This window comes from Carbonatibacter coralli (assembly GCF_039592655.1).
GTDB classification, from domain to species: domain Bacteria; phylum Pseudomonadota; class Alphaproteobacteria; order Kiloniellales; family Kiloniellaceae; genus Carbonatibacter; species Carbonatibacter coralli.
Genome location: NZ_JBBUTJ010000001.1, coordinates 57672 through 171288 on the forward strand (window position 1 = coordinate 57672; position 113617 = coordinate 171288).

A 113617-nucleotide genomic window follows, 5' to 3' on the forward strand; every position below is an offset into this window, starting at 1 on the left:
GCTTGGTGCGGAAGTGCCAGATACGGTGACGGGCCAGCTCCGGCATGGCACCAGGACCCATGTGGTCTGTGCGACGCTCGTGTACCGTGATGTAGTTGTGATCGTAATAACCAAAGGCATTGGAGCGCTTCAGAAGGCGAACGTTGTCCATGCCTTCCAGCTCTGCAACAACCTCGGCAACCCACTCCTGGGCCGGACGACCATTGATAATGTCGCGTGTGTTGTTGAGAGAGCCACCGAATTCGGCCTGCTCGTCAACCAGAACAACACGACCACCCGCACGACCGGCTTCCAGAGCCGCAGTCAGACCGGCAGGACCGGAACCAACCACGAGAACCTCGCAGAACTCGTTCATGTGATCATAGGTGTCGGGATCCTTCTCGTGGGAGAGAACACCCAGACCGGCGATCCGGCGGATCAGCGGCTCATAAACAGTCATCCAGAAGGATTTCGGGCTCATGAAGGTTTTGTAGTAGAAACCGGCCACGAACAGACGGGATGCCAGGCTTGTTACGGACAGAATGTCAAAGTCGACAGACGGCCAGCAGTTGACAGACTTGGCTTCCAGGCCTTCATAAAGCTCGATCTGTGTCGCACGCAAGTTTGGCTCGCTGCGCGGACCGGTTTCCAGCTGTACGAGTGCAGACGGCTCGTCAGAACCACAGGACACGATACCGCGCGGGCGGTGTGTCTTGAAGCTGCGGCCGACCAGATGAATACCATTGGCCACCAGTGCAGAGGCCAGGGTATCACCCTCGACACCTGTCAGCTTGCGGCCGTTGAAGGTAAAGTTGATGACTTTGGAACGATCAACACGCGTTCCAGAAGTGCTACGGAACTGCTCTGCCATCACGCACCCTCTTTTTTGTCACAAGGTGGAACCTGACGTGGTTTGCGATCCTCTGGGATCTCGTAGGTTTCACCGGTTTTGTAAACAGCAATGATTTCGTTGGTTGCGGTATCGCGCACAACATTGAACCACTTGCGGCAGCCATCGGAGTGAACCCAGCGCTCCTTATGGGCACCCTTTACGTTGGTGCGCAGGAACACATATTCCGCCCACTCTTCGTCCGTCAGTGAATCAGGATCATGCGGGCGTGCGATGTGAGCTTCACCACCGTAGTGGAATTCTATTTCGTCACGCTCACCGCAGAAAGGACATTCAATTCTCAGCATTTTCCATCCCTCCTTAGTGCGCCACGCCAGCAGCACCGTGCTCGTCAATCAGAGCACCGGTGATGAAGCGGTCGATAGAGAACGGCGCATTGAGTTCATGCGGCTCGTCTTTCGCAATTGTGTGTGCGTAGACCCAGCCGGAACCCGGAGTGGCCTTGAAGCCACCTGTACCCCAACCTGCGTTGACGTAGAGGTTCTTGACAGGTGTCTTGCCCACAACCGGAGACGCATCAGGACAGGTGTCCACGATACCACCCCAGGAACGCATCAGACGTGCACGGCTGAACAGCGGGAAGAGTTCCATGGCAGAAGCCAGCTGGTCCTCGATAACGTGCAGGGAACCGCGCTGGCTGTAACCGACATAGGCATCAATACCCGCGCCCATCACCAGTTCGCCCTTGTCGGACTGTGACACGTAAACGTGTACAGCGTTCGACATGACCACGCAGTCGATAACCGGCTTGAGCGGCTCGGAAACCAGCGCCTGCAGCGGGTGGGATTCGATCGGAAGACGGATACCGGCCATATCGGCAACGACAGAGGTGTGACCGGCACAGGCCATCGCAACCTTTTTCGCCTTGATGTTGCCGCGCGTTGTGCGAACACCTGTGATCTGGCCGTTTTCAATATCGAGGCCCTGAACTTCACAGTTCTGGATGATATCAACACCCATTTCATCAGCACCGCGTGCATAACCCCAGGCAACCGCATCGTGACGGGCTGTACCACCGCGACGCTGCAGGGTTGCACCCAGCACCGGATAGCGGGAGTTCTTGGAGATATTGACGATCGGGCAGAATTCCTTGACCTCTTCGGCGTTGAGCCACTCGGCATCAATACCGTTCAGTTTGTTCGCGTTGACACGACGAACAGACTCACGGACATCACCGAGGTTGTGTGCAAGGTTCAAAACACCGCGCTGGGAGAACATCACGTTGTAGTTCAGATCCTGGGACATGGTTTCCCAGAGCTTCATCGCGTGTTCGTAGAAAAGACCAGCCTCGTCCCACAGATAGTTGGAACGGATAATGGTTGTGTTACGACCGGTGTTACCGCCACCGAGCCATCCTTTTTCGATGACTGCGACATTGGTAATGCCGTGGTTTTTAGCCAGATAGTAAGCTGTAGCCAGACCATGACCACCTGCACCAATAATCACGACGTCATATTCCGGCTTGGGATCCGGACTGCGCCATTGGCGGGGCCAGTTCTGATGCCAGCTCATGGCGTTGCGCGCCAGGCTGAAGATCGAATAACGGGACATTGCCGACATCACTCCAATAAATTTAATGGATATCTCTGTTCGGTATGCATCCTATGCCGAAAGGTCGCAGTCCACCATGAACAATACGGACAAGATACTTGCACAAATGCGACTCAACGCTAAACTGACTCCCCAAAAGCGACGATCTTTTGTCTTTTCAGCAGCATCACGTCGGAACGCCATCTGCCAGGAGAGACGCGGGCTTTGCCTTTCAGGGCCTTTTTCAAAGACTCCTGCACATCCGGAAAACAGAGAAAAAACAGACAGAAATGCAAGAAAAAGAAACCGAAAACGCCCCCGGATTGCATGTCGCATTTCTTCTGCTGCCTCAATTCACACTGACTCCCTTTTCAAGCATGATCGACATTTTGCGCCTCACGGCCGATGAGGGCGATCAAAGCCGCCCCATCCGTTGTCGATGGACTCTGATCGGTCTGACAGATGATCCTGTTACGTCCAGCTGCGGAGTAGAGATCAAGCCCTGGGCCGATTGTGATGATCTGGGGCAGTACGATTATCTTGTGGTTGTGGGGGGGCTGCTGAAAGGACAGCAGGCTCCGGGGCCGGTTCTCGATGTGATCCGGCGTGCAGCCCAGCAAAAGGTCAGGCTTGTCGGGCTCTGCACGGGCAGCTTTGCCCTCGTCCGTGCAGGCATCATGAAAGGCAGACGCTGCTGTGTTTCATGGTATCACCACAACGACCTGCTGGCGCTTTCAGACGAGGTTACGCCCGTTTCCAGTCAGATGTTCGTTGTTGACGGACACCGGATCACCTGCGCTGGTGGTACAGGGGCCATTGATCTTGCTGTCTGGATGGTGGAACAGCATCTGGGACGGGGCGTTGCACAGAAGGCCATGCGGATCATGCAGGTCGATCGTGTGCGGGGCGGAACAGCAGCACAGCCTCAACCCTCAACCTATCTGAACGCATCCAATGATCGCGTTCGCAAGGCCCTGATCATTATCGAGCAGAACCTCAGCACTCCGCTCAAGGTGCAGGAGATTGCAGAGCAGATCAATGTATCCAAGCGGCATCTGGAGCGTCTCTTCCTGACAGAACTTGGGCATTCTCCACAGACAATCAGCAGGGAAATCCGCCTGCATCACGGCCTGTGGCAATTGATGCACACCAACCGCTCCATCAGTGATATTGCCGCCGATTGCGGTTTTTCGGATGCTGCGCACTTCTCGAGACTCTTCAGCAAATCCTTTGGCGAGCCACCATCAACCCTGCGTGCCGCCCCTGAACGCGCAAACGATCTGCTCGCCCAGCGCCCCCTGCTTCAGCTCTAGCTCAACACCCGTTACTCGGCGGCTTCAGTAGAATCCTTGTCCCCGGCAACATCACTGAATTGCAGACGGGCCAGACGCGCATAGAGTCCATCCTGCTGCGTCAGCTCCGCATGGGTTCCGCTTTCAACAATGCGGCCTTCCTCGATGACAACAATCCTGTCGGCTTTCTGGACAGTGGCCAGACGGTGAGCAATCATCAGGGTTGTGCGGTTCTCCATCAGGCCATCAAGAGCCTGCTGAACCTTTTTCTCGCTCTCGGCATCAAGAGCCGACGTGGCCTCATCCAGCAACAGCACAGGCGGATTGCGCAAAATGGCACGCGCAATGGCAAGGCGCTGACGCTGCCCTCCGGACAGTCGCACACCCTTTTCACCCAGATAGCTGTGATAACCTTCTGGCAGGCGTTCGAGGAAATCGTGCGCCACAGCTGCTCTGGCTGCCTCAACCACTTCCTCATCTGTCGCATCCGGACGGCCATAGCGAATATTTTCCATGGCTGACGCCGAGAAAATCACCGGCTCCTGCGAAACCATCCCCATCGGACGGCGCAGTTCAACAGGGTCAAGATCCGTCAGATTCATCTCCTCCAGCAGGATTTGCCCCTCGCGCGGGTCATAGAAACGCTGCAACAGCTGGAAGACCGTTGTCTTGCCCGAACCGGACGGCCCAACCAGAGCCACCTTTTCACCCGGCTTGACCTCAAGGGAAAAATCACTGAGCGCCGATTGATCCGGACGCGCCGGATAGTTGAAGGAAACGGCATCAAATCTGATGGACCCATGAACCGTTTCCGGCATGGCTTCGGGATTTTCAGGTGCTTCAATGTCCGACGTTGTATGGAGCAGATCCATCAGGCGTTCTGTTGCACCTGCTGCTCTTTGCAAATCCCCGATCACCTCACTGATGGCCCCAAGCGACCCTGCGACCACGACAGCATAGAAAACAAAGGACGACAACTCGCCAGCCGAGATTCTGCCCGCCAGGACGTCATGCCCGCCGACCCAGAGAATAACGGAGATCGCTCCGAAGATCAGAATAATGACAATTGCAGTCAGCAAGGCGCGGGCACGGATGCGCTCAACAGCCGTTTTGAAGGCTCCCTCGACCTCGTTTCCAAAAAGCTTCCTGTCTTCCTGCTCGTGGGAGTAGGCCTGAACAGTCCGGATAGCCGAAATGGCTTCATCGGCGTAGACACCGACACCGGCGACACGGTCCTGGCTTTCACGACTGAGTTTTCTGACCATGCGGCCATAGAAGATGATCGGTATCAGAACAAAAGGCACAACCAGAACAACCAGCCCCGTCAGCTTCGGAGAGGTGTAGAGCAAGAGGGCAAAACCACCCGTAAACATCAGAATGTTGCGCAAGGCGATTGAAAAGGACGAACCCACAACCATCTGCAGCAACGTCGTATCCGTCGTCAGGCGGGAGAGAACCTCACCTGTCCGCGTCGTCTCGAAAAAAGCAGGCGAGAGTGAAATGATGTGATCAAAAACGGCACGGCGCACATCCGCAACAACCCGTTCACCAATCCAGGACACGAGAAAAAACCGGGCATAACTGGCAAGGGCCAGCAACACAATCACCCCGAACAGCACCCAGATCCCCTTGTCGAGGAGATCTGCATTCCCGTCTGAAAATCCTTCATCAACCAGCGCCTGCAGCCCCTGCCCCAGAGTCAGCACTGTCCCTGCGGCAACCACCAGAGCCAGCATGGCTCCCATGACCTGCATTTTGTAGGGCAGGACAAAACGCAGCAAGGAACGCAGATGTTTCAGATCCTTGTTCTTTGGTCTGTCCCGCGCATCCTGCTCCACCCTTTCGGCAGCAGATGTTTGCGCAGTTGCTGTTTTGTCATCCGAGGCTGAGGCCATTGTAACTCTCTTTAAAATAGCGTCCGGACCCTTCATTGAAGAAGGAAATCACACTCTCTTTGTCACTTTTTTACAAAAATGCAAAAAAGAATCTTGCACTCCCTGCTGAAAAACCACAAAAGACTGTCAGATTTCAATTGCACAGAATGCCGCGTGCAGCCTCTCCGGATTGTGACGGGTCCTTCCCCTTTTCTTTCCGGACGCATAATCTTTTTGCTTGATCCCAAGCGAAGGTTCGGCTAAGAAGCGGCAACTTCCCAAAGGGATCAGGTACTATGAAAAAAGACATTCACCCAGATTACCACACCATCAAGGTCGTTATGACTGACGGTAGCGAATTTGAAACACGCTCTACTTGGGGCAAGGAAGGCGATGTAATGCGCCTCGACATCGATCCCAAGTCCCACCCTGCGTGGACTGGTGAGCACCGTCTGGTCGACTCTGGTGGCCAGGTTGCAAAGTTCAACAAGCGTTTTGCTGCATTTGGCCTGAAATAAGCCAGCAGCCTGACGGCTTTTGCATGAAGAAACCCTCTGACAGATCAATGTTTGTCAGAGGGTTTTTTGCGTTGATCGCAAGCCCGCTCATTCACCGGATGATTTTCGCTCCATCCGGGCCAGGGTCTGGTCAAGGTTTGCATCCAGACGACGTATCCGCTGATAGAGTTGCAGGCTCTTGCTGTAGAGATTGACAATACCCGGGTCCGTTTTTTCAGGAAGTTCCATTTCCTTCATACAGATATCATCACAGGAAAGGCGCAAGGGCATAAACGGCTCGCCATCGCTGTGAGCCTCCCCCTGATGGACAGCCTTCTGGGCCATCAACCAGGACATAACCTCCAGCAAGCGCGTTGTCATACGCATAACCTCACAGGAAACTGTCAGACTTTCCTCACTGTCCAGTCCCTCGCTTCTGTTGACGGGCAGTGAACGGGAATAGGTCAGATAATCGCGTGTTTCTCTGGTCAAATCCAAAGCTTCGCGATAAATCGCCTCCAGTGGGCTTTTCAAACTATGGGGATGATGCTGATGCAGCTTTCCCTCCCACTCTTTAACAGGTCAACACACAAAAGATCCGTAATTTGATTAAACAGTCAAATGGGCAGAGACACAAGTCACTGTTCATTGACGTCTTCGTTAATCACCTCGGAGAGCACAAATAAAAAACCCCGCGATGAAATGTCGCGAGGCTTTTTGAATTTTATTCAGGCTATTGTTTTACCTGATATTTTTAGGCGTCAAGCCCTTATCACTTCCCTGTCAACTTGCCTTGACGGGTATTAAATTACGGTTAGATGACAAAAGCGTCAAGCCCTAAAAAATTATAGTTTAAAAAATAGCTAAAAAGCTCTTAAATGTTAACTTATTTCACAAAATACAGATTCCCTGTTCCAAAAAAAATGTCGCTGATAAATCAGCGACAAGTTAACAGGGAGGCGTACAAACAAAGTATTCATAAAAAACCAACAAGAACTATATCCTCTATATGGTTTTCATCTTAATATATTCAATCCTAAAAAATAGTTAACGCAGTTCTTTTCAAGAAAGAAAAAGCAGAAAGCATTGAAATGAAAACAATAAAAAACACCACTATTCAATAAACGACAAATTATCTCCAAAAGAGACAAACCTTTGGGGCGATTAAATTATTCACCACAACTTCGGAAAACCCTGTTCCTACCGGGCCGTCCAGCCTCCATCCATAACATAGGCCCCGCCTGTCATCAGATCTCCCCCTTCTGAACACAGGAATACGCAAAATTGGCCAAGCTGTTCAGGTGTTACAAACTGACAGGCCGGCATTTTTTCAGACAGAAGATCTTCAGCTTCCTGTTCAAAGGACCGTCCGCTCTTAACGGCTCTGGCTTCAATCTGGGCACGGACAAGATCCGTCAGGACCCATCCGGGACAAATCGCATTACAGGTCACGCCCTGCCCGGCCACCTCCAGAGCAGTGGTTTTGGTCAAACCCACCACACCGTGTTTTGCCGCAACATAGGCTGACTTGTTGACAGAAGCACGCAGACCATGCGCAGACGCAATATTGACAACTCGCCCCCACCCCCTGGACTTCATGGCAGGCAGGGCAGCAGCCGTCGCATGAAAGACAGCCGAAAGGTTGATTGCAATCACGGCATCCCATCGCTCGGGCGGAAAGTCTTCAATCGGCGCAACATGCTGAATCCCGGCATTGTTGACCAGAATGTCCAGTCCCCGGTCACTGTCGCGATCAGCCTTTGCCACCATCCCGCGCACCGCTTCGGCGTCCATCATGTTTGCCGGATCATAGGCGACCCTGACCCCGTGGGTCCGCTGCAAGGCCTCACATTGCTCCTCAATCACATCCGGTTCGCCCAGACCGTTCAGTATCAGATGACAACCCTCTGCGGCCAGCACCTCGGCAATTCCCAGACCGATGCCGCCCGTCGAACCCGTTACCAGTGCCGTCTTTCCCGACAGTTTTCCCGCTGAAGCCATCGCCTGTTTCTCCCTGTTTTTTCTTTTATCCCGCGACTGTAACAGCCTCAGGATTTAAAAAGCCCGTCCAGGCTTGCCTTGTGTTTTTCCTTGGAACGTACAACAGCCTCCACCTTTTCGGCCTGTTCCAAAAGCAACCTCCTGTAACCCTGAAGTTCCTCAACACCCATCTGCTCCAGCTGCTCCTGATCAAGCAGGCGAAGGTCCTTTTTGATCCGGATTTCCTCTTCATAATCCATGGAACTGCCCCTGTGAAAAACGATCCGATTTTATAAGAATGGCCCTTTTCTGACATAAAACAAGACCTTGCCAGCTGCTCTGCTGTATTATCCGGATCAGATACCAGCATTTTCCTGCAAAAGGACATCCGGCATGAGCCACTCCCTTCCCGCGACCATGCGTGCACAAACCATCGAGAACAAAACGCTCTCCCTCAAAGAAGTTGCCCTGCCCGAAATCGGCAAGGGGGAAGTGCTCATCAAAGTAGACTGTGCAGGCATCAACCGACCGGATATCCTGCAACGCCAGGGGCTCTATCCGGCCCCACAGGGGCACTCTCCCCTTCCGGGACTTGAAGTCTCCGGCACTGTCGTCAGGACGGCAGACGGCTCCATCTTCAAAACCGGCGACAGGGTCTGTGCCCTGACCAATGGCGGAGGTTACGCAGAGTATTGCGCAGTCCCCTCAACCCAGTGTCTTCCCATCCCATCGGGCTTTTCCCCTGAGCAGGCCGCAGCACTTCCCGAGACCTTCTTTACGGTCTGGACCAATCTCTTTGACCGCTGCCATTTAAAGGCCGGGGAACGCATCCTTGTGCACGGGGGAACGTCAGGCATCGGCACAACAGCCATTCAGCTCGCAAGTGCCTTTGGCGCCGAGGTGTTCACCACAGCCGGTTCAGAGGAAAAATGCCAGGCCTGCCTCAAACTTGGCGCCAAAGCTGCCATCAACTACAGGGAAGAGGACTTTGAACCGGCTTTCAAAACCCTGGAACAATTGAACGAACCCAAAGGTGATCGACTTCGTTTCAGGGGATTTGACATCATTCTGGATATGGTGGGTGGAGACTACATTCCCAAAAACCTCAGACTGCTGGCTGTTGAGGGCAGGCTCTGCATGATTGCTTTTCTCGGGGGGTCCACGGCAGAACTGGACCTGATGCACCTGATGCTCAAACGCCAGACAATCACAGGCTCAACCCTGCGCGCCCGTCCCGATCAGGAGAAGGCTGTCATCGCCCGCTCCCTTCATGAGAGGGTCTGGCCTTTGCTGGAACAGGGCAAGCTGGCCCCTGTTCTGAACAGAACCTTCCCGTTCGAACAGGCAAACGAGGCCCATGCCCTGATGGAAAGCTCCAGTCACATTGGAAAGATCGTGTTAAAAATCGGCGAACAGACGCCCCAAAAGACATAGAAACGCAACAAAAATTACAAAAAGTACAGATTTACCTCTTTGCCTTCCGGTGTATTCAGGGTAAACAGCCCTTTGAAGAATGATGTGTGCTGCACCCTTCTGTTCCTGTTATTCTGTCAGAGCAGCACCCCGAGGAGAATCAATGTCTCAACCATTAATGCCAAAAGCCACTGCAGTGTGGCTTGTAGAAAACACCGCGCTGACCTTTGATCAGATTGCCGAATTCTGCGGCCTCCACCCGCTGGAAGTTCAGGGCATTGCTGATGGCGAGGTTGCGACCGGTATTCGCGGAATGGACCCGGTTGCGAACTCCCAGCTGACACGCGAGGAAATTGAACGCTGTGAAGCTGACAGCAGCAAAGATCTGCAGCTGCTGCGCAAGGACAATCTGCCTGCGCCATCCAAGCGCACCAAGGGTCCCCGCTACACACCGATTGCCAAGCGCCAGGACAAGCCGGACGGAATCGCCTGGCTGGTTCGCCATCATCCGGAACTGTCAGACGCAGACATCACCAAGCTGATCGGCACAACCAAGAAAACCATTCAGGCAATCCGTGACCGTTCTCACTGGAACATTTCCAACATCACGCCACGCGATCCGGTTCTGCTGGGTCTTTGCCGTCAGAGTGATCTGAACAGTCTGGTTGAAAAGGCACGCGCTGCAGCGGAAGCTGCCGGCATCACCCTGCCCCAGCCAGAGCCCTTTGCAAGTGAAGAACAGTCTGCAGACACCAGCAGCGATACTGTGAGCAACGATCCTTTCGCTGCCTTCACAAGCGGCATTTCATTCGACGGGAATGACAACAAGAACTAGGCTTTTCCATAAAAGCCGGAAATCAAAAAGCGCTGTCCCGAAAGGGTTGCAGCGCTTTTTTGCTTTTCAGTTGCAAAAGATTCTCAAGCCATACGCTAAAGACATATCAGCAATACTTCATTAGCAAGGGCCATGGCCCCGCTCTTCCTCTAGAAGTTTAAACAAGTCTGTTTTGTGACATTTTTTCATGCCGCAGGATCAGGCGAATAACAAAGAGAAAACAACTGAATTATTGCTGGACTTAACAATGACAAGCAAACGCGAACATTGGGGTTCCAGACTGGGCTTTATTATGGCTGCGGCAGGCTCTGCCGTCGGTCTGGGCAACATCTGGAAATTCCCTTATGTCACCGGTGAAAACGGCGGTGCCGCTTTTATCATCCTTTACCTGGCACTGGTTTTCACAATCGGCATCTCTGTCCTCGGCGCCGAAATGGTTATCGGCCGCAAGAGTCAACATGATGCAGTGAGCTCTTTCAAGAAACTCGGCACACCCGGCTGGTCCGTCATTGGCTATATGGGCATCCTTGCAGCCTTTGTGATTCTGTCGTTCTATGCCGTGATCGCAGGCTGGACAATTGCCTACATCGTCAAGACTGTCAGCGGCAGCTTCAGCGGTCTGGACGGCGACGGCTTCACCAATGCCTTTGTCGGCTTTATTGCCGATCCGGTTCAACCCCTGATCTATGCTGCGATCTTTATGGCCCTGACAGCCGTGATCGTGATGGGTGGCATCAAGCAGGGTATTGAGCGCGCAGGCAAGATCCTGATGCCTCTGCTCTTCATCATCATGATTGCCCTGGTTGTCCGCTCCGTGACACTCCCGGGTGCAGAAGCAGGTATCTCCTTCTATCTGGAACCTGATTTCAGCAAGATCACCGGCTCAACAGTCATGGCCGCTCTGGGGCAGGCCTTTTTCTCCCTTTCCCTGGGTATGGGCGTCATGATCACCTATGGCTCCTATCTCTCCAAGGAAGAGAAACTGGGCAAGTCCTCCTTCTATGTGGGCTTCCTTGACACAGCCGTGGCCATTATCGCCGGTCTGGCCATTCTGCCTGCTGTTTTTGCAATGGGCATGGACCCCAGCGCCGGTCCTGCACTGACCTTCATCACCCTGCCTGCAGTCTTTGACTCCATGCCTGGTGGCGTGATCTTTGGTGGTCTGTTCTTCTTCCTGCTGACAATCGCCGCACTGACCTCTTCCATCTCCCTGATGGAACCGGTTGTCAGCTTTGCCGGTGAACGCGGCATCAGCCGTGGCAAAGCCGTTATCGGAACCGCGGTCATCGCCTTCATCCTCGGTGTTCCATCCTCCCTTTCTCAGGGCGTCATGAGCGATGTCACTTTCTTTGGCAAAGGCTTCCTGGATCTGATGGACTTCTTCACAGCCAACCTGCTGCTGCCACTGGGCGGTATGCTCGTGTCCCTTTACGTTGGCTGGGTCATGGGTGCAAAAGCCAAGGAAGAAATGGGCGGAGACAACCTGCTGATCAACATCTGGATCATCATTCTGCGCTTTGTTGCTCCGGCAGCCATTGCACTGATCCTGCTGAACGGCCTTGGTATCCTGTCTCTCTGAGACAGGGCCCAACCCTAAAAAAAACCCCGGCTGAAAATCAGCCGGGGTTTTTCTGTTTCATCTAGCCATCTATTTCCTAAAGCCGCTGTCAACCTTTGCCGAGCGTGCAGGCATGTGATCCTCGGGCCGGTAGAAAAGTCCCAGTTGAAGGCTTTCTGCAATCCGCCCGGCCTTTTCCTCAAAGGCCCCGGCCTGCCTGTCTTCAAACAGTGTCCGGGCTGTTTCACCAAAGATCAGAAGCCAGCGCGCAAAATGCTCCTGCCTGATAGAGGGAACCTCCATGTGCTTGCGCATGGGATTGCCCTTGTAACTGCCGGTTGCAAGCATCACCGAGGACCAGAAACTGACCATCGTTTCCAGATGGCTGTCCCACCGTCCCTGCACCACCTCTTCAAAGACAGGGCCAAGCACACCATCAGCGCGAATGCGCCCGTAAAAGCTGTGCACCAGAGTATGAATGGTTTCCGGGGAAATCCGGTCAAACTTTTCAGACATCACATCACTCCACAATCACTCCCGCGATCCTAAAGGGGAGCGGTGCTTCTGTCACTGCGTACAAGCGTCACCCCCATGAAAAAACCGCCGCAACTGACTTGCGGCGGTTTTGTCTGAAAAGCTGGTCTTAGTGATATGCCAGCCTTTTAAACCAGTTCCCTGATCGGGTCGTATGTCTTACGCATGCAAAGTTGCGATTTCATCCTTGATTTTCAGCTTTGCGCGTTTCATTTCCGATATGTAGTTGTCATTAGGATAAGGACGCTGCTTTTCCTTGTCGATTTCAGCTTCCAGATTGTGATGCTTGGCACGGAGGGCAATTACGCGATCTGTTGTCGCCATTCTTAAACTCCTTTTTCCTGTGTTGACCTTCTAAAGGTAATAGGAAAGACTGGCTTTGCCAAGAAGCGCGGCTGAAGAAAATTCCAAGCCACTGATTTATATTGAAAGAAAATTTCCATGAAAACCAAACGCATGATCGTCGGCATCTCGGGCGCAAGTGGCATTACCTATAGCATTACTCTTCTTAAGCAATTGAAAAAAATGGACATTGAAAGCCATTTGATCATGAGCAAATCCGCTGAAATCACGCTGGCCTACGAAAGCCGGATGAAGGTCCGCGACGTTCAGTCGCTCGCCGATGTCGTGCACAATCACACCGATATTGCCGCCTCGATTTCCAGCGGTTCCTACAAGACGATGGGGATGATTGTCGCCCCCTGTTCCATACGAACCATGTCAGAGATTGCGACCGGCGTCACATCCAGCCTGATGTCCCGGGCTGCCGATGTCGTCCTCAAGGAACAGCGCAAACTGGTTTTGATGGTCCGGGAGACCCCCCTGCACAGCGGACATCTGAGAACCATGCTCCAGCTGTCGGAAATGGGAGCCATCATTGCGCCCCCGGTTCCTGCGTTCTACGCCCAGCCGGAAAGCCTTGAAGACATTGTGAATCACTCCATCGGCAGAGTGCTGGATCTTTTCGATCTGGAAAGCAATATCAAACGCTGGGATCAGGACGGCAAGCAACGTCCACAGGACTGAACATCCAGCACAAAGCAAGCGAACAAAATCGTCGCAAGGGCTATTCAAAGAGCCAGACAGCTTCCAGAGGCGGCACTTCAGGAAAGCCACCGCGCAAGATTGCCGCCAGATCTGCTGCATCCGTGGTGTCCAGCCCGACAACACCTTCTGCCCTCAGATAATCCAGCATGTTTGCAGACGCGAAGGCCGCACTGGATTTCTTCGCCTCAAGGGTTTTGGGCCGCTCCCAGAGACGGGAAAAGAGATCACCCAGCGGCTGCAGGGGACTGGCCTTTATCGGCGTTGCAACTTCAACGCTCTCTTCACACTCCGGCTCCGGCGGCATCAGAGGCATCAGGGCGTGCAGGTAATGTTGCTGAAGGGCCTCGGCGTGCAGTTCCTGTAACTTGATGTCATCCCGCAGCGCCATGGCCCCCTTTGGCAGGGCTTCCGGGTCCTGCGCCTTGATCCAGCGCCGCACCGAGCGCAGGGGCTGGACCACAGCTTCCTTCCAGGCCTTTGCCTCCCTGCAAACCCGGACCAGTTCATCCTCGCTGAAGCGGTGCCCGCAGAAACCGGCCCAGCAGGCGAAGAGAAGCATATTGACGTCAAGACCATGCTTGTCCTGCAGGGCAAGGCAGGCAGGCGCCACCCCTTCGCTGCCATAGACAGAGAGGGAGAACTGCCAGAAGGGATTGTCAGATTGAGCCAGATTGTCCGGCAGGGCATCAATCATCGCCAAAACAGATTCCAATCCCTCGTGCTGCCTGCATTACAGATGAATCAGGGTCCACAGCGCGGTAACCTGCTATGGCATCAGCCAGGGGAATATCCACACACTTGCGACCCGTCCAGGCCACCATACGGTCAAATTCCCCCCTTGCAACCAGATCAACAGCATGAACACCAAAAATTGTTCCCATCAGACGATCTGTCGGGGACGGCACACCGCCGCGCAGCAAATGCCCCAGAACAGTCACACGGGTTTCCGCACCCGTTTCCTCGGCAATGCGACGCCCGATATAGTGCCCAACACCGCCATAGGTCTCGACACCCTGGCTCTGAAGTGCCGTCACCTTGTTGCCCTCTTCATCCTTGACGGCTTCGGCCACGACAACCAGTGCAAAGTTGCGGCCGCTGTCAAAGACGCGCTGGAGCTTGCTCTCAATGGATTTCAGACTATAGGACACTTCCGGGATCAGGATAACATCCGCCCCTCCGGCCACGCCGGCGTTCAGGGCAATATGCCCGGCATCACGCCCCATGACCTCCAGCACCATCACGCGTGAATGACTGGCAGCAGTCGGCTGCAACTGGTCCAGGGCCTGTGTGGCCACATCCACAGCCGTCGAATATCCGACAGCAACTTCTGTACAGCCCAGATCATTGTCGATGGTTTTGGGAATGCCGACAAAGGGAACACCCCCCTGACGGGTCAGGCGCCTGAGAATGTCCATGCTGCCATCACCACCGATACCGATCAGCGCCTCAAGCCCCAGGTCGTGACAGGCATCGACGATATCGCCGGAACGATCCCTGAAGCTTCCATCACCCGTGGGAAAATGAAAGGGATCCCCCTTGTTGTTTGTCCCGAGGATGGTTCCGCCCCTGCGCAGGATGTCCCCGTTAAAAAGATCTTCCGTCAGCGGCATGACATTGGGCACATCTTCCAGCAGTCCCGCCGAGCCGTTCCGAATGCCAAGCACCTCCATGCCATAGGTCAGCGTTGCCCTGTGAGTGACAGATCTCAAGATCGCATTGAGACCTGCGCAGTCTCCTCCGGATGTCAAAACGCCTATTTTTTTTACACCACTGGACGTGATGGCCGTCATATTCCAGTCCACTCCAAGGTTGAATTGCTGCCTGGCATGATTAAGTCTTGCATTCAAAAGATGAAAAAGCCTTAACGGCTTCTTATTGGGTATCAAACTCTCTCAAGAAGGAGTATAATGTTCGATGGTCAGGAACAAGTCCCCTGACATAAAAATTACCGTCCGGTGGAACAAATCGGAACAGGAAAAATAATTGGATTTTGTCTGGAAATGGATGCAGTGAACAGCAGCGAACTTCGTAATCAGCTAGAGACCCTGAAACAGGAACACCGCGATCTGGATGCTGCGATTGATCGCCTGCAACAGGACGTGCCTTTTGACAATCTCCAGGTTGTTCGCCTGAAAAAGAAAAAGCTCCTTCTCAAGGATCAGATTGCCCATCTGGAAAGCATGCTGCTGCCGGACATTATCGCCTGAGACAAAACGACAAGCCGACAGGAAAAAATTAATCCTGTTGCTTTAAATTCGAGTACAAAGAGCAATATGTAAAAGAACCGGCTGTTCCTCAGCGCTCCGCTTCAAAACGGCGAGAGTATCGCAACCAGATTGGCAGAATAAGACCATGACTGCACTGCCCCCTTACAATCCGCGCTCACGCTCGTTTTTTCGACGCTACCCGCTCTTCAGAATTCTGATCACGAACATCTGCATCGGTAGCATGGCCGCTGCATTTCTGGTCGCCATCCTTCTTTACACGGATACCCTTGGCCTGTGGACGCTCGTTTCAGGTGACAGCAATCCGGTTCTTCCGGTGCTGCTGCTCTTCTTCTCGATTGCCCTGACCTTTTCCAGCATTGCAATGGGGATCGCCATTATGACCATGCCATATGACGATGATGACGATGACCACAAGGACGGAACAAAGAGTCCGGTTTTCGGGCTCTCTTCGATGCGGCTGGCTCCAATCCCCGTTTCAACAGATCAGAGACGCTCCTGAGCGAAGGCCTTCATTTTAAGGACTGACAGCAAAGGCAGAGAAGCTATTCGGCAGTATCTCCGCCCTTGTCTCTGGCTTTTTCCATGTCTTCCCGAGTCGCCTTTTGAGCCTTTTTCTGCTGGTACATGGCCTGATCGGCCGCCCGCAGAGCAGCATCGGCATCAACGCCCGAGAAAATCTGAATTCCGATTGCCACATGAACCTGCAGCTCTGCCTCCTGATAGAGAAGCGGCGTCGTTTCAACAAGCTCTGTCAGTTCTGCCGCCTTTCTGGCTGCAACTTCCGAGTTGGCCTGCAACAGGATAATGCCAAATTCATCCCCGCCCAGTCGCCCGACATAGTCTGTGGAACGGATGTTGTTCATCAGAAGCTCCGCCACATGCTGGATCACAAGATCCCCCGCATCATGCCCGTAACTGTCATTGATGTACTTCATGCCGTTGACATCGATGAAGAGAATGGCGCCCGGCACATCATAGCGTTCACTGTAGGCCATTGCCTGTCCAAGCTCCCGGACGAAGGCCCGGCGGTTGAGCACAGGCGTCAGCACATCTGTGTCGGCAAGGTTTTCGAGATACTTGATCCGCTTTCTGGCAACCTGCAACTCTTCACGCATTTCTGCAACCTCTGCAAAAAGACGCTGCATGGCAGCCTGAACCTTCGGCGAGAGATCCGCAGGGCTCAGTCCCATGATCTCTGCGACATCAAGCGGACTGCCCACACCGGAAGAGGAGGCAACATTTCCCACCGCCCCGCTGGCTTGCGTGGCATCAACACCCCCAGCCTTGCGAGTTCCGCCAACGGGCTTCGCAGCACTGGTCGAAGGTGGCTTCGTGGGAATTCTCATAAAAAAACGTGCTCCAAACTCATCATGCCTTGCCGTTTATCGCTGGCCATTGCCATGAATTTAAACGGTTTTGGTTAAAGGTCTTATAACGCGCTCACCCGTTACATGCAGTATTTTTTGAAACCATCTGCAAGCAGAACAGCCCGGTTCTTCAAAAGCAAATAGATACTATTGCCTGAAATTACCTACATATATATGTTTCCAGAACTCATCTTCCATCACAAGGCCGTTAGAACAGGGCGCAAAGCAAATTCTGACAGAGGGTGATTTTAGCTGTTAAAACCCTCGCTTTTGCTTGCGAAACAGGACAAAAGAACCTAATAAAAGCGGACACAATCAAACAGTTTTCTCCGGCCGTCCGGAAACGAAACCTCGTCGGGATTATTCGCATGACAGACAATTCTGCTTCCTCTGCTCAACCACTTGTCGGCATCATCATGGGCAGCCAGTCCGACTGGCCAACCATGAAACACGCAGCAGAATCACTGGAGAAGCTGGGCGTGGCTTACGAAGCAAGGATTATTTCCGCGCACCGCACTCCGGATCGCATGGCAGAATACGCAAAGGCAGCACGGGGCCGTGGTCTCCAGGTGATCATCGCAGGTGCCGGTGGAGCCGCCCATCTGCCGGGCATGACCGCTTCCTACACGACACTTCCGGTCTTTGGCGTTCCGGTCGAAAGCCGCACGCTCAAGGGTGAGGATTCCCTGCTGTCCATCGTACAAATGCCGGGTGGCATTCCCGTTGGAACGCTGGCAATCGGCAAAGCCGGTGCCATCAATGCAGGCCTGCTTGCCGCCTCGGTTGTCGCCCTGCAGGACCCTGCTGTAGCAAAGGCTCTGGACGATTTCCGGGCAGCCCAGACAGCATCAATCGCCCTGGAACCCGTTGATCAAGAGAACCTCGGGTAAGCTTTTCCCGTATCACTCCAAGCCAGCCCTTTCCTTGAGGATTGCAAACAATGAGCAACTCGCGTCCGACCGTTTCCCTGACAGCTCCCCTGCCCCCCGGTTCCGTAATCGGCATGCTGGGTGGAGGGCAACTGGGGCGCATGGCTGCCCAGGCGGCGGCTGCCATGGGATATCACTGTCATGTTTTCTGCCCGGAACAGAACAGTCCGGCAGCAGAAGTGGCCCGGGACAACACAGTTGCAGCCTATGACGACTGGGATGCCCTGGCAGCCTTTGCCGGTGCTGTCGATGTTGTCACTTATGAATTCGAAAATGTTCCCTCAGAAACAGCGGCCTTTCTGCTGGAACGCAAGGCTGTTCATCCGGGGCCAAATGTCCTGCACATCTGTCAGAACCGCCTGCGCGAGAAAGACTTCTGCAACTCCATCGACATTCCCACAACCCGCTATGCGGAAGTGAACAGCTTTGAAAGTCTGGAACGCGTTGTGCGCGACATGGGCCGCCCCTGCGTTCTGAAAACAACAGAAATGGGCTATGACGGCAAGGGACAGAGCTTTATCCGTCAGGACAGCGACCTCACAGAGGTCTGGGAAAAGGTCACTGGCGGCAAGGAAGGCATCCAAACCATCGTTGAAGCCGTGGTGGATTTCCGCATGGAAATTTCCGTGATTGTTGCGCGCAGCCTCAACGGGGCCTGTCAGACCTATATTCCTGTCGAGAACCAGCACAAAAACCATATTCTGGATCGCACCATCGTGCCGGCACGCATCTCTGACAAGCTGCTGGAACGTGCAGAAGCCATTGCACGCCGGATGGCAGACAAGCTGGAACTGATGGGCATGCTGGCTATCGAGATGTTCGTGACAACAGACGATGAAATCCTCGTCAATGAAATGGCCCCGCGTCCGCACAACTCCGGTCACTGGACCATGGACGGCTGTGTCACATCACAGTTTGAACAGTTCATGCGCGCCGTTGCAGGCGTTCCCCTCGGCTCTGTCGAGCGCCACAGCGATGTCGTGATGACCAACCTGCTGGGACACGATGTCGACGACTGGCACGCCATTTTGTCCGATCCGAACAACAAGCTGCACCTCTACGGGAAAGCAGAAGCAAAACCCGGACGCAAAATGGGTCACGTCAACCGCATCATCCCGCGCGGAGAAGGCTGACACTCTCCCGAAGATCAATAAAAAGTTGGCAAAAAGGCCGGAGCTGATCCCTCCGGCCTTTTCGTTCGTCAGTCTTCAAGAAAGTTTCAGCGTCTGGGCATAACAAACTGGAAGGGAGAAAAGACTTTCAGGCCTTTCGAAAACTCGTTCAGGCATTTCACGCCCTTGCCCAAAGAGCCGCCAACCCTGAGAACGTTCGCAATCCTGCGATCAAGAAAGGCCCAGCTCTTTTCATATCCTTCGGAACCGTCTTCCAGCCAGTACAGCAGTGTCGAGCTGTAGACCCCGGCCAAAAGCATGCGCTTGCTGTAGAAATTGTAATCATTGGAGCGATCACCCGCCGCAACCCAGATACGGTCAAGCGTATCGTACAGCGTATGAAAGCCCTCTGTCACATTGCCCGGCAAGGCAAAGTAGGACAAGCCCTGTTTCAGCGCATCCCTGTGGGGTTCCATCACCATCAGACGCGTGCGAACCAGAGTGGCAATGCGCTCTCTGACCTTCATGTCTTCCAGCTCTTCAGCAGGACAGGCCGCCAGCATTTCATCATCAAAACGCTGATTGAGAACCCGGACGACATCCTGAATACCACGCGGGAACAGTGCCAGAACCTGCTGACGCGAAAGATCATTCTCTTCAGCGGCTTCAATCAGTGCCCGCTCGCTCCAGCCTTCGAAGGGAACAAGGGACAGGACTGAATCCAGAACAGCTTTCACCGTCTCATCCCGGGACATTTCTTCTGTTTCGCTCATCGTTTCAGCCTCCTGTGGAGTGTCTTACACGTTCTCTTGATAATACGCTATTTCCGAGGAAAAGATCAGTTTTTTCAAGTCTGTCATCCGTTCAGGGTAAAGGATACCGTCCAGATGATCATACTCGTGGAGGAAAACCCGGGCGTGGAAACCGGCAGCCTCGCGAACCAGTTCCTCTCCCTCGGCCGTTATACCCCGGTAGCGAATTCTCGCCGGACGCGGGACCTGCCCCATAAGCTCGGGGATCGACAGGCAGCCTTCCCACCCCTCTTCCAGATGACCATCCAGTATTTCAAACTCCGGATTGATCAGAACTGTCAGGGGAACGGCTGCTGTTGCAGGCAGGTCATCCTGATCATACCCCAGACGCTTTGCCTCCGCACCCGCGCGACGACCGGATACAAAGAACACCATAATACGGAGTCCTTCATGCACCTGTGGAGCCGCCAGCCCCGTTCCACCGGCATCCTCCATTGTTTCGATCATGTCCGCAATCAGACGCTGAACGGCAGGATCAGACGGATGAGAGACCCTCTGCGCTGTCTGATTGAGAACAGGATGCCCCATTCTGGCAATTTTCAGGATACTCATGATCTTGTCCTAGAAAGAGGAACCCGGCTGCTTGAGAAAGGCCTGCTCCTCATCCGTTGATGAACGCCCGAGCACAGCATTCCTGTGAGGGAAACGACCAAAGCGTTCAATGATAACCCTGTGCTGGACAGCATAGTCATAATAGCTCTCCTGAAACGCCCGCAAGGCTTCAAAAAGCTCCACAGACCTTTCCTGATCTGCCAGGCTTTCACTGTGTTCCAGGGGAATGTAGCAAAAGGCCAGCCTGTCGCCCTCAAACTCAGCATCGAACCCTTTTTCAAGCATATGATAACAGATCTTTCTGGCCTTCTCGTCAGAGGCAAAAGAGCGCGGAGATCCCCTGAAAATATTGCGAGGAACCTGATCCAGCAAAATGATCAGCGCCAGACAGCCATCAGGGCTTTCCATCCAGTGGTCAAGCGCGCCTGTGACAGCCTGTTCATGCCGTTCACCAAGGTTCGTGCGAACAGCCTCATCAAAGCTGTCACTTTTCATGAACCACTGTTCCGGCTTGTTCTGTTCAAACCAGAACTTCAAAACATCATGATATTCCGTGCTCATTCAACCCCCCCATTCCTGCCCTCCCTGTAAAGAAAACAGAGGTGCGGATTTCTGTCCACACCCCTGTTTTCTTTTCTTGGCAAAAAAGTATCGGCCTCAGTAAAAAGGCATCACCTTTAACCGTGCGCACCGATACAGTTTGAAATGCCGACCGTGATCCGGCGGCACAGTTCATACTGCTCCTCCAGAGGCGCAAAGATGCGTTCATGCTCAATCCGGTAATCCCGGTTGCTCTCATCGTGGTAATCGCTTGGCTCACCGTAGTCTCCCTGATCAAGCTGGACATCATCCAGGATCGGGAAGGTTGTGCGCAGCTCTTCGAGTGCCGCCGGAATTTCCAGCGCCAGAATATCCTTCACCACATCTTCCTTGGTAAAGTCGTTGTTCACGGCAAACTGCGGAATGCGCATGGAAGACAGGAACATCTGCTGCATCAGGCAAATACGGACAACGTGCAGAATCAGAAGGTTGATCCGGCGACGGGCATGGAACGGGAAGTGCGCCTCCTGACCATCGGCCTCCAGACCATCCAGAACCTGGTGCAGCCTGATTGCATCCTCACGGAAGATGCGCAGCATGCGCTTGATGCCTTCGTAGTTTTCCAGCTCTGCAACATGGGTCGACAGGCGCAGGAACTCATCACCACGCTCCGTTCCCTTTACGGCATAGGCCTTCATGAGCCAGTGACGCGGATCGAAAAGGGCAGCATAGGCATCCGGCGTGTTCAGGCTGCTAAAGCCCTTGGCAAAGGACACCATGTCCATCAGGCGACGGACGCGATCCGAAGAACGGTAAAGGGAGATAAAGCGATCCAGATCGCGTGATACAGCCGAACCAAAGCCGCTGGCCGTGTTCGCCATGTAACCAAGCTGCTGCAGGATGGCATTGTGCGGGATTGCGCGGATCTGTGACGGGTGAGCAACATCAACACCGTGCTGACGCTCATGCTGGCGCTTGCTCTTTCTGGAACCGGTTTGATAGAGCAGATTGGTTCCGAACGTGCTCAGAAGGGCAGCGTAATCGCGGTTTTCCATGGCATTTTCATGGAAGCCCTTGAGCGTCAGGAAGAAATCAAGCGAATAGCTGGTGTCCTCGTAAAAAGGATCATTCGGCTTTTCCTGCCTGCCATAGGCATAACACAGCAGACGGGTCACAGTTGTCAGCGCCATCTTCGGCGTCTGGAACATCAAATAGCCGTCACCGCCCTGGAAACTGATCTCGTGTTTCAGCGGAACAGACAGCTCTTCATAGTGGCTGCGCGCCTGCGGAGAGGAGAGATATTTCAGACGATCTTCCAGAGAGCGCGGGTGCGCTCCACGGCCCATGGACTCACCATGGGTGTCAAAGATCACCACCTCGACCCCTTCAAGTCCTTCATCATGAACCAGCTTGGCCAGCTTGATGTGCAGACGCTCAATCGCCAGAGAGGCCGCAACCTGCCCCAGATAACGCCCGGCATCAGAAAAACCGGTCTGGATACACAGGCGTCCGCGCTTTTGAACATAGGCACGATAATGCTCGTTCTTCAGCAGGTCCCCGATAATCCCTGCCCCGCGCTGCAAGGCCAGGCCTGTCTCGAAGAGCGGGGAAATATCCAGAAGATCCTCGATACCGAACAGTCTGGCGTAATAAAGCGCGCTCAGCAGCGTGAAGGGTGTTTCACACTCAGCGATAAGGAAGCGGATCGGCTGTGTTGAATCCACATACTTGATCATCTGCGCCAGCAACATGAACGTGCGCTTGGCAGAGGTGTTTTCAGCAGCGAGATCACCGAAATTGATCCGGACCGGCTTGACAGTGGAAAGCAGCTCGTTCAGGCGGGTGACGTTGGTCCGGCTGCGACCGGTATCATCCGGATCTCCTTCCATGCCGATCGTCTTGCGGATGGCATTGTGCAGCTGGGCCGCATTCAGCCTCATGTGCATGTGCGAGACAGCCAGACCGTAGTTGGCAATCTCTGCCTTGAAGACCAGAAGCTGACGCACCAGATCGTCTTTCCGGGCCAGAGCCACAGCGCGATCCAGTTGCTGGAGGATCTCCGAGGTGTCCACCAGTCGTTCGTTCTCGTCCTCGACGATCCGCCTGGAGGTTTCACGCAGTTCCTCGCTGCTCGAGCAGGCTCCTCCGAAACAGTCACATTCACGCTCGGCCACCCGCAGGGCCAGAACCAGACGGCTGCGCAAGAGGGCCAACAGGTCCTTGAGTTCCTGCTGATCGCCGGACAGGACGGACTGGAAACCTCCGACACGGTCAATGTAGGCCTTCAACTGGGCCACCTGGACTTTCAATCGTGTGTGAAGCGTGTTGGCCCAGGTGATATCCGTCCGGCCATCCAGATCGTATCCGACCCAGCTGGCAAGGGTCAGCAAACGCGGTGTCAACCGGGTCCACTGGTCAGGGTAGTGTTTTGCGGCCACTCCCAAAGCAACATCATAGACAACACGCAACGAATTCTGCAGGGAGACAAGGGCTTTCTGGGCCTGGGCATGTTCATCCAGCAAGGTGATGGAAGCATCCGGCTTGTGTTCACTTTCCAGAATGAAACGGGACAGTTCCTCGGCCTTCGCCTGTTCGAGAACCTCTCCGTCCAGTGTCTGGTTGGAAGCCAGCTGCGCCATGGCCTGATAAAGTTTTTCAGACAGCCCGAAAGTCGGGTGCGCAGTGACAACAATTCCCTGCGCCGCACGCTCCAGTTTTCTGGCAAAATCTTCAAAGGGGCGAACGGACTTTCCATCTTCCGCAACAGCGAAAGTTTCAAGCAGCTCTGTCAGGGCCTTGCGGTTGTCCGCTTCTTCACGCACCCCCAGATAGTTCATGGTGCGCTCGGCACGATCGGCAATGGCCTCGACGGAAACAACCTGAACCAGCTGCTCCAGAAGCTCCGCACTCAGATCGCCATCATGCAGGCGTTCGGAAATATCATGAGCCATTTCCATAACCGGGTTGGAAAGCGGACGTTCCTGCATGTTCTGGCGCAGATCAATCAGGCGCTCTGCCATTTCATCGCGCAACTCTCTGGCCCGGGCATATCTGTCACTTCCGACAAGTGTGCTGTTCAGAACCGGCAGGGCCCCCATTGTAGCCGGATTGGTTGCCGTCGCCATCCGGGTCGCGCTGGTGGTGTTTGCTTCTGTCGCTTTTTCAGTCTGCTTTTGAGCTTTCATGTCTTTTATATCTCCACCAGTTGCCATCTGCCTACTCCATCCTCAACTCGTCTCAAGTCCCTTTTGCGGGTCCTTCTACCCCTGAACAGGGCCCCTCTTCAACAGATCATCGACCGGACAGGAAACCCTGCTGGAATCCTCACACGCAAAGAAGAGAAATTATTTCCTGTACAGGACGGTGACAGACTACTGATTTTCGCGAAAAATAAAAGACCGGGAGCGACCAATCTTCGTCAAAAACATCAAGAAACCCCTGATGTCTGCACGGATTAACTCCCGGAAGGCAGCTTTTGATTATAAAAAATCAATAATGGTTAAAGATGATCCTTGCAAAATATGTCAAAAAAGCATTTAAAGGTGTGATTAGAAGTCTTTAGAGGCTTGCAAATCGTTAAGAACCGATTACTATAGAAAACATGATGGACACAAACGACGATCTGATTACGCTGGAACTCGCTGATCTGCTGCCTGATGAGGCAGGGGAAGTGGTTCTCTTTGCCAGCGATGATCCCGTTTCAATTCAGTCTGACAGTCCTGTTGTCAACAGCGGTGTTGTCGAGCATGACCATATCACCATGACAGGCGAGAATGTTTCCGGCCTGACCTTCAGCCACTTTGCAAACGGCATTACGGTCTATCACGACAGCAGTGACATCCAGATTGTTGCGCCGCTGGTTGCGGAAATGTAGACCAGCCGGACTGCTGACAATACCCACACAGGCCTGATCCTCCGGACAGGCCTTTTGTTTTGGAAGCAGAAAGAGGAAGAGCCGTTCAGGCAAAACCTCCCGGCTTTCCAGTAACAGCGCGCCTCCTAAAAAGGCATCAGGGGCGCAGCTTCACCGGCACTGTCCTCTCCGCCTGCAAAGCTTCTGACAAAGGCCATCAGCTTTTCATCGCTGTCTGCCCCGCCCATCAGGGACAGCCCCAGCGGGCACCCCTGAAAAGAGGCCAGAGGCATTGTCACCTGTGGCAAACCGGTCAGACCGGCAGGCGATGTCAGGGCAAGAAGGTCCATCCTGTATTGGGCGAGATCCTCTGCCTTCGCATTCATCATGGGGGCAATCCCCGGCGCTGACGGCAGGGCGAGCACAGCACCTCCCCCCAGTTTCAGGCGCAATCCCCGGGCGTAGTGCTCTCTTTTGGCCTGGGCCTCTTCCATCTGTGTTTGTGTCACAGAGCTTGCCCAGTCCAGACGCTGCTGGATGTCCTCGGCAATTTTCGGTTTTACACGGCTCATCCAGTCGCCATAGGCCTGCCAGATTTCATAGGCCTGGACAGTCCGGAAAAGATCAGCCCCTTCGGCCAGATCCTGTAACCCGTCAGCCAGTCTGACGCGAACGGCCCTGCCCAGTCGCTGCTCCAGACGTTCAAGATGCGGAGCAAAGGCCCGACGCACATTTTCATCAAGAAGTTCAAAGGCATCCTCGGCAACAAGGAGCTGTGATGGCGCAGCCTCAACCTGCTGACCGGCATCCAGACCGGACAGAACACGCCCAACCAGCTCCAGCATCCAGGCATCACGTGCAAACCATCCGACGGTGTCAAAGCTGCCTGCAAGCGGGAGTACACCTTCGCGGGAAATCCGGTCATGCGTTGTACGAATGCCGAACAGGCCACAATAGCTGCCCGGAACCCGGATTGACCCTCCGGTGTCAGATCCCAGTGCAAAATCAACAAGGCCGCCGGAAACGGCCGATGCAGAGCCACTGGAGGAACCGCCAGGGATACGGCCGGGCGCTTCGGGATTTGCAGGCGTGCCATAATGAAGGTTCTGCCCGTTCAGACTGTAGGCAAACTCGTCTGTTATCGTTTTTCCGACCACCATTGCACCTGCAGCCAGCAAATCGGCGACCACTCTCGCATGCTCTTTGGAAGGACGCCGCCGACTGGCCCAGTCCGGGTTTCCATATCCGGTCACATAGCCCTTGAGATCAAAGATGTCCTTGACGGCAAAGCCATAACCCCTGAGCGGCCCTTCTCCGGCACCTTCAAAGGTCATATTTCCATTCGGAACAAAAGCACCAAGACTGTCAAACATAAGGATCACCCGACGCGGTTCATAAACAAAAAGGCAAACAGTGATTTCTGTTTGCCTTAAAGCAGTTTTTTCATTTCAGGAAAAGGGGAACCGTAAACTGCCTTCTTTCAAATCTCCGGAGTTTCCTCATCCGGACCGGCGTTTTCGTCCTGTTGCGGTTTCTGATCGTGACGCTCAATCACAATATTCCCGTCATCGTCAAAACGGGGCAAACCATAACGCGGAAGAGACTCAATCAGATTTTCCAGGGATTTCTGAACATCACTCAGCCCCTCCTGCATCTTTCCGATCGCTTCCTCGGCATCCCTTTCAAACTCCTCGGCAGGAGAATCAGCCACAGCTTGCGACATTCCTGTCCCCAGCAAGGCAAGAGCAACCAACACAATACGGGAACCTCTCACGACACGTTTCATTATCCTGTCCTGTTCTTCCAGCGTCATATCACAAACAACTCTGTTACTGAACTGTAGCAAAAGCCTGACAAAATCAAGGTCTGTCACATATTATACCACAAAAAAGGGGGCCTGATCTGCTCAGTCCCCCTTCTGGAATATAGCACAGCACCAATACTCTTATGCTGCTTCTTCCTCATTGTTTGACTCTGATGTCTCGGGCTCGGGCTCGGCCGGCTCAGGCGCCTCACCCTTGGTCTTGGTGATGTACGCACGCGCACAGTGTTCTGCACAGTAGGGCTTGCCGTGAACAGCAGGAGCTTCACAGAAGTGGAAGTCAGGATCGCCGGGATCGCCAATCGGCCACAGACACTTCGGACCACGGCTCTTGCGCGGTGCAGCAGTCGCACCGCTGAAAAGACGGCGGTCAGCAGCTTCGATCGCTTCCTGATTTTCCTTCTTGCTGTCAGTCTTGCGTGCGGCATCGGAACGCCCTGCAGTAGCCGCAGCTTTTTTCTCGGCCACCGCAGATGTCTCGGCCTGAGACTTTGCAGCTATCGCAGCAGCCTTCAAAGCCGCAGCTTTTTTCTGCATCTCTGCTGTCTTGGCATCCACAGCAGCAGGGGCATCAGCTCTGGCAGGAGCTGTTTTCGCCTTGGAAGCCGCTGCCTTTTCTGCTGCCGGCTTTGCTTCAGCCTTTGGCGCAGATACAGTCTTTGGAGCCGCTTTTTTCTCTGCAGGCTTTTCAGACGCGGCTGTTGTGTCCTTGGTGGCCAAGGCCGCTGTATCCTCTGCAGCCTTTTTACGCTTGATCGGAGATGGGCGTGCGGAAAGCTTCATACGGTGCGCCTTACCGACCACAGCATTCTTGGAAACACCCAGTTCCTTGCCAATCTGGGATGCTGAATGCCCTTCAGCCCAAAGCTTCTTGAGAAGCTCGATGCGCTCTTCTGTCCAGTTCATCAAGTCTATCCGATTTCGAAACGTCTACTGTTGTTTTTATGGTCCACTTCCGTGGCGAATCGTCGGGGTAACATATAGAGGCTGATCACCGGAGTCGAGTCTCTGTGTAAAAAAAAATCGACTATCATTCAACCATCTGATTTTAAATGGTTTTTATAAAAGCTGACACACTTCAGGGAAAGTTTATTCCCGATAAAAAGCCTGCTTCATACAGCCCTATTCGGAAAGCTGTTCAGAAAGCTCTTTATCTTCAATAGTTTGATCGCTTTCAGGATCCTTGCGGAGCCTCAGGCTCTTTAAAAGCGCCTGACGGATAAGACCCGTCTCCTTTAGTCCCATGGCTTTCTGATATGTCCTGACAGCCTTTCTGGTGTTCTTCCCGGCCACTCCATCTGCCTCCCCGGAAAGATAGTTTGCCTGGATCAAAAGCTCCTGGGTCTCCCTGATCTGCTCCCGCGGCAGCTCGGCCGTCGCCAGATAGCGCGCCAGTCGCAGATGTTCGGCCTGCTCGGCCATATAGGCCGCCGTTTCCCCGGCATTGTCCTCTGCATCAATGTCTGCACCAGCAGCAATCAGACGCTTGACGATCCGTTCGGACCCCGAGAGAGCTGCAGCCATCAAAGGTGTCATTCCCAGAGGATCACGGTGATTGACCTCGGCTCCGGCCTCCACCAGCATCCCGACAGTTTTGGGCATCCCCAGCAAAGCAGCCAGTTGCAGGCCGGTCCAGCCATCCTGATCCAGCCGGTCGACAGGAAACTCGTCCTCCACCATTTTTCTGACGGCTTCAAATTCACCATTTTCAATGGCCTGGAACCAGCTTGCCAGAAGCTGTCCCTTCACCTCTTCCTCGCCGCCATTCCTTTCCGGGGTGGCAGGCTTCCAGTCAGAAACAAGTTTGCGGGCGAGCTTCAGCTCTGCCTCATCCAGTCCCTGCTCCAGTTCCTCAACCAGTGAAGAGGCATCATTCAAACCATCACGCTCAGCCAGAGTTGCATAAAGATAGGCAATAATCGCGTCTCTCGGCACACCGAGACCGTTCACATAAAGCTCTGCCAAAGCCAGCTGCGAAGGACCATGGCCCTGATCAGCAGAAACCAGCCAGAGACGAAAAGCGGCTTCATAGGCTTCCTCTTCAAAGGCCTTTTGCCCTTCTTCAAAGTTGTCTGCCCGTGCCGGCGCAAACAGCAGAGCCAGAGAGAGCGCGGCAACAAAAGCGACTGATCCGAAATTGAACAATGAACGATGCATGAAAAAGGTAACCGGAAATCTCTTTTCTGTTCATCCTGTCTGGATGAATTCAGACACTATGCTCTGGTCGTAAAGATATTATAAAGACACACAAAAATATCCACTCGCCTCACCCGACAACAAACGATAAAAAAAGGGCTTTTCAAGGCCGCCGTCACAAAGAACTCACAATGGGGTTTCGCTCTGCCTTGATCCTGCTTTTATCTCCTGTCATAGAAACACAAAAGCACATTCCTTTGGACAAAAAAATCATGCCACGCTTTCTGGCCCTGGCCTCCTTTCCTCTCATTGCTCTTGCGGTCCTGCTCACGGCCTACCTGACGACCGATCTCTTTGAAGGAACAGCGGAGCGAACCGGCGGAGCAGACCGGGAGGCTCTTTACAAATCCATTGCGGCCCTGGGGCGTCTCTCGGACCACAGCATCGAGCAGGTTCAAATCCTGTCTGCCTCCGAGCTGCACCTCATTCTCGAAGGCGACACAGACAGAACTGTCCTGGACAAGGCGCTTGAACAGCTCTGCCGGAAAATTCCGGCAACGCAGAGAGAAAGCGTTGTCATCTCCTTTGCAACCGGCAACAACCCTGTTGAACGCAGAAACTGCAATCTTGCAGGAAACGGGGACTGATGAAACAGTCCTGTCCTTCCCTTCTGAACAGTCCGATCGGCGTCTTTGATTCCGGGTCCGGAGGCCTGACCATTCTGGCCGGCCTGCAAAAGCATCTTCCGGGAGAAAGCTTTGTCTATCTGGGAGATCATGCCAATGCACCCTACGGCCCCAGAACAAACAGCGAAATCTACGCTCTGACCCAAAGGGCTGTGGAAAAACTTTTCAGCCAGGGATGCCGCCTTGTCATCCTGGCCTGCAATACAGCTGCAGCCATCGCTCTCAGAAAGCTGCAGCAGGACTGGCTGCCTGAGCACTATCCCGGACAGACCCATTCCATCCTCGGCATTCTCGTGCCAACCATCGAGGCTGTCACGGGACGCCCCTGGCTTGAAACCCCGGTTGTCACCGCCCGGGCTTCATCCGACAGAATTGGCCTCTTTGCAACAGAGGCAACCGTCCGCAGCCGCAGCTATGACACCGAAGTGGGCAAGCGTTCAGAAACAATCCGGCTCTACAGCCAAGCCTGTGCCGAACTGGTTCCTGCCATAGAACAAAGCCTCCGGGCAGACAGGATGGACCGGCTTATTCTCGGTTATGCCCGGGAATTGCTCGCGCAGGTTCCCCCGTCTTCAAACTCCAGACCTCTGGACAAGGTGTTGCTGGGCTGCACTCACTACCCTCTGGCTCTGGCTTCTTTCAAAAGAGCCTTTGAAGAACTCCTGCCCGAAGCGGACAGACCGGATTTTATCTGTCAGCCTTCTCTTTGCGCCCTTTCCCTGAAAAGCTACCTGGACAGACACGCTGCACGCCTGAACCACACAGCACCGAACGAAAGCCTGACAGGGCCCGTGACAACCCCCCTTTTGCTGACGTCCCTGGACAGTGCCATTGATCACAGTTCACTGGACAGCCTGGCTGAGCAAACCCTGGGGACATCCTGCTCTTTCAGGAGAGTCTGAGCAGAATAAGTGACACAAATTCAGCCATTTACTACATACCTCGCGCAAGAGGTTATAAAGTTTTTTTTCATAACTGCTGTGCCATAAACAGGGATCGCATCTTTCGAACCCATGAAGATCAGGGAGCAAATTCACCGGTTTTCAGCGCATCTGCGCCTCTTTTTTCTCACTGTGATCACAGAACGAACCATCTGAGATAACTGATATGTTACTTTGGTGTCAGAAAGGTCTGCACTAGATTTTGAGTGTGACCAAGGCAGCCTGTCTGCCAACGATGCGATTTTTTTAACATGCCACGATTCACTTTAAGCTACGGGAGAACTATCATGGCGAATAAAACTGTAACTACTCTGGGTGTTGCTGCTGCTCTGGCTGGTGCGATGACAATGGCTGCAACTTTCTCTGCACAGGCTGCTGGCAAGGAAAAATGCTGGGGCGTTGCCAAAGCAGGCCAAAACGACTGTGCAAACGCTGCAGGCACACACTCCTGTGCGGGTCAGTCCACAGTTGACTACCACGGTGGTGACTGGAAACTGGTTGATGCAGGCACCTGTGCCGAGCTCGGCGGTCAGCTGACATCCTTCGAAGGTGTAAACGCTGACGTTAAATCCTGATCCGGATTTAGGTTACCGTACCTCGCTGATCCCTTTTAACGGGGTACACACCCTATGAGATTGAAAGGAGAGAACCCGTGACAGAACAACGTTCAACCCCTGCGACACAGCTGCAGAATGGCCCGAACACTCTGTCAAAGACGGGTTCTCTCCCTTCGTCTGCCGCCTTTGATCACCGGATCATTCCCTCAAAGGCGGGGATTGGTCTGCGCAGCGAACACCTGATGGACTTTGTCAACGGGCGCCCCGAAACAGCCTGGCTGGAAGTCCACAGTGAAAACTATCTCGCCGAAGGAGGGCCCCGTCAGGACGCTCTGCTGAAAATTCGTGAGAACTATGCCATTTCCTGTCATGGCGTTGGCCTGTCTCTCGGGTCATACGAAGGACTGGACGAAGAACATCTGGCCCGCCTGAAGGCCCTTTATGCCAAAGTTGAACCGGGCCTCGTTTCCGACCACGTGTCCTGGTCTGTTACCTCCGGCACTTACCTCAACGACCTGCTGCCCCTTCCCTATACCGAGGAAGCTCTGGATGTAATCTGCAGAAATGTGGAGCACGCGCAGGAAAGTTTTGGCCGGCAAATTCTGATCGAAAACCCCTCCTCCTATGTCAGTTTCATTGAATCAACGATGCCTGAATGGGAGTTTATGAGTGAAATCGTCCGCCGGACCGGCTGCGGCCTGCTTCTGGACGTCAACAACATCCACGTCAGCGCGGAAAATCACGATTTCGATGCGGAGGCCTACCTCAAGGCCGTGCCATTGGACAAGGTTCAGGAAATTCATGTGGCCGGACATCTGGTCAAGGAGTTTGACGAGCGCACAATCCTGATTGATGACCATGGTTCCATGGTCAACGATGCAGTCTGGGCACTCTTTACAAAAACCCTCGATATGATCGGTGCTGTTCCAACCCTGGTTGAGTGGGACACCAACGTTCCTGCACTGGACGTCCTGCTGGGCGAAGCGGAAAAGGCCCAGTTGAGGCTGGACGCAGCAGCCGAGCGCCGAAGCGGAGCCGGTCATGCTGCGTGATCTCCAGAAAAACTTTGGTGACTTTGTTCTCGACCGCACAGGCAACGAGCTGGTGGCCGGGGAAATTCACCGGAACGGCATTGAACAAGGCGATCGTCTTGCGATCTATCGCAACAACACGCTCGGCTCCCTTGCCACAGCCATGCAGCACGCCTTTCCGGTCGTCTGCCGCCTGCTGGGAGAAAACTTCTTCAGACGCATGGCACGCGTCTTTGCCGGACAGTATCCCCCGCAGGCACCACAGCTTCTGGCCTATGGTGCCGACTTCATTCCTTTCCTGCAAAATTTCGACCCTGTCAAACCGCTGCCCTATCTGCCGGATGTTGCAAAGCTCGAATGGCTCATGAATGAAGCCTATTTCGCTGAAGATGCAGCGCCACTGGCACCGGAAACGCTTCAGGGCGTCCCGCCGGAAGCTTACGGACAGCTTCGTTTTACCGTTCATCCGGCCCTGCGCCTGATGAAAAGCAACTGGCCCGTTATGACAATCTGGGAGCTTCACCAGCAGGACACAGTGACAAAGGAAGACCTCAATGCCGTCAAGCTTCAGGGCAACGGGCAGTCTATCCTCGTACATCGTCCGTGGTTCCAGGTTGAACAGGCCACCATCCCGACCGGGCAACTCGCCTTGCTGGAGAGCTTTGCCAAAGGTCTGACTCTGGAAGAGGCCGCAGCAGCAGCCTTGCAGGAAGCGCCTGAAACAGATTTACAGGCCGCTCTTGCGGATTGCCTGCAGAAAGGCTGCTTCACCGCATTCCATTTACCGGAGGCCACGGCCTGAAAGCCCGGCCTCCCCCCCGCACGTTTTTACCGTGCAAACCAAAGGGTCCGGCAACGACCCAATGACAAACACATACCGGAACAACTCAAGAAACCGGACAAGGACTTAAGGATAAATCCATGACTGATACTGCAAATGCAACACTGGTCGATAAAATCAAGCCTGCTGCATGTGCAGCAACCAAAACTGCTGACACCGTATTGTTCCCTGCGATGCAGCTTCTTCTGCGCGTCTGGATGGCGAACATCTTTTTCAAGGCTGGTTTGACCAAGCTCAACGACTGGGAAAGCACACTCTTCCTGTTCGAGTATGAATATCAGGTTCCAATCCTGCCGGTTGAGCTGGCGGCTTTCGGGGCAACAGCTGTTGAACTAGTTGCTCCCGTTCTTCTCGTGCTCGGTCTCTTCACACGTCTGGCGGCCCTGCCAATGCTGGTGATGGCCTTTGTGATCCAGTTCACCCTGCCGGAAGCCTATCAGCACGATCAGCATTACTACTGGATGATCTTCCTCGGCCTGCTGATTGCCAAGGGCGCCGGAACCTTCTCTGCAGACCACTTCCTCGTGAAGAAATTCGGCGGTCACAACTGATCCCTTGCCTCAAAGAGCAAACGAAAAGGCCTCACCAATCCGGTGAGGCCTTTTTTGATGAACGCTTTAGAAGACGAAGAGGGAAAGCATCAGGGTAAACACCCAAAGCCCGGATACCAAAAGGACAATGGATTTCGCCAGCGTTGCCTTGTAGCCATGCCTGGAACGTTCCCCGACACAGAGCTTGTCGTATCGAACCGCTGCTCTCCAGGTGCCAACCAGCTGCCAGATCCAGAAGAGAAGGAAACCGGCAAAGACAAAAGCAAAAACTCCTAAACTTTCCATGTCCTCCAAAACCGACTGAAAAATCTTATCCAGAAGAAAGCCCAGAATTAAAAAATTGAACCAGAATGAACGCGCCAGGGAGTGCTCACCCCGCCAGTGTTTCAAAAGATACCCCATGGAAAATCCCCCAAACAACTCATCACTACAATCCATAGCCGGGAAAAGTGTTTGAGGGAACCTTTCCTGTCAGACCCCAGCGCCCTGTGGCAGCAATCAGGCTTTCAGCAGCGCTTTCAGATCGATTGAAAGATCGCTCACCATATCCTTTGAAGGCGATTTCCCGCTTTCAATCAGACGCTTGCCCACCATGTAGGCCCGCGCATCGTTCATGGCATCAACAGCAAGCAGACGATCGCCTTCGTAATACCAGACAGACTGGACAATATCGTCGCTCTTACGTACCACAACATTGTCGTAACCGGTATTCAGGCCAGCGATTTGAAGCTTCACCTCGTACTGGTCAGACCAGAACCACGGCTTGGCAACATAACTTTTGTCCTGTTCCATGATGTTGGCCGCCACAAGATTGCCGTGATCAATGGCATGACCAACGGATTCAAGACGAATCTGCCCGCGCTCGTGCGGGAAGGAGGCACAGTCCCCGATTGACCAGATGGATGGATCAGACGTCTGTCCCTTTTCATTGGTCCGGATACCGTTCTCGACAGACAGACCCGCCTGCTCGGCCAGCTCGGCGTTGGCCGTAACGCCAATCCCCAGAACAACAAAATCCGCGGCAAGCGTCTCGCCATTTGCCAGTGTTGCACCCGAGACAGTACCTTCACCCTCCAGGCGTTCCAGAGAGGTGCTTTCAAGGATGCGAACACCCCTTTCGCTGTGGAGCTTTCTGAAATAGTCGGATGTTTCCGGTGCCGCAACACGCTGCAGAATGCGTTCGGAGGCTTCAACCAGTGTCACCTCAAGACCAAGCTTGACGGCAACAGCAGCAACTTCCAGCCCGATGTAACCGCCACCGATCACCAGCAGCCGTTGCCCTTTACGAACATGGGGAGCCAGCCGGTCAATATCGGCGATGCTGCGAATGGTAAAACAGTTGCCCAGATCACCACCGGCTGCCGCAGGCAATCGGCGCGGTGTCGTTCCCGTTGCCAGAACAAGGTTCTCGTACTCCACAACATCCCCTCCGACCGTCAGGGACTTTGCGGCCGGATCAATTGCCTCGACACGCTGTCCCAGCTTCAGGGAAATGTTCTGGTCCTCATAGAAGGAGGATGGTCGGAGAAAGAGATCCTCCCGTCCCGTTTCATTGAGGAGATAGGCCTTGGACAAAGGCGGGCGCTGATAGGGAGGAAAGTCTTCTTCCCCGATCAGGGTGATCGGCTTTTCATAGCCAAGAGCCCTGAGTTTGGAGGAACAGGACAGGGCAGCCTGTCCTGCACCGACGATAACGGTTCCCTTGATGGTGTTGTCTCCCATTAGGCTTCCTTTTTTCTACACACACTCACGATCAGCGATTTCGAGTGTTCGATCCAGAATATCCAATCCGATCTTTAAGTCTTCAGCAGAAATATTCAAGGGAGGAGTTAAGCGAATCACATTGGAAAAGAAACTCAGATAAAGACCCTGCTCCATGGCAAAGGACATCATCTCCGCCATCGGCTTTGCTTCAGCGCCTTTCGCACCAAAAGGAACAAGCGGTTCGCGGGTCTCGCGATTTCTGACCAGTTCAATACCGTTGAAGAGGCCCAGACCGCGAATATCACCAATCGACGGATGCCTTTCGGCCAGCCTGTGCAGTTCCGATCGCATCTTTTCCCCCATGGCTGTGGCATGGGTCAGGGTATCCTCTTCCTGCATGGCGCGGATCGCTGCCACCCCTGACGCACAGGCCAGCGGATGCCCCGCATAGGTCAGACCACCCGGCAGGGGCGTGGTCTTCAGCCAGTCAGCAATATCCTTTGAAACAGACATCGTTCCCAGCGGCACATAGCCGGAATTGATCCCCTTGGCACCCGTCATGATATCCGGCTCGACACCCCAGTGATCAGTGGCAAACCACTTTCCGGTTCGCCCGTATCCGGCCATGACCTCATCAAGGATCAGGAGGATACCATGTCTCGAACAGACCTCCCGGATGGACTGCAGATAACCGTCCGGCGGGACAATAATCCCGTTGGTTCCGACGACGGTCTCAAGGATGACAGCCGCGACAGTGTTCGGGTTTTCGTACATCAGGAGTTCCTCAAGATGAGGCCCTCCCCGGCAAACCGGACAGTTCCCGACATCGGAATGCCCCATGGGGCAGCGATAGTGATAGGGGTCCAGCATGCGTACAATACCGGGCATATCCGCGCGGGTCAGGTGATGACGGGGATCACCGGTCAGGCTGAGTGTGCCACCTGTCGCGCCATGATAGCTGCGGTAGCGCGCAATGATCTTTGAACGGCCTGTGTAGTGTCGCGCCAGTCTGATGGCCGTCTCGTTTGCAGCCGAACCACCCGTTGTAAAGAATGTCGAGGTCAGGTTCTTCGGTGTGATCTCCAGCATGAGTGCGGCCAGTTCGGAGCGCACATCCGATCCCATCGCGGGGCCGATATAGCAAAGGCGATCGGCCTGTTTCTTGATCGCTTCAACAATCCCCGGATGCTGGTGCCCCAGATTGGCATTGACCAACTGGGACTGAAAATCCAGATAGCGCTTTCCGGTGCTGTCCCAGAACCAGCTTCCTTCGGCTCCTGTAATAACAGGAGGACGCCCGCCCTGTTTGGACCAGCTTTGAAGATAATGCTCACCGTGGATTTCCTGAACCCATTCCGGATCGTGTGTCGGATAGTCATTGCGAAAGGCGTTCATAACAGTACTCCTCTTCAGGAAAAGACAGCATCGGGCCGGCCCAGCAGATCCGGATCAGGAGAAATCCCCAGCCCCGGCCCCTCCGGCGGGCGAATACGCCCGCTTTGCCGGATCGGTCCGTCCGGCGCCAGTCTCGGCCCGACATAAAAACTCAGGTCGCAGGTGTTCATGATCCCGCGCTCCGGCGTTGCTGCAGCCAGATGCAAAAGGGCAGCGGTGGTAATATCGCTCCCCCAGGTGTCCTCGATACACATCTGTGTGCCCAGATCCAGACAGAGATCCCGCAGGCGACGCATCCGCGAAAGGCCGCCCATTTTCGAAAGCTTCAGGGCCGCCGCCTGCATGCATCCCCTGCGGTGCCCTTCCAGCATGGACAGGCTGTCCTGTGCAGACTCATCCAGCTTCATCGGCAGGCCTGTCGCACGGCGAACCTCGGCACATTCGTCAATGGTGCGACAGGGCTGTTCCAGCATGATATCCAGATGGGAAACTGCCCGTCCTGTCCTGATCGCGGTCAGGGCATCCGATCCGCAGTTCCAGTCACCATAGACAAGCGATCCCTGCCCGACAGCTTCCCGCACCCGGATCAGGCGTTCTGCGTCAGCCTGCCAGTCCCTGTCTGCTCCCAGCTTGACCTGAAATTGTCGCATGCCCTGATCATGGGCATCTCTTGCCATTCTCGCCATCTCGTCAGGAGCAACACAGGTGATGGAGTGATAAAGCGGCATGTCCTCAACCTGACGCCCCCCCAGCAAGGCATAAAGCGGCAGGCCTGCAGCCTTGCCCATCAGGTCCCACAGCGCCGTATCAATCATCGACTTGGCGTAAGAATGCCCCTGCAGATGATGATCCAGCCGTTCCATCAGGGCTTCCGGCCCAACAGGAGAAGCCCCCAGAATCAACGGGGCCATCTCCTGAACAGCGGGGATCACGCCGCCTGCATAGGCTGGCAGGTAATGGGGGATGGGGCAAACCTCGCCCCATCCGCAAAGACCTGTATCCGTCTCGAGTCTGACAACAGTTGAAACTGTTGTGTCACAGGTCTTGCCATCGGCCATATAATAGGTCTCGTGACTTGTAAGGGGCACAGACCAGAGATGAATGGATTTTATTTTCATTCGTAAACCTCCACCGGTTCTCCCAAAAGCTCCAGTTCAGGAGCAACTCCCAGACCGGCTGTCCGGACCGCCATGTCCTGTCAGGACAACCGCTTTCATCCATTCCGCGATCATGCAGCCCCGTCCATTCTCGGAAGCCTGTTTTCCGGATCATAGGCAGCCTGTCCCAGAATGCGGCCCGCTCTCGACTTCCCGGCAATCAGAACGGTGATCTCCTGACTGGCAACATTCGCTTCCGGCCTGATGTAGGCAAAGGCGAGGATCTTTCCGACGGAATGACCAAAGGCCACAGAAGCCGTGGTGCCAACAATCTCTCCGTTCACCAGGACCGGCTCGCCACCGTGTCCGTCCTCAATGCCATCCGGGTCAATTTCCAGATAGGCGCAAATCCAGGGCATTGTCCCGTTTTCAGCCTGATCGGCACTGAGCCTTGTTCTGTCAGAACCGAGATACTCCTTGTCCAGGGAGACAAACCGCATGACACCGGCTTCCGGCAAGGTCACCTCGTTCGTCAGCTCCCCCGCACCCGGAAAAGCCTTCTCCATCCGCATGGAATTCATGGCAAAGGAACCATAATCGACAATACCGTGTGGTTCCCCGGCCTTCCAGAGAGCCGAGTAGACATCCACGCAGGCCTCATCCGGCATGTGAAACTCCCACCCCAGCTCACCGGCATAGGACATGCGGAACGCCCAGACCCTGTGACCGGCCACCACAATTTCCTGCGCCGTCAGCCAGCGGAAACCGGCATTGGACAGATCGGCATCAGTACAGGCTGACAGCACCTCTCTTGAATTCGGACCATTCAGGCTGAGGGCAGACCACTGCTCTGACAAGGCCCTGATGGCCACATCCTCTGCCTTGCGGTTGAAATGGAGATGATCCAGCAGACGCTGCTCAAAAAAGGCTGCACAAACCAGATAGAAGCGATCAGCCGCCATGCGCACCAGCGTTGTTTCCAGCTCGATGCGTCCACGCCTGTTCAGCAGGTGCGTCAGGATAATCGAGCCATCCCTTTGCGGCATCCTGTTCGCCACCAGACGATCCAGCAGGGCATGGGCATCCGGGCCGGAAACCTCGACCTTGGTGAAAGCCGTCACATCCATGAGACCGACTGACTTGCGGACAGCGCGGACCTCCTCACCAACGACATCAAAGACCTCATTGCGCCTGAAGCTGTAGTGGTCGCGTTGCTCGACACCGTTTTTCGCAAACCAGCGCGGGCGTTCAAAACCATAGACCTCTTCGTAAACAGCTCCCTTCTCCTTCAGGATTTCATAAAGCGGTGACGGCTTGATCGGACGTCCTGCCAGACGATTGAAATGCGGAAAGGGAATTTCATGACGCAGACAGTAATCTTCATGCGCCTTGATTACCTGCCAGTCCTTGTTGGCATAGGCGCCAAAACGCCGCGGATCAAACTCACGCATGGAAATGTCGGCTGCACCATGCACCATCCATTTGGCCAGTTCACGGGTCAAGCCCGGCCCCCAACCAATCCCGATCTGGGTTCCGCAGCAGCACCAGTAGTTCCGCACACCCGGCGCCGGACCGATCATCGGGTTGCCATCCGGCGGGTGGGAAATCGCGCCGTGGACTTCACGGGTAATCCCCAGTTCCGCAAAGACAGGCATCCGCTCCATGGCATTTTCCAGCCACGGCATAATCCGGTCATAGTCCGCAGAGAAAAGCTCGTTTTCGGCTTCCCACGGGCAGTGATCCTCCCAGACAGAATTGGAGTTTTCCTTCTCGTAAATGCCGATCAGGCCCTTTTTCTGCTCCATCCGGATATAGCCGGACACCATCCTGTCATCGCGCACCACCGGCAGTTCAGTATCCAGTTCCATGAACTCGGGGACATTTTCCGTGACAAGATAGTGGTGGGTCATGCTGGTCATGGGCAGTTGCAGGCCGGACCACTCACCCATCTGGCGCGCATAGGTTCCTCCTGCATTGACAACATGCTCGCAGACAATGGTTCCCTGTTCCGTTTCAACAACCCATTCACCGTTTGCATTCTGTGTGATGTTGGTCACGCGGCACCGACGGAAAATCCGCACACCTTTCAAGCGTGCACCCCGCGCAAGCCCCATGGTGACATTTGACGGATCGACATGACCGTCATCAGGAGTATAGAGGGCTCCCAGGACACCCTCCAGATTATAGAAGGGATGTTTTTCAGCGATAAAGTCCGGCCCGACCAGCTCGATATTGAAGCCCAGCGAACGCCCGACAGACAGCGTGTGACGCAACCAGTCCATCTCGTCTTCGGTATAGGCCAGACGGAAAGAACCGCAACCATGCCAGGTGACGACCTGTTCGGTCTCTTCCTCAAGCATCCTTGAATAGAGCTCGATGTTGTAGTCCACCATCTTGCCCAGACCATAGGAACTGGTGGAGTGGGTGATCTGGCCCGCCGCATGCCATGTGGAGCCACTGGTCAGCTCGGCCTTTTCCAACAGGACAGTCTCCTCACCCCAGCCTTCATGAGCCAGATGGTAAGCCAGACCACATCCCATTACGCCGCCGCCAACGATCACAACCTTTGCACGGCTTGGAAACTCTCTCTCACTCATTGTCTTTTCCCTGAACGGTGTCACATTTTTATGGACAGACTAAGAGTATATTTGTACCGTCGTCAATCATGAATGACACAAATGTATCAGAATCCGTTTTAAGCCGCTTGTCCGAAGAATGGGATGCCCTCTCTCCGGAAGCGCAAAAAGCCGCCCGCTACGTTCTGGAAAACCCCCAGGACGTTGGCGTTTCAACAGTGCGTGAAATTGCAGAGGCCGCCAAAGTCAAACCCAACACCTTTGTCCGCATGGCACGGCAGGTGGGCTTTGAAGGCTATGACGATTTCCGCGAACCCTTCCGCGACGCCATACGCCGGGGCAACGCCTCCTTCCCCGACCGGGCCAGATGGCTTCAGGGTATCCGCAAGCAGGGAGCCATGGGTGACCTCTATGCCGATATGGTGTCCAACACCCTGCGCAATCTGGAGGAAACCTTTGCCGGGATTGACGAGCCACAGCTCAGGGCCGCAGCAGAAGCCATCTGGAATTCGCGGGATGTCTATACTCTCGGCGTTGGAGTAAACAGCGCAAACGCACAGAACTTCACCTATCTGGCGCGCACCGGCATGGTTCAGTTTCACACCATTCCCCGACCGGGCTCCGTTCCCATCGACGACATTGCCTGGGCCGACCGGCGCGACGTCCTGATTGCCATCACCTGCAAGCCCTATCGCACCGAAGTGGTGGAAGCTGTCAGGGTCGCCAGAGAACAGGGTATGACCGTTGTCGCCCTGTCAGACTCCCTGGCCTCTCCCATCGTCAGAATGGCCGACCACCCCTTTGTCGTTTCTGTCGACACACCACAGTTCTTCCCGTCATCCACGGCGGTTATTGCTGTGCTGGAAACCCTGCTTTCCTTTGTCATTGCCTCTGCAACAGATGAAATTGTCGAGCGGGTAGAAAAATTCCACAAACGCCGTTTTCAACACGGGATCTATCAGGAGGACAACACGTCATGACCACACCTCTGACCCGCAGTCTGGCTGCCCATTACTATACGGATCCGGCTGTTTTCGAGCAGGAACGAAACGGTTTGCTGTCAAGAACCTGGCAGTTTGCCGGACATGTTTCCCAGATTCCCAACATCGGGGACTACTTTGCCTTCGAGATCGCAGGTCAGAACCTCTTTTGCATCAGGGGGCGCGATCAGGTCATCCGCACCTTCTACAACGTCTGCCAGCACAGGGCCCACGAACTGGTGAATGGAAGCGGCAACAAGAAGGTCGTGGTTTGTCCGTACCATTCCTGGGCCTACGAACTGACCGGCCAGCTTCGCGCCGGGCCGAACCTGAAGAAGGTTCCCGGGTTCGACAAATCCGAAATTTGCCTGACAGAGGTCAGAACCGAGGATTTTCTCGGCTTTATCTTTGTCAATCTGGATGACAACACACCATCCATGGATGAATGGTTCCCCGGTGTGCGCGATGAAATCCGGGAATTTGTCCCTCATGTTACGGACCTCGCCCCCCTGGAATGGGTCGAGATACCGGAGCACTGCAACTGGAAGGTTTCAATCGAAAACTATTCGGAGTGTTATCACTGCCCGACAAACCATCCGACCTTTGCAACAGGTGTCATCAAACCCGAAACCTATGACATCCAGCCCGACGCAAACGGCGGTTACGTGCTGCGCCATGTAACAGAATGCCAAAGCCTTGAAAAAATGACCTACCCCATTGATCTGGAAAGCAATCCGCGCGCCGGGGACTATCAATCCTGGTTCCTGTGGCCGACCTTCTCCTTCCAGTGTTATCCGGGCAACATTCTCAACACCTATCACTGGCGTCCCCATTCCGTGGACAGCTGTACGGTCTGGCGAGGCTGGTACACCGAACAGGGTCATGAAAGCGACGTCATTCGCGACCTTGCCATCCAGGACAGACAAACAACCGTTGCAGAGGATATCACTCTTGTCGAAAGCGTTCACAGAGGCTTACAGTCAAAAGGCTACAAACCGGGCCCCCTCGTCCTCGATCCTGCCTGCGGTGTTCTGTCGGAACATTCCATCGCAAAGCTTCAGGAGTGGATGAAGGAAGGCGCGGAGCATTAACGGCTTCATCAGTTCAAAAAGAACACACCCGAAAAATCCCGCTCAAAGAGACGATCAAATGACAGAGACAAAACCCTACTGGCAAAACTATATTGACGGAGAATGGGTCGATGGCGGCTCTGGCCGCATCGACGTGATCAATCCCGGCACCGGCGAAAAACTGGCCGAGCAGGCCCTTGCAAATGCAGCGGATGTCGATCGTGCCGTCCAGGCTGCAAAACGCGTTCATCTGTCGGGTGAGCTTTCAGGTCTTCGCCCTGTCGAGCGGGGCAGAATGGTCCGTAAAATGGGCGAATACCTGCTGGAACACAGGGACGAGATCGCCCGCGTTCTGACCTTGGAACAGGGCAAGCCTCTCTGGGAAGCAGAGCTGGAAATCAGCGGTTGTGCGCGCTACATGGAATACTACGGCAACCAGGCTGAAACGGTTGAAGGGCGATCCATTCCACTGGGTGACAGCTACTTTGATTTCACCGTTCACGAGCCGCGCGGGGTTTCCGCCCAGATCATTCCGTGGAACTACCCCATGGAAATGACAGCCCGTTCCCTTTCAGCCGCACTGGCAACCGGCAATACCGTTGTGATCAAAACACCGGAAATGACTCCCCTGACCAATGCGTGGTACGCCCATGCCGCTGAAGCCGTCGGCCTGCCCAAAGGAGCAGTCAACATTCTCTGTGGTCTGGGCCATGAAGCCGGAGCAGCCCTCTCGGCCCATCCCGGTGTTGACCAGATTGTCTTTACAGGTTCCGTTCAAACAGGCATCGCCATTGCCTCCGCAGCAGCACAAAACGTTGTGCCCTGCATTCTGGAGCTGGGCGGAAAATCTGCTGCCATCGTTCATGAAGACGCCGATCTGGATGCCTTTGAGCGCGATGTTCGCTGGGGAATTTACTTCAACGCCGGACAGGTTTGCTCTGCCATGTCCCGTGTGATTGCCCACGAGTCCATCCACGATGAACTGCTTGAACGCATCAGCGGCATTGCAAGATCACTCTCTGTCGGGCCGGGCATCGAACGCACAGAGTTTGGTGCCAACATGGGCGCAATGGTCAGTGAAGGCCAGCGGGACCGTGCGGAAGGAATGGTCCAGCAGGCTCTTTCCGAAGGTGCAAACCTCGTAGCCGGCGGGCGCAAGCTCAATCTCCCCGGAGCCTTTCTCGAGCCGACAGTTCTCGGCAATGTAACACCGGACATGACCATTGCCCGCGAAGAGGTCTTTGGCCCTGTTCTGTCAGTCCTGAAATTCCGCAGTGACGAGGAAGCCATCGCGATTTCGAACGGCACTCCCTTTGGTCTGGTCGGCGGCATTTTCACAAGAGACCTGCAGCGCGCAACGCAGGCGGCTCAGCGTATTCGCGCAGGGCAGATCTATGTCAACGAATGGTATGCCGGTGGCGTCGAAACACCTTTCGGTGGTTATGGACAGTCAGGCTATGGCCGGGAAAAGGGCCGCGAGGCACTCTGGAACTACGTTCAAACCAAGAATATCGCCATCAAGCTGGGATAATCAGCAGAACCATCAACAGGGAGAAAACTCATGGACAAGGACCTCTTTGAAAAGGGTCTCGAACAGCGCAAGGCCACTCTGGGCGCCGAATACGTCGAGAAGAATCTGGCCGCAGCAGACGACTTCACTCGTCCCTTCCAGGAAGCCATGACAGCGTGGTGCTGGGGTTTTGGCTGGGGAGATGACACCATTGATCCCAAAACGCGCTCTATGATGAACCTCTCCATGATCGGGGCACTCGGCAAAATGCACGAGTGGGAGATCCACTGCCGCGGCGCTCTGAACAACGGTGTTACCAAAGACGAAATCCAGGCCATTATTCATGTTATCGGCATCTATTGTGGCGTTCCCCAGTCACTGGAGTGTTTCCGCGTGGCCCGAAAGGTTCTCGAGGAAAGAGACCTTCTCTAGGATTTGACATCGCACCATGCAAAAAGGCTCCCCGTCCGAAGACCGGGAGCCTTTTTCATCCCCTGGAGGGGACAGCAATCAGGACAGGATTATCCCTGGACCGGTGCCTGGGTTGAATCAAAGTCAGGAACAGCCTTGTTCGGGGAATCTACCGCTTCCAGTGACTTCCAGTTGTGCTCGGCCTTGTCGATATTGCCCGGGATATCGCTCTCCCAGAAACCGACAACGTTCGGTGTGATGTTCAGATAGAGAGTGCCGTCAACAATGCGCCACAGAAGCGGGTTCGCAGGCACCTTGCCGTTCAGGGATGCGCCATAGGCACAGTGACCGTCATAAGCCGGAACGTATTGGGCCGGGTTTGCCTTGAACCTCTTCAGGTTTTCCTCGGAAGCAAAAGCCCAGTTCGCACCGTTGTATTCTGCAACATACTTGAAGCTGCCGCGCTCTGGCGCAGGCTGCGGAGACCCGACAGGAGCCTGTTTGTCTTCAAGGTCAAAGTAGGACACAACATCATAGCCGCTTACAGCAAAGCCGGTATTGTCGATGTATTGCTCACCAGCAAACGCAAAGCCGGAAGACAGAAGGCCGAAGCCCAGAACAGAAGCAAAAGCGAGTTTACGCATTTGAAATCTCCAAGGTCACAGTTTTAATCGCTAAAGAAATCCCACCCGCAAAACGGGCGTTCACAAGAACCTGAAATCAATATAGGTCCGACTTCCGGGGAAAACTTATAAAAAACTCCTCACGTTTTTGTGTGCCTTCTGTTGGCATGCTGTCATTGGTCCAAATGCTTTTTTGACGATATAAGAAGTTGTCCTGAAATGGCCCCTTTCAGGTTTTAAAACGGACATTCCTTCGACGGATCACGATTTATGACCAGCCTTTCTGCCTTGCCGGCCCCCATCAGCAGCAGACGAAAAAAACGGACCCCCCCGACGGCTGCCTTCAGCGGCCTCACAACCCGTTTTTGGATCAGCCTGCTTTTTCTTCTGTCCCTGCCTTTGCAGGCAGCACAGGCGCAATCCCGAACCGGGGAAAGCTGCGGCGAAACCGAACCCTGCATGGTCTCAAACGGCTTCTACAACATCACCCTGCCGGAAAACCACACCCCGGCCAGTGAAGAGCCCGTTGCCGCCATCATGTTCTTTCATGGCTGGCAGGGGCAGTCCTCTGCCGTGATGCGCAACAAAAGTCTTGTTCGTCTGGCCCGGCGTCTGGGTGTCGCCCTGATCGCCCCCAATGGCGAGGGCAAGACCTGGTCCTATCCGGGTTCTCCCAGACAGCACAGAAACGAGTTCGACTTTATTCGTGCCGTGCGCGAAGACGCGATTGAGCGCTTCAACATTGCACCCGACAGAATCATGGCCACCGGCTTTTCCATGGGCGGGTCCATGGTCTGGAATCTTGCCTGTTTCAGCGGCGAAGACTTTGCCGGATTTGCCCCTGTGGCCGGCGCATTCTGGGAACCGCTCCCCGAGCGATGTCCCTCTCCGGTCCCCAACATGGTTCATGTTCACGGCACCAGTGATACTGTTGTCCCCATCGCCGGACGCCCGATTGGACTGCAATGGAAACAGGGCGACATGTGGGAAAGCCTTGCTGTCTGGCAAAAACAGGGGCAGTTTGAAGCCAGCGATGAAAATCTGGCCGAGGACGGAAGACTGACCTGCCAGATCTGGACGGACAGGGCTCCGAGCGACCTCTTCGAAGTTTGCCTCCATTCCGGCGGACACTCCATTCGCACGGAATGGGTTGAACGGGCCTGGCAAAAACTGTCAGAAGCAAAGGGTTGGCACTAGCCGGTGCCTTACAGAAAAGGAACAGCGACACACCAATGACCAGGGAATTCACCAACGGTCCTTTGACAGGACTGCGTGTTCTTGACCTCTCACGCATTCTGGCCGGACCAACCTGCACACAACTTCTCGGCGACATGGGCGCGGACATCATCAAGATCGAGCGTCCGGTCCAGGGCGATGATACACGGGGCTGGGGTCCTCCCTTTGTTCAGGACAGGGAAGGCAGGGACACCCGCGAAAGCGCCTACTATCTCTCGGCCAATCGCAACAAGTCCTCCCTTGCGCTGGATATCACCTCGACAGAAGGACAGGGCATCGTTCGCGAACTGGCAGAAAAGTGCGACATTCTGGTTGAAAACTTCAAGGTTGGCGGCCTTGCGAAATACGGGCTGGATTACGACACACTCAAAACCGTCAATCCATCACTGATTTACTGCTCGATCACCGGTTTCGGGCAAACAGGTCCCTACGCCGATCAGGCCGGTTACGATTTCCTGATTCAGGGAATGGGCGGGATCATGAGCATAACCGGAGAACCTGCAGAACGGGGCGGCGCTCCGACCAAGGTTGGCGTTGGCATTGCCGATGTCATGTGCGGCATGTACGCCTCCAGCGCCATTCTGGCCGCGCTTCATGCGCGCCAGCACACAGGCCGGGGACAACACATTGATATCGCCCTGCTCGACAGTCAGATTGCATGGCTGGTCAACCAGGGTGTCGCCCACCTCGTTTCCGAACAGACACCGCAACCGCTCGGGAACGGCCATCCAACCATTGTCCCCTACGAGACCTTCCCTGCCAGCGACCAGCATTTCATTCTGGCTGTGGGCAATGACAATCAGTTCCGCAAGTTCTGCTCCCTTGCCGGATGCGAGGAACTGGCTGACAATCCGGACTATGCCACCAATGCCAACCGTGTCCGCAATCGCGACGCCCTCGTTCCACTGGTTGCTGAAGTCACCGGGACCAGAACGGCACAGGAATGGATTGATCTCCTGTCTGCCAATGCCGTTCCCTGTGGTCCTGTCAATGATATTGCCCAGGTCTTTGCCGATCCGAACACAACAGAGCGCGGCATGAAAATCACCCTGGCCCATGCAGCCTCTGCACAGGGCAGCGTGGATCTGATAGGAAACCCCATCAACTACAGCGACACCGCTGTCACCTACAGAAAAGCTCCTCCCGAGCTGGGGGAACACAGTGCAGAAGTGCTTCGCACTGTTCTGAACAAAAGCGACGATGAAATTGCCGAACTGGCAGAAAAAGGGACGATTGGTTTACATCATGACTGAGAAACGCGGTGCAGACATTATTGCCGAAAAGCTGGTTGAAGCCGGCGCCACACATGCCTTTGGCATGCCGGGCGGCGAAGTTCTCGGACTTCTGGACGGCTTTTTGCAGAACGGCATTGACTTCAAGCTGACACGCCACGAGAACGCAGCAGGCTTCATGGCTGAAGGACACTGGCATGCCACCGGCAGGCTCCCCGTGCTGGTTGCCACCATTGGCCCGGGTGCTGCCAACGCCATCAATGTCGTGGCCAACGCCATGCAGGATCGCGTGCCCATGATCTTCTTTACCGGCTGTGTTGATGAAATCGAGGAACACAGCTACACCCACCAGGTTTTTGATCACCGTGCCCTGCTTGCCCCGATTGTCAAAGGCAGCTTCCGCGTCGCCAAAGGCGCTGTGGGGCGGATCATGGACAAGGCCATCCGTCTTGCACTGGACGGGCAGCCCGGACCGGTTCACATCGATCTGCCCATTTCCGTTTCGGAAAAAACCTCCCCCGAAGCATACTGGCCCCTTCAGCCCATGATTGCGCCTGTGACTCCTGCGACGGGACCGGCCCTGCAATCGGCACGCGAGGCTCTCCTGAAGGCAAAGCACCCGCTGGCTGTTGCCGGTGTCGATGCCGTCAACGAAGGCGCAGGTCAGGAGATCACGGACTTCTGCACCCGCTTCAACATCCCCCTTGTAACCTCCTACAAAGGCAAGGGACTTCTGGATGAAAGCCACCCGCTGGCTCTGGGCGGCGCCGGGCTTTCCCCGAAGGCTGACAAGCACCTCATGCCCCTGATTGCAGAGGCGGACTGCCTTGTGCTGCTGGGGTATGATCCCATTGAAATGCGGACCGGATGGCGCGATCCCTGGGCGCAGGATGTTCCTGTTATCGACATCACACCGGCAGCCCGCTATCACACCATGCACTATGCCAGCCACACCCTGCTCGGCACGGTCCGGGACACCCTTCCCCTTTTGACAGAAGGCCTGGAACCCGGGAAGGAACGCTGGAACAGCAATCGTCCTGCCGAGGTTCGTTCTGCCCTGAAGGAAGCCTTTTCTGTTTCCAAAGACAGCTCCGCCTTTGGACCGGAACAGGTTTTTGACACGCTGCACAAATGCCTGCCGGAAAACACCATCGTCACAGCGGACAGCGGGGCGCACCGCATTCTGGTCAGCCAGATGTGGGAAAGCACCAGTCCGCGCAGCTTCCTGCAATCCTCGGCCCTGTGCACGATGAGCTGTGCCGTGCCCCTTGCCTCCGGCTACAAAATGGCACTGGAGGAAACGGGTCGGGATGTTCCTGTTCTGGCCTTCGTCGGAGATGCCGGGCTGGAAATGGGACTGGGAGAACTGGCGACACTGCGGGAATACAAACTGCCTGTTGTTGTCTGCGTTCTCGTTGACGAGAGCCTCGCCCTGATCGAGCTGAAACAGCGCAACTCAAACCGCCAGAACAGCGGCGTTGATTTTACAGGCAGCAACTTCCCGGCCATTGCCGAAGCCCTGGGCGGTCACGGTGTCTGGATTGATGACGAGGAAACCCTCAAGGCAGAAGCCGATGCAGCTCTGAAACGCGACTGTTTCACCCTGCTGGCCTGCCGCATTGGTCGCAAGGCTTACGACGGAAAGTTTTAGGGTTTTCAACATCCTAACAGAAAAGGCCGCATCATTCCATTGGACTGCGGCCTTTTTCTAGGCCTGCAGCAGGCCTCTTTTCAGGCGATCTCCGGTCACACTGCCCAGAAAACCGAAAAGCAGCCATCCCCAGCCGTGCAAACTGCCAGAGACAAGCCCGCCCAGATAAGCGCCAATGTTACAGCCATAAGCCAGACGTGCGCCATAGCCCATCAGCAAACCGCCCAGTACGGCTGTCAGGATCTCGCGCGGTGCAATTCTCAGCGTCGGGGCAAACTTCCCTGCAAGGGAAGCCGCAAAGAGAGCTCCTGCCATGATCCCGAAATTCATCACAGAGGTCGAATGTGTAAAAAGCGAGTTTTCCAGCGCGCCCCTTTGCCCTTTCCAGTAGGCCCAGTTCTGAACCTCGACACCAAGACCCGCGGCGATCTTGGCACCCCACAGGGCAAAGCCCGATGTAATGCCCCACGGCCGGGACAAAATCAGCAGGGTTGCAAGACTGACAACAGCCAGTGCGACAACACCCCAGCTCTTCGGCCACGGCCCCCGGACAAGCGTTGGCGTCGTGCTGTCCTGTTCCAGCACCCCATGCCTTCTTTTTTCCCACCAGCGGGAAAAGAGGAAAACACCGCCCAGCAAGGCAAGCAGGATGCCATAGGCACCAACTGCACCGAATTCCCGAACCAGCGAGACAGCAGGCAGACGGGGCCAGTTCCCCCAGATTTCGGAATGAGCTGTGGCCAGCAGTGATCCCGCGACAAAGAAAACCAGCGTGATCATCATACGCACCGAACCTCCGCCAGCTGTAAAGAGTGTCCCGGAAGCGCATCCCCCGCCGAACTGCATTCCGATGCCAAAGACAAAGGCTCCAAGGGCCGCAGCCACTCCGAAGGGAAACACAAAACCGCCAGCCTTCACCCCCCAAAGCCCGTCCGGGCTGATCAGGGGATAGGACACAAGCGCAACAAGAAGGATCAAAAGGATCTGCCAGCGCAGCCCCGCCCCCCTTGCCTCACTGTGGAATCGACGCCACGCAGAAGTAAAACCAAAGGATGCGTGATAGAGAGAGAATCCTGCAAACAAACCCACAGCGGTTGCTGCAAGCAGTCGGTCATTCCCTTTGTCCCAAACTTGCCACAACAACAAAAAAGTGATCAGAAAAGCCAGTATCAGGCCGTTTTTGTGAACATGCCGCCCCTTCGGACCGTCTGATGTCTGCAAAGCAGGAATTGACATGTCTTTTCCCTAAAATTATTTGAAAAAAGCTTCATGATCTTTCGTAAGAGTTGTGCTAGAGCACGCTAACACCATGATTCAGGTCAAGAGTTTGTCATATTCCCGTATGAGAATGTCTGAAAAGTCTCTCAAATGATCGTGAACATACGTGATGCGACACTGACAGGGATGTCAGATAGATAGTTTAATCGGACGGGTTGGAAAAAACATCGGATTTTTGCTGCCTTCCTGCGAATGCGACAGCGAAAAAACGAAAAGCGATAGGAATTCCAGAAATGGGTATGATGACAGCCAACGGTTATGAAGTTTCCCTGAAAAATGGTCAGACGTGTGCAAGCTGGGACGCAATGATCAAAGCCTTTCTGGCTCATTCAAGTGAAACACCGGTTCATCTGGGGGCTGTCCTGGAAGCAGAGCCCGAATTCGGAATGGGGCACGCCGTCAAGGGTCTGATGTGTCTGATGCTGGGGCGCAAGGAACTGATTGAAACAGCCCGTGACTGCGCAGGGAAAGCCCATCTCGCCCGTGAAGCCGGCGACATGAATGCAACAGAAGCACTCTATCTTTCGGCTCTTGATGTCTGGCTCGCAGGAAAGCCGTCTGTCGCCATCGAGGAAATCGAAAAGGTTCTGCGCAAACACCCCTATGATGCCCTCGCAGCAAAGATCAGCCACGGTATCCGCTTCATGCTGGGTGACAACCACGGCATGCGCAGCTCCATTGAAGCCATTATCTCTGCCTATAGCGAAGATCATCCCTACGCCGGTTACATCTCCGGCTGCTATTCCTTCGCGCTGGAGGAAACCGGCGACTATGCCCGGGCCGAGCGCTTCGGTCACAAGGGCGTCGAAATGGCCCCGGACGACGCCTGGGGCCTTCACTCTGTCGCGCACGTCTACGACATGACAGGACGCGCTGACACAGGTGTCCAGTGGCTTGGCAATCGTGCGTCATCCTGGGAACACTGCAACAACTTCGGCTATCACGTCTGGTGGCACCTTGCCCTGTTCCACCTTGATCGCGGCAAATACGACACTGTTCTGGACCTCTATGACCGCAAGGTACGTCTGGACCATACCGACGATTACCGCGACATCTCCAATGGAGCATCCATGCTCATGCGCCTCGAGCTTGAAGGCGTTGATGTCGGCAACCGCTGGGAAGAGCTGGCGAACCTGTCCGAAGGCCGGACAGATGACAACTGCGTGGTTTTCGCAGACCTCCACTACATGCTGTCCCTGCTTGGCGGGGATCGTGACGAAGCCGCCCGCCGCCTGATCAGCCAGATGGAACAGCAGGCTGCAAACTTGAACGGTGATATGGACTACATTGCCAAAGCTCCCGGTCTGGCTGCCGCACAGGGGCTGATGGCTTTCTCGGAAGGCAACCACAGCCTCGCTTTCAAACAGCTTGCCTCTGCACGCAACCTGATGCAAACAGTGGGCGGAAGCCATGCGCAGCGCGATGTCTTTGAACGTGTTACAATTGAAGCGGGTATCCGCGCCGGCGCTCTCCACGAAGTTGGGGAGATACTGACAGACCGCACAAAACTGCGCGGGGCCGAAGACAGCTACGCCCGCAAACGCACAGCATTTGTCCGTGAATTGTCACAACAAAATCTGATGGCCGGCGAGTAAAAGGCTTTTGAACCTCCAAAACCTCTAAAAGGTTCAAAAACAATACTTTAAAAAGCGACGACTTAAAAAAATGACTGGTTCCCAAACAACATCGGCACCTGCTGCACAGTCCGCAGCAGGACGACGCCCCAGAGACCCCCGACTGGATATCTTCCGCGGGCTGTCGATGTTCATCATCTTTATCGCCCACCTGCCAGGAAACAGCTGGACGCTCTGGATCCCTGCCCGCTTCGGTTTCTCCGATGCGACAGAAACCTTTGTGTTCTGTTCGGGCATGGCTTCCAGCTTTGCCTTTGCCTCTGTTTTCAAAAATCATGGCTGGTGGATGGGAACCGCCCGCATTTCACATCGCGTCTGGCAGGTTTACTGGGCCCAGATTGCAGTCTTCCTCGTCATTGCGGGGGGACTGGCCTTTTTGAATCTCCATACGGACGGGACATTCGATTACGTCAAGCAACTGAACCTGCATCATTTCTTCAATGATCCCATGCCGCAGCTGGTCGGCCTTTTCACCCTGACCTATGTGCCAAATCTCTTTGATATCCTCCCGATGTACATTGTGATTCTGGCCCTGATCCCGGCTGTGATGTTCTTTGCACGCATTCACCTGCTCGCTGTGCTGGCCTTTGTTGTCGGGCTGTGGCTTCTTGCACAGTACCGTCTGGTTGAATTCCCCGCGGAACCCTGGTCTGACCGGATCTGGTATTTCAATCCGCTGGGCTGGCAGCTTGTGTTCTTTACCGGCTTTGCCTTCGGACTGGGCTGGCTGAAGGTTCCTGCCCTGGACAAGCGCCTTGTCTGGCTTTGTGCAGCAATTGTTGTTGCCATCATTCCTCTCGACTTCCATCTCTTCCACAAGGCCTTCCCTGAAATCAAGGCCTTCTGGCAGAGCGAACTGGTCCCGGTCTGGATCAACAAGACCCACTTTGGCCTGTTCCGTTTTATACACTTCCTGGCAACAGCCTACCTCGCCTGGGCAGCCTTCGAGGTTTACGGGCACCGCCTGATGCAGGGCAGAACAGGACAGTTCTTCAACATTATTCGCAAGGTCGGACAGCAATCCCTTGCCGTCTTCCTGATGGGGCTGGTCGCATCTTGGTTCCTGGGTCTTGCGCTCAAGGAAATGGGACGTACCGGCCTGAACACAGCCCTGTTCAACCTGCTTGGCTTCGCAATTCTGATCGCAACGGCCTACATTGTGTCCTGGTTCAAGGGACAGCCCTGGCGCAAGAAACCCGAACCCCGGGTTTCCGAAGACAGGACACAGACAGAAACATCCCCGTCTGCACTTCCTGCCGCCAAGCACATGAGAGATGCCTGAGCACCATGACCATTGATCGTCGCACCTTCATGACCCTTATGGGATTGTCGTCCCTGGCCCCTTCTCTGGTTGGACAGGCCATGGCTTCAGACCAGCCTCCCGCAACCGGTGACGCTTCTGTAAAGCTGGGAACAGCCGAGAGCTTCTCCCTGGAGGGACTGATTGAAAAGGCGCGTCTGCTCTCTCAGCAGCCCTACAGTCCTCCTCAGAAGGTTCCAGAGGAATGGGGGCAGCTGTCCTATGACGAGTACAAGGGCATCCTCTCCCGGCACGACACAGCCCTGTGGCACGAGGAAGATAGTGAATATCAGGTTCAGTTCTTTGCACCGGGGTTCCTCTACAAGGAAACGATCAATCTGAACATTGTCGAAGGTGACGAGGCCCGCAGGGTGCTGTTCAACAGGAACATGTTCACCTACGCAGACAACGTGCCGGATCTGCCGTTTGACGAAACAATCGGCCTGTCCGGTTTCCGCCTGCACACCTATATCAACGAACCGCACTACGCAGCCGAGTTTGTCGTGTTCCAGGGGGCCAGCTATTTCCGCGGTCTGGGGCGCAATCACTGGTACGGCAATTCCGCACGCGGGCTTGCCATTGACACCGGTGAACCCTGGGGCGAGGAATTCCCGGACTTTACAGATTTCTGGCTGGAAAAGCCTGCTCCCGATGCGCAGTCCATCCGTGTTCATGCCCTGATGAATTCAAAGCGGATCACCGGATGCTACAGCTTCGACATCACACCGGATGACAGCACAAAGATGAAAATCTCCTGTCACCTCTTCCCCCGCGCAGAACTGCGCCACGTCGGCATTGCCCCGCTGACGAGCATGTTCCTCTTTGACGAGACAGACCACCTGCGCTTTGACGATTTCCGTCCGACAGAACACGACAGTGACGGCCTGATGATCCTGAACGGCAACGGCGAGTATCTCTGGCGCCAGCTCGCAAATCCCGTCCACCTGCAGATCAGTGCCTTCCGGGATGAAAACCCCAGGGGATTCGGCCTGATGCAGCGTTCGCGGGACTTCAGGGACTTTCAGGATCTGGACTTCCGTTATGAATCCCGCCCATCGCTTTGGGTGACACCCAAAGGTGAGTGGGGCAAGGGTGCTGTCACACTTGTCGAAATTCCGAGTATCGATTCCACCAATGACAACATTGCCGCCTACTGGCGACCGGATGAACCCCTGATGCCAGGTGAACAGTACTCCCTCGCCTATGATCTCGACTGGTGCTGGGAAGCTCCGATCAAGCATCCCTTGTCTAAAGTCGAAGGCACCATTATAAGCAAGCACCGTCAGGGTGGCCGGATGGTCATGGTTGACTTTGCCGCACACGAGGGACTTCCGGACGATCTGGACGAAATCACCCTGGACAACCGTTCCACACCGGCCGGCAAGATCAAGTCATGGAGCCTGCGTAAAAACTGGCACACAGGCGGCATTCGTCTCACGTTCCACTTTGATCCCCAGACAGATCGCTGGTCTGACCTGCGCGCACAGCTGCGCCACAGGGAAACCGGCAAACCTCTCAGCGAAGTATGGCTTTATCGATGGACAGTCTGAACACGCAAAACGAAAACAGCTTTGCTCGTGAAGTTCCTGTAACTGCCGATGCAGAAACAGGAAAGCTGTTGCGTCTGCCCCAAAGGCCTTCGGACTGGATGCCCGAAGCTGCGCCTCTGGCAATGGAACCACAGTGCCTGAAAAACGGTTTCGTTGATCCTGAAGGCCCCGGTGTTATCCGGCAAAAGCGGATCCTGTCGCTGCGATTTTTCTGCATCAGCCTTCTGGCCGCAATCGTCTGCTGGTTCTCCCTGACAATCCATGACGTGCTTGCCCCGCAGGGTTTTGCCGGTCTGGAGATCATGATGATGATCTTCTTTGTGTTCAGCATTGTCGGACTGGGGATCGGCTTTGTGAACGCCTTGCTTGGCTTTGGCATGGCATCCTATCAGGGCCTCATTGGCCTTTTCAGACGGGAACAGGCCAGAACCGAAAAACAGTCCGATGACCTGAACGTCGCCATTTTACTGCCGCTCTATCACGAAGCGCCGGAGATGGTCTTTGGCAATGCCGTTGCCATGATAAACTCCCTGACAGCCGCTGACAGTCGCCATCGCTACAGCCTGTTTTTCCTGTCCGACACACGCGACGAGCAGGATGTCAGACAGGAAAAGAAAGCCTTTCTGTGGGCCCGCCAGCAGGTCGCAGCCACAGCGCGGCTGTTCTATCGCCACAGGGAGAACAACACAGGCCGCAAGGCAGGCAACCTGAAGGACTGGATCACCCGCTGGGGCGCAAACTATGATGCAATGCTGGTGCTGGACGCCGACAGTCTGCTGACCCGTCAGACCATTTTGAACCTGACGGATGAACTGGCTTCCGACCCGGCTCTCGGACTGGTGCAATCTGTTCCGCGCATCGTTCGCTCAAAAGCCATTTTCCCGCGCCTCCAGCAGTTCGCAACAGCACTCTACGGTCCCCTGCTGGCCAAGGGCTTCAGTGCCTGGGCCGGACGGGAAAGCAACTACTGGGGCCACAACGCAATTATGCGCACAGCCGTCTTTGCCCGCTGTGCAGACCTTCCCCACCGCGAAGGCAAATCGGTCCTCAACGGTGCCATTCTCAGCCATGATTTTGTCGAGGCCGCCCTTCTTTCACGCGCAGGATGGTCCGTCAAGCTGCTTGCGGGAGAGACCGGTTCCTATGAGGAAAGCCCTCCGAGCTTTATTGACTATCTGGTTCGCGACCGCCGCTGGTGTCAGGGCAACCTGCAGCATCTGGGACTGATCTTCGGCGCAGGCCTGCGTTCGGCAAACCGTTTCCACATGCTGCACGGCGCCATGTCCTACATTGCATCCTTCTTCTGGCTGGGCTTCCTGCTCGCCGGTGCTCTGGTTGCGCTTTATGCCGGATCAGCCCCTGTTGACTATTTCCCGGAACCCTACAGCTTTATGCCACGCTGGCCCGTGATGGACAGTGCCATGGCGCAGGAACTGCTTGTCATGACACTTGCCCTGCTCTTTGCGCCAAAGCTTCTGGGTGTCACCCATGCCATTCTCACAGATCCCCTGATGCGTCAGTGGGGCGGATGGCATCGTTTCCTGCCCTCCCTGACAGGCGAACTGCTTCTTTCTGCCCTGATGGCGCCAAGCATGATGATCCAGCATGTTCTGATCATTGTCCGCATTCTGATGGGCCGCGATGCAGGCTGGGCACCTCAACAGCGTGAAGGAAGCCAGACAGCCTTTGCCACAGTGCTGCGTTTCCATGCTGTTGAAACAGTTCTCGGTCTGATCATGATTGCCGGTATCGTTACAGGCATCCTGACACCCCAGCTTGTTCTGATCGCAGCCTGTATGATCATTGCCGCGCCTCTGTCATGGCTGACGCAAAAAGCCCTTCCACAACGTAGTCTCTTTGCCACACCGGAAGATATGAAGGAGCCGGAGGTCCTGCGCGCTGCAAGGGATCACAGCCTGTCACTTCAGCAATACATGAAGCAGGCTTCCTGACAGTTCACAAATCAAAGCCGGAGTGAATCACCCCGCCGGACTCGGATGCGACTCGGATGCACGCTGCAAGGCTAATCAACCCACGAAACGGTCCAGCAGATGGATGTAGGATCCCATCACGGTTCCCGACTGGCAGCCCACCTGCCCAAGATCGGTTCCAGCGGCATCCTGCACGGAGAAAAGCGGCCGGGTCCTTTCGTCGAATTCGTCACCGACAACAGTCGAGTAATGAAATTCATGGGCTCTGTAGGATGAGCCTGCAGACCCCAGAACAGAATCCGCCAGACACTCGACCTGTCGATAGCCCAGCGCCCGCTTTCTGACGGCAAAGGATGTCTTGACGGGCAGAAGGCCTGCCATGGCGTGGGCCTGCCCGTGTTTGTCAATCAGGCGCTTGCCCAGTGTCATATAGCCACCGCACTCGCCATAGATATTGGCTCCGCGTCCGGCGGCCTGTCTCAGTCCCTCCATAAAGAGGGAACTGGATGCCAGCTTGCCTGCGTAAAGCTCGGGATAACCACCCGGCAGATAGATCCCGTCACTGTTTCCCGCCGGTGCTTCGTCCTTGAGCGGAGAGAAAAAGGACAGCTCACACCCTTGCGCCTTCCAGCTTTCCAGCACGGCCGGATAGGCAAAGGCGTAGGCCACATCCCTGGCAATCGCGATACGTTGCCCGAGCGCAGGCAGAAGAAACGGTTGTTCCTGTGTCACGGGGGCAGGATTTGCAAGTTGACCGTCCTGAGCAAGGCGGGCCAGGGCGTCACAGTCAACTTCCCGGCTGATCTGGTCCGCAGCGCGATCCAGAAAGGCTTCGATCTCCGGATGTTCCGCAGCCTGCACGAGTCCGAGATGACGCTCCGGCAGGGCGACATCCTCCTTGCGACTGACGTGCCCCAAAATCGGAATGTTCAGGCCTTCGCAGGCCTCTTCAAGCAAGCGGGCATGTCGCGGGGAGCCAACCCTGTTGAAGATCACACCCGAGACCCGGACATCCCTGTGAAAGGTTGCAAAGCCATGAACCAGCGCCGCTGCCGATGCCGACATTCCCATCACATCAACGACCAGAACAACAGGCCAGCCTGTCAGCTTTGCCAGCGAAGCCGTTGAACCGGCACCTCCCGGGCCTCCGTCAAAGAGCCCCATGACACCTTCAGCCAGAATCCAGTCGGCCCCGTCCTGCTCCGGAGTCCCCAGAAGGGCACATTCGGCAACGGAACGAAGCGTCTCGGCGCGCATGGCCCATGAATCCATCGAATAACAGGGCCGCCCGCTGGCTGTGGAATGAAAGGCAGGATCAATGTAATCCGGCCCAGTCTTGACCGGCGCAACCTTCATGCCCTGATTGCGAAAATGGCGATGCAGCGCCAGGGTCAGGGTCGTCTTGCCGCTACCGGATGACGGAGCCGCGATGATCAGTCCGCGCAAGGAGTTGTCCACCATGCTCTTCTCCGCCGTTCACTCTGTTCAGGCTGACTCTGCGTGAGGATAATCCCTGTTCAGGGGATCGGAAACGAGAACACGTCCCTCCTGCAGAGCGCCCAGCCAGTCCAGCCCGGCTCTCATGCGGACCACATCGCCAATCACGACAAGCGACGGTGGCTGAATGCCCTTTTCAACAACATCACGGGCACAGGTTCCCAGCGTTGTTTCATAGACCTTCTGCTCCGTCGTACTGGCAGAGGTCACAATACCGACAGGCTCATCCGGAGAACGACCGTATTCCATCAGCAGGGTTGCAATGTTGTCGATATACTTGATGGCCATGTAGAGAACGATCACAGGCGATCCGGTTGCAATCCCCTTCCAGTCGAGGTTTTCCGGCACACGGCCGGAGGCTGAATGCCCGGTGACAAAGGTCACTGCAGAATTGCACTCCCGGTGCGTGACCGGAATACCGGCATAGGCCAGTCCCCCGATTCCACTGGAAATGCCCGGGACAATCCGGAAGGGGACCTTGTGCTCGACCAGCGTCAGCGCTTCCTCTCCACCACGCCCGAAGACGAAGGGATCACCTCCCTTCAGACGCAGAACCCGCTTGCCCTGTCTGGCCAGTTGAACAAGACGCATGGAAATATCCGCCTGCTTTGGCGATGGCTTGCCGCCGCGCTTGCCGGCAAATTCCAGCTCGGCACCGGTACGGGCCATTTTGAGGATATCCTCGGAAACCAGAGCGTCATAAACGATGACGTCGGCAGAACGCAGAGCATGCAATCCGTAAAGTGTCAGAAGACCGGCATCACCGGGGCCACCCCCGACAAGCCAGACCCAGCCTTCCTGAAACTCGGGAAAATCAAGCGGTAAATCCAGGCTCTGCTTTTCCATCTGCAATACAATCCTTCTCGTATGACTTTTCTTGGGATATGAAAGTCTGTAGAGGGTTAAACACTTGTGACACGCTTTAACAGGACAAGCCGCAATGGTCCAGAGGCCAGATGATCATAGCACAAATGAAGCTGCAGCTGATCAGGAACACAACCAGCTCCGGCGGGGCTGGACAACAGGCTCCTGCGCAACTGCCGCGTCACGTGCAGCCTTTGAAGCCCTGCTGACAGGTCATTTCCCTGATCCCGTCACCATCACACTCCCCAATCAAAGCAGGGTTGCCTTTGCGCTCTGTACAGAAGAACTCCTTCCGAAAGCGCACAGGGCCGAGGCCTCTGTGATCAAGGACGCCGGTGATGATCCGGATGTCACGCATCTGGCTAAAATCTGCGCCTCTGTCACCTTTGGCTTGTCAGGAAGCGGCATTCGTTTTGTTGCTGGCGAAGGGGTCGGCACCGTGACCAAACCCGGACTGCCCATTCCCCCCGGAGAACCTGCTGTCAATCCTGTCCCGCGGCAGATGATTCAAAATAACGTGAAAGAAGTCCTGCAAACCCTTCAGGATGAAAATCATCCGGCCCTCGACAAGCTCACCTTTGACGCTGAAGGCAACCCCGACATTGAAGTAACCCTCTCCATTCCCGGCGGAGAGGAACTGGCACAGAAAACCTGGAACCCGCGGCTGGGTATTCTCGGCGGCCTTTCCATTCTGGGAACAACCGGTGTGGTGATCCCTTTCAGCTGTTCCAGCTGGATTCACTCCATCCACCGCGGAATTGACGTCGCCCTTGCAAACAACCGCCCTCATGTTGCCGGCTGTACGGGCCATGCTTCCGAAAAAGCGGTCCAGAAATTCTACGGACTTGAAGACAGCGACATGCTGGATATGGGGGATTTCGCAGGGGGTATGCTGAAGTATCTGCGGCGGCACCCCGTTCCCCGTCTGACGATTGGAGGAGGCTTCGGGAAACTGACCAAGCTCGCCATGGGGCATATGGATCTCCACTCCAGCAGATCCCAGGTTGATATGGGCTGGCTTGTGGATCGCGTTGTCGAACTGCTGGACGAGAACCCGGAACTTGAAGCTCCGGATGATCTGCCTGCCCGGATTCAAAACGCCAACACAGCCAATCAGGTGCTCGGTCTTTGTGAGGCTCTGCACATCCCCCTTGGGGAGAGGGTCGCAACCCTGGCACGGGATCAGGCTCTGGCTGTTCTCAACCGGGACGATGAAAAGGCCGACAGAAGCAGACAGCCCGAAACAACAGTCGATGTCATTCTGATAACACGCGCTGGCGAAATCGTTGCCCGCAGTCCCGAGGCCTCAGGATCAAAACAGAAATGACCCCCTCTCCCCGCACCATCCTCATCCTTGGCGGCACGCCGGAGGCCTATGCCCTGGCGCAGAGGCTCGTCCTGGAACAAAGAGACCAGAAACGCATTATCACCTCCCGTGCAGGCGTCACCAGAGCCAGAAGTACAATCGCAGGTGAAGAGCGGCTCGGAGGCTTTGGCGGGCTTGAAGGCTTCAGGAACTATCTGCTCCGTGAAAAGATCGACTTTGTTGTGGATGGCACCCACCCCTTTGCAGAGCGTATGACAGAAACGGCCTTTTCCGTTTGCCGGGACCTGGGCATCGGTCACTGTCTCCTGCAACGTCCGGAATGGGAGGCAACAGAAGACGACAACTGGATATCCTGCAAACACCTTCAGGACGCCGCACAAAAGCTCGCAGCGCTTGAGCAGCCCCAGACTGTTCTTCTCACCACCGGTCAAAAGGAGCTGCCGCTCTTCTGCCAGAACCCGAAGCACTCCGTTCTTGCCAGAATGATTGAAGCCCCGGACTTTTCAGAAGAGTCAAAACCCGGAAATCTCAGTGTCCTTCTCAGCCGCGGCCCCTTTGACGAGCACAGTGAACTCTCCCTGCTTCAATCCGCAGGGATCACCCTTATTGTCACGAAGAATGCCGGGGGAGAGGGCACAACCGGGAAACTGAAGGCCGCCCGGACGCTCGGCCTTCCCGTCCTCATGATTGACCGCCCTGCCCTGCCGCCTGCTTCAAGGGTTTTCCGGACCGCTGAATCAGTTGAAATCGGGTGATGCCTTCGCCTCGGCCAGCAACCAGTCCCGAAGTTTGGAGACCTTCTCCGAACTGGAATTGCGGGTTTCGATATAATAGATGTGCGGCGCTTCAATCGACACCTCAAGCACCTGGACGAGTGCCCCGGTCTTTCTCAGCTGACGGGTCAGTTTTTCCCATCCCAGGATAAAGCCAATGTCATCCTGCGCTGCATGAAGGGCCACGATGTAATTGTCGACAAAGGTGCCTCGCCTGTAGCTCCCCTGATACCCCAGACGTTCGGCCCATTCCTGCCAGCTTGTCCAGTTCAGCAGGTTGTCGTTCAAGTGGATCAGCGGAACATTTTCAAAGTCTTCCAGATTGCGAACACTGTACTTCTCTGCAACCGCAGGACTGGCAAGGGCAATGATCCTGTCCCCGAAGAGCGGAAAACAGTTCTGGGAGTTCGCAGGCATCTCCCCGTAGTTGATGAGCAGATCAACACCGTCCGAGGCCTCGACCTTGTCCATCACGTGCTGGGTGACCTGAATGTCGGGATGGTCCTTCCAGAAACGCGCCAGACGGGAAGTGAGCCAGAGAGAGGACACCGCCGAGGTTGCCTGAATCACAACCGGAGCATCATGGGCCGCACGTTTCAGGCGCTGCACACCATCAGCCATCTCCTCGAAGCCTCTTTGCAGGGAAACAAAAAGCAGGGCACCGGCCTCTGTCAGAACGACACCCCGCTGTTTTCTGTGAAAAAGCAGCTGCCCCAGTTCGGCTTCCAGCGCCTTGACCTGATGACTGACAGCCGCCGGCGTCACATTCAGTTCTCGGGACGCTTCCTTGAAGGAAACATGCCGCGCAGCAGCCTCGAAACTGGCCAGGGCACTGAGAGGGGGTAAATCGTAGGGACGCTTTGCCATAGTGTATCTTTCCCGCAAAATGGGGATAATGTTTTTATCGTTATGATCACACCCCATATCAGATTAGAAAAACTAAACAATGGTGAATTTAATCACCGTTGTATACATATAAAATACCAGACATCACTGTCTTATCAAGACAGGAGACATGCTGAAATGACTCAATCCCCTCTTTCCATGCTGGATGATAGCCTGAGAGCGACACGCCAGAACTTTGATTCCATCCCCGTGATCGATATTGCCCCTCTGATTGACGGATCAGACCCGGACAAGGTTGCCGGAGAGATCAACTGGGCCCTGACCAATGTTGGTTTCATGTACGTCAAAAATCACGGCACACCGGATGCCGTGGTGCAAAATACCTTTGCCGAAGCACGCGCCTTCTTTGATCTTCCGCTTGAGGAAAAGATGGACCTGCACATCAGCAAATCCGGCACAGCCCTGCGCGGTTATATCGAAATGTTCGGAGAAAACACCGATCCGGCCAAGACAAAGGATTTCAAGGAATGCTTTGATATTGGTCCGGAGACAGCAGATTCCGTGACACCCTTTTTCGGTCCGAATCTCTGGCCGGAAAGCCGTCCGCAGTTCCGCGAGGCTGTCTATGGCTATCACGAGGCCATGAAGGTTCTCTCGAAAATCCTGCTCCAGGGTATCGCCAGAAGTCTCGACCTTGCGCCGGATTTCTTCGAGAGCAGGATGAAAAACCCGATTTCCATCCAGCGTCTGCTGCACTATCCGCCCCAGACCGGGAAGATCGACGAGAGTGTGATGGGGATCGGCGCGCACACGGATTACGGCAATCTCACCATCCTTGCACAGGATGACGTTGGTGGCCTGCAGGTGATGAACCGCGAAGGCCAGTGGGTCGAAGGTCCGCCGGTTCCCGGCACCTTTGTCATCAACATCGGCGACCTAGTCCAGCGCCTGACCAATGACCGGTACCTCGCGAACCTGCACCGTGTGGTCAACACCTCCGGACGCGAACGCTATTCCATCCCGTTCTTCATCGATGCCGATTTCGATGCAGAGTTCGGACCTCTTGCGCAGTGTGTGACCCCGGAGCGCCCTGCACAGTACGAGACCGTCACCTGCGGGCAGCACAAGTTCGGACGCTTCAGGGCAAGCTACGCCCACCTGAAAGACGCGTCCTGACTTTCAGAACAGCGCTTTCGGCCAGCAGGCACAAAAAAGGGCAGCGCACAGCTGCCCTTTTCCCTGTTTGGAACCGGCAGATCAGCCCCTGCCCCGATATCCCTAATCCGCAGTCCAGCCTCCATCGACCAGCAGGGATGTGCCCGTGATCATCGCAGAGGCATCGGACGCCAGAAAGAGAACTGGCCCCATCAGGTCCTCGATCTCGGCAACACGCCCCAGCTTGATCTTGCTCTCAATCCACCTGATCTTGTCCGGATCATCAAAGGTCGGCTTCGTCAAAGGAGTTCGGACAAAGGTCGGGCAAACTGTGTTGACGCGAATCCCCTTCTGGCCCAGTTCGATGGCCATGGCTTTGGAAAAGCCCTCCACACCGGATTTCGACGCGCAATAAACAGCGCGTTCCATTCCGCCAACATGCGCCATCTGGGAAGAGATATTGACAATGCTTCCCCTTCTGCCTGCGTCTATCATCCCCTGCGCTACAGCCTGCGTGAGGAAATAGGCCCCGCGCAGGTTCAGGTCCATCACAGCATCATAGTCAGCCGTTTCGGTCTCGACGGCCAGACTGTGCCTTGCCGTACCCGCGCTGTTGACCAGAATGTCAAAGGGACCAAGCTCCCTGACCTGCTGCGCTGTTCTTTCCTGATCTGCGACGTCCAGAACCACACCTTCCGCTTTCCAGCCCTGCTCTCTGAGCAGGTCAACTGTCTGCATGACCTGCGCTTCCCGGCGGGCTGCAACCCGGACTTCAGCGCCTGCTTCTGCAAGCGCAACCGAGCATCCCAGCCCAATGCCGGACGTGCCACCCGCAACGAGTGCCTTGCGACCATCCAGACGGAAAGACGGAGTTCTGGGCAAGGTCATGAGTTCGATCCCTTCAGCTTGATATAAAAAGAAAAAAGCCGGATCAGGCTATCTGATCCGGCTCCTGCCATCAAAGCTTTAATCAACACCGCCCGGTTTAATCAGTGCCACCCGGGGTGTTGGCTTCGCGCTCCACTTCCTGTGCTTTTTTCTTGTCCTTTCCAAGACGAAGAACATGCACAAAATCGGGATCGTAGAGCTTGCTGTCTGTAAAGTCACTGTGTTCGGCCAGAACATGCCCCACCAGGATCAGAGCCGTCCGCGTGATCTTGGCTTCTCGCACCTTTTCGCGAATGTTCTTCAGCGTACCACGGATAATCATCTGGTCCGGCCAGGTCACCCGGTAGGCCACAACGACAGGACAATCCTCTCCGTAGAAAGGTGTCAGTGTTTCCTCAATGTGCTTGAGGTTGCGAACAGAAAGGTGAATGGCCAGCGTGGCACCGGAGGAACCCAGTGTTTTGAGATCTTCATTGTTCGGCATGGCTGAAGACTTCATGGAGGTCCGCGTCAGAATAATGGTCTGACTGATATCCGGCAGGGTCAGTTCCTTCTGGATTTCGGCAGACGCCGCTGCATAGGCGGACACGCCCGGAACAACCTCGTAGTCGATGCCTTCCTCATCCAGCCGGCGCATCTGCTCGGCAATGGAACCATAGAGACAGGGATCTCCTGAATGAACGCGTGCAATGTCCTGCCCCTTTTTGTGGGCCTCGACCATATCGGCAACAATCTCGTCCAGGTTCATCGGTGCTGTGTCCTTGATCAGCGCACCTTCCGGCGCAAAATCAATGACACCCTGGGGGACCAGCGACCCGGCGTAAAGACACACGGGGCAACGCTCGATAATATCGCGCCCGCGAACAGTAATCAGATCAGCTGCTCCCGGACCTGCGCCAATGAAATAAACGGTCATGACTGGCCTCCTGCAACCTTGTCGGCATCCATATCAGCGTAAAGATGCGCCTTTTTCTCGTAGCCTCGTGGCGTGTAAACCCAGCAGCTGCCGTCGGATTTGGCAACGCGCCGTGATGTCGAGGAGCCAACCAGAACAACTGTCAGCATATCAACCATTTCGGACTTCAGTTCATCCAGACGCACCACAGTCATGGTTTCACCCTCACGTCCGAGATTGCGCCCCAGCATGACAGGTGTATCACCCGGACGATGCTGCAGAAGAATCTCAACGGCTTTGGTCAGCTGCTCTGTCCGGCGACGGGACACCGGATTGTAGAAGGCAACGACAAAATCACCCTGTGCAGCAGCGTTCAGGCGCTTTTCAATGGCTTCCCACGGTGTCAGGAGATCGGACAGGGAAATGGTACAGAAATCATGCCCCAGTGGCGCACCAATCCGGGCCGAAGCGCCCTGAAGGGCGGAGATGCCCGGCACGACCTGAATATCAACACGGTTCCAGTCGGGACGATTGCCACGGTCCAGCAGTTCGAAGGTCAGAGCTGCCATCGCATAGATCCCCGGATCACCGGAACAGACCAGTGCAACGGACCGTCCTTCTGCGGCCAGGTTCAGGGCAATGCGCACACGCATTTCCTCTTCGCCCAGCTCGTAGCCGTGACGCTCCTTGCCTTCCCCGATCGGTCCCAGCAGGTCCAGATAAAGGTGGTATCCAACCAGATCGGTCACGCCGCGGACCAGCTGATCCACTTCAGGCGCACGCCAGGACTTGTCACCCGGACCGAGGCCGACCACGACCAGACGCCCCCGTGCAACACCGACAGAATTGCCGTCCAGAGACTCTGCACGACGGGCGACGGCACAGGTGGCCTTGGCATTCTTGTGCTTTTCAACAATCAGCTCACAGTCCGGGCCACCGGCAGCGAGCGCTGCTCCTTCGGAAACACCGGGACAGCCAACCTCTGCCATCACGACATCGGACGGGTTTTTGAGGCGCGGGCCCTGTTCAGCCAGTTCTCCGGCAGTGTAGAAACGCGCCGGAACATCAAGCGTTCGGGCCAGAGCCTGCACCGCCGTCTCGTCGGATTTCAGGTCAATGGAATAGACGCCGGCCAGCGACTTCGGAGACAGACTGTTTGCCGCAAGCGTTTCCAGAACCAGGCTCTCCAGCACCTCTGCCGGAGCATTGCGCTCACACCCGACGCCCAGTGTCAGCGTTGCCGGATGCAGAACCAGTTCTTTCTCAGAGCCTTCGCGAGGTGCCTCAGTCACCGTCAGGGTAAGGGCGCCATCTGCAGCCAGTGGCAGGTCTGACTGGCTGACCCAGTCCGCCTGCCCGTCCAGCCTGATGGATGCGCCGGCGAGAACCTCGGCCATGAAAGCCTTGTAATGCTGCGGATTACCAAGCTTCCAGCCCGCAGGCGGCTCGTCGAGAGCCACTCCGTAGCGCGTATCTGATGCCGTTGTGATCGCAGCAACGCTGTCCAGCAATGCCGCCAGTTCACGCGCCAGTTCGTTTGCACCGTGATGTCCACCCAGCAACGGCACAACAGCAGAGCCATCCTCTGCCATCACCAGCACAGGTGGTTCATCCATCTTGTCAGCCAGCAGAGGGGCAACAGCGCGTGTCATCACTCCGGCCGCACAGAGGCCCACAATGGCCTCTCCGGCCTGAAAGAGATCACGGATATGCTCGACAGCATGATCAAAGAGGAGATCAGCAGCCTCTTCTGCAACACGTCCGCGGCGACCGTGAATGATCCCCCGCCCCAGTTTTTCCTTCAGGGAACGGGCCTGGGCAGCCCCCAATTCGGTCAGGGCAACGAAAACAGGCGTTACCAGTTGTTTCGCAGTCATATTTGTATCAGCCTTTCGCTGCATCCAGCGACCAGGCGTCGCCGCGTTTGTGAACCAGAATCATGGAAAAATAGGGTGCCGCGCCTTCGTCGACCTCCGAAAGAGGGAGAATACGCTGGTTGTCCATCGTGGCCCGCTCGATATAGCGCGAGCACTCCATCAGCCCCATCTCGGAAAGGACGGAGCGGATTTTGCCAAAATGGCGACCAACCTTGATAATGACAGCCGCCTCGGCAGAGGACAGGCGCGCCCTCATCGTTTCCTCCCCGACCGGGCCGGGGATGACAGTCAGCACATCATTGCGCGCAGCCAGTGGCGCTCCGGTGATCGCAGCCGATGCCATTATGGAAGAGACCCCCGGCACAACTTCAACGTCGAAATCACCCTGCATGCGCCCGTAGAGATACATGAAGGACCCGTAGAAAAAGGGGTCCCCTTCACAGAGGACAACAACTGTTTTGCCTTCCCTCAGCTTTTCAGCCAGCTCTTCGGCAGCCGTGTCATAGACATCCTGTGCCGGGAAGCGTGCTGTCACCATGGGAATGACAATCGGATACTCTTCCAGAGGACCGTTCGGCCCCTTGTCCGGAATGTGTTCAGCCACGATGGCACGCGCCAGACTGGGACCATTGTCAGGCTGCGGATAAGCCAGCACATCCGCCGAGCGGATCAGGCGAAGCGTTTTGAGGGTGACCAGTTCCGGATCTCCCGGACCAATCCCGACACCGAAAAGTTTGCCACGTCCCTTTTGCAGGTCCCGGGCAACACTGTCTGATTTTGTCATCTTTTTTTATTCACCACATACTGTGTGACAGGCATCGCGGGACGCCAGCCATAAAAGGGACCAACCGGGGAAGCCTGATTGACCGCAATCCTGTTCAGTTCACCACCGTAGGTCTTGTGCCATTCCATGACTTTCGCCTCGCCTTCCAGCGTTACAGCGTTTGCCACAAGGCGACCTCCCGGCTTCAAAAGTTCCCAGCAGCGTTCGACAAGACCGTCTGCAGTCGCGCCACCACCGATGAAGATTGCATCGGGGCTGGCAATCTTTTCCAGCGCGGTCAATTCATCCAGAACGGACGGGAGAGAACCTTTGACGATCTGCAAATCCGGGGTCCCCAAACGGATCGCATTCTCGCCTATCATGGCCAGACGACTGTCTTCCCGTTCAACAGCGACAGCCTTTGTTCTGGGGGCTGCACGCATCCACTCAATTGCAATGGAACCACTGCCTGCACCCAGATCCCACAGGAGCTGTCCCGGCATGGGCTGCAGCATGGCCAGCGTCGCGGCCCGAACGATCCGCTTGGTCATTTTACCGTCGTGAACAAAGGCATCATCCGGCAATCCCGGAGCCAGTGAGAAGCTCAGCGCATCCTCATCTGCAACACAGCCAACAGCGATGGCGTTGAAGGAAGCACCTGGCTCATGTGGCCAGTCTTCTGCCGTTCCGTCCAGACGCCTTTCATCATCACCACCCATGTGCTCGAACACGGTCATCCGGCTTTGCCCAAAGCCGCGTGCCCTGAGGATTTCTGCAACAGCAGCAGGACTTTTCTCGTCAGCAGACAGCAAAAGCAGTCTCGCCCCGTCCACCAGCTTCTGGTGCAACTGTTCAACGGCCCGCCCGTGAATGGTCAGCAGCTCGCATTCCATCAGCGGCCAGCACAACCGCGCCGCCATCAGGGAAAAAGCCGACTGTCCGGGAACCAGCAGGATTTCCTCTGCCGGGACACGACGCGACAGGCTGGCTCCGACCCCGAAACACATGGGGTCTCCGGTTGCCAGTACACAAACACTCGCAAACCGGTCCTTCAGGGACTCGACACGATCCAGCATGGCGCCAAAAGGGCTCTCCCAGACAATCCGTTCCTGATCCACAGGGGCGAACCCTGCCTGCTCCGGACTTTCATCCAGTATCCGGAAATGGCGCTCCCCGGCGACCAGCACATCAGCACTGCTGACAAGCGTACGGGCTGCATCACTCAAGCCAGACCAGCCGTCCTCTCCAAAACCGACAATTCTGAGCCATTGTCCGGAAGTCTGCTGATCTGTCATGTCACAATCCAATCGTCGTTACTGGTTGTTTTTGGCCAGAGCGTTGAGGGCAGCCGCTGCAATGGCACTGCCGCCACGGCGACCACGCAGGGTCATGTAGGGAATCCCGAAATGCGCTGCTTCAATCAGGGCTTCCTTTGACTCTGCAGCTCCGACAAAGCCGACCGGGAAACCAAGAATTGCAGCAGGTTTCGGTGCCCCCTCATGCAGGATTTCGAGCAGACGGAACAGGGCTGTTGGCGCATTGCCAATCACAACGACAGCACCTTCCAGATCCGGCTTCCAGAGTTCGACAGCCGCAGCAGAACGCGTGTTGCCGATTTCCTTTGCAATCGCATAGGTCCGCTCATCCGTCAGGGGACAGAGAACAGTGTTATCCGCAGGCAGGCGGCTTGCAATGATACCGTCACCGGCCATACGGCAATCCACGATAACGGGCGCACCATCGACCAGCGCAGCCCGCCCCTTTCTGACAATGTCATCGCTCCAGCCCAGATCTTCAGCGACCTTTGGCTCTCCGCAGGCATGGACGATGCGCACAGCCAGATCGGTAACATCCTCCGGCATCCCCGCAAGCGCAGGGGTCTCTGCCCGGATCTGGCGAAAGGATTCATCATAGATGGCCTGAGGCTCACGAATGTAATCGTACTGCAAGGACTGTTGCCTTTCATGATCATCAAAGAGGCCCGAACAAGCTGTTCGAGCCTCAGCATTCAATAAACTAGCCATGCCACAGAAAAGCAGCCATGGGAAGATTGCAAAGACCGGAGTCTGTCAGACACTCGGCGTTCAATCCTTCAGTGCAACCGGCCCCTGCAGATGATCCGCATGGGCACAGGGTGGTGATGGTGGTCATCAAGCCCCTGAACATGACTGGCCTCTGCGTTCATCACGGTTGCCATGACCACAGACCATCACATCCACTTCTGCCATGGGCTCATCTCTTTGAATATGAGTATATCAGAACGGCTCTTGTGACCCTGAAAGCGGTCATAGCAGCACCGGACCACAGTGACCACAGAAAAAACGTCTGTTTGCGCCTTCAACGCGAAGCCTCCTGTTCTCAAGGCAAACCGGGGGCTTTCCTTCTCCAAACCAGAGCTTGACGACTGTTACGGCAGCGTCCATCTTCCCGATCATGCTGATATCCGATCTTTTTTTCACAACACCATCTCTGGTTCTGCTCACTGTCCTGCTGGCTCTGGCCCTGGATGCCCTGCTGGGTGATCCCGACTGGCTTTACAGACATATCCCCCACCCGGTTGTTCTGATCGGCAATCTCATTTCCCTGGGGGAAAAGCGCCTGAACAGTGAAAACGCGGGACGCTTGACCCGGATCGTCCTCGGTGGCCTGTGGAGTCTCCTTGTGATCGCCCTGGCAGCCGGGATCGGATACGGCCTGACAGCCGTGCTTCATCTGGCATCCGGAGAAGCGCAATGGCTCGCGCTGATACCGGAAGCCCTTATTGCGTCTTCCCTGCTGGCCTATCGCGGCCTTGGCAAGGCTGTTCTCTTTGTTGCAACGGAGCTTGGCAAGGGACTGCCAGAGGGACGGATTGCCATCAGCCATCTGGTGGGCCGGGATCCGGAAAGCCTTGATGAGGCCGGCGTTTCACGTGCCGCCATTGAAAGCATGGCCGAAAACTATTCCGATGGTGTTGTCGCCCCCCTTTTCTGGTTTGTCCTTCTCGGTCTCCCCGGCCTTTGTGCCTACAAGGCCATCAATACCCTCGACTCCATGATCGGACATCGCAACGATCGCTACGAAGCCTTCGGCAAGGTCGCCGCACGGATTGACGATCTGGCCAACCTTGTACCGGCCCGCATTGCCGGTCTCTTTTATGTTCTGGGTGCCCTGCTGGTCCCTTCTGCCTCTGCAGGCAAGGCTCTGGGAACCATGCTGCGGGATGCCGGCAAACACAGATCACCGAATGCCGGATGGCAGGAAGCCGCCGTTGCCGGAGCACTTGATTTTGCTCTGGCCGGTCCGCGCAAATACCCCGGCTATACGGTCGACGATCCCTACATGGGCAACGGCACACCGCTCCTGAATGCCAGAGACATCAAAAGAGCTCTCCAGCTTTATCTCGGAGCAGGGTTCTGGATGAGTTTCACCCTTCTCAGCCTCTGGGCGTCACTCTGAGACCTCCTTCTTACAAGACCTGAGGGACAAGGTGCCGAAGCAGGGCTATCAGCCCCATTCCTGTCAGCATGACCAGAGCCAGATTCTGCACGCGCGTCGCAAACAGCGCGATCAGAAGGGATGCAAGCCATACCGTTCGGTCCCCCTGCGAAATCAAAAGGGCAAGCAGGGAGACAATCAGACATCCGGGCAAGGCCCCCATGACTCTGGCCCAGTAGCCGCTTTGCGGGATCGCTGCGCCCAGCGCATAACCGGCATAGCGGATGGCAAAGGTCGAAAGGGCCAGCCCCAGAACAAGAAACCCGATTTCAGACATGGCAACCAGCCACGGCAGCACCGGCGACGCCTCCTGCCATCAGGGTCCATGAGGACTCCAGTCCCAGCCACTGCAGGCCCATCACCACTGCGACAGAAACCATCCATGGCCTCAGGCTCACAGCACGGCCCTTCCAGAAGGTTCGCAGAAGAGCAATAAAAACAGCCGTAAAGGCAAAATCCAGCCCCCAGGCCATCGGGTCAGCAATGAAGCTGGAAAAGGAGTTTCCTGCCATTGTCGAGGCCAGCCAGCACAGCATAAGATTGCAACCGCCCCCGACCAGATACCAGTAACCGACAGCCTGTCCCTGGTTCTTTCTGGACAGCATCAGCGCCCAGCTTTCATCCCCGGTCATATGCACACCCAGCGCAATCTGCCAGAAGGGACGCCCTCCCAGTTCAGAGCACAGGGAAGCTGTCAGCAGAAGAAACCTCAGATTGAGGACAGAACCCGCCACAATCCCGGACAGCACGGCCCCGTCTGTGACAAGCCGTTCGACAGCAACAATCTGGGACGCGCCTGCAAAAACAAACGCGCCCATCATGCCGGTTTGCAACAGGGTCATGTCAGCCTGAACGGTCAGGACTCCAAAGGCAAAGCCATAAACCAGCACTCCCAGACCGAGCGGCCAAATCTCGATCAATCCCGCCTGAAACTCCCGAAACGGCATTCTCTTTCCCGGAACGTCACTCATGGTTTCTTCCGTTTTTCCTTCTGTAAAGAACGACTGTTTTCTATAATGAACACATGACAGACAATCTGTCAAAACGAACATTCGTTTTTTATAAAGAACAAATCTTGGAAACCATGACACCAAACGAGACCATCGCACGCAATCTGGGCGCGGAACGCAGCAAGGCCGGATTGTCCCTTTCCCAACTGGCTCACAACGCAGGAATAGCAAAATCAACCCTGTCCCAACTGGAATCAGGAAACGGCAACCCGAGTATCGAAACACTCTGGGCGCTCGCCAATGCCCTGGACATTCCGGTCAGCAGACTGTTTGAGCAGCCTGCCCGGCAAACCAGACTGGTCCGCGCCGGAGAAGCCCGGGCCATCTATTCCGGCGACACCCGGATGATGGCTGCGCTTCTGGCCTCAAGCCCTCCCGCCGGACGTTGGGACCTCTATATCCAGACCATGCAAAAGAATGCTGTACTTCGCTCCGATCCTCATCAGACAGGAACTGTGGAACACCTGCTGGTCCAGAAAGGAAGGCTGAAAGCCGGTCCGCAAAGCGGACAGGTCGAACTGGAGGCAGGCGACTATTACAGTTTCCCTGCCGATCAGCCCCACAGCTATGAGGCCCTGGAGGAGGAAACTGTGGTCATCACGATCATGGAAAGCCGGTAGAGCAAGAAACGGAGTTTGCATCAAAACCCCTTGCACCATGCTGTCCCTGTTACCAACAAACTTCAGGGGCACATGATGCAAATCCGTTTTACAGCACTCCCGACACATGACGTTCTCAAGGTCCAGCAGGGCGGAAGCGACGCCTACGGACAACAGCCCGATCGCTTCACCTCGAACGGGAACGGAGTTCCCTGCCGCCACTGTATGAAGATGGTGGCAGAAGGCGAGGACTATCTCGCCCTGGCCTGGCGCCCTTTCACGCAACTGCAGCCCTATGCCGAAACAGGACCGATCTTTCTGCATGCAGAAAGCTGTGAACGCGCTGCAGAGACAGAACTATTACCGGAGATTATAGACAGTCCGAATTATATTCTCCGGGGTTATAGTGCTGATGAGCGGATCATTTACGGCACCGGAAAAGTCACTCCCAGGGAAGAGATTCACGACTACGCCCGAGAACTCTTCAGCAACGATGCTGTCGCCTTTATCCATATCCGTTCCGCCAGCAACAACTGCTTCCACTGCCGGATCGATCGCGCCTGAGACATTGCCCTCGCAGGTTCTTCCCCATATCTTCCGCAGGAGACACGAAAAAGGCCGCCACCCGAAGAGTGACGGCCTTTTTCATTCCTGACTGGAGGAGAACCCGTGTTTCCCGGGTTCAGTTTCCGAGATCCAGTACCGATGTGATCGTCCTAGTGGACGTCAGCCCAAGCCTTGCGCTTCGCAGCGTACATGATCAGCGTGAAGAAGATCAGGAAGATCATCACGAACACACCTGTACCCTTGCGGTCTTCAAGCTTCGGCTCAGCCGTCCACATCAGGAAGTTGGACACATCACCAGCCATTTGCTCGACAGTCGCAGGTGTACCATCAGCATACTCGACAGCATCGTCAAACAGCGGGTTGGCCATGGCAATCACGTGACCCGGGAAGTACTTGTTGTAGTTCCCCTGCCCCACGTCGAAACCGCTTGGAGCTTCCTCGTAACCAACCAGAAGGGCCTTGATGTAGTTCGGGCCACCAACACGCGCTTTCGCCATCAGGGAAAGATCAGGTGGAGCCTTGCCGCCGTTTGACGCAGCCGCTTCTTTCGCATTGGAGAAAGGAGCCGGGAAAGCGTCTGATGGCAGACCGGCACGGTCAAACATCTCGCCATCATCATTCGGGCCGTCCTGAACGGTGTAATCAACAGCAATCGCCTTGATTTCATCTTCGGAAAAACCCAGATCCGCGAGGTTGCGGAAGCTGATGTAATCCAGCGAGTGACAGGATGCACAGACACCCTGATAAACCTGGAAACCACGCTGCAGGGAGGCTTTGTCATAAGAGCCGAAAACGCCCTCGAAGCTCCATTCGTAGCTTGGCAGTTCGATTGCACTGCCTGCGGCAGTCGCAGTCTGCGGAGCGGCAAAAGAGAGAGCCGCCGCAAAAAGACCAGCAATTACTTTCTTCATTCTGCTTTCTCCATTGCCTGTGCAGGTTGACCTGCATTGCCACCACCCATCACAGCTTCACTGATCGAAGCCGGAAGCGGCTTTGTCTTCTCGATCCTGGGCAGGATGAATGGCAGAAGAATCAGGAAGTGGAAGAAGTAGTACGCTGTCGCAATCTGGGACATTGTCACATAAGGCTCTTCCGCCGGTTGGCCACCAAGCCAGCCGAGGAAAATGCCATTGATGGCGAAAATCCAGAAGAAGAAGCGATAGAGCGGACGGTAGTTCGCAGAACGCACCTTTGAACGATCCAGCCATGGCAGCACGAAGAGAATGGCAATCGCACCAAACATCGCAATCACGCCACCCAGCTTGTCAGGGATCGCACGCAGGATCGCATAGAATGGCAGGAAGTACCATTCCGGAACGATGTGCGCCGGTGTGGAAAGCGGATCAGCCGGGATGTAGTTGTCAGGGTGGCCCATGTAGTTCGGCGCCCAGAACAGGAACACGGCAAAGGCCATGAAGAACACACCCAGACCGAAGGCATCCTTCAGTGTGTAGTACGGGTGGAACGGAATGCTGTCCTGTGGCCCTTTCATGTCGATACCAACCGGGTTGTTGGAACCGAAACGGTGCAGGGCGACGATGTGGAGAACAACCACCGCAGCAATGATGAACGGCAGCAGATAGTGCAGCGCAAAGAAGCGGTTCAGTGTCGGATTGTCAACAGAGAAACCACCCCAGAGCCAGGTCACAATCGGCTCGCCGACAATCGGCAGGGCAGAGAACAGGTTGGTGATCACAGTCGCACCCCAGAAGGACATCTGGCCCCAGGGCAGAACGTAGCCCATGAAGGCCGTTGCCATCATCAGCAGGAAGATCAGGACACCCAGCTGCCACAGCAGTTCGCGAGGCTCCTTGTAGGAACCGTAATACAGGCCGCGCAGCATGTGGATGTAAACCACAATAAAGAAGAAGGAGGCCATGTTCATGTGGACGTAACGGATCAGCCAGCCGGAGTTCACATCACGCATGATACGCTCGACAGAAGAAAAGGCGTAATCCACGTGCGGAGTGTACTGCATGGCCAGCAGGATACCGGTAACGATCATGGTTACCAGTGCAACACCCGCCAGAGAACCAAAGTTCCAGAAATAGTTCAGGTTCTTTGGCGTCGGGTATTCATTCATTTCATGGTTCAGAAATGTGAAGATCGGCAGACGGTGATCAATCCAGGCTGCAACCGGGTTTTTCGGCTTAAATGTGCTCATGTCTCTCTCCGTTTATCCAATCTTGACATTGGTGTCGTTGAGGAACTCGTACTCGGGCACAAGCAGGTTCAGTGGCGCAGGACCTTTACGGATACGTCCGGAAGTATCGTAGTGAGAGCCGTGGCATGGACAGAACCATCCGCCGTAATCCCCGCGGGATTCTCCGGTCTTCTGCCCCAGCGGAACACAGCCGAGGTGCGTACAGACACCAACTACGACAAGCCACTCGGGCTTGATCACACGGCTTTCATCCGATTGAGGGTCAACCAGACCGGCGCCATCGTCGCCTTCAGCCTGCTTGATTTCGTCTTCTGTACGGTGACGGATAAAGACCGGTTTACCCCGCCATGTCACTGTCACACTCTGTCCCACCTCGATCTGGCTCAAATCGACTTCGGTCGAAGCCAGCGCCAGGACATCAGCAGAAGGATTCAGCGAGTTGATGAAAGGCCAGGCTACGCCTGCGGCCCCAACTGCAGTAATCGCTCCAGCGGCAAGATAGAGGAACTCACGCCGATTTTCTCCATCAGCAGAATTCACAGGTGTCGCGCCATCTGCCATTCTTCGTATTCCCTATGTTCATCTCTCAACGATATTCTTTAAGTTCTGCGAAAAAACCACAGCAGAGCCGAAACTTCCACACAGCACTTCGAGCACACTGCTTACAACAATTTTTGCTCGTATTGTAGTCCTCCCAATCTGCCAAACTGTCGCAGTCCGGAAGGAAAACGATTCATTAATCCAGCAAGGCTATAGTGGATTTGTAAATGAAAGGCAAAGATTTATGCCGAAAATCTTTTTATTTCCCCTCCTGTCCCTTGAAATACAAATGTCAGTACACTAACAGACTTTTGGAACCCTGTAAAAAAACCTTGTTACTCCCGCAAAAGGCTCGTTTTCATGCGTCTGGCCCTCTATCAACCCGACATTCCCCAGAACACCGGAACACTCCTGCGCCTGAGTGCCTGTATGGGAATTGGTCTGGATATTATAGAGCCATGCGGCTTCATTCTGGATGATCGCAGACTGAAACGCGCGGGCATGGACTACATTGATCTGGCTGCCATGAAACGCCACAGCTCCTGGCAAAGTTTCGAGCAGCAACGCAAAGCGCTCTCCCTGACACCCCGCCTTGTCCTTCTGACCACAAAGGCAACGACAGCCTACAGCGACTTTACCTTTCAGCCGGATGACATTCTGCTGCTCGGGCAGGAATCGTGCGGTGCCCCCCGGGAAGTTCACGACGCTGCCGATGCGCGCATCATCGTCCCGATGGCCGGGGGTGTCCGTTCGCTGAACATTGCAATTTCAGCCGCCATGGTACTCGGAGAAGCCTTGCGACAAACCTCATCCTTCCCAAAGCCGGACTCTTCCCTTAAACCTTGAAGCCTCGGTTCAGGACTCTATTGCATCAGGATTCACTTTCATGAGCTCTTCTCAAAAAGGCAGCAGCTACGAACGCCAGGCCCCCAACAGGGACTTCCCGGAACACAACGCTCCGGAGAATGCCAGGGAACGGGCAACAGGATGGTTCAGGGATCTGCGAAACCAGATCTGTGCGGCCTTTGAAACGCTGGAAGACGAGCTGTCCGGGGAGCTGCTTGAAAGTCTTGGCACCCCGGAAGCCGGACGTTTTGAACGCAGGAAATGGGATCGCGAACCACAGGCGGACGGAAGCTCCGGAGGCGGCGGAGAAATGTCCATCATGCGCGGGCGTGTCTTTGAAAAGGTCGGCGTGAACATCTCGACAGTTATGGGTACCTTCCCGGAAGACTTTGCCAAGCGCATTCCCGGTGCAGAGGAAGATCCCCGTTTCTGGGCCAGCGGTATTTCGCTTGTAGCCCATATGCGCTCGCCCCTGGTTCCGGCGGTGCATATGAACACCCGCCACATCATCACAACACGCAGCTGGTTCGGCGGAGGGGGCGATCTCAACCCCATGTTCCCGGTCGAGGAAGACACACAGCAGTTTCATGCAGCCTTCAAAAAAGCCTGTGATGCACACAATCCCGACTATTATCCGACCTTCAGGGACTGGTGTGACGAATACTTTTTCATCCCCCACCGCGGTGAGGCCAGAGGCGTTGGCGGCATTTTCTATGACTACCTCAACACGGGGAACTGGGAATCAGATTTCGCCTTCACACAGGATGTCGGCAAGGCCTTTCTGGAGGTTTACCCGCAGCTCGTTCGCAAGAGCATGCAGAAAAGTTGGACCGACGAGGAACGCAAACACCAGCTTTTCCGGCGTGGACGCTATGCCGAGTTCAATCTTCTGTATGATCGCGGCACCATGTTTGGCCTGAAAACAGGCGGAAACGTCGAGGCCATCCTGATGTCCATGCCGCCGGAAGCCGCCTGGCCATAGCACGCATCAGCTTCGCAAGCCCATCCTGCTGCCGCCCCGAAAAAAACACCAGACAAAAAATGAGGCAAAAACCCTGACAGTTTTTGCCTCAAGGAATCCCCTTTAGTTGGGGGGGAACCTAATTAAGATCTGACCACCTGCAAGCAAAAGACTCTTGCAGATTGAAATTGGCGAGGCCCTGAAGGCCCTTCCACGTAAAAATCTACAGCAAAACACCATAGAATTCAAATTGAGACCATAAAAATCCAGAAAACGACACAAACAGGGATTTAAAAAAAGCTTGAACTTTTCCCCATTTCGTCCCATCATCCTGTTTAGAAAGATTCTAAAAAGGCATTCATGTGCAGACTACGGCATTTAAAATTTACTTTTTGATGCCACTGAGACACAATCTCAGACTGCAACATGAAGAAAACGTCACCTTAATTAGCCAGGGCTGACTACAGCAAACAGTGGTCAGTCATTACGTCAGGAGAAATGATCATGAAGGGCGACAAGAAGGTTATCGAGTTTCTGAACAAGGGTCTGACGCATGAACTGACTGCGATCAACCAGTACTTCCTGCATGCGAAGCTCCTGAAGGACTGGGGTGTGGAAGCGCTCGGCAAGCACGAGTACAAGGAATCCATCGAAGAGATGGAGCACGCCGAAAAGTTCATCGATCGCATTCTTCTGCTTGAAGGTCTGCCAAATCTGCAGGATCTGAACAAACTGAAAATCGGTGAAGATGTTCAGGAAATCCTCGAGTGTGATCTCGCAGCCGAAATCGAGGCCTGTGAGCTTTATCGCGAAGCTGCGGAATACTGTAACTCCGTGAAAGACTTTGTCAGCCGCGATCTCTTTGTCGAAATTCTGGCTGGTGAAGAAGAACACGTCGATTACATCGAAACCCAGCTCGGCCTGATCAAGCAAATCGGCATCCAGAACTACGTTCAGTCTGTTTCCGGACTGCCACACGAAGAAGGCTGACACGCTCTGTCACCCAACCAAAAGAAAGCGCGGATTTTACGATCCGCGCTTTCTTTTTGGGCTCTGTTTCTGCTGCAGCCCCGCCTGAACAGCCGCATTCAGCTCTGCAAAGCGCGCCAGGAAGGCCTCCCCGGCCTTTTGAGGAGGCAAGGCCTCCAGTTCCTCGAAAATCATGCCACGGGGTGGAGCGCCCAGTATCTTTCGCGCTTCGGCTTCAGAAAAACCCGCAAGCTGGGTTGCCTCCAGAAAGGCAGCCATTCTGTCCGCACGCTTGGTATCCGCTTTCAGGCTTTTGCTGATCGTTGCAGGCAAACCAAAACGCAGATGCACCGCCTGGATCAGGCGCTCTTCGAGAGACTTGTAATCCCCGCCCACAGCGGACTTGAACGGCGTGATCAGATCGCCGACAACATACTCCGGTGCATCATGAAGAAGCACAATCAGGCAGTCCTGCGCAGAAGCGCCGGGCCGAAAGCCCCTGAAAAGACGCTCCACCAGCAGGGAGTGATCGGCAACGGTGTAGCCCCAGGCTCCGGTGGTCTGACCATTCCATCGCGCAACCCGTGAAAGTCCGAGGGCAATGTCCTCGATCTCGATATCAACAGGGGAAGGATCAAGCAGATCAAGACGCCGACCGGACAACATGCGTTGCCAGGCGCGGGCAGGAGCTTTGTTTTTCAGGGAAGCAGGCTTTTGGGTCATGCTTTCTTTTACGGAGCATCCCGATCCTTGCCAAGAGTGAACTTGGCAAAAAAGGGAGAGCTGTCAACAGCATCTCCCTTCCGGACAGCCCGTCAAATCAGGCTGCAATTGTATCTTTCAAACGTTCCCGGGCCTTCTGAACCCCGGCCTCGCCAAGAGCAACGCCCTCCGCTGTCACAAACTCCACGGACTGCACGCCCATAAACCCGAAGACCGTTTTGAGATAGGGATCAGCAAAGTTCAGCGGCGTCATCGCATCCGAGGAATAATCGCTGCCGTGCGCTCCCAGAATGTAAACCTTCTTGTCCTTGTCCAGCAGACCGACAGGACCGTTGTCCGTGTAGCGAAATGTTTCACCGGCAAAGGCCACACGATCAATCCAGGCCTTCAGCGTTGTCGGAACAGAGAAATTGTACATGGGAGCCGCCACAACGACGACATCTGCGGTCTTCAGCTCCGCAATCAGCTCGAAAGTCAGGGCAAGAGAGGCTTTCTGCTCTTCGGAACGCTCCTCTTCCGCAGCGAAGCGCGCGCCGATTTCCACGGCATCCAGATGCGGGACCGGATTGCGCGCCAGATCACGCTGGACGATCACGTCAGCAGGATTGTGCGCCTGCCAGGTCTCGACAAAGTTCCGGGTCAGCTTCCGTGTCGTGGAATTGTCTCCCAGAACAGAGGAATCAAGAATGAGAATATTGCGACTCATGGTCTGTCTCCATAGAAAGTCAAAAGGTTGCAAATGACGCGGCCGGATGATGATCAGGCTCTTTGCACATTCCCGAGTGCCCGCGTTCCCTTTTAACTTAATTTGGAAACGATCAGGGGTTTAGACCTCTATTTTCGATTAGACTGTTTCCAAAAAGAAAACAAAATTCAGCATTTCAAAGAAAAGACCTCGACGGGTTCAACAACCCCTCTGACCTCCTGCACCCCTTCGCTTTCAAAGCTTTCCCGGTTGTTCTGTGCAATGGGCAGGGTCGCAAGAACCGGCTTCCCGATCGTTTTGGTCAGATCCTGAAGGCGGCTGGCCAGATTAACCGCAGGCCCGATCACAGTGAAATCCAGCCTGTCCGGGCTGCCGATATTGCCAAAGGTGACCTTGCCGGCATTCATGCCGATCCCCAGGGCCAGTTCCTCCCTGCCTGCGGCCAGCCTTTTGCTGTTGACCTCTTCAAGCCCCCTGAGGATCGCGTGCGCGGAACGGACAGCAGCGCTGCAGGCATAGCTCTGCTCTCCGGCAGGAAAGATGGTCAGAATTCCATCCCCCATGAACTTCAGCACATCGCCCCCTTCCTCCTGGACAGCATGGACAACCAGTTCGAAGTAGTCATCCAGTGCATCCAGCAGATCCTCCTCCGCCCAGCTGGCCGACTTGAAGGTGAAGCCGCGCAGATCACTGAAGAGAACCACGGCATCGATTTCCGTGTGTTCCCCACGCTGAATGGTTCCATTGGCAACAGCCTCGGCAGGACCATGACCAAGATAGGTCTGCAACAGGCTGTCTGTCGTCAGACGCATGGCAATCGGTTCAAGGGCAGCAGCCAGAACCGGCCCCGCTGCCTCGATAAAACGGACATGCTCCTCTGAAAATCCTTCCGGACTTCTGGTCACAAAGCTCGACGACTGAACCTCTCCGTTTCCATAGGGCAAGGGTATCGCCAGAAAGTCCGTGTAGCCCTGCTCGTGAAGTTCCGCATAGATGGAATGTTCCGGGGCCGTCTGCGCATTCAGTGGCTTGCGAAGCGGCCTGTTGTTCTCGACGACGTACTGAAAGGGGCTCCCGATCCAGGCGGAGGTCGCCATGGTGGTGCGGGGTATGGTGTAGAACTCGGTATGATCCTTTGTCCAGATCACTCCGCAGGCCATCAGGATCGGATTGGCAAACCGCTGTGGCACCCGCAAACGGTCAAGCGGGATACCAGCCTCCAGAAGTTTCTTCCCGAAAGCTTCCGTAATGGCAACAGCATCGCCGAGCAGACGCCCTTCCCGCAGCATCCAGTTGATCAGGTCGTTTACATTCTGCATTGCATACCCCTTCGTGTCTGTTCGATATATCTGGGTATCTTCCGCTCCGGAGCAAGAGCCTGTAGACTGGACTGGAAAAAAGAAACCTTCAACGCTATAGAGTGATTTCACCGCTCCCCTTCTCACAGAAAGCACCGTTAAAGCCGTGTCCTTTGCTCCCCACCGTTTCTCTGTTGCCCCTATGCTCGACTGGACGGATCGTCACGACCGGGCTTTCCTGCGCATGATTTCAGCACGCGCCCTGCTCTATACGGAAATGGTAACGACCGGAGCCCTGATTCACGGCAAGGATCCGGAGCGCTTCCTGCGTTATGACGACAGCGAGCATCCCCTTGCACTGCAGCTTGGCGGCTCCGATCCGGCCGATCTGGCGAAATGCGCCCGAATGGCTGCGGACTTTGGCTATGACGAGGTCAATCTCAATTGCGGCTGCCCCAGTGATCGCGTCCAGAAAGGGCGTTTCGGGGCCTGCCTGATGGCAGAACCCGATCTGGTTGCGGAATGTCTGGCTGCCATGGCTGAAAGCGGCTTGCCCGCCACCCTTAAAACCAGAATCGGGATTGATCAGCAGGACAGCTATGAATTCCTGTGCACCCTGGTGGAAAAGGCAAAGGCCGCAGGCACTGAAACGGTTATTATCCACGCACGCAAGGCCTGGCTGGAGGGTCTCAGCCCGAAACAGAACCGGGAAGTCCCTCCACTGCGCTACGAGGTCGCCCGGCAGATCAAAAGGGATTATCCGGAACTCACAGTGGTTCTGAACGGCGGCTTGACCACACTGGAAAGCTGCAAAGAGCAGCTCGAGATTATGGACGGCGTCATGATGGGACGCGAGGCCTATCAGAACCCCTACATTCTCGCAGAAGTCGACCAGCGCATTTTTGGCGAGCAAACGCCCCTGCCTGACCGTGCAGAGATTGTTGAAAGGCTGCATGCCTATGCTTCCCGGCAGGTTGCCGGGGGCGTTCCCGTCAAATCCATCACCCGCCACGTTCTCGGCCTGTTCAACGGCTTGCCCGGTGCGCGCGCCTGGCGTCGCCATCTGAGCGAGAATGCCTTCAAGCCCGGTGCGGGAGCCGAGGTCATCCCCGAAGCCTACAAGGCCTTCCTTCTGGCTGGCGGCAACAGACAGGATGCAGCCTGAGGCACACGTATGGAAAATGGCTCCTCCTCCCCTCACCGCGCCAGCCTGACAGTTCCGGATGGAAATCCCGGACGCATTCTGCTCTATCATTCCACCTTTGAAGAGGCCCCCGCCTGTCTGGGCACAAAACTGCACAATGTGCGACCCGAACAGGTCCTCCGGCAAGCGGACTGGCTGCAACAGAACCATGACCTGATCAGCGCCGAGGAAATGGCCGGTCTGGAGGATGTGAGAGGCAAGGCTGCCATCACCTTTGACGATGCCTATCTCTGCATCTTTCACGAAACCATTCCCGAACTGCTGAAACGCGGCATCCCGGTCACGGTCTTTGTCAATTCTGCACATCTGTCCGGACAGCCGTTCTGGAGAGACCTTGTCCGCATTCTCATCACCAACCGGCTCGAAGCGGAATTTCTGGCAAGCCCACAGGCTGAATCCTTCAGAAAACAGGTTCGGGCAGAACGCCTTTACAGGGACAGCAAGAAACCTGCGGTGAACTCCGGAACATTCCAGAAGGCGCTGCTCTCTTTTCTGGAAGACAGGAAACTCCAGCAGGATGGTGAGCGTTTTCTCGCCCTGTGGGACGAGCTTCCAACTCATCCCCTCCTGCGCTACGGCAACCACAGCCATTCGCACCCTGTTCTCTCCTCCCTCACCCGGGACGAGCAGGAACAGGAGATCACCACCTGCCGGGATCGTCTGACACAAAGACTGGATACATCCTCTATCAGCCCTCTTTTTGCAGTTCCCTTTGGTGGCAGCCATGACGTGAACCGTGACAGCCTTCACACGCTGCAACGCTCGGGCTGTTCAACACTTCTGATGTCCCGCATGGCATACAACGAGCAACCCTGCCGACAAGAAGGTGTTCGCATTCTTGAACGGGAAATGGCACCGGAACACTCCTGACTGTCTTTTCATGACAGCTATAGAAAAGCCCGTATACTCCCTATTCATAAAGGCAATTGGACCTGCCGGAGAAAGGCTGACACCCTAGGACAAAGGCACGCTTTTCCGGGAGGTCCTCACTATGTCCGGCATCACTCACCAGATTCCCCAGGGCGCCGAGGGGGATATCAACAGCTCGCCCAATCGCGCAATCTGGCAGGACAGGCATATTGATCCCGAAGCCCGGAAGCTGCTGAAACGGGACGAAAGGGTTTTCCTTCATCAGTCGGTGTCCACCCCCTGTCTTTCGGTTATCAAAAAGGCAGAGGGCCTCTATATCGAGGATGCCGGTGGCAAGTGCTACATGGATTTTCACGGCAACAACGTCCATCACATTGGCTACGGTCACCCCCGCCTGAAAGCAGCAATCACACAGCAGATGGAAACACTCCCCTTTGCGCCAAGACGTTTTACCTGCGATCCGGCTGTTGAACTGGCCGAAAAGCTGATCGAAATCGCCCCGAAGGGACACACAGGGACAGAGCTTGGAAAACTGCTTTTTACAACAGGCGGTTCCGATGCCGTTGAGGTCGCTCTGGCCTATGCCCGCGCAGCAACCGGACGCTTTAAAACCGTTTCCTTCTGGGATGCCTATCATGGATCAGGGTTTGGCGCGCGTTCTGTTGGCGGAGAGGAAATGTTCAGATCCGGCCCCATTGGCCCCCTTCTTCCCGGAACAGAACATGTTCCCCCTTTCGGAGACTACCGCAACGCCTGGGGCGTCCGGGAAGGGTCCGCGCAGCTTTGCGCCAACACAATCCGCTATGTTCTTGAAAAGGAAGGCGACGTCGCAGCCGTGATTGCCGAACCCACCCGCGCGGTCCCCTATGTCGCTCCGCCCGGTTTCTGGCAGGAGGTCCGACAGGCCTGTGATGATCACGGCACCCTGCTGATTTTTGATGAAATCCCCACAGGCCTGGGCAAGACGGGCAGGATGTTTTCCTGCGAACACGATCACGTTGTCCCGGATATGCTTGTGATCGGAAAGGCCCTGGGGGGCGGGATCCTTCCGATCGCGGCCACGCTTGTACGCGAGGACCTGGATGTCGCCGGAGACTATGCCTACGGACACTACACACACGAAAAGAACCCGGTGACGACCAGAGCAGCCCTGACAACCCTGCAAATCATTGAGGACGAAGGACTTGCAGAAAATGCTGCCAGACAGGGACAGCGGGCTTTGAAGCGCCTGCATGACATGATGGACCGTCACCCCCTTGTCGGGGATGTCAGAGGGCGAGGCTGCCTGTTCGGAGCAGAGCTTGTTCTGGACAGGGACAGCCGGGAGCCCGCAAGGGAAGCCGCCGACCGTGTTCTCTATGAGGCCCTTGAGCAGGGCTTGAGCTTCAAGACCACTATGGGCAATGTCCTGACCTTTACGCCCCCCCTGATCGTTTCCACTGAAGAAATGGACAGAGCCATGGATATTGTCGAACACTCCCTTGAAAGGGTTGAGCGGCAAATGGGACTGATCTGAGTTCCGCCCGGAGGAATTAACGGATTTTAAAAGCCTGGGAGCTACCATGAAACAGACAAGAATGTTCGGGTAGTGCGCTATGAATGATCCAATCCTCTACAAACTCTTCCTCTACTGGAAGAGCAAAAGGGATGAAAACGGCTTTGCGTCCAAGGCCAGCATTGATCCTGTCGAAATACCGGATCTGCTGCCCTATCTGACCATTATTGAAAGTTACGACAATCACGAGCGCTTTCGCTACAGGCTGGTCGGAACCGTTGTTGCGCAAGGCATTGATCCAACAGGGCAGTTTCTCGATGAAGCCCTGCCTGACACGCCCTATCGCAGACACAAACAGAGTCTGCTCAAGGAAGCCATCGGACGTGCAGAAGGCCTCCTAACCGAATATCGCTATTCAAACGGGCCCTCTTCCATCAGACGGTTGCTTCTGCCCCTGATGGGACGCAACAGGAATGTCCGATATCTCATCACAGGACAGATCAGTCAGAACAACAGCGATGAGTCCCTGTCGGCCTGGCAGGCCAATCCCGCCGGAATAGAAAAGGTTATGCACGGCGATCCGGCAGAACTTTTCCGGCAATAGGCGATCCGCAGATCACAAATCAATCGACGAACAGCCTCTTTCCCAATAATAATGGGACGAGACAGATTTCAGAGATGCGTGTGATGAAAAAAGCGGAACTTGCAGAGCTTTACCGATACTGGGAAAGCCTGCGTGAGGAAAACGGCACTGTTCCCAAGAAGAAGCTTGATCCGGCAAAACTCCCCAAAATCCTTCTTCCCAATATGGCTGTTCTGGAAAAACCTGCCGGTGAGGACCGCTTCAGATACAGGCTGGCCGGTACAGCCCTTTCCGAGGGCATTGATCCTTCCGGTCAGTATCTGGATGATGTTCTCGCAAACATTCCCGCCTATGCCGATCATCTGAACATCCTTTTCAACGAGGCCCTGCACAGCAGAACCGGCCTCTATTCGGAGCACGAATACGAAGTCGGACCACCCTTTATCAGGCGTCTGATCCTGCCCATGACCTGTCATGCAGGTCTTCCCTCCTTCCTGATCAAGTGTACGCTTTTCAAACGTTCAAGCAGCGCCGTTCCCATGCCATGGCAATCCAGACCGCAACAGATCAGGGAACTTGTCAGAACCACGCCAGGACAGGCTCTGCGATAAAGCAGAAAAAGGCCGCTGTCATTGAAACAGCGGCCTTTTCAAAATCCCATACCGGAAAACAGTCAGGGCTTGAGAGCCTCGGTGATGTCCTCTTTCAGATCCTCGATATCTTCGAGTCCAACGGAAATGCGGAGTGTACCCGGCATGATGTTCACTTCCGCACGTTCTTCATCATTCAAACGCTGGTGCGTCGTGGAAGCCGGGTGTGTTGCCAGTGTCTTGGCATCCCCCAGATTGTTGGAAATATCGATCACCTGCAGCCTGTTCAGCAGCCTGAAGGCACCTTCCTTGCCGCCCTCGACCTCAAGAGCCACCATGGTACCGAAACCAAGCATCTGTTTTTTCGCCAGTTCATGCTGCGGGTGACTTTCCAGACCGGGATAGATCACACGCTTCAGACCGGCCATGCCATCAAGATGCCTTGCAAGTTCCATGGCGTTCTGTCCCATGCGCTGTACGCGCAGATCAAGGGTTTCCATTCCCTTCAGGGCTGTCCATGCATTGAAAGGACTCAGCGAAGGCCCGGTGTGACGCAGGAAATCCCGCAAGTGGTTGTCGTCAAATTCCTGGGAGCAGAGCACAGCCCCGCCCAGACAACGCCCCTGGCCGTCAATGTGCTTGGTTGTGGAATAGACAACGATATCCGCACCAAACTCCATCGGCTTCTGGAAAATCGGTGTTGCGAAGATGTTGTCCACAATCACAAGCGCACCGGCAGCATGGGCCATGTCACTCACAGTCTTCAGATCAACCAGTTCGAGACCCGGATTGGACGGTGTTTCCAGAAAGACTGCATTGGCCGGCTTTGACAGGGCCTCTTCCCAGGCCTCCAGGTCGGTGCCATCAAGCAGGATGGTTTCAACACCCCAGCGCGGCAGCAGTTCCTTCAGGATATAGGAGCAGGACCCGAACAGGGCGCGGGATGCAACAACGCGATCACCGGAACGCAGAAAACAGGCCATCGCAGCATAGACAGCGGCCATACCACTGGCTGTTCCGCGACAGACTTCAGCCCCTTCAAGCATTCGCAGGCGCTCTTCGAACATGCTCAGGGTCGGATTGGCATAACGGGAATAGACGTAACGCGGTTTCTCGCCATTGAAAGCCTGCTCAGCAGCCTCGGCACTGTCGTAGACATAGCCCGAGTTCAAAAACAGGGCTTCGCTGGTTTCCTGAAACTGGCTACGCATCAGCCCGCCACGCACCAGTGAGGTCTGTGGACGAATTGCGCGCTTAATCTTGCTTTCAGGGCTATTGCTCATTTCTGCCTCTGTCAAAAACCATACGAATTATCGAAGAAGGTGCGACTCATTGGTCAGCAAGGCTTTTGCTTAGCCTTACTCTCCCGGCGAATCAAGCAAAGATATGTCTTGGGACAATCACCAAAACGTCAGGAAAGAGCGTTTCAGCCCTGTTGCCACGGCAAACCTGCCGCTTTCCAGCCCGCCTTGCGGCCACGATGCCCCTGCTCGTCATGATTGCCTTCAAAACCATCCAGGACGTTGAAGGCCTGAAAGCCCTCCGCACAAAGTGCAACAGAAGAGGCAATGGAGCGGACACCCGAGCGGCAGATCATGAAAATCCTGTTGTCCACCTTCAACCCCTGGGCCCGGATCACATCGACAAAATTGCTGTTCACGTCCATTGCCGGATAAACCTGCCAGGACACGGTCAGAACCTTTTTGCCCAGAGAAGACAAATCGGGCACACCGACAAACTGCCACTCCGGCAGGGTCCGAACATCAACAAGGACAGCCATCTCGTCATTTTGCAGGGCTTCCCAAGCCTCCTGAACAGTAATGTCTCCCGAATAAGAACCTGATGGGGTCTGAACTGTCATTCTCTTTTCCCGGCATCCTGCATTGAAACTGTCATTGGGGTCACCTTCAGGCTCTTCAGGAACCAGGCTCACCAGATCAGCTTTGTTTTTTGCACCAGAATTAGGAAATTCAAAACCTTTTTTACCGATAATCAGGGATATTGTGATCACAATCGCTTGGGTTTGTGGCTTTCCAGCGTTATCCTTGTGAAAGTGATCTGCCATAATTGGGGAATATTCCATGTCTGATCTCGATCTTCTTCGCCAGAGAGTCGAAGCCGCTGAAGAAAAGCTTGGCCTGATTGCCGATAAATCCGTGCACTACAGCAAGCGGCTTGTGGACTTGATGGACGCAACAGAAGCCAGAGCACGGGAAGCTGAAGAGAAAGACAGACGCATCGGCGAGCTTGAAGGTCTGCTTGAGAGCATCACAAACGAGATGTCCACCAGCAAGGACGAGAATGAAGAGCTGCGCAAGATGCTGCTCAATCTCCTCCAGGCGATCGAAAGCGGAAATCTTGCAGACACTCTGGTTGCCATGGATGCACGCATCTCCAGCATGACTTCGGAGCCGTCACCCGCCGAAACTGCAAGCAGCGAAGATCAGACAGCTGCTCCGGTACCGGACGACGAGATTCCCCCGGAAGAAGCCGGGATGCCTGTCGATGATTCAGCCCTTGTCCTGGAAGACACAACAGTTGAAGAGGCAAGCCCGCTGACAGAGGACATGGAAGCGGAAACAGATCCGGCAGAGGATCTGTCCGGGTTCGAAATGGCGGAAGAGGCAACTCCTGACGCAAGCGCATCAGAAGAAAGCGATCCTTCCGGGGAAACAGCTGACGAAATGCCGGCAGATGAAATTCTCTCCGATCTTTCTCCTGAAGAGACTGCAGCCTTCGAGGTCGAAGAAACTGACGTCACTGAAGAGGCAGTCTCACTCGAAACAGCAGAGATGTCAGACATCGATGCAGAAAGCCTGGAAGACACTCAGTCTGCAGAAGAACCAGCTGTTGAGGAAATGGCTGCTGAGGAAACAGCGGCAGAAGGCGAAATGTCAGAGCTTGCCGAAGATGACATCACTGCGGATTTCACCGCTGACATGAGCGAAGGTTCTGAACTGCCAGAACACAGTGCGCCGGACGCCATCGCTGCAGAAACCGAAACGACACAAGAGGAAGCAGAGACACCCCGGGACGCTGCCGGAGACGACACGGAAACCCGGGAACTGATTGCAGAAATTCGCGGTGTTCTGGAACTCGACGAGGATGTTTCCCCTGAAGATTCCGAAGACGCGGTGATGGAAGCCGAAGCAGACTCTGCAGAATCAGAAGAATTCGACCTCTCCTCCCTTGACGAGGCTCCGGCTGAGGAAACAGCTGTGGCTGCAGATGAAAACGAGGAAGTCGGCAGCAGCGAAATCGAGAGCATCATGCAGCGCATCAGCAAACAGGCCATGGCCCAGGATGACGATACAGAAGCTGATGATGCCTTTCCATCCCAGGCCGGAAACGCCTGATCGGGACGCCTTGCGGGGCAATGGCTCGAGCCTTTGACACAACGCCTTTCAATCTGTGACATTTTTCTGTTATGATTCAGCAGGATATCTTGCCGTAACACTTCAGCTCACGCCTTTGGGCCCCGCCATCAGGATTCGCAGTTACCTTGCTCTTACCTCCTCTCAGACAGTTTATGCTGGTTCTGCTGCTGTTGCTTCCTGCGACCTGGGCGGCCCTGAATGCCAGTACACTTCCCAAAACTGTGCTGGAGATCGTTGCCTGGGCGCCCGTTGCCCTTGCCCTGACAGGCGCTGCCGTTTGCCTGTGGTTTCACAGAGCGAACCCCGTTTTTGCGCTGGCTCTCGTTCCTGTCTTCCATGAGTTTCTCCCTACAGCCACAGCGGATCAGAAAGCAGCAACACTGTTTATCCTGCCCATCCTGTGGCTTTACTTTGCCCTGTCCGAGGAAAGGGGACTGCTGACACGCTGGGGAGCCATGAAGGCAGGAGCCATTGTCCTCGGCCTGATTCTGCTGACCCTCATGAACAGCGGTTTTTATCCCTCCCTTTTCGGTACAGAGAACTGGGATGCCCTGCTGGAGAGCCTGCGCAGTCCTCCCACCTGGACCTATTCCATACATTTGCCCGCTCTGGCGGTCTTCGTCTTTGTGCTGGGAATGATTGCCCTGACCGTGAGGCTTATGAAACGCGGACGCCCCATGGATGCGGGCTATCTGGGAGGCTTTCTGGCCCTGGCCGGAGCCGCCATACAGCGGCCTCCCTCTTCCGGAGCTGACATCTTCACAGCCCTTGCTGCCATCATTCTGATCTTTGCCCTGCTCCAGGAATCCTATCGCATGGCCTTTCTGGACGAACTGACAGAGCTGCCGGGACGCCGGGCCCTGTTCGGGGATACCAAGAAGCTGGGCAAACGCTATTGTGTCGGCATGGTTGATGTTGATCACTTCAAGTCCTTCAACGACACCTGGGGACACGACATCGGCGATCAGGTTCTCAGAATGGTTGCCGGTCGCCTCCAGCAGGTTACAGGCGGCGGCAAGGCTTACAGGTATGGTGGCGAAGAATTCACGGTGCTCTTTCCATCCCAGGACATTGAAACCGCTTTCAAACATCTGGACCAGCTCCGCCAGTCCATTGCCGACAGGCCCTTTGTGATTCGCAGCCCCGACAGGCCGACAGAGCTTGCCGGCAGAAAAACCCAGAAGCAGGTCCGGGGACAAAGCACCGGAAACACCCAGAAAACCGCGATCACTGTTTCCATCGGAGTCGCTGCAAGGCGCTACAAACACGAAGAATTCGATGATGTCATGAAGCGTTCCGACAAGGCGCTTTACAAAGCCAAAAAGGCAGGACGCAACAGGGTTGCCCGGGGATAGCACTCTTGCAGAAGCATCAAGCCCGGCCACAGCAAGACAAGCGGACAGCAAAACTGTTGCATTTAAGCAACACAACAGGGAGCAGACGAGAAAACCCCATTGTTTTGCTGGCAACGGCCAAGTCTCTGTGATAGTTAGGTCAAATGTGTGGAGTGTGTCCATCTTGTGGTTCACAGGATCACTGCCACCAAAAAGGTACTGTGTGTTGTAAATGCGTTACAATTGAACCTGCATGGCATAAACCACGTCTTAACCAGGACAGGGATATGATCTGTGCTCGTCAGGGGGATGGAATGGCAGTGACGCTGCTCCATTTCGAGTTGATTTAGACAATAACCAATGGGCTTCCACACCACTTCGCAGGTGGAAGAAATATTCGGGGTACGACTGTTGTTCAAGGTTGCCAACATTCTTCGCAAAGACACTTTCATCGCTCTCTTTGCTGTCGCCTTTCTGTCTGGTTGCGCAAGCCAGCAGGCTGATCTTCAAACTTCAGAGCCTGAAGACGATCTTTTTGCATCAACCGAGGATGCTGCCACAACAGAGGAAGCAAATGATCCTCTGGAAACCTTCAACCGTTTTGTCTTCGCTTTCAACGAAGCTGCAGACACCCTGATCATTCGCCCTGCTGCTGAAGGTTATCGCTTCATTGTTCCGGAGCCGATCCAGAACAACATCCGGAACTTCATCCGCAACACACAAAGCCCTGTCATTCTGGCAAACAATCTGCTCCAGGGTGATCTGGAAGCGGCCGAGAACACCTTTACCCGCTTCTTCCTGAACACCATTGTCGGTCTTGGCGGCATCATTGATATCGCCGGCGAGCACACAGGCCATGAATACCGCGACGAGGACTTCGGCCAGACACTGGCAACATGGGGTGTTGGTGAAGGCCCCTATCTGGTCCTTCCGATCCTCGGTCCGTCCAATGCCCGTGACGGTGTTGGCCTGATTGCCGACATTCTGATTGACCCGCTGACCTACACAGTGAACGACGATGTTCTTCTTGGCCGTGCGATTGTCGATGGTCTCGACACACGCGCACGCAACATCGAATCCCTCGATGCCCTGAAAGAGGACTCTCTGGACTATTACGCCCGCATTCGCTCCGTTTACGGTCAGCTTCGTGAGAACCAGATCAGAAACGTCGACAGCGCGACAGAGAAAGACACTCCCGATCTGGGCAACATCTTCCCTGAAGATGACGACCAGCTGTCCTATCTGGAAGAGTGATACGGTACGCTAGATGCTCAAAACCATCGCTTCGGATTTCCTGATGAAAAAATTCATGATTACTGTGGTTGCCCTGCTCACGCTGGGCGCCACAACTGTTTTTGCCAGCGACAAGGCCGATCAGGCCGGTGCATTTCTTCAGAACCTTCGTGATGAAGCTGTTGAGAAAGTCAAAGATGATTCTCTCAGCCCGGACGAAAGAAGTGAGGAATTCAAGGCGCTGATCGCCAGAAACTTTGACATTGAAGACACAGCCCGCTTCGTCGTGGGCCGCTTCTGGCGCAAGGCGGACAAGCAGGAACGCTCTGATTTTACAGAACTGTTCCAGAACATTCTTGTTCAGCGCTTCCTTCCTGTTTTTGAAGAGTATGCCGAAGCAGAGTTCAAGGTCGTCGAAAGCAAGAAGCGCAAGGACTACTTTATCGTTACAACGACAATCCTGACCCCCAACGGTGAACCAGCCAATCTGTTCTGGCGTGTTGACCCCAAGGGAGAAGACAGCTTCCGGATCAAGGATGTTGCCCCTGAAGGCATTTCCATGCGCTCAACCTATCGCGAGGACTACACCTCGGCTCTCAAGAGCCTGAAAGGCGATATGACAGAGTTCAACGCAAAGCTCCGGGAGAAGCTCAACAAGAGCTGATCCCCTTTGCGATCACCCTTTTCAAAACAGGCCATTCACAGCACGAATGGCCTGTTTTTTTGTAAGCATGGCTCATAGCATGAAACCACCCCATGATGCTGCGATAGAAAACCTTGAACTGCTGGAAACCCTCCGGGACTTCTCACCTGTCGTTATCGGAACGCCTCCACTGGGAATAGCCATCGACAACAGCGATATCGACATTGCCTGTTCGGAAAAGGTCACCGGGCGTTTCTCCGCCTTTGCCAGACAGGCCTTTCACGGCTTCGAAAGCCTTTCAATCCGGAGCATGATCTGCCAGAACAGCCCCAGCACCCTTGTTTCCTTTCAGGCCTGTGGCTGGGATTTCGAACTGTTCTGTCAAACCGGAAACACGGAAAGGCAATGGGGTGTCCGCCACTTCAGGATCGAACAGCGCCTCCTCGCGCTCAGGCCGGATCTGCGCTCCTCTGTTGTCACGCTGAAAGAACAGGGTCTCAAAACCGAACCGGCCTTTGCAACATTGCTGAGGCTTTCTGGCGACCCTTACGAAGCCTTGCTGGCGCTTGAGAAAGAAACGGACCAGGCCCTGGAAACATTGCTGTCAGAACGCCTCCCCGAACAGAGATGATTAAGGCAGACAAAGAAAAAGGGCGCCCGATCGCAACCGGACGCCCTTTTTGTGAAGAACCCGCCTTTATCGTGTCAGCGGCTTGTACTTGATCCGGTGAGGCTGATCGGCTTCAGAGCCCAGACGGCGCTTGCGATCCGCTTCGTAGTCTTCGTAGTTTCCTTCAAACCAGACAACCTGGCTATCGCCCTCAAAGGCGATGATGTGGGTTGCAATACGGTCGAGGAACCAGCGATCGTGCGATGTCACCAGAACACAGCCGGAATAGTCCAGGATCGCCTCTTCAAGCGAACGCAGTGTATCCACATCAAGATCGTTGGTCGGCTCATCGAGCAGAATCACGTTGGCGTTTTCCTTCAGCATCTTGGCCAGGTGCACACGGTTGCGTTCACCACCGGACAGTTGCCCGACCTTCTTCTGCTGGTCTCCACCCTTGAAGTTGAAGTTACCGACATAGGAGCGGGACTGGATGGTGTGCTTGCCAATCTCGATAATGTCGTGACCACCGGAGATTTCTTCCCAGACTGTCTTTTCCGGAGAGAGTTCATCACGGCTCTGGTCAACATAGCCGACCTGCACAGTATCACCGACAGTCAGTTCGCCACCGTCGGGCTGCTCCTGCCCTGTGATCATGCGGAACAGGGTTGTCTTACCCGCACCGTTCGGACCGATGATACCAACAATCGCACCCTTGGGAATCTTGAAGCTCAGGTCTTCGACCAGCATACGGTCGCCAAAGCCCTTGCTCATGCCGTTGGCTTCAATCACCAGATCGCCCAGACGTGGCGCAGGCGGAATGACAATGCGGCCCGGCTCCGGAGCGCGATCCACTTCCTGCGACACCAGCTGGTCGTAAGCCTGCAAACGTGCCTTGGATTTGCTCTGACGCGCCTTGGCGCCCTGGCGGACCCACTGAAGCTCGTCGCGCAGGAAGCGCTGGCGTGCAGACTCTTCCTTTTCTTCCTGTGCCAGACGCTTCTGCTTTTGCTCCAGCCAGCTTGAGTAGTTGCCCTCGTAGGGAAGGCCCTGACCGCGATCGAGCTCCAGAATCCAGCCGGCAACGTTGTCGAGGAAGTAACGATCGTGCGTCACGCAGACAACGGTGCTCTTGTACTCTTCAAGATAGCGTTCCAGCCAGGCTACAGATTCAGCATCAAGGTGGTTGGTCGGCTCGTCAAGCAGCAGCATGTCAGGGGCAGACAACAGCAGACGGCAGAGAGCCACACGGCGGCGTTCACCACCGGACAGCTTCGTCACATCGGCATCACCGGGCGGACAACGCAGCGCATCCATTGCGATCTCGACAGTCCGGTCAATATCCCACGCATTTGCCGCATCAATCTTTTCCTGCAGCTCGCCCTGCTCCTGGATCAGAGCATCCATCTCATCCGGATCAACCTCGGCAAACCTTGCAGAGATTTCCTCGAACTTCACCAGAAGATCCTTGATCTCCTGAACACCTTCCATCACGTTACCCAGAACGTCCTTTTCGGCATTCAGCTCCGGCTCCTGTGGAAGGTAACCCACCTTCACACCATCAGCAGCCCAGGCCTCGCCATTAAACTCCTGATCAATGCCAGCCATGATCCGCATCAGGGAGGATTTACCGGAACCGTTCAGACCGAGAACACCGATCTTGGCGCCCGGAAGGAAGTTCAAACGAATATCTTTCAGAACTGTTTTGCCACCGGGATAGGTCTTGGAGACACGATCCATATGGTAAATGTACTGATAGGAAGCCATTGATTGCTCCAATTTGTTGGAAAAGGGACTCTTGCCCGATGAAGGCAAATATGTTGGCCAGATATTTAAACCATCAAATGGCAGCTGTCCACGAAAGCCGAGCAGGAAAGGGAAAGAAAGCCGCCCTCCTTTGATCTTCCCGCCACATTACATGAATGTGATTTGAAAGAATGCCCGGAACAGGACACTTAAATCACAGACAAGAACAACCAGATTCTCCAATCAGAACAACAAGGCCCATCATGCAAAAAGCCAATTCATTGCTTACGGGAACACTGCTGGCTGCGAGCCTTCTGGCAGGTTCCGCTCTCTCTTTTTCCACCGCAGCTCATGCAGAAGACGAACGGATCAAGGAAAACTTCAAACTCACCCACGCTTCCGTTTACGGAGAGTGGGAAATTTTCTGCGGCAACTTTGGCTCTGCTGCCACGGAAAGCTGCAACCTCCGCTTTACCACAATCTACAATCCGCGCCCGGACCTGAGAGCCTCCATCTGGTTTTTACAACCTGATCCTGAAAACACCAGTTCCTCGGCCCCGCTTGTTCTCGACATGGGCTTCGAGGCCGTCAGTCTCCATCTCGGGGGTGGTATTGAAGGCTCGGGAGGGTATGAACACTCCCTTGCGCGTTGCGTCTACGGGAGCTGCAGACTGGAAGGGCAGGATCTCCGGGACTGGCTGGATGCCCTGCTCGCCGGTCAGGATCTCACGGTCCGTTTCAGCGACTACGGATACCAAAGCAAGACTTTCATCGCACCTTCCGAAGGTTTTGCAGAGGCCTGGGAACAGTTCCGGACGCAACTCGAAACCAGAGACCTGCTGCCTGACAATCTTTAAAAAAAGGCTCTCCTTTCCGGAGAGCCTTTCTGATCCCTCTGACGACCCCTTTCCCCTCTCAGAATTCAACCTGCACCTCGTCCATCACAGCCCCGTATCCTCCGGCCATCAGTCCCGTGATGTGATCATCCTCAAGTTCCAGATCGACAGTGATCACACTCGGGGAAGCCGGTTCCATGAAATGCCCCTGTTCGATCACCATTCTGCTCTTGCGGATTTTCAACTGGTCAAAAAGCACACAGGCCAGAGGTCCCGCTGCCATTCCCGTTGCAGATTCCTCGTCAATGGCATAGCGGGGTGCAAACATACGCGTTGTCGCATCCGCTTCTGTCTTGTCCGTGGTAAAAAGATAATATCCGATCAGGTCCAGCTTCTCGCTGATATCGGCAATCAGGGAGTGATCGGGAGAAATTCTCCGCAGTGTTTCCGCATCGCGGATCGCGACAACCATAAAGCTGTTTCCCGTGTTCACAAGAACAGGAGACAGACGGCGATCCAGCTCATCCTCCTTCAGCCCGAGTGAAGCCAGGATATCCTGCCCGCTCACAGAGCGATCCGGCCATTGTTCGGAATGCTCATAGCGCGGAGCCAGTTGCTCCATAAAGGCTGCGCCCTCTTTCATAATGATCCGTCTTGGCCCGTCCACAGTTTCCTTTGATGTCACCCCCTCCCCGACACGCCCTGCCGCGGCCAGATAGCTGAAGGTTGCAATCGTGGCATGCCCGCAGTGGGCAATTCTGCGATTGGGCGTGAAAAAGTCCAGCCTGAACCCCTCTGTTCCGGAGCTGGAAACAAAGGCCGTTTCGGAAAGCCCCACTCTGCCTGCGATTTTCAGCATATCATCTTCAGTCAGCCCGTCGGCTTCCAGAACAACTCCTGCCGGGTTCCCCCCAAAGACAGTTCCATCATCCCTGCGTGTGACAAAACCGTTTACAATCCGCGCTACAATCTGTCTGTGTCCAGTCATATCTGCCTCCTTGACAACATGAAATAAAAACAAGAATTATTCGTGAAGCAGAAAGACTCAATGCATTAACAAATGAATCAAATTCATGAAAAACACACCTGAGCTTCGAAACAGACTGCTGCAGAACGCCTCCTTGCTGCATGCAATACTCCAGGAAGGCAGTTTTTCCGGTGCAGGATTGCTGAACGGTCTGGAACAGTCAGCTGTCAGCCATCGTATCAAATCTCTTGAAAAAGCCCTGGGCGTGCGCCTGTTTGAAAGGACAACCCGCAGGATTGTGCCCACTGAAGCCGGAAGAATTGTCTGTGAGGCTGCCGGAAAGTGCAGCGAAATCTGCTCTGATACCCTGATCAGGATAGGAGAGACCCGGACATCCGGAACGATCCGGCTCTCGGTTTCCTCCTCCCTTGCCATGAAGTGGGTTCTCCCGGCACTGCCACGTATCCAGCAAAGCGGTCTGGATCTGGTTGTCGACACAAACGAGAAGCTCTCCGATCTCCATAACGGAGAAGCACAGGTTGCCCTGCGCTATGGTCCCGGCCCCTATCCCGGCCTGCATGCCGAGGCGCTCCTTCAGGCCCGGCTTGTTCCTGTGGCCCGCCCCGGGCTTTTGCCATCCGGTGCTCTGTCGCCCGAACAGCCCGGCAAGGATATCCGGCTGCTCAGCGACAGGCATGGAGAAAGTGATACAACCGGGTTCAGCTGGTCCGAATATTTTGAAAAACGGGGATGGCAGAAAGCCCAGAAAACCGCTCTGCTTCCCTTTGAAAGAACGGACCTTTCCCTGCAGGCTGCCATAAGCGGCCTGGGCGTGGCACTTGGCAGAACGCTTCTTGTTGAAAACGATCTGGAAGCCGGATTTCTGGTGGCTGTCGGCGAACCTGTCCTCTCACCGGCCAAATACTGGCTGGTCACCACCCCTGCCTATGCCGGAACAGAGGGTTACAAACGTCTCGGCAACTGGATCAGGGATGAAATCAAGCAGGTCAGGGAACAGCACAAAAGGCTGTTCCCCAAATGAAAAAGCCCTCCTGAACAGAGGGCTTTTTGCGGAGGCCATTGCGGTTACAGATAATCTGCAATCCGGTCTTTCAGGGAAAGACGCTGTTTTTTGACTTCATTGATATGCTCATCGGAAAGCACTTCGATCTCGACTTCGTGCCGGTGAACCTGACGGTTCACTTCGTGATACTCGTCCGCAAGCTTTGCAAAATGAGCATCCGACTGTTTCAGCTCATGGATTCTGGATACCTGATCCGGAAATTCCTGATCCAGTTCATGAGGAGTATGCTGTGACATCTCTGCGCCTTTCAATGATCCTGTTTGTCCATCGTGGATAGGATTCATTGTGCACCACAGGCCTCAAAACGCATTGATGCAGATCAGAAGCTAGCGCCCCACAAGATCAATACAGCCTGCCAGACAGGTCACGGGGCCTCCCGGCTCCTGCGTCATGGGACAGACAATGCATTTTACGCCGTAGACTCCGACCACCTCGCCGACATAATCCAGTTCTGTAAAGCTCGGTTCTCCGGACAGCACAGCTTTCTGATAGAGGGAAAACATCGTGCTGGGCTCCTTCTGTGAAGGAATTTCAGAGACCTTCAAACCACCATAGGATTGTCTGGAAATCTCGTCGATCGCCGTTCCGAGCAATCTGTAATGAAAATCCAGCGGGTCATAGAGGACATCAATCAACTCTGTGTAAGGAAGAAGTCTGGGAATATCCAGCGGATCAAAATCAGCTTTCAGCGGCAGCGCCTGTCCCTTTCTCAGGGAATTCCAGTAGTTCAGGAAATCTCCGAGTCTGCCAGAACCGGGACCTCGCAAATCAGACACAAAAGACACCATTCAAATTGCTCCAGCCCAAAGGCCCAAAAGCGGGTACCGCTCACCCCAACAAATTTGATCAGCCTGATTTTGCATTCATTTTAACATAAACAAGACGTAATTATCATACAATACTATATTGCTATATTCTTTAAGGTGTAAACAGCTTCCCTCTCCCGGACAAGACATTCCCGCGCTTCCGGCAAAGAGCGTCCCGCCCCACGGGAACACAGGACCAAACCGGCCCGGTTCAGAAAACAAGGGCTGTCTCTAGTCCCGGTTGACATGCGGCGGGTCCAGCATGTCCTCGAAAAACCATGCCGTAAGCTCATTGCGGCCACAGACACCTGCTTTCCTGTAGACACTGGACGCCTGCTGACGCACCGTCTTTTCCCTTGTCTCACGCAAACCGGCAATCTCCCGAAAGGACAATCCTTTCAGGATACCAATCACAATATCCTGTTCGCTGGCAGTCAGCCCCCAGGCATCAAACTGCTTTTGCATGACCCTGCGATACTGATTTGCAATTTCCTTCGTATCAGCATCCAGATCAGCCAGCTGGCCACGGGCCTTGCTGATTTGAAGCCGCAGCATCTCAATCGATTTTCGCTGCTCATACTGCTCATAGACAAAAACAGCCAGAACCAATGCGCTGATAGCAAATCTTGCCAGATCATCTGCCATTGCCGCGACGGTCTCCCCGGCAGAGAACTCGATAACGATTTCAACAGCGCTCATCCCGAAAACAAAGACAACAAAAACAGTAAAAATCATTTGGCGATAGGGAATTTTCCCATTTTCATCAAGCATACCAGTGTTTCCGGTTCCAGTGTGTTCCATCAGCACAACATCCTGTCAGGGCGTTGAAAATGACCTTATGTCCTACGCCTCACAGCCCCAATCCGGCGTTTGCCCGATAGACCCGAAGACCACGCCGCATAAATTGAAAAGAGCATTCAAGTTTCATTCTGCGGCTCTGCCGGCAGACAAGACCCGGTGAGGAGAACCATCATGCCTGTAACACTTTCCAGACGCCAGTTTCTTGGCACAGCAGCACTCTTTTTGGGTACGAGCTGCCTGAAACAGGCCTGGTCCGCCTCCTCTCATCCTCCACTGCCGATCCCTCCCCTGGCTGATGGCCGTGACGGCAGCCTGCTTGATCTGCAGATACAAAGCGGAGAATGGTCCTTCATGCCGGGCGTCAGAACACCGACACTTGGCATCAACCAGAGTTACCTCGGACCAACACTGCGCACACGTCAGCACAGCACACTGAACCTGAATTATCACAACAGGCTCGACGAAGGCGTTGCGATACATGGCCATGGCCTGCATGTTCCCGGTTCACTTGACGGAGGACCACAGCTGGAAATGGCTCCGGACGCACAATGGCAACCTGCCCTGCCCATCGTCCAGCCGGCGGCAACCTGCTGGTATCACTCCCACACGCATGGAAGAACCGGATACCAGACCTATCACGGGCTGGCCGGCATGATCATCATTGACGACGCGCTTTCCGACTCACTGGAACTCCCCGATCAGTACGGCATTGATGACCTTCCGGTCATCATTCAGGATCGCACCTTTGATGCCCGGGGCCGACTGGTCTACTCCCTTGAGGATGCGGGTGAAGATGGCTGGCTGGGCGAGACTGTGGTTATCAACGGGGCCATTTCCCCCCTTGCACGGGTGCCTGCAGGCAAGATCAGGCTCCGGCTCCTGAACGGTTCCAATGCACGTTTCTACATTGTCACTTTCGCCGACAACCGTACCTTTCACAAAATTGCCAGTGACGGCGGCCTGCTGACAGCGCCTGTTCCCCTGACATCCATGGAAATGTCACCAGGTGAGCGCTGCGAGATTGTCGTTGATTTGTCCGATGGGCAGACGGCCCGGCTTCTGACACTGTTCGAGGACCTCCTCGATGCCGAAGGGGAAGGCATCATTGATGATATTCTCTCAGTCATGGGCCAGTCCGAGTTCAGCCAGCAAGAGGCAGCACTCACCCTTGAGGTTGACCAGAGCCTGCGAGCAAACAGGGCACCGCTCCCGGAAAAGATGGCGACAATTGTGCGACCGGAAGAAAGCGAAATCAAACGCACACGCAGCTTTGTCCTGACCATGGATCATGCTGACAGCCACGCAGGCCACAAGGGACATGCCGCAATGGACATGGGCATCAACGGGCAGGCCATGGACATGAACGTGATCAACGAGCGTGTAAAACGCGGCGAATGGGAGCGCTGGCGCATTCGCGCAGATCAGGGGGCCCATCCCTTCCATATCCACGGCTGCTCCTTCCTGATTGAACAGATGGAGGGTGAAACTGTTCCTCTCTCACAAAGCGGCTGGAAAGATACGGTTGTTCTGGACGACGACGACTGGTCTTCTGTTCTGGTTCGTTTTGACCATCGCGCAACTGCAGAATTTCCCTACATGTACCACTGCCACATTCTCGAACACGAAGATCGCGGCATGATGGGTCAGTTTACAGTGACCTGAACAGCTCTCGCACGGCACTCCATCACAGGCTTTGCCAGCAAGGCTTTCCTGCTGTGGTTTCAGGCGCCTGCAAAATGCGACGATTGCCCACCCGGAAAGGATCCACAGGCAGACACTCAAGGCAGGCTGTTTTCAACAGAAAATCCCCGGGAGCAAGCTGCTCAACCGGGGACTTTGCAATGGTGGCGGATCAGGGACTTGAACCCCGGACACATGGATTATGATTCCACTGCTCTAACCAACTGAGCTAATCCGCCGCAAAGGCCTTGTTTCCAAGACGTGACAGGCTTTTAGGAGAAGTTTCGGGTTGTGTCAAGTTCCGAAAAAATGAACGGAACAGGGAACATTCGTCCCACGGCAAAGATGCCCCGTCTGCTCCAGCGCAAGACAGTTCCCGACAGAAATACCCCCAAATCCGGAGAGATGCAGAGCGTTCTCAGGCACAAAGCTCTCAGGCCGCAACTGTTTCCTGCTCAGAGGAAACAATCCAGCCGCCACCCAGAACCCGGTTTCCATCATAGAAGACAGCGGCCTGCCCCGGAGAAACACCGAACTGGGGATCGTGAAGCACAATGCGCGCACCACCCATTCCAAGCCCCTGTCCTTCCGGATAAAGCGTTGCAGCAACAGGTTTTTGCGAAGAGCGTAACTTCACAAGCACATCCTTGCCGTTGTCACTGATTTCCTCGCCAAGCCAGTTCAGCTCGTTGATCAGAACCACAGTCCGGGCCAGAGCTTCTTTCGGACCGACAATGACCTGCTTGGCCTCTGCATCCAGACGGATCACATAAAGAGGCTCGGCCGTTCCACCGACACCAATACCGCGACGCTGCCCGATCGTGTAGTTGATGATTCCATTGTGCTGTCCCAGGACACGCCCGTCGAGATGAACGATATCCCCTTCATCCAGAGCACCGGGACGCAAACGCTCGACAACACGTGCATAGGACCCATCGGGAACAAAACAGATGTCCTGGCTGTCCGGCTTGTCCGAAACATGAAGCCCCATGCGCTCGGCCATCTTACGGGTTTCGCTCTTCGGCAGACCACCCAGCGGGAAGCGCAGGTAATCCAGCTGCTCGTTTGTTGTGGTAAAGAGGAAGTAGCTCTGATCCTTTGTATCATCAAAGGCACGGTGCAGTTCGGGGCCGTTCTCGCCGTCAATGCGCTGAATATAATGGCCGGTCGCCATACAGTCAGCTCCAAGATCCCGGGCCATGGCCAGCATGTCCTTGAACTTGACCTTCTGGTTACAGCGCACACAGGGGATCGGCGTTTCACCCCGCAGATAACTGTCAGCGAAATCCTCCATCACGCTTTGCTGAAACCGGTTCTCGTAATCAAGGACATAGTGCGGAAAGCCGTAGCGATCAGCAACGGTACGGGCATCATAGATGTCCTGACCCGCACAGCAGGCTCCGGATTTTTCCAAAGCAATACCATGATCATAAAGCTGAAGTGTGACACCGATCACGTCATAGCCCTCTTCCTTCAGCAGACAGGCCACAACAGAACTGTCAACGCCACCGGACATGGCGACAACAACACGTGTGTCTTTCGGGTCTTTGTCAAAGCCGAGGGAATTCACCATCGCTACGTGATCCTGAACAAGAGGTTTTCAGACTAAACAAAAATCAGCCGGGAGGACTTTTGCCCCTCCATCGGCATGGCTTGCGCGGGACCATAACAAAAGCTGTCAGGACTGTGAACGGCCTTTGCTGCATAGCCGCCCTGCTCGCGCTGTTAGCTGCATATAAAGGAAACCCGAGTTCCCTTGTCAAGCTTTAGCGCGTTTTGGGGCTGTTCCATCAGGCCCGGTCAAGGCAGTGAAGGAAACGGTCAATCGGTTCCGGATGCCGCAGGAGCTGGAACACAGCGGTCAAATGCCCCCGGCGCGGTGCAAAGAAACGATTTTCCCCAGGAATGCGCCAGTCCTCGGCAAATTCCAGCCCTCCATCAAAGGAAGTCAGGCGATCTTCCTGCCCCAGGAGGAACACCATCTGATCGGAGGAGAGATGCAAATCTCCGTAATTTCTCTTTCCAACTCCCTGTAAAACCGCGCAGGGATCCAGGCAGGGAGACAGGGTCTGGCACGTTTCAGAGGTCCAGCCCACTCTTTCCATCTCTGTAAAGACCCCGAGTTCCCGGGCGAGGGAACCGCGGGTTGCCGCCTCGACCACACGCCCCGTTGTCGTCATCAGAAGCAGGGCATCGGGACTCAGGCTGCGCGGCCACTGCGACGCCATGGCCACATAGAGCTGAGCGGCCATGGCTCCAAGCGAAATCCCGGCAAAACCAATCTGGCTGACACCGTGATGACGCAACCACAGGAACAGATCGGACAGCTCCTCGACCCAGCGCCAGAGCGAAAGCGCAAAACCCATCGGTCCGCGCTCGACCACCTGTTGACCTGCAAAGTGGGTCAGAGGTTTTCTGAAACCGTGACCGGGTTGCTGAACCCGGAGAATACGATAGCCCTGCCCGGACAGCTCGACAAAGGGGTCGCGCCTGTCCTCCCCCTGATCCTGTTCCACGCAGAGGCCCTGCAGATAAAGAATTGTCGGCAGGGGAATATTTCCCTGCCCTTCGGGTTCAAAGATGCGGATCCACTGGGTTCCTCCCCGTCTGGACGGCATCTGCATCCAGCGTTCCTGCCCGATGGTATTCAGAACCGGCGCTGAAAGCTTCGCATCCGGAAGCGCTGCCTGGCCTTCCCCCCCGAAACAGCCGGTCGAAGACACCACAGGATTTTCCGTCAGGAACCGGAGTGTCTCTTCCGGTGTCGGAATGTCCCAGTCCATCAGCGGCACACCGCGCGAAAGCCTGAAGCCGTTGCGAATGATAAAGGCCACATGATCCCGGGAACTTTTCTGTCGTCTGAGTTCAGCCTGAAGACGCTCTTCATACCCCTGTGAAAGAGATCCTGCGTCGTAAAGCGTGCTGTGGGTCAGCTGGCTGTCTTCCGGAAAGAACACCGTCTCCCAGTCCATAAGGGCCCTTTCCTGCTCCCTGTAAAGCTCAAGGAGCCTGTCCCATTGCCCCTCCCTGCCGGGATTTTCCCTCTCGACGATACGGCCGGCTTCCCGCATTGCCGGAAAGGCAACAGAAACACCCAGCCGCAAGGCCAGGGCATCCATCCACGGGCGAAGAAAGAGTTTTCTGAAAGGCCCGTCAAAAAGCGGATAAAGCTTTGGGGCAGGCAGGCGGGGATGCAGGGAATCAAGGGCCAAGAGGATCTTCCATCACAGTTTGCCCCTTCTTTCTATAACAGTTTCGCTACAGGAAAATGTCAGTCCCGACAGCAAACACTGCCGGGACTTTCGCGATCAGGCACCGGAAATGCGCTGCACGCAGTCATTCAGTTCCCCGATATTGTCGTGGATCATTCTGATATTATTGGTCAAATCACTGACAACTGTTTTCTGTTCATCCAGTGCACCGGCCACCGAGGAGACATAGCTGTCAATATTGTTTGAGGAATCGGAAATTTCGGAACTGCTGGAAGAAACCTTGTTGGCCATGTCGCGCATCGCCTCGATGGTTTTCGAAATTTCGTCCGTCGCCTGGGAAACCTGACCGGCCAGATTCTTGACCTCGGTTGCGACAACGGCAAACCCCTTGCCAGCCTCTCCGGCACGCGCGGCCTCAATGGTTGCATTCAAAGCCAGCAGATTGACCTGCTTTGCAATGTCACGAATGATGGTCACAATCCCGGACATGGAATCCGTTGTGCTGTCCAGTTCGCCAGCCAGCGTTGTCGCATGACCGGACTGGCCGACAATGCTGCCCACAGTCTGTTGCGAGCGGTTCATGGTGGCACTGATTTCCTGAATGGACGCCAGAAGTTCCTCTGCAGCGCCACTGACAGCCTGTACAAGGCCCGAGGCAGAGTTTGTCATCTCCCCGGCCTGAACACGCGCCCTCATCTGTGCCGTGATATCCGTTGCATACTTCACGACCTTGAAGAGCTTGCCGTTCATGTCGTAAATCGGGTTATAGGTCGCCTGAATCCAGACTTCCTCACCGCCTCTGGCAAAGCGCTTGAACTCATCGGCACTGTACTGTCCCTTGCGGAGATTTTCCCAGAAGAGCCGGTAGTCGGCAGAACCGGCATAGGCCGGATCAACAAAGATGCTGTGATGCTTTCCGACAATTTCATCCAGCCGGTAGTTCATTGCCCCGAGGAAGGCTTCATTCGCATGGATGATCGTTCCGTCCAGTTCAAACTCGATAACAGCCTGCGATCTGTTCAGGGCTTCAAGCTGCCCCTGAAGGTCGGCATTTTTCAGTTTTTCATCCGTGATATCGCTTGCCAGCTTGACGACCTTGTAAACAGCTCCTGTCTCGTCAAAGACCGGGCTGTAACTGGCCCGCAGCCAGATTTCACGACCGCCCTTGGCAAAACGCTGGAACTCCTGCACAGCGGACTGCCCCTTGCGCAGCTTCTCCCAGAAATCCTGATACTCCTGACTGGCTGCATAGGCCGGATCAACAAAAAGGGAATGGTGCTTGCCCGTGATCTCGTCCAGCCGGTATCCCACGGTTTCAAGAAACGCCTGGTTCGCCTGTATGATTGTTCCTTCGGGTGAGAATTCAATAACAGCGTATGACTTCTCGATAGTGCTCAGAATGTTCGTAACATCAGTCTCGTCAAAAAACATGATATGCCTGTACTCTCTTATTTAACTCACTGCAAAATAAACACAATTGCGCTGTGTTTATCCTGCTCTTCTTGTGATTTTTTGTTCGGTGAGACTAGAAGCCGAAAGTCTTAAGATTCGATTTAAAAAGCACGGGTCATCCGGGAAAACATGAAAAAAAGTTTCTGGAAAAACTGTTCCGGAAACAAAAAACACAGCCCGTCAGACAGGCTGTGTTTTCATGAGAAACGATCCGGGGAAATGCCCTACATTTCATCCGTCACGCGGACTTTCAGGCCATCCAGTTCTTCTGTCATGATCAGCTGACAGCCAAGACGGGATGTGTCTTCGACACCATATGCCAGATCCAGCATGTCTTCCTCATCCTCGGAAATGACACCGGTTTTCTCGTACCACGCCGGATCGACGATGACATGACAGGTCGCACAGGCCAGCGAACCTTCGCAGGCACCTTCCAGATCAACACTGTTGCGATGCGCAATTTCCAGAATGGACATCCCGACAGGAGCGTCCACCTGCTTTTCCGTACCATCAGCTTCGACAAAGGTCATAGTAGCCATGCCTTATCTCTCCTCACAAAGGCTGTATTTTTTATTTCCTTCTATATAGGAAGGCTTTTTCCGGTTTGTGAAGAGGCTTTTTGTCCGAAAAATTCTTCAGGCTGCCTTTGCCCGCAGGGAACGGATCGCAGCGATCATCACATCTGCTGTTCTTTCGACCTCTTCCCTGGTTGTAAAGCGCCCCATTCCCAGACGAAATGACTCCAGCGCCGCTTCCTCGTCCAGCCCCATGGCCCGCAAAACATAGGAGGGTTCCAGCTCTGCAGAAGAACAGGCTGAGCCCATGGACAGAGCCAGTTCGGGCATGGCTCTCAACAGCTCCGGCGCAGACACGCCGCTGATGCGCAGGTTCACACCGTTTTCCACAGCCTGTTTCCGGCTGCCGTTTACCAGCACTCCCGGAACAGCATCCTGCAGCCTGCTCAAAAGAAGCTGCTTGAATTCACGGAACATGTCCTGCTCCTGTTCCTGCTCGACCAGCGCCAGAGCGGCCGCAACACCAAATCCGGCGACAAGCGGAACCGGAAGCGTTCCCGATCGCAGACCGCGTTCCTGCCCGCCGCCATCCAGCAACGGCAGGAGGCGCACACGCGGACGCCTGCGCACATAAAGCGCCCCGACACCCTTGGGGCCATAGGCCTTGTGACCGGAGAGGCTCATCAGATCAATCTGCATGGCCTCGACATCCAGTTCAATCTTCCCGGCTGCCTGTGCTGCATCCGTGTGGAAATATGCACCTGCATCCCTGCAAAGCCTTCCGATAGCCGCAAGATCCTGCACAACAGCCGTTTCGTTGTTCACAGCCATGACCGAAACAAGGGCGACATCACCGCCAGCAAGCGCAGAGCGGAGCCTTTCCATGTCCAGCAAACCATCACCATCGACGGGCAGGATCTCCATGTCCCAGCCCTGACGGGCCAGGGTTCTGGCGGCTTCCAGAACGCACTTGTGCTCAACAGCAGAAACCAGAACCCGCCTTTTTTCCTGTCCGCGCACCGGGTGCTCCGCCAAAAAGGCCATCACACCTTTCAGCGCCAGGTTGTTGGCTTCTGTCGCACCGGACGTGAAAATGATTTCCCGGGGATCGGCTGCAATCAGGTCCGCAACCTGCTTTCTGGCCTTTTCGACCAGCTCCGCAGCTTTTTGGCCATAGCTGTGATCGACAGAATGCGCGTTGCCAAACTCTTCGGTAAAAAGCGGCAACATCACATCGACAACACGGGGATCCGTTGGCGTCGTCGCCTGATAATCAAGATAAACTGGCGTATCACTCATCAAAGACACTTACCCTAAAGACCGATGACTGCTCCCATGCTGGCACAGAACAGTTCAGACGTTGACCTGTTTTTCTGTCGCAGGATCGCCGGAGACATCGCCATGAAGCTTGTCTCCCTTTCTCTCATAGAGAGCAGACCAGCACTCCACAAAGCGATCCACGTCCTCCTGCGTGCTTTTCCAGCCCAGGGAAAACCTCAGGACAGACCCGGCTTCCTCGTCCGTTGCTCCCATTGCCTTCATCACATGGGATGCCTGTACCTTTCCGGACGAACAGGCCGAACCGGATGAAACGGCGATACCTTCCAGATCAAGGGCCATCAACTGTGTGTCCGAAGGTACACCGGGCATGGCCACAGAGGAAGTGTTGGGCAAACGCTCTGTATTCTGTCCGAAAACCTTCGCATTGGGCGCAATGTCCCGAACCCGCTGCTCCATGTCATCGCGCAGGGCCCGGATGACAGCCAGACTGTTGTGCTTCTGTTCCCCGTTGCCGGATGTCTCGTTGCCGACTTCCTCAAAAGCCAGCTCTGCTGCCTTGCCAAAACCTGCAATACCGGCAACGTTCTCCGTTCCTCCGCGGCGACGTCTTTCCTGCCCGCCACCAACCTGCTGCTGCAGAACATCAATCCCCTTGCCCAGCACAAGCGCCCCCACACCCTGGGGACCACCGATCTTGTGGGAAGACAGCGTCAGAAAATCGGTCTCCAGGGCCATGGCATCAACGGGCGTTTTGCCCAGTGCCTGTACAGCATCACAGTGACAGAGCGCCCCCCGGCTGTGACACAGCTCGACAATCTCGCGAACGGGCTGGATCACACCGGTTTCGTTGTTCGCATACATGACGGACACCAGCACATCGCTTCCGTCTTCACCAATCGCATCAGCCAGAGCTTCCAGATCAACACGTCCGCAGGATTTCAGCGGAATTTGGAACGCCTCCGGATCCACGGCCAGAACGGAATCATGCTCTCCGGCAGAAACCATCAGACGCGAGCGACCAGCCCCTCGCAGGGCCAGATTGTTGGCCTCTGTCCCGCCGGACGTAAAAATGATGCGGGTCGCACGCGTATTAACCAGTCTGGCAAGTGCCTCGCGCGCATCTTCGACACGTCGTCTGGCCAGACGGCCAAAGGCATGGACAGACGAGGCATTGCCAACCTCTCCCATCACAGCGGCAACCGTTTCAATCACCTCCGGACGAATGGGTGCTGTTGCATTGTAATCAAGATAAACAGGCGTTTTTCCCGAAGGCAGGGTCATATGAGAAGCGGTCATAAAGTCTCATTTCCGTTGTGGGTATGTCTGCCTGCTTCAAGTCCGGGCAAACAGAACGCTTACGGATTGTTCAAAAATTCGGATTACTGGGCTGCCGGCTGATAGGTCGAAATCGGAACGCGCCTTTTCAGAACGTCATCCAGCGTTACGGAGTCCAGGTAATCATAAATGGTGTTGGAAAGACCAAGCCAGAGATCATGAGTGATACAGCGGCTTTTGTCCGCACGACAGCCATGCGGGCTGTCCGGATTACAGGCGTTCGTCCGGATCGGTTCCTCGACAGCCTTGAAGATATGTGTGATCACGACCTCATCTGCCGGGCGGGCCATCATGTAGCCCCCACCGGGTCCCCGCACGGAACGGATCAGGCCAGCGCGGCGCAGCTTGGCAAAAAGCTGCTCAAGATAGGACAGGGATATTTCCTGACGATCTGCAATATCCGACAGCGCTACCGGATTGTCCTGCGCATAAAGTGCCAGATCAATCATGGCCATCACGGCATAGCGCCCCTTGGTGCTCAGTTTCACGGCTTTCACTCCTGCTTCAGGCTTGTTGCTCCGCCTGCGTCTTATCCGACCAAAAGGGTCTGTTATATGCAGATGCCCCTTTTAACCGCACTTTGTCAAGGGTTTTACAGCCGACAAGGCGTGACGGCTCCCTGAACAGGGAGGCTTTTCCTATCGCTGCTTGTTTTGGGGAACCGGTGCCTCAACAGTCGGCATGGGCGGTGGAGCCGATTTTTCCCCGGCTTCACGATCCTCAAGCTCGACCACTCTTGTGCGCAGCATCTGGACTTCGGCCATCAGGCCTTCCAGAGCACGGGCCACAGGATCGGGAATATCACCTTGCGGGATACCGTAGGCTGCAAAGGGCTGACTTTCCGGCTGGGCTCCGCGGTTTTTGCGTCCGATCGCCTTGGCCGGGATCCCGACAACTGTTGTGCAGGACGCCACATCCTGGGTCACGACAGCATTCGCGCCAACGCGTGCCCCGCATTCGACCTCGATCGGCCCCAGCACCTGGGCACCGGAACCGACAATGACATTGTTGCCAAGGGTCGGGTGACGTTTCACCCCGCGCTGGGCATCGGAATCAACCGAGGGTGCAACACCACCGAGCGTTACTCCGTGATAAAGCGTGACATTGTCACCAATCACACTGGTTTCACCGATGACAACACCCATACCGTGGTCAATGAAAAACCCGCTGCCCACCTTTGCTCCCGGGTGGATTTCAATACCGGTAATGGCCCGGCTGATCTGCGAGATAAAGCGCGCCAGCAAACGCCAGTTTGCCTTCCAGAGACGATGGGCCAGACGATGAGAGGCAACCGCCTGGAACCCCGGATAGCACAGGACAACTTCCAGCCGGGAACGCGCCGCAGGGTCGCGTGCCATTGTTGCATCAATTTCTCGGATCAGGCTCTTGAACATCTTCTTGATCCTCTCCTCATCTCGTCTCGGGCTGCAAAATCAGCCTCTGTTGTTGTCACCGACCGGTAAACCGGGACAGGTTCACAGGTCGATCAGATCATAGCAGATCACAAGCTTTGCAACATATCCGGATGACAGTTTCAAGTCCTTAGTTCTCTTCCGAAGCTGTCAGCGGGAACCAAAACAGGTTCCCAGACTCGATACAGGAAAAAAGACAGTGCATTTTCACATTCAAAGTCAATCTCTTACCGGAAAAAGCTGGAGATTTCCCTCACCTTACCCTATAAGGTACGCTGTCTTGATATTCCTGTGATCACTCCCGTTGATATGGCGTTTCCGTGCTATGGCCCTTCTGGGCATATAGTAACACAGGCTGTGCCAATCAAGGAAAGCGCAGTTTTGCAGGAAAGACAAAAAGCATAGGCAGTTAAGGAAACACGGCAGGATGCCCGATATTATTCTGAATGGCCCGGAAGGCCGTCTCGAAGGTCGCTACTATCACAGTAAAGTTCCAAATGCTCCCATCGCCATGATGCTTCATCCGCATCCCCAGCACGGCGGTACCATGAACAACCGCATCGTTTACACGATGTTCCATGCTTATGTAAAAATGGGCTTTTCCGTGCTGCGCTTCAACTTCCGCGGTGTTGGTCGTTCACAGGGTGTCTACGCAGACGGCGAGGGCGAACTGGCCGATGCTGCATCTGCCCTGGACTGGCTGCAGTCTGTCAACGAGAATGCCAGCCAGTGCTGGGTCGCCGGTTTTTCCTTTGGCGCCTGGATCGGCATGCAGCTTCTGATGCGCCGTCCGGAAATCAACGGCTTTGTTTCCATCGCTCCGCCAGCAAACATGTTCGACTTCAGCTTCCTTGCCCCCTGCCCCTCCTCCGGTCTTATCCTGCAGGGTGAGCGCGACGATGTTGTGCCAGAAGCCAGTGTTGCCAAACTGGCCGACAAGCTGAATTCCCAAAAGGGCATTTCCATTGATTACCGTCTGGAGCCGGATGCCGGTCACTACTTCGAAAACCAGATGGAGCTTGTTGAAGCACACATCCAGGACTACGTTCGCAAACGCTTTGCCGAAGACGGAGTTCCGCTGATTGCAGGCTAGGTCCTGCGAACCACGAACAAAAAACCCCGCTCCGACCGAGCGGGGTTTCTTTTTATCTAGGCCGGCTGATGGAGCACACCACCCCGGCAGGCTTCCGGCACGGCTGTTGTACCGGGCCAGGACAGCGGCAACCCCAGACGGCTTCTCAGCGCCAGATAGGCAAAGGCCTGCGCTTCGAGCACATCCCCGTTCCAGCCCCGGGCCTCCACAGGCAGAACTTCACCGGACAGTTCTTCGGACAGGGTTTTCATCAGGACAGGATTGTGCCGTCCTCCTCCCGTCACGAACCATTTCGCCGGTTTTTCGGGCAAAAGAGCCTCACCTGCTCCGATCGCCTTCACGGTAAAGGCCGCCAGCGTCGCCATGACATCCTCGGACCTTTCGATCCGGCTGGCAAAAAACTCCAGGGAAAAGTCATTCCGATCAAGGGATTTCGGAAAGGACTTTCTGAAAAAGGGATGTTCAAGAGCCTCAGACAGAACCTCCTGCGCCACAACACCTCTTGCCGCCATCTCGCCATCGAGATCACAGGCCTGCCCGGTCCAGGCTCTGGCCCAGTCATCCATCAGCGCATTTCCCGGACCCAGATCAAAGGCAAGCATCCGGTCATCCAGCTCTCCGCGCACCAGCGTCACATTGGAAACACCCCCGATGTTCAGGAAGGCAACAGTCTCCTGCCCACCCCCTGCAGAACGTGCCAGAGCCGCATGATAGGCCGGGGCAAAGGGGGCACCCTCCCCACCACGGGCCACATCCGCTGCCCTGAAATCATTGACCACCGCAATTCCGGTTCTGGACGCCAGCAGCGCACCATCACCGATCTGGAGGGTTTCCCGGTCCGCAGGGTTGTGCCAGAGCGTTTGACCGTGAAAGCCGATCAGGGCAATGTCCGAGGCCGAAAGTCCGGCTTTTTGCATCAGCTGTTCCACAGCCTCGACATGCCAGAGTGTCTGCTCCTCTTCAAGAGCTCGCACTGCCTCAAGTGACCGGTCCTTCTGAAGCAGACAACCTTCAATGCGCTCCCTTTCCGGAAGACTGTAAGGCCTGAAAAAACTCTCGCCACATTCCAGAACCCGTTCTCCGTCACTGCGGATCAGAGCCGCATCAATTCCGTCCATGGATGTTCCGCTCATCAGGCCCAGAAGCCATTTGCCTGTATCGTGCCCTGCTGTCATTCGCACCTCTATTGTTTCCAGTGCAGGAGTGTGGTAAATCCCGCCCTGTTCTGCAAGTCGGAACTGATATTTCTTCGACCTGCGTTCCCCGATTAAACAGAATGAAACCAGAAAAGAGAACCCCAATGACTGCGCCTGCTGCACAGAACTTCCGTTCAGAATTCCTGCGAGAACTGAGCGCGCGCGGCTATATTCACCAGGGTACGGATTTGAGCGCACTGGACGAAAAAATGGCCGCTGGTTCCATCAGCGCCTATATCGGCTTTGATGCGACTGCCAATTCTCTTCATGTTGGCAGCCTTCTGCAAATCATGCTTCTGCGCTGGCTTCAGAAAACCGGTCACAAGCCAATCGTTCTGATGGGCGGCGGCACCAGCAAGGTCGGTGATCCCTCCTTCAAGGACGAAGCCCGCAAGATGCTGACCCTCGAAGACATCCAGAACAACATGGATGGCATCAAGCAGGTCTTTTCCAAGTACTTGAGCTTCGGGGAAGACCGGAACGATGCCGTCATGGTCAACAACGATGACTGGCTGGGCAATCTGAACTATCTGGAATTCCTGCGTGATTACGGCATTCACTTCTCCGTCAACCGGATGCTGAGTTTTGATTCCGTCAAGCTGCGCTTGGACCGCGAACAGTCCCTCTCCTTCCTTGAATTCAACTATATGATCCTTCAGGGCTATGACTTCATGGAACTGAACCGCAGGCACGACTGCCTGCTGCAGATGGGCGGTTCCGACCAGTGGGGCAACATTGTCAACGGCGTCGACCTGACCCGCCGGGTTTCCCAGAATGAAGTCTTTGGTCTGACCTCTCCGCTGCTGACAACCTCTTCAGGTGTCAAGATGGGCAAAACTGTCGGCGGGGCCGTCTGGCTGAACGAGGACCGTTGTTCCGTCTTCGATTTCTGGCAGTACTGGCGCAACACGGAAGACGCCGATGTGGGGCGCTTT

At 55.1% G+C, this 113617-nt stretch carries 112 protein-coding genes and 1 tRNA gene (2 of these 113 only partly in view); 52 read left to right on the forward strand and 61 right to left on the reverse strand.

All coding sequences use genetic code 11. The features are described 5' to 3' along the window. The 3 genes in view from AAAH10_RS00150 to AAAH10_RS00160 are tightly spaced (at most 13 nt apart) and all read right to left on the reverse strand, a layout consistent with a single transcriptional unit that may run on beyond the window. On the reverse strand, positions 1-850 hold the 5' portion of the coding sequence (locus tag AAAH10_RS00150; protein ID WP_343559249.1) for a sarcosine oxidase subunit alpha. Its footprint begins 2171 nt before the window's first position; the window shows 850 of its 3021 coding nt (coding positions 1-850); its start codon is at positions 848-850; its stop codon lies beyond the left edge, outside the window. After that, complete coding sequence (locus tag AAAH10_RS00155) at positions 850-1176, reverse strand: sarcosine oxidase subunit delta (protein WP_343559250.1); 327 nt, start codon at positions 1174-1176, stop codon at positions 850-852. The genes AAAH10_RS00150 and AAAH10_RS00155 overlap by 1 nt, the downstream gene beginning before the upstream one ends. A 13-nt stretch (positions 1177-1189) precedes the next feature. Beyond that, positions 1190-2440: a sarcosine oxidase subunit beta family protein gene (locus AAAH10_RS00160; protein WP_343559251.1), complete on the reverse strand. Its 1251-nt coding sequence runs from the start codon at positions 2438-2440 to the stop codon at positions 1190-1192. Between the two features lie 269 nt (positions 2441-2709). Here AAAH10_RS00160 and AAAH10_RS00165 point away from each other — a divergent pair, with 269 nt between their 5' ends. Next, on the forward strand, positions 2710-3732 hold the full coding sequence (locus tag AAAH10_RS00165) for a GlxA family transcriptional regulator (RefSeq protein ID WP_343559253.1): 1023 nt from the start codon (positions 2710-2712) through the stop codon (positions 3730-3732). Between the two features lie 11 nt (positions 3733-3743). Here AAAH10_RS00165 and AAAH10_RS00170 read toward each other — a convergent pair whose 3' ends face one another. After that, positions 3744-5606: an ABC transporter transmembrane domain-containing protein gene (locus AAAH10_RS00170; protein ID WP_343559255.1), complete on the reverse strand. Its 1863-nt coding sequence runs from the start codon at positions 5604-5606 to the stop codon at positions 3744-3746. A gap of 275 nt (positions 5607-5881) precedes the next feature. Here AAAH10_RS00170 and rpmE point away from each other — a divergent pair, with 275 nt between their 5' ends. Then, entirely contained in the window at positions 5882-6103 is a 222-nt protein-coding gene (gene rpmE / locus AAAH10_RS00175) for a 50S ribosomal protein L31 (RefSeq protein ID WP_343559257.1), read from the forward strand. Between the two features lie 87 nt (positions 6104-6190). Here the strand turns inward: rpmE and AAAH10_RS00180 are convergent, their stop codons facing one another. From AAAH10_RS00180 to AAAH10_RS00190, 3 genes are all read right to left on the reverse strand, one after another. Continuing rightward, positions 6191-6616, reverse strand: coding sequence for a DUF1465 family protein (locus AAAH10_RS00180; RefSeq protein WP_343559258.1), 426 nt, complete (start codon positions 6614-6616; stop codon positions 6191-6193). A 666-nt stretch (positions 6617-7282) separates the two neighbouring features. Then, positions 7283-8083 (reverse strand): 3-hydroxybutyrate dehydrogenase, encoded by an 801-nt coding sequence (locus AAAH10_RS00185; RefSeq protein ID WP_343559259.1) that lies wholly within the window; start codon positions 8081-8083, stop codon positions 7283-7285. A gap of 47 nt (positions 8084-8130) precedes the next feature. Next, positions 8131-8322 (reverse strand): DUF1192 family protein, encoded by a 192-nt coding sequence (locus AAAH10_RS00190; RefSeq protein WP_343559262.1) that lies wholly within the window; start codon positions 8320-8322, stop codon positions 8131-8133. Between the two features lie 133 nt (positions 8323-8455). Here AAAH10_RS00190 and AAAH10_RS00195 point away from each other — a divergent pair, with 133 nt between their 5' ends. From AAAH10_RS00195 to AAAH10_RS00205, 3 genes are all read left to right on the forward strand, one after another. Further along, positions 8456-9496, forward strand: a complete 1041-nt coding sequence (locus AAAH10_RS00195) for an NAD(P)H-quinone oxidoreductase (RefSeq protein ID WP_343559265.1) — start codon at positions 8456-8458, stop codon at positions 9494-9496. Between the two features lie 142 nt (positions 9497-9638). Next, complete coding sequence (locus AAAH10_RS00200; protein ID WP_343559268.1) at positions 9639-10310, forward strand: DUF1013 domain-containing protein; 672 nt, start codon at positions 9639-9641, stop codon at positions 10308-10310. Between the two features lie 247 nt (positions 10311-10557). Further along, entirely contained in the window at positions 10558-11889 is a 1332-nt protein-coding gene (locus AAAH10_RS00205) for a sodium-dependent transporter (protein ID WP_343559269.1), read from the forward strand. Positions 11890-11958: 69 nt separating this feature from the next. Here the strand turns inward: AAAH10_RS00205 and AAAH10_RS00210 are convergent, their stop codons facing one another. Together AAAH10_RS00210 and AAAH10_RS00215 are read right to left on the reverse strand one after the other, a co-directional pair. Beyond that, positions 11959-12384 (reverse strand): group III truncated hemoglobin, encoded by a 426-nt coding sequence (locus tag AAAH10_RS00210; RefSeq protein WP_343559270.1) that lies wholly within the window; start codon positions 12382-12384, stop codon positions 11959-11961. Positions 12385-12561: 177 nt separating this feature from the next. Beyond that, on the reverse strand, positions 12562-12726 hold the full coding sequence (locus tag AAAH10_RS00215; protein WP_343559271.1) for a YdcH family protein: 165 nt from the start codon (positions 12724-12726) through the stop codon (positions 12562-12564). 117 nt (positions 12727-12843) lie between these two features. Between AAAH10_RS00215 and AAAH10_RS00220 the strand changes: the two genes are divergently transcribed. Further along, positions 12844-13428, forward strand: coding sequence for a UbiX family flavin prenyltransferase (locus AAAH10_RS00220; RefSeq protein WP_343559272.1), 585 nt, complete (start codon positions 12844-12846; stop codon positions 13426-13428). Positions 13429-13468: 40 nt separating this feature from the next. Here AAAH10_RS00220 and AAAH10_RS00225 read toward each other — a convergent pair whose 3' ends face one another. Together AAAH10_RS00225 and AAAH10_RS00230 are read right to left on the reverse strand one after the other, a co-directional pair. Beyond that, positions 13469-14161 carry a TIGR02444 family protein gene (locus tag AAAH10_RS00225; RefSeq protein ID WP_343559273.1) on the reverse strand — a complete coding sequence of 231 codons (693 nt, stop codon included), beginning with the start codon at positions 14159-14161 and terminating at the stop codon, positions 13469-13471. Continuing rightward, a complete protein-coding gene (locus AAAH10_RS00230; protein WP_343559275.1) occupies positions 14136-15239 on the reverse strand; it encodes an ATP-dependent 6-phosphofructokinase in 1104 nt (367 codons plus the stop codon). The genes AAAH10_RS00225 and AAAH10_RS00230 overlap by 26 nt, the downstream gene beginning before the upstream one ends. A gap of 210 nt (positions 15240-15449) precedes the next feature. Between AAAH10_RS00230 and AAAH10_RS00235 the strand changes: the two genes are divergently transcribed. Continuing rightward, positions 15450-15656 (forward strand): YdcH family protein, encoded by a 207-nt coding sequence (locus tag AAAH10_RS00235; RefSeq protein WP_343559277.1) that lies wholly within the window; start codon positions 15450-15452, stop codon positions 15654-15656. A 145-nt stretch (positions 15657-15801) separates the two neighbouring features. Continuing rightward, positions 15802-16176: a hypothetical protein gene (locus tag AAAH10_RS00240; RefSeq protein ID WP_343559279.1), complete on the forward strand. Its 375-nt coding sequence runs from the start codon at positions 15802-15804 to the stop codon at positions 16174-16176. A 43-nt stretch (positions 16177-16219) separates the two neighbouring features. Here AAAH10_RS00240 and AAAH10_RS00245 read toward each other — a convergent pair whose 3' ends face one another. After that, complete coding sequence (locus AAAH10_RS00245; protein WP_343559280.1) at positions 16220-17023, reverse strand: GGDEF domain-containing protein; 804 nt, start codon at positions 17021-17023, stop codon at positions 16220-16222. 389 nt (positions 17024-17412) lie between these two features. On the opposite strand from AAAH10_RS00245, the gene purE reads away from it, so the two are divergent. Together purE and AAAH10_RS00255 are read left to right on the forward strand one after the other, a co-directional pair. Continuing rightward, a complete protein-coding gene (gene purE / locus AAAH10_RS00250) occupies positions 17413-17934 on the forward strand; it encodes a 5-(carboxyamino)imidazole ribonucleotide mutase (RefSeq protein WP_343559282.1) in 522 nt (173 codons plus the stop codon). Between the two features lie 50 nt (positions 17935-17984). Further along, positions 17985-19106: a 5-(carboxyamino)imidazole ribonucleotide synthase gene (locus AAAH10_RS00255; RefSeq protein ID WP_343559284.1), complete on the forward strand. Its 1122-nt coding sequence runs from the start codon at positions 17985-17987 to the stop codon at positions 19104-19106. 86 nt (positions 19107-19192) lie between these two features. On the opposite strand, the gene AAAH10_RS00260 is transcribed toward AAAH10_RS00255, so the two are convergent. From AAAH10_RS00260 to AAAH10_RS00275, 4 genes are all read right to left on the reverse strand, one after another. After that, positions 19193-19858: a COQ9 family protein gene (locus AAAH10_RS00260; protein ID WP_343559286.1), complete on the reverse strand. Its 666-nt coding sequence runs from the start codon at positions 19856-19858 to the stop codon at positions 19193-19195. Positions 19859-19882: 24 nt separating this feature from the next. Beyond that, a complete protein-coding gene (locus AAAH10_RS00265; protein WP_343559289.1) occupies positions 19883-20449 on the reverse strand; it encodes a peptide deformylase in 567 nt (188 codons plus the stop codon). Positions 20450-20458: 9 nt separating this feature from the next. Beyond that, a complete protein-coding gene (locus AAAH10_RS00270; RefSeq protein ID WP_343559290.1) occupies positions 20459-21010 on the reverse strand; it encodes a DUF924 family protein in 552 nt (183 codons plus the stop codon). Between the two features lie 116 nt (positions 21011-21126). Continuing rightward, positions 21127-24174, reverse strand: a complete 3048-nt coding sequence (locus AAAH10_RS00275) for a phosphoenolpyruvate carboxylase (RefSeq protein WP_343559292.1) — start codon at positions 24172-24174, stop codon at positions 21127-21129. A gap of 419 nt (positions 24175-24593) precedes the next feature. On the opposite strand from AAAH10_RS00275, the gene AAAH10_RS00280 reads away from it, so the two are divergent. Beyond that, a complete protein-coding gene (locus AAAH10_RS00280) occupies positions 24594-24863 on the forward strand; it encodes a hypothetical protein (RefSeq protein ID WP_343559295.1) in 270 nt (89 codons plus the stop codon). Between the two features lie 125 nt (positions 24864-24988). Here the strand turns inward: AAAH10_RS00280 and AAAH10_RS00285 are convergent, their stop codons facing one another. From AAAH10_RS00285 to AAAH10_RS00300, 4 genes are all read right to left on the reverse strand, one after another. After that, complete coding sequence (locus AAAH10_RS00285; RefSeq protein WP_343559298.1) at positions 24989-26215, reverse strand: amidase; 1227 nt, start codon at positions 26213-26215, stop codon at positions 24989-24991. 107 nt (positions 26216-26322) lie between these two features. After that, positions 26323-26628, reverse strand: coding sequence for a hypothetical protein (locus AAAH10_RS00290; protein ID WP_343559299.1), 306 nt, complete (start codon positions 26626-26628; stop codon positions 26323-26325). A gap of 159 nt (positions 26629-26787) precedes the next feature. After that, the gene (locus tag AAAH10_RS00295; protein WP_343559300.1) at positions 26788-27570 is read right to left on the reverse strand and encodes a GcrA family cell cycle regulator; all 783 of its coding nucleotides are present in this window, start codon (positions 27568-27570) and stop codon (positions 26788-26790) included. Positions 27571-27786: 216 nt separating this feature from the next. Continuing rightward, entirely contained in the window at positions 27787-28821 is a 1035-nt protein-coding gene (locus AAAH10_RS00300; RefSeq protein WP_343559303.1) for an ankyrin repeat domain-containing protein, read from the reverse strand. Positions 28822-29072: 251 nt separating this feature from the next. Between AAAH10_RS00300 and AAAH10_RS00305 the strand changes: the two genes are divergently transcribed. From AAAH10_RS00305 to AAAH10_RS00330, 6 genes are all read left to right on the forward strand, one after another. Next, positions 29073-29447: a hypothetical protein gene (locus AAAH10_RS00305; RefSeq protein WP_343559305.1), complete on the forward strand. Its 375-nt coding sequence runs from the start codon at positions 29073-29075 to the stop codon at positions 29445-29447. Beyond that, entirely contained in the window at positions 29447-30388 is a 942-nt protein-coding gene (locus tag AAAH10_RS00310) for a glutamate racemase (RefSeq protein ID WP_343559307.1), read from the forward strand. The genes AAAH10_RS00305 and AAAH10_RS00310 overlap by 1 nt, the downstream gene beginning before the upstream one ends. Positions 30389-30714: 326 nt before the next feature. Beyond that, positions 30715-31002 carry a BufA1 family periplasmic bufferin-type metallophore gene (locus AAAH10_RS00315; protein WP_343559310.1) on the forward strand — a complete coding sequence of 96 codons (288 nt, stop codon included), beginning with the start codon at positions 30715-30717 and terminating at the stop codon, positions 31000-31002. Positions 31003-31079: 77 nt separating this feature from the next. Then, positions 31080-32036 carry an MNIO family bufferin maturase gene (gene bufB / locus AAAH10_RS00320; protein ID WP_343559312.1) on the forward strand — a complete coding sequence of 319 codons (957 nt, stop codon included), beginning with the start codon at positions 31080-31082 and terminating at the stop codon, positions 32034-32036. After that, positions 32026-32817: an HvfC/BufC family peptide modification chaperone gene (locus tag AAAH10_RS00325; protein ID WP_343559315.1), complete on the forward strand. Its 792-nt coding sequence runs from the start codon at positions 32026-32028 to the stop codon at positions 32815-32817. The genes bufB and AAAH10_RS00325 overlap by 11 nt, the downstream gene beginning before the upstream one ends. Before the next feature lie 119 nt (positions 32818-32936). Beyond that, entirely contained in the window at positions 32937-33407 is a 471-nt protein-coding gene (locus AAAH10_RS00330; RefSeq protein WP_343559318.1) for a DoxX family protein, read from the forward strand. Positions 33408-33473: 66 nt separating this feature from the next. Here the strand turns inward: AAAH10_RS00330 and AAAH10_RS00335 are convergent, their stop codons facing one another. The 5 genes from AAAH10_RS00335 to AAAH10_RS00355 form a co-directional block, all read right to left on the reverse strand. Beyond that, positions 33474-33692 (reverse strand): hypothetical protein, encoded by a 219-nt coding sequence (locus tag AAAH10_RS00335; RefSeq protein ID WP_343559320.1) that lies wholly within the window; start codon positions 33690-33692, stop codon positions 33474-33476. A gap of 213 nt (positions 33693-33905) precedes the next feature. Beyond that, positions 33906-35129, reverse strand: coding sequence for an NAD(P)/FAD-dependent oxidoreductase (locus AAAH10_RS00340; RefSeq protein ID WP_343559323.1), 1224 nt, complete (start codon positions 35127-35129; stop codon positions 33906-33908). A gap of 15 nt (positions 35130-35144) precedes the next feature. Then, positions 35145-36506 (reverse strand): aminotransferase class III-fold pyridoxal phosphate-dependent enzyme, encoded by a 1362-nt coding sequence (locus AAAH10_RS00345; protein ID WP_343559326.1) that lies wholly within the window; start codon positions 36504-36506, stop codon positions 35145-35147. A 14-nt stretch (positions 36507-36520) separates the two neighbouring features. Beyond that, positions 36521-37624 (reverse strand): mandelate racemase/muconate lactonizing enzyme family protein, encoded by a 1104-nt coding sequence (locus AAAH10_RS00350; protein WP_343559329.1) that lies wholly within the window; start codon positions 37622-37624, stop codon positions 36521-36523. 110 nt (positions 37625-37734) lie between these two features. Then, a complete protein-coding gene (locus AAAH10_RS00355; protein ID WP_343559332.1) occupies positions 37735-40200 on the reverse strand; it encodes an FAD-dependent oxidoreductase in 2466 nt (821 codons plus the stop codon). A gap of 107 nt (positions 40201-40307) precedes the next feature. Here AAAH10_RS00355 and AAAH10_RS00360 point away from each other — a divergent pair, with 107 nt between their 5' ends. From AAAH10_RS00360 to AAAH10_RS00375, 4 genes are read left to right on the forward strand one after another with little or no spacing between them, the layout of a single operon-like run. Continuing rightward, the gene (locus AAAH10_RS00360; RefSeq protein ID WP_343559335.1) at positions 40308-41159 is read left to right on the forward strand and encodes a MurR/RpiR family transcriptional regulator; all 852 of its coding nucleotides are present in this window, start codon (positions 40308-40310) and stop codon (positions 41157-41159) included. Further along, entirely contained in the window at positions 41156-42250 is a 1095-nt protein-coding gene (locus AAAH10_RS00365) for an aromatic ring-hydroxylating oxygenase subunit alpha (protein ID WP_343559337.1), read from the forward strand. Before AAAH10_RS00360 ends, AAAH10_RS00365 begins: the two co-directional genes overlap by 4 nt. A gap of 58 nt (positions 42251-42308) precedes the next feature. Continuing rightward, positions 42309-43760 (forward strand): aldehyde dehydrogenase family protein, encoded by a 1452-nt coding sequence (locus tag AAAH10_RS00370; protein WP_343559339.1) that lies wholly within the window; start codon positions 42309-42311, stop codon positions 43758-43760. A gap of 30 nt (positions 43761-43790) precedes the next feature. Next, a complete protein-coding gene (locus tag AAAH10_RS00375) occupies positions 43791-44171 on the forward strand; it encodes a carboxymuconolactone decarboxylase family protein (protein ID WP_343559342.1) in 381 nt (126 codons plus the stop codon). A gap of 89 nt (positions 44172-44260) precedes the next feature. Here AAAH10_RS00375 and AAAH10_RS00380 read toward each other — a convergent pair whose 3' ends face one another. Beyond that, on the reverse strand, positions 44261-44794 hold the full coding sequence (locus AAAH10_RS00380) for a YHS domain-containing (seleno)protein (RefSeq protein ID WP_343559345.1): 534 nt from the start codon (positions 44792-44794) through the stop codon (positions 44261-44263). Between the two features lie 249 nt (positions 44795-45043). Between AAAH10_RS00380 and AAAH10_RS00385 the strand changes: the two genes are divergently transcribed. Genes AAAH10_RS00385 through AAAH10_RS00395 form a run of 3 tightly spaced genes read left to right on the forward strand, consistent with a single transcriptional unit; the run spans position 45044 to position 48892 of the window. Then, positions 45044-45970: a CE1 family esterase gene (locus AAAH10_RS00385; RefSeq protein ID WP_343559348.1), complete on the forward strand. Its 927-nt coding sequence runs from the start codon at positions 45044-45046 to the stop codon at positions 45968-45970. Between the two features lie 35 nt (positions 45971-46005). Beyond that, positions 46006-47262: a CaiB/BaiF CoA transferase family protein gene (locus AAAH10_RS00390; RefSeq protein WP_343559351.1), complete on the forward strand. Its 1257-nt coding sequence runs from the start codon at positions 46006-46008 to the stop codon at positions 47260-47262. After that, on the forward strand, positions 47255-48892 hold the full coding sequence (locus AAAH10_RS00395) for a thiamine pyrophosphate-binding protein (protein ID WP_343559352.1): 1638 nt from the start codon (positions 47255-47257) through the stop codon (positions 48890-48892). Before AAAH10_RS00390 ends, AAAH10_RS00395 begins: the two co-directional genes overlap by 8 nt. A 57-nt stretch (positions 48893-48949) precedes the next feature. Here AAAH10_RS00395 and AAAH10_RS00400 read toward each other — a convergent pair whose 3' ends face one another. Beyond that, complete coding sequence (locus AAAH10_RS00400; protein WP_343559353.1) at positions 48950-49981, reverse strand: YeeE/YedE family protein; 1032 nt, start codon at positions 49979-49981, stop codon at positions 48950-48952. A gap of 422 nt (positions 49982-50403) precedes the next feature. Here AAAH10_RS00400 and AAAH10_RS00405 point away from each other — a divergent pair, with 422 nt between their 5' ends. The 4 genes from AAAH10_RS00405 to mdoH all read left to right on the forward strand — a co-directional run bounded on the left by AAAH10_RS00405 (position 50404) and on the right by mdoH (position 56606). Further along, positions 50404-51765 (forward strand): tetratricopeptide repeat protein, encoded by a 1362-nt coding sequence (locus AAAH10_RS00405; protein WP_343559355.1) that lies wholly within the window; start codon positions 50404-50406, stop codon positions 51763-51765. Positions 51766-51835: 70 nt separating this feature from the next. After that, complete coding sequence (locus AAAH10_RS00410; protein WP_343559357.1) at positions 51836-53086, forward strand: OpgC family protein; 1251 nt, start codon at positions 51836-51838, stop codon at positions 53084-53086. A 5-nt stretch (positions 53087-53091) separates the two neighbouring features. Continuing rightward, positions 53092-54654: an OpgD/OpgG family glucan biosynthesis protein gene (locus tag AAAH10_RS00415; RefSeq protein ID WP_343559359.1), complete on the forward strand. Its 1563-nt coding sequence runs from the start codon at positions 53092-53094 to the stop codon at positions 54652-54654. Next, positions 54642-56606, forward strand: a complete 1965-nt coding sequence (mdoH, locus tag AAAH10_RS00420; protein ID WP_343559362.1) for a glucans biosynthesis glucosyltransferase MdoH — start codon at positions 54642-54644, stop codon at positions 56604-56606. The genes AAAH10_RS00415 and mdoH overlap by 13 nt, the downstream gene beginning before the upstream one ends. A gap of 75 nt (positions 56607-56681) precedes the next feature. Here the strand turns inward: mdoH and AAAH10_RS00425 are convergent, their stop codons facing one another. Further along, positions 56682-58046: a cobyrinic acid a,c-diamide synthase CobB gene (locus tag AAAH10_RS00425; protein ID WP_343559367.1), complete on the reverse strand. Its 1365-nt coding sequence runs from the start codon at positions 58044-58046 to the stop codon at positions 56682-56684. Positions 58047-58070: 24 nt separating this feature from the next. Further along, positions 58071-58928, reverse strand: a complete 858-nt coding sequence (gene cobA, locus AAAH10_RS00430) for a uroporphyrinogen-III C-methyltransferase (RefSeq protein WP_343559370.1) — start codon at positions 58926-58928, stop codon at positions 58071-58073. Positions 58929-59022: 94 nt separating this feature from the next. On the opposite strand from cobA, the gene AAAH10_RS00435 reads away from it, so the two are divergent. Both AAAH10_RS00435 and AAAH10_RS00440 read left to right on the forward strand, forming a co-directional pair. Next, positions 59023-60273: a cobalt-precorrin-5B (C(1))-methyltransferase gene (locus tag AAAH10_RS00435; RefSeq protein ID WP_343559373.1), complete on the forward strand. Its 1251-nt coding sequence runs from the start codon at positions 59023-59025 to the stop codon at positions 60271-60273. Beyond that, positions 60270-61028 (forward strand): cobalt-precorrin-6A reductase, encoded by a 759-nt coding sequence (locus AAAH10_RS00440; RefSeq protein WP_343559376.1) that lies wholly within the window; start codon positions 60270-60272, stop codon positions 61026-61028. The genes AAAH10_RS00435 and AAAH10_RS00440 overlap by 4 nt, the downstream gene beginning before the upstream one ends. On the opposite strand, the gene AAAH10_RS00445 is transcribed toward AAAH10_RS00440, so the two are convergent. Further along, a complete protein-coding gene (locus AAAH10_RS00445; protein WP_343559378.1) occupies positions 61011-61913 on the reverse strand; it encodes a LysR family transcriptional regulator in 903 nt (300 codons plus the stop codon). The genes AAAH10_RS00440 and AAAH10_RS00445 overlap by 18 nt on opposite strands. Before the next feature lie 156 nt (positions 61914-62069). Between AAAH10_RS00445 and AAAH10_RS00450 the strand changes: the two genes are divergently transcribed. After that, positions 62070-63068: an isopenicillin N synthase family dioxygenase gene (locus AAAH10_RS00450; RefSeq protein ID WP_343559381.1), complete on the forward strand. Its 999-nt coding sequence runs from the start codon at positions 62070-62072 to the stop codon at positions 63066-63068. Between the two features lie 102 nt (positions 63069-63170). Here the strand turns inward: AAAH10_RS00450 and AAAH10_RS00455 are convergent, their stop codons facing one another. From AAAH10_RS00455 to AAAH10_RS00480, 6 genes are all read right to left on the reverse strand, one after another. Continuing rightward, positions 63171-63935, reverse strand: a complete 765-nt coding sequence (locus AAAH10_RS00455; protein ID WP_343559384.1) for an SDR family NAD(P)-dependent oxidoreductase — start codon at positions 63933-63935, stop codon at positions 63171-63173. Between the two features lie 97 nt (positions 63936-64032). Beyond that, on the reverse strand, positions 64033-64851 hold the full coding sequence (gene cobM / locus AAAH10_RS00460) for a precorrin-4 C(11)-methyltransferase (RefSeq protein ID WP_343559387.1): 819 nt from the start codon (positions 64849-64851) through the stop codon (positions 64033-64035). Then, the gene (cobJ, locus tag AAAH10_RS00465) at positions 64848-66707 is read right to left on the reverse strand and encodes a precorrin-3B C(17)-methyltransferase (protein ID WP_343559390.1); all 1860 of its coding nucleotides are present in this window, start codon (positions 66705-66707) and stop codon (positions 64848-64850) included. The genes cobM and cobJ overlap by 4 nt, the downstream gene beginning before the upstream one ends. Positions 66708-66714: 7 nt before the next feature. Next, a complete protein-coding gene (gene cobI, locus AAAH10_RS00470) occupies positions 66715-67491 on the reverse strand; it encodes a precorrin-2 C(20)-methyltransferase (protein WP_343559393.1) in 777 nt (258 codons plus the stop codon). Next, positions 67488-68765 (reverse strand): precorrin-6y C5,15-methyltransferase (decarboxylating) subunit CbiE, encoded by a 1278-nt coding sequence (gene cbiE, locus AAAH10_RS00475; protein WP_343559395.1) that lies wholly within the window; start codon positions 68763-68765, stop codon positions 67488-67490. Before cbiE ends, cobI begins: the two co-directional genes overlap by 4 nt. 18 nt (positions 68766-68783) lie before the next feature. Beyond that, positions 68784-69419 carry a precorrin-8X methylmutase gene (locus AAAH10_RS00480; protein WP_343559397.1) on the reverse strand — a complete coding sequence of 212 codons (636 nt, stop codon included), beginning with the start codon at positions 69417-69419 and terminating at the stop codon, positions 68784-68786. Positions 69420-69867: 448 nt separating this feature from the next. Between AAAH10_RS00480 and cbiB the strand changes: the two genes are divergently transcribed. Next, a complete protein-coding gene (gene cbiB / locus AAAH10_RS00485) occupies positions 69868-70908 on the forward strand; it encodes an adenosylcobinamide-phosphate synthase CbiB (RefSeq protein WP_343559399.1) in 1041 nt (346 codons plus the stop codon). 10 nt (positions 70909-70918) lie between these two features. Here cbiB and AAAH10_RS00490 read toward each other — a convergent pair whose 3' ends face one another. Both AAAH10_RS00490 and AAAH10_RS00495 read right to left on the reverse strand, forming a co-directional pair. After that, complete coding sequence (locus tag AAAH10_RS00490; RefSeq protein WP_343559402.1) at positions 70919-71245, reverse strand: AzlD family protein; 327 nt, start codon at positions 71243-71245, stop codon at positions 70919-70921. Then, positions 71217-71918: an AzlC family ABC transporter permease gene (locus tag AAAH10_RS00495; protein ID WP_343559405.1), complete on the reverse strand. Its 702-nt coding sequence runs from the start codon at positions 71916-71918 to the stop codon at positions 71217-71219. The genes AAAH10_RS00490 and AAAH10_RS00495 overlap by 29 nt, the downstream gene beginning before the upstream one ends. Positions 71919-72031: 113 nt before the next feature. Here AAAH10_RS00495 and AAAH10_RS00500 point away from each other — a divergent pair, with 113 nt between their 5' ends. Then, positions 72032-72577 carry a helix-turn-helix domain-containing protein gene (locus tag AAAH10_RS00500; protein WP_343561299.1) on the forward strand — a complete coding sequence of 182 codons (546 nt, stop codon included), beginning with the start codon at positions 72032-72034 and terminating at the stop codon, positions 72575-72577. Between the two features lie 75 nt (positions 72578-72652). Beyond that, entirely contained in the window at positions 72653-73120 is a 468-nt protein-coding gene (locus AAAH10_RS00505) for a DUF1203 domain-containing protein (protein WP_343559408.1), read from the forward strand. Between the two features lie 152 nt (positions 73121-73272). Here AAAH10_RS00505 and AAAH10_RS00510 read toward each other — a convergent pair whose 3' ends face one another. Genes AAAH10_RS00510 through petA form a run of 3 tightly spaced genes read right to left on the reverse strand, consistent with a single transcriptional unit; the run spans position 73273 to position 75848 of the window. Next, complete coding sequence (locus AAAH10_RS00510) at positions 73273-74034, reverse strand: cytochrome c1 (protein ID WP_343559411.1); 762 nt, start codon at positions 74032-74034, stop codon at positions 73273-73275. Next, the gene (locus AAAH10_RS00515) at positions 74031-75287 is read right to left on the reverse strand and encodes a cytochrome b (protein WP_343559414.1); all 1257 of its coding nucleotides are present in this window, start codon (positions 75285-75287) and stop codon (positions 74031-74033) included. Before AAAH10_RS00515 ends, AAAH10_RS00510 begins: the two co-directional genes overlap by 4 nt. A gap of 12 nt (positions 75288-75299) precedes the next feature. Next, positions 75300-75848: a ubiquinol-cytochrome c reductase iron-sulfur subunit gene (gene petA, locus AAAH10_RS00520; RefSeq protein WP_343559417.1), complete on the reverse strand. Its 549-nt coding sequence runs from the start codon at positions 75846-75848 to the stop codon at positions 75300-75302. A gap of 339 nt (positions 75849-76187) precedes the next feature. On the opposite strand from petA, the gene AAAH10_RS00525 reads away from it, so the two are divergent. The 3 genes from AAAH10_RS00525 (at position 76188) to bfr (ending at position 78624) form a co-directional block, all read left to right on the forward strand. Then, entirely contained in the window at positions 76188-76673 is a 486-nt protein-coding gene (locus tag AAAH10_RS00525; RefSeq protein ID WP_343559419.1) for a tRNA (cytidine(34)-2'-O)-methyltransferase, read from the forward strand. 40 nt (positions 76674-76713) lie between these two features. Continuing rightward, positions 76714-77655 (forward strand): oxygen-dependent coproporphyrinogen oxidase, encoded by a 942-nt coding sequence (gene hemF, locus AAAH10_RS00530; RefSeq protein WP_343559421.1) that lies wholly within the window; start codon positions 76714-76716, stop codon positions 77653-77655. A 483-nt stretch (positions 77656-78138) separates the two neighbouring features. Further along, the gene (gene bfr, locus AAAH10_RS00535) at positions 78139-78624 is read left to right on the forward strand and encodes a bacterioferritin (protein WP_343559423.1); all 486 of its coding nucleotides are present in this window, start codon (positions 78139-78141) and stop codon (positions 78622-78624) included. A 36-nt stretch (positions 78625-78660) separates the two neighbouring features. Here the strand turns inward: bfr and AAAH10_RS00540 are convergent, their stop codons facing one another. The 3 genes from AAAH10_RS00540 to AAAH10_RS00550 form a co-directional block, all read right to left on the reverse strand. Then, positions 78661-79326 (reverse strand): HD domain-containing protein, encoded by a 666-nt coding sequence (locus AAAH10_RS00540; protein WP_343559426.1) that lies wholly within the window; start codon positions 79324-79326, stop codon positions 78661-78663. A 97-nt stretch (positions 79327-79423) separates the two neighbouring features. Next, the gene (locus AAAH10_RS00545) at positions 79424-80032 is read right to left on the reverse strand and encodes an FMN-dependent NADH-azoreductase (RefSeq protein ID WP_343559428.1); all 609 of its coding nucleotides are present in this window, start codon (positions 80030-80032) and stop codon (positions 79424-79426) included. 167 nt (positions 80033-80199) lie between these two features. Further along, complete coding sequence (locus tag AAAH10_RS00550; protein WP_343559430.1) at positions 80200-81351, reverse strand: adenylate/guanylate cyclase domain-containing protein; 1152 nt, start codon at positions 81349-81351, stop codon at positions 80200-80202. Between the two features lie 145 nt (positions 81352-81496). Between AAAH10_RS00550 and dusA the strand changes: the two genes are divergently transcribed. From dusA to AAAH10_RS00575, 5 genes are all read left to right on the forward strand, one after another. Continuing rightward, positions 81497-82495 (forward strand): tRNA dihydrouridine(20/20a) synthase DusA, encoded by a 999-nt coding sequence (dusA, locus tag AAAH10_RS00555; RefSeq protein ID WP_343559432.1) that lies wholly within the window; start codon positions 81497-81499, stop codon positions 82493-82495. Between the two features lie 9 nt (positions 82496-82504). Then, positions 82505-83404: a polysaccharide deacetylase family protein gene (locus tag AAAH10_RS00560; protein WP_343559434.1), complete on the forward strand. Its 900-nt coding sequence runs from the start codon at positions 82505-82507 to the stop codon at positions 83402-83404. Positions 83405-83525: 121 nt separating this feature from the next. Next, positions 83526-84920, forward strand: coding sequence for a (R)-1-hydroxy-2-aminoethylphosphonate ammonia-lyase (gene pbfA, locus AAAH10_RS00565; RefSeq protein ID WP_343559436.1), 1395 nt, complete (start codon positions 83526-83528; stop codon positions 84918-84920). Positions 84921-84999: 79 nt separating this feature from the next. Beyond that, positions 85000-85503, forward strand: a complete 504-nt coding sequence (locus tag AAAH10_RS00570; protein WP_343559439.1) for a PAS domain-containing protein — start codon at positions 85000-85002, stop codon at positions 85501-85503. 83 nt (positions 85504-85586) lie between these two features. Next, entirely contained in the window at positions 85587-86093 is a 507-nt protein-coding gene (locus AAAH10_RS00575; RefSeq protein ID WP_343559442.1) for a PAS domain-containing protein, read from the forward strand. A 62-nt stretch (positions 86094-86155) separates the two neighbouring features. Here the strand turns inward: AAAH10_RS00575 and metZ are convergent, their stop codons facing one another. Together metZ and AAAH10_RS00585 are read right to left on the reverse strand one after the other, a co-directional pair. Beyond that, positions 86156-87355: an O-succinylhomoserine sulfhydrylase gene (gene metZ, locus AAAH10_RS00580; protein WP_343559445.1), complete on the reverse strand. Its 1200-nt coding sequence runs from the start codon at positions 87353-87355 to the stop codon at positions 86156-86158. A gap of 143 nt (positions 87356-87498) precedes the next feature. Beyond that, positions 87499-87933: a rhodanese-like domain-containing protein gene (locus AAAH10_RS00585; RefSeq protein ID WP_343559448.1), complete on the reverse strand. Its 435-nt coding sequence runs from the start codon at positions 87931-87933 to the stop codon at positions 87499-87501. 220 nt (positions 87934-88153) lie between these two features. Between AAAH10_RS00585 and AAAH10_RS00590 the strand changes: the two genes are divergently transcribed. The 5 genes from AAAH10_RS00590 (at position 88154) to AAAH10_RS00610 (ending at position 93290) form a co-directional block, all read left to right on the forward strand. Further along, entirely contained in the window at positions 88154-89428 is a 1275-nt protein-coding gene (locus AAAH10_RS00590; protein ID WP_343559450.1) for a hypothetical protein, read from the forward strand. A gap of 146 nt (positions 89429-89574) precedes the next feature. Further along, the gene (locus AAAH10_RS00595) at positions 89575-90804 is read left to right on the forward strand and encodes a GGDEF domain-containing protein (protein ID WP_343559453.1); all 1230 of its coding nucleotides are present in this window, start codon (positions 89575-89577) and stop codon (positions 90802-90804) included. Positions 90805-91194: 390 nt separating this feature from the next. After that, positions 91195-92037: an MlaA family lipoprotein gene (locus AAAH10_RS00600; RefSeq protein WP_343559456.1), complete on the forward strand. Its 843-nt coding sequence runs from the start codon at positions 91195-91197 to the stop codon at positions 92035-92037. Between the two features lie 13 nt (positions 92038-92050). Then, complete coding sequence (locus AAAH10_RS00605; protein ID WP_343559458.1) at positions 92051-92680, forward strand: MlaC/ttg2D family ABC transporter substrate-binding protein; 630 nt, start codon at positions 92051-92053, stop codon at positions 92678-92680. A gap of 79 nt (positions 92681-92759) precedes the next feature. Next, on the forward strand, positions 92760-93290 hold the full coding sequence (locus tag AAAH10_RS00610) for a DUF4269 domain-containing protein (RefSeq protein WP_343559460.1): 531 nt from the start codon (positions 92760-92762) through the stop codon (positions 93288-93290). A gap of 66 nt (positions 93291-93356) precedes the next feature. On the opposite strand, the gene ettA is transcribed toward AAAH10_RS00610, so the two are convergent. Then, positions 93357-95033: an energy-dependent translational throttle protein EttA gene (ettA, locus tag AAAH10_RS00615; RefSeq protein ID WP_343559463.1), complete on the reverse strand. Its 1677-nt coding sequence runs from the start codon at positions 95031-95033 to the stop codon at positions 93357-93359. Between the two features lie 242 nt (positions 95034-95275). Between ettA and AAAH10_RS00620 the strand changes: the two genes are divergently transcribed. Further along, positions 95276-95869 (forward strand): invasion associated locus B family protein, encoded by a 594-nt coding sequence (locus AAAH10_RS00620; protein ID WP_343559466.1) that lies wholly within the window; start codon positions 95276-95278, stop codon positions 95867-95869. Between the two features lie 58 nt (positions 95870-95927). On the opposite strand, the gene AAAH10_RS00625 is transcribed toward AAAH10_RS00620, so the two are convergent. Beyond that, positions 95928-96836: a PhzF family phenazine biosynthesis protein gene (locus tag AAAH10_RS00625; protein ID WP_343559469.1), complete on the reverse strand. Its 909-nt coding sequence runs from the start codon at positions 96834-96836 to the stop codon at positions 95928-95930. An 85-nt stretch (positions 96837-96921) separates the two neighbouring features. Here AAAH10_RS00625 and AAAH10_RS00630 point away from each other — a divergent pair, with 85 nt between their 5' ends. Beyond that, the gene (locus AAAH10_RS00630; protein ID WP_343559472.1) at positions 96922-97857 is read left to right on the forward strand and encodes a LysR substrate-binding domain-containing protein; all 936 of its coding nucleotides are present in this window, start codon (positions 96922-96924) and stop codon (positions 97855-97857) included. Positions 97858-97901: 44 nt separating this feature from the next. Here AAAH10_RS00630 and AAAH10_RS00635 read toward each other — a convergent pair whose 3' ends face one another. From AAAH10_RS00635 to AAAH10_RS00645, 3 genes are all read right to left on the reverse strand, one after another. Continuing rightward, a complete protein-coding gene (locus AAAH10_RS00635; RefSeq protein ID WP_343559475.1) occupies positions 97902-98135 on the reverse strand; it encodes an HP1242/YdcH family protein in 234 nt (77 codons plus the stop codon). Positions 98136-98225: 90 nt separating this feature from the next. Beyond that, positions 98226-98675, reverse strand: a complete 450-nt coding sequence (locus AAAH10_RS00640) for a PAS domain-containing protein (protein ID WP_343559478.1) — start codon at positions 98673-98675, stop codon at positions 98226-98228. Between the two features lie 261 nt (positions 98676-98936). Beyond that, a complete protein-coding gene (locus AAAH10_RS00645; protein WP_343559481.1) occupies positions 98937-99506 on the reverse strand; it encodes a helix-turn-helix transcriptional regulator in 570 nt (189 codons plus the stop codon). Positions 99507-99677: 171 nt separating this feature from the next. On the opposite strand from AAAH10_RS00645, the gene AAAH10_RS00650 reads away from it, so the two are divergent. After that, a complete protein-coding gene (locus tag AAAH10_RS00650) occupies positions 99678-101168 on the forward strand; it encodes a multicopper oxidase domain-containing protein (RefSeq protein ID WP_343559483.1) in 1491 nt (496 codons plus the stop codon). A 180-nt stretch (positions 101169-101348) separates the two neighbouring features. Here AAAH10_RS00650 and AAAH10_RS00655 read toward each other — a convergent pair. The 9 genes from AAAH10_RS00655 to cysE all read right to left on the reverse strand — a co-directional run bounded on the left by AAAH10_RS00655 (position 101349) and on the right by cysE (position 110375). Next, positions 101349-101425: transfer RNA gene (locus AAAH10_RS00655), tRNA-Met, on the reverse strand. Between the two features lie 194 nt (positions 101426-101619). Continuing rightward, on the reverse strand, positions 101620-102756 hold the full coding sequence (gene mnmA, locus AAAH10_RS00660; RefSeq protein WP_343561301.1) for a tRNA 2-thiouridine(34) synthase MnmA: 1137 nt from the start codon (positions 102754-102756) through the stop codon (positions 101620-101622). Between the two features lie 220 nt (positions 102757-102976). After that, positions 102977-104398, reverse strand: a complete 1422-nt coding sequence (locus AAAH10_RS00665; RefSeq protein WP_343559485.1) for an alpha/beta fold hydrolase — start codon at positions 104396-104398, stop codon at positions 102977-102979. A 96-nt stretch (positions 104399-104494) separates the two neighbouring features. Continuing rightward, positions 104495-105829: a methyl-accepting chemotaxis protein gene (locus tag AAAH10_RS00670; protein WP_343559488.1), complete on the reverse strand. Its 1335-nt coding sequence runs from the start codon at positions 105827-105829 to the stop codon at positions 104495-104497. A 245-nt stretch (positions 105830-106074) separates the two neighbouring features. After that, positions 106075-106389, reverse strand: coding sequence for a ferredoxin family 2Fe-2S iron-sulfur cluster binding protein (locus tag AAAH10_RS00675; protein WP_343559490.1), 315 nt, complete (start codon positions 106387-106389; stop codon positions 106075-106077). Positions 106390-106485: 96 nt separating this feature from the next. Then, a complete protein-coding gene (locus AAAH10_RS00680; RefSeq protein WP_343559492.1) occupies positions 106486-107664 on the reverse strand; it encodes a cysteine desulfurase family protein in 1179 nt (392 codons plus the stop codon). A 54-nt stretch (positions 107665-107718) separates the two neighbouring features. Continuing rightward, positions 107719-108942: a cysteine desulfurase family protein gene (locus tag AAAH10_RS00685; protein WP_343559494.1), complete on the reverse strand. Its 1224-nt coding sequence runs from the start codon at positions 108940-108942 to the stop codon at positions 107719-107721. An 83-nt stretch (positions 108943-109025) separates the two neighbouring features. After that, positions 109026-109469: an Rrf2 family transcriptional regulator gene (locus tag AAAH10_RS00690; protein WP_343559496.1), complete on the reverse strand. Its 444-nt coding sequence runs from the start codon at positions 109467-109469 to the stop codon at positions 109026-109028. 150 nt (positions 109470-109619) lie between these two features. Further along, positions 109620-110375: a serine O-acetyltransferase gene (cysE, locus tag AAAH10_RS00695; protein WP_343559498.1), complete on the reverse strand. Its 756-nt coding sequence runs from the start codon at positions 110373-110375 to the stop codon at positions 109620-109622. A gap of 445 nt (positions 110376-110820) precedes the next feature. Here cysE and AAAH10_RS00700 point away from each other — a divergent pair, with 445 nt between their 5' ends. After that, positions 110821-111486, forward strand: coding sequence for an alpha/beta hydrolase (locus tag AAAH10_RS00700; protein WP_343559500.1), 666 nt, complete (start codon positions 110821-110823; stop codon positions 111484-111486). A 56-nt stretch (positions 111487-111542) separates the two neighbouring features. On the opposite strand, the gene AAAH10_RS00705 is transcribed toward AAAH10_RS00700, so the two are convergent. After that, the gene (locus tag AAAH10_RS00705; RefSeq protein WP_343561303.1) at positions 111543-112661 is read right to left on the reverse strand and encodes an anhydro-N-acetylmuramic acid kinase; all 1119 of its coding nucleotides are present in this window, start codon (positions 112659-112661) and stop codon (positions 111543-111545) included. Between the two features lie 125 nt (positions 112662-112786). On the opposite strand from AAAH10_RS00705, the gene tyrS reads away from it, so the two are divergent. Then, positions 112787-113617: the 5' portion of a tyrosine--tRNA ligase gene (gene tyrS, locus AAAH10_RS00710; protein WP_343559503.1), read on the forward strand. Its footprint extends 438 nt past the window's final position; only the first 831 of its 1269 coding nucleotides appear in the window; it begins with the start codon at positions 112787-112789; its stop codon lies off the right edge, out of view.

Bases quoted from the DNA above. Each gene is read 5' to 3' on its own strand.
- AAAH10_RS00685 (WP_343559494.1), bottom strand. From the start codon at position 108,942: ATGACCGCTTCTCATATGACCCTGCCTTCGGGAAAAACGCCTGTTTAT.
- AAAH10_RS00330 (WP_343559318.1), top strand. From the start codon at position 32,937: ATGACTGATACTGCAAATGCAACACTGGTCGATAAAATCAAGCCTGCT.
- cysE (WP_343559498.1), bottom strand. From the start codon at position 110,375: ATGTTCAAGAGCCTGATCCGAGAAATTGATGCAACAATGGCACGCGAC.
- bfr (WP_343559423.1), top strand. From the start codon at position 78,139: ATGAAGGGCGACAAGAAGGTTATCGAGTTTCTGAACAAGGGTCTGACG.
- cobM (WP_343559387.1), bottom strand. From the start codon at position 64,851: ATGACCGTTTATTTCATTGGCGCAGGTCCGGGAGCAGCTGATCTGATT.
- AAAH10_RS00440 (WP_343559376.1), top strand. From the start codon at position 60,270: ATGACCCCCTCTCCCCGCACCATCCTCATCCTTGGCGGCACGCCGGAG.
- hemF (WP_343559421.1), top strand. From the start codon at position 76,714: ATGAGCTCTTCTCAAAAAGGCAGCAGCTACGAACGCCAGGCCCCCAAC.
- AAAH10_RS00680 (WP_343559492.1), bottom strand. From the start codon at position 107,664: ATGAGTGATACGCCAGTTTATCTTGATTATCAGGCGACGACGCCAACG.
- AAAH10_RS00645 (WP_343559481.1), bottom strand. From the start codon at position 99,506: ATGGAACACACTGGAACCGGAAACACTGGTATGCTTGATGAAAATGGG.
- AAAH10_RS00455 (WP_343559384.1), bottom strand. From the start codon at position 63,935: ATGACCTTGCCCAGAACTCCGTCTTTCCGTCTGGATGGTCGCAAGGCA.
- AAAH10_RS00370 (WP_343559339.1), top strand. From the start codon at position 42,309: ATGACAGAGACAAAACCCTACTGGCAAAACTATATTGACGGAGAATGG.
- AAAH10_RS00550 (WP_343559430.1), bottom strand. From the start codon at position 81,351: ATGCAGAATGTAAACGACCTGATCAACTGGATGCTGCGGGAAGGGCGT.
- AAAH10_RS00545 (WP_343559428.1), bottom strand. From the start codon at position 80,032: ATGAGTCGCAATATTCTCATTCTTGATTCCTCTGTTCTGGGAGACAAT.
- AAAH10_RS00495 (WP_343559405.1), bottom strand. From the start codon at position 71,918: ATGAGTGACGTTCCGGGAAAGAGAATGCCGTTTCGGGAGTTTCAGGCG.
- AAAH10_RS00375 (WP_343559342.1), top strand. From the start codon at position 43,791: ATGGACAAGGACCTCTTTGAAAAGGGTCTCGAACAGCGCAAGGCCACT.
- AAAH10_RS00435 (WP_343559373.1), top strand. From the start codon at position 59,023: ATGGTCCAGAGGCCAGATGATCATAGCACAAATGAAGCTGCAGCTGAT.
- AAAH10_RS00345 (WP_343559326.1), bottom strand. From the start codon at position 36,506: ATGAACGCCTTTCGCAATGACTATCCGACACACGATCCGGAATGGGTT.
- rpmE (WP_343559257.1), top strand. From the start codon at position 5,882: ATGAAAAAAGACATTCACCCAGATTACCACACCATCAAGGTCGTTATG.
- mdoH (WP_343559362.1), top strand. From the start codon at position 54,642: ATGGACAGTCTGAACACGCAAAACGAAAACAGCTTTGCTCGTGAAGTT.
- AAAH10_RS00610 (WP_343559460.1), top strand. From the start codon at position 92,760: ATGAAACCACCCCATGATGCTGCGATAGAAAACCTTGAACTGCTGGAA.
- AAAH10_RS00310 (WP_343559307.1), top strand. From the start codon at position 29,447: ATGAAACAGTCCTGTCCTTCCCTTCTGAACAGTCCGATCGGCGTCTTT.
- AAAH10_RS00405 (WP_343559355.1), top strand. From the start codon at position 50,404: ATGGGTATGATGACAGCCAACGGTTATGAAGTTTCCCTGAAAAATGGT.
- AAAH10_RS00415 (WP_343559359.1), top strand. From the start codon at position 53,092: ATGACCATTGATCGTCGCACCTTCATGACCCTTATGGGATTGTCGTCC.
- AAAH10_RS00255 (WP_343559284.1), top strand. From the start codon at position 17,985: ATGAGCAACTCGCGTCCGACCGTTTCCCTGACAGCTCCCCTGCCCCCC.
- AAAH10_RS00300 (WP_343559303.1), bottom strand. From the start codon at position 28,821: ATGCATCGTTCATTGTTCAATTTCGGATCAGTCGCTTTTGTTGCCGCG.
- AAAH10_RS00290 (WP_343559299.1), bottom strand. From the start codon at position 26,628: ATGAAACGTGTCGTGAGAGGTTCCCGTATTGTGTTGGTTGCTCTTGCC.
- AAAH10_RS00270 (WP_343559290.1), bottom strand. From the start codon at position 21,010: ATGAGCACGGAATATCATGATGTTTTGAAGTTCTGGTTTGAACAGAAC.
- AAAH10_RS00630 (WP_343559472.1), top strand. From the start codon at position 96,922: ATGAAAAACACACCTGAGCTTCGAAACAGACTGCTGCAGAACGCCTCC.
- AAAH10_RS00450 (WP_343559381.1), top strand. From the start codon at position 62,070: ATGACTCAATCCCCTCTTTCCATGCTGGATGATAGCCTGAGAGCGACA.
- cobA (WP_343559370.1), bottom strand. From the start codon at position 58,928: ATGGAAAAGCAGAGCCTGGATTTACCGCTTGATTTTCCCGAGTTTCAG.
- AAAH10_RS00410 (WP_343559357.1), top strand. From the start codon at position 51,836: ATGACTGGTTCCCAAACAACATCGGCACCTGCTGCACAGTCCGCAGCA.
- AAAH10_RS00390 (WP_343559351.1), top strand. From the start codon at position 46,006: ATGACCAGGGAATTCACCAACGGTCCTTTGACAGGACTGCGTGTTCTT.
- AAAH10_RS00155 (WP_343559250.1), bottom strand. From the start codon at position 1,176: ATGCTGAGAATTGAATGTCCTTTCTGCGGTGAGCGTGACGAAATAGAA.
- AAAH10_RS00675 (WP_343559490.1), bottom strand. From the start codon at position 106,389: ATGGCTACTATGACCTTTGTCGAAGCTGATGGTACGGAAAAGCAGGTG.
- AAAH10_RS00635 (WP_343559475.1), bottom strand. From the start codon at position 98,135: ATGTCACAGCATACTCCTCATGAACTGGATCAGGAATTTCCGGATCAG.
- AAAH10_RS00625 (WP_343559469.1), bottom strand. From the start codon at position 96,836: ATGACTGGACACAGACAGATTGTAGCGCGGATTGTAAACGGTTTTGTC.
- AAAH10_RS00205 (WP_343559269.1), top strand. From the start codon at position 10,558: ATGACAAGCAAACGCGAACATTGGGGTTCCAGACTGGGCTTTATTATG.
- AAAH10_RS00295 (WP_343559300.1), bottom strand. From the start codon at position 27,570: ATGAACTGGACAGAAGAGCGCATCGAGCTTCTCAAGAAGCTTTGGGCT.
- ettA (WP_343559463.1), bottom strand. From the start codon at position 95,033: ATGGCTTCCTATCAGTACATTTACCATATGGATCGTGTCTCCAAGACC.
- AAAH10_RS00325 (WP_343559315.1), top strand. From the start codon at position 32,026: ATGCTGCGTGATCTCCAGAAAAACTTTGGTGACTTTGTTCTCGACCGC.
- AAAH10_RS00275 (WP_343559292.1), bottom strand. From the start codon at position 24,174: ATGAAAGCTCAAAAGCAGACTGAAAAAGCGACAGAAGCAAACACCACC.
- AAAH10_RS00700 (WP_343559500.1), top strand. From the start codon at position 110,821: ATGCCCGATATTATTCTGAATGGCCCGGAAGGCCGTCTCGAAGGTCGC.
- AAAH10_RS00240 (WP_343559279.1), top strand. From the start codon at position 15,802: ATGACTGCACTGCCCCCTTACAATCCGCGCTCACGCTCGTTTTTTCGA.
- AAAH10_RS00190 (WP_343559262.1), bottom strand. From the start codon at position 8,322: ATGGATTATGAAGAGGAAATCCGGATCAAAAAGGACCTTCGCCTGCTT.
- AAAH10_RS00425 (WP_343559367.1), bottom strand. From the start codon at position 58,046: ATGGTGGACAACTCCTTGCGCGGACTGATCATCGCGGCTCCGTCATCC.
- AAAH10_RS00160 (WP_343559251.1), bottom strand. From the start codon at position 2,440: ATGTCCCGTTATTCGATCTTCAGCCTGGCGCGCAACGCCATGAGCTGG.
- AAAH10_RS00670 (WP_343559488.1), bottom strand. From the start codon at position 105,829: ATGTTTTTTGACGAGACTGATGTTACGAACATTCTGAGCACTATCGAG.
- AAAH10_RS00605 (WP_343559458.1), top strand. From the start codon at position 92,051: ATGCTCAAAACCATCGCTTCGGATTTCCTGATGAAAAAATTCATGATT.
- AAAH10_RS00220 (WP_343559272.1), top strand. From the start codon at position 12,844: ATGAAAACCAAACGCATGATCGTCGGCATCTCGGGCGCAAGTGGCATT.
- AAAH10_RS00285 (WP_343559298.1), bottom strand. From the start codon at position 26,215: ATGTTTGACAGTCTTGGTGCTTTTGTTCCGAATGGAAATATGACCTTT.
- AAAH10_RS00525 (WP_343559419.1), top strand. From the start codon at position 76,188: ATGCGTCTGGCCCTCTATCAACCCGACATTCCCCAGAACACCGGAACA.
- AAAH10_RS00575 (WP_343559442.1), top strand. From the start codon at position 85,587: ATGAAAAAAGCGGAACTTGCAGAGCTTTACCGATACTGGGAAAGCCTG.
- AAAH10_RS00260 (WP_343559286.1), bottom strand. From the start codon at position 19,858: ATGAGCGAAACAGAAGAAATGTCCCGGGATGAGACGGTGAAAGCTGTT.
- pbfA (WP_343559436.1), top strand. From the start codon at position 83,526: ATGTCCGGCATCACTCACCAGATTCCCCAGGGCGCCGAGGGGGATATC.
- AAAH10_RS00230 (WP_343559275.1), bottom strand. From the start codon at position 15,239: ATGACGGCCATCACGTCCAGTGGTGTAAAAAAAATAGGCGTTTTGACA.
- AAAH10_RS00355 (WP_343559332.1), bottom strand. From the start codon at position 40,200: ATGAGTGAGAGAGAGTTTCCAAGCCGTGCAAAGGTTGTGATCGTTGGC.
- AAAH10_RS00505 (WP_343559408.1), top strand. From the start codon at position 72,653: ATGCAAATCCGTTTTACAGCACTCCCGACACATGACGTTCTCAAGGTC.
- AAAH10_RS00540 (WP_343559426.1), bottom strand. From the start codon at position 79,326: ATGACCCAAAAGCCTGCTTCCCTGAAAAACAAAGCTCCTGCCCGCGCC.
- AAAH10_RS00385 (WP_343559348.1), top strand. From the start codon at position 45,044: ATGACCAGCCTTTCTGCCTTGCCGGCCCCCATCAGCAGCAGACGAAAA.
- AAAH10_RS00445 (WP_343559378.1), bottom strand. From the start codon at position 61,913: ATGGCAAAGCGTCCCTACGATTTACCCCCTCTCAGTGCCCTGGCCAGT.
- AAAH10_RS00340 (WP_343559323.1), bottom strand. From the start codon at position 35,129: ATGGGAGACAACACCATCAAGGGAACCGTTATCGTCGGTGCAGGACAG.
- AAAH10_RS00245 (WP_343559280.1), bottom strand. From the start codon at position 17,023: ATGAGAATTCCCACGAAGCCACCTTCGACCAGTGCTGCGAAGCCCGTT.
- AAAH10_RS00500 (WP_343561299.1), top strand. From the start codon at position 72,032: ATGACACCAAACGAGACCATCGCACGCAATCTGGGCGCGGAACGCAGC.
- AAAH10_RS00650 (WP_343559483.1), top strand. From the start codon at position 99,678: ATGCCTGTAACACTTTCCAGACGCCAGTTTCTTGGCACAGCAGCACTC.
- cobI (WP_343559393.1), bottom strand. From the start codon at position 67,491: ATGACAAAATCAGACAGTGTTGCCCGGGACCTGCAAAAGGGACGTGGC.
- AAAH10_RS00195 (WP_343559265.1), top strand. From the start codon at position 8,456: ATGAGCCACTCCCTTCCCGCGACCATGCGTGCACAAACCATCGAGAAC.
- AAAH10_RS00170 (WP_343559255.1), bottom strand. From the start codon at position 5,606: ATGGCCTCAGCCTCGGATGACAAAACAGCAACTGCGCAAACATCTGCT.
- AAAH10_RS00380 (WP_343559345.1), bottom strand. From the start codon at position 44,794: ATGCGTAAACTCGCTTTTGCTTCTGTTCTGGGCTTCGGCCTTCTGTCT.
- AAAH10_RS00185 (WP_343559259.1), bottom strand. From the start codon at position 8,083: ATGGCTTCAGCGGGAAAACTGTCGGGAAAGACGGCACTGGTAACGGGT.
- AAAH10_RS00395 (WP_343559352.1), top strand. From the start codon at position 47,255: ATGACTGAGAAACGCGGTGCAGACATTATTGCCGAAAAGCTGGTTGAA.
- metZ (WP_343559445.1), bottom strand. From the start codon at position 87,355: ATGAGCAATAGCCCTGAAAGCAAGATTAAGCGCGCAATTCGTCCACAG.
- AAAH10_RS00200 (WP_343559268.1), top strand. From the start codon at position 9,639: ATGTCTCAACCATTAATGCCAAAAGCCACTGCAGTGTGGCTTGTAGAA.
- AAAH10_RS00305 (WP_343559305.1), top strand. From the start codon at position 29,073: ATGCCACGCTTTCTGGCCCTGGCCTCCTTTCCTCTCATTGCTCTTGCG.
- AAAH10_RS00705 (WP_343561303.1), bottom strand. From the start codon at position 112,661: ATGACAGCAGGGCACGATACAGGCAAATGGCTTCTGGGCCTGATGAGC.
- AAAH10_RS00620 (WP_343559466.1), top strand. From the start codon at position 95,276: ATGCAAAAAGCCAATTCATTGCTTACGGGAACACTGCTGGCTGCGAGC.
- AAAH10_RS00210 (WP_343559270.1), bottom strand. From the start codon at position 12,384: ATGTCTGAAAAGTTTGACCGGATTTCCCCGGAAACCATTCATACTCTG.
- AAAH10_RS00590 (WP_343559450.1), top strand. From the start codon at position 88,154: ATGTCTGATCTCGATCTTCTTCGCCAGAGAGTCGAAGCCGCTGAAGAA.
- purE (WP_343559282.1), top strand. From the start codon at position 17,413: ATGACAGACAATTCTGCTTCCTCTGCTCAACCACTTGTCGGCATCATC.
- AAAH10_RS00510 (WP_343559411.1), bottom strand. From the start codon at position 74,034: ATGAAGAAAGTAATTGCTGGTCTTTTTGCGGCGGCTCTCTCTTTTGCC.
- AAAH10_RS00515 (WP_343559414.1), bottom strand. From the start codon at position 75,287: ATGAGCACATTTAAGCCGAAAAACCCGGTTGCAGCCTGGATTGATCAC.
- AAAH10_RS00215 (WP_343559271.1), bottom strand. From the start codon at position 12,726: ATGGCGACAACAGATCGCGTAATTGCCCTCCGTGCCAAGCATCACAAT.
- AAAH10_RS00560 (WP_343559434.1), top strand. From the start codon at position 82,505: ATGGAAAATGGCTCCTCCTCCCCTCACCGCGCCAGCCTGACAGTTCCG.
- AAAH10_RS00585 (WP_343559448.1), bottom strand. From the start codon at position 87,933: ATGACAGTTCAGACCCCATCAGGTTCTTATTCGGGAGACATTACTGTT.
- AAAH10_RS00315 (WP_343559310.1), top strand. From the start codon at position 30,715: ATGGCGAATAAAACTGTAACTACTCTGGGTGTTGCTGCTGCTCTGGCT.
- cobJ (WP_343559390.1), bottom strand. From the start codon at position 66,707: ATGACTGCGAAACAACTGGTAACGCCTGTTTTCGTTGCCCTGACCGAA.
- AAAH10_RS00235 (WP_343559277.1), top strand. From the start codon at position 15,450: ATGGATGCAGTGAACAGCAGCGAACTTCGTAATCAGCTAGAGACCCTG.
- AAAH10_RS00280 (WP_343559295.1), top strand. From the start codon at position 24,594: ATGGACACAAACGACGATCTGATTACGCTGGAACTCGCTGATCTGCTG.
- cbiE (WP_343559395.1), bottom strand. From the start codon at position 68,765: ATGACAGATCAGCAGACTTCCGGACAATGGCTCAGAATTGTCGGTTTT.
- AAAH10_RS00570 (WP_343559439.1), top strand. From the start codon at position 85,000: ATGAATGATCCAATCCTCTACAAACTCTTCCTCTACTGGAAGAGCAAA.
- AAAH10_RS00365 (WP_343559337.1), top strand. From the start codon at position 41,156: ATGACCACACCTCTGACCCGCAGTCTGGCTGCCCATTACTATACGGAT.
- petA (WP_343559417.1), bottom strand. From the start codon at position 75,848: ATGGCAGATGGCGCGACACCTGTGAATTCTGCTGATGGAGAAAATCGG.
- AAAH10_RS00335 (WP_343559320.1), bottom strand. From the start codon at position 33,692: ATGGAAAGTTTAGGAGTTTTTGCTTTTGTCTTTGCCGGTTTCCTTCTC.
- AAAH10_RS00265 (WP_343559289.1), bottom strand. From the start codon at position 20,449: ATGAGTATCCTGAAAATTGCCAGAATGGGGCATCCTGTTCTCAATCAG.
- AAAH10_RS00350 (WP_343559329.1), bottom strand. From the start codon at position 37,624: ATGAAAATAAAATCCATTCATCTCTGGTCTGTGCCCCTTACAAGTCAC.
- AAAH10_RS00165 (WP_343559253.1), top strand. From the start codon at position 2,710: ATGCAAGAAAAAGAAACCGAAAACGCCCCCGGATTGCATGTCGCATTT.